Source organism: Coralloluteibacterium stylophorae (genome assembly GCF_018122625.2).
GTDB lineage: Bacteria > Pseudomonadota > Gammaproteobacteria > Xanthomonadales > Xanthomonadaceae > Coralloluteibacterium > Coralloluteibacterium stylophorae.
Genome location: NZ_JAGQFT020000011.1, coordinates 1 through 115,343, shown reverse-complemented (window position 1 = coordinate 115,343; position 115,343 = coordinate 1). Strand labels below are relative to the sequence as shown.

The 115,343-nt window shown below is 73.0% G+C and carries 82 protein-coding genes, 1 tRNA gene, 2 pseudogenes and 1 riboswitch (1 of these 86 running past the window's edge); of the genes and pseudogenes, 43 read left to right on the top strand and 42 right to left on the bottom strand.

The window, feature by feature from the left end:
- The 6 genes from KB893_RS15380 to KB893_RS15355 form a co-directional block, all read left to right on the top strand.
- Positions 1-606, top strand: partial view of an aminotransferase class IV gene (locus tag KB893_RS15380; protein ID WP_213173852.1) — the 3' portion only. 279 nt of this gene lie to the left of the window's left edge; only the last 606 of its 885 coding nucleotides appear in the window; its start codon lies beyond the left edge, outside the window; the stop codon is at positions 604-606.
- Positions 607-873: 267 nt separating this feature from the next.
- Positions 874-2,454 (top strand): 2-isopropylmalate synthase, encoded by a 1,581-nt coding sequence (locus tag KB893_RS15375; RefSeq protein ID WP_211926769.1) that lies wholly within the window; start codon positions 874-876, stop codon positions 2,452-2,454.
- Positions 2,455-2,554: 100 nt separating this feature from the next.
- The gene (gene leuC, locus KB893_RS15370) at positions 2,555-3,967 is read left to right on the top strand and encodes a 3-isopropylmalate dehydratase large subunit (RefSeq protein ID WP_211926770.1); all 1,413 of its coding nucleotides are present in this window, start codon (positions 2,555-2,557) and stop codon (positions 3,965-3,967) included.
- Complete coding sequence (leuD, locus tag KB893_RS15365) at positions 3,967-4,560, top strand: 3-isopropylmalate dehydratase small subunit (RefSeq protein WP_213173851.1); 594 nt, start codon at positions 3,967-3,969, stop codon at positions 4,558-4,560. Before leuC ends, leuD begins: the two co-directional genes overlap by 1 nt.
- The gene (leuB, locus tag KB893_RS15360) at positions 4,557-5,654 is read left to right on the top strand and encodes a 3-isopropylmalate dehydrogenase (protein WP_211926772.1); all 1,098 of its coding nucleotides are present in this window, start codon (positions 4,557-4,559) and stop codon (positions 5,652-5,654) included. The genes leuD and leuB overlap by 4 nt, the downstream gene beginning before the upstream one ends.
- A gap of 129 nt (positions 5,655-5,783) precedes the next feature.
- The gene (locus tag KB893_RS15355; RefSeq protein ID WP_211926773.1) at positions 5,784-6,890 is read left to right on the top strand and encodes an HDOD domain-containing protein; all 1,107 of its coding nucleotides are present in this window, start codon (positions 5,784-5,786) and stop codon (positions 6,888-6,890) included.
- Between the two features lie 16 nt (positions 6,891-6,906).
- On the opposite strand, the gene KB893_RS15350 is transcribed toward KB893_RS15355, so the two are convergent.
- The 3 genes from KB893_RS15350 to KB893_RS15340 form a co-directional block, all read right to left on the bottom strand.
- The gene (locus tag KB893_RS15350) at positions 6,907-7,803 is read right to left on the bottom strand and encodes a sulfotransferase family protein (RefSeq protein WP_211926774.1); all 897 of its coding nucleotides are present in this window, start codon (positions 7,801-7,803) and stop codon (positions 6,907-6,909) included.
- Complete coding sequence (locus KB893_RS15345; RefSeq protein WP_211926775.1) at positions 7,800-8,879, bottom strand: aspartyl/asparaginyl beta-hydroxylase domain-containing protein; 1,080 nt, start codon at positions 8,877-8,879, stop codon at positions 7,800-7,802. Before KB893_RS15345 ends, KB893_RS15350 begins: the two co-directional genes overlap by 4 nt.
- Positions 8,880-8,940: 61 nt before the next feature.
- Entirely contained in the window at positions 8,941-10,518 is a 1,578-nt protein-coding gene (locus KB893_RS15340; protein ID WP_211926776.1) for a family 43 glycosylhydrolase, read from the bottom strand.
- A 355-nt stretch (positions 10,519-10,873) separates the two neighbouring features.
- Between KB893_RS15340 and KB893_RS15335 the strand changes: the two genes are divergently transcribed.
- From KB893_RS15335 to KB893_RS15320, 4 genes are read left to right on the top strand one after another with little or no spacing between them, the layout of a single operon-like run.
- Positions 10,874-12,310, top strand: a complete 1,437-nt coding sequence (locus tag KB893_RS15335; RefSeq protein WP_211926777.1) for a sugar porter family MFS transporter — start codon at positions 10,874-10,876, stop codon at positions 12,308-12,310.
- Positions 12,307-13,899: a carboxylesterase/lipase family protein gene (locus KB893_RS15330; protein WP_211926778.1), complete on the top strand. Its 1,593-nt coding sequence runs from the start codon at positions 12,307-12,309 to the stop codon at positions 13,897-13,899. Before KB893_RS15335 ends, KB893_RS15330 begins: the two co-directional genes overlap by 4 nt.
- A gap of 44 nt (positions 13,900-13,943) precedes the next feature.
- Entirely contained in the window at positions 13,944-14,777 is an 834-nt protein-coding gene (locus KB893_RS15325; RefSeq protein WP_213173850.1) for a rhamnogalacturonan acetylesterase, read from the top strand.
- A gap of 31 nt (positions 14,778-14,808) precedes the next feature.
- Entirely contained in the window at positions 14,809-17,160 is a 2,352-nt protein-coding gene (locus KB893_RS15320) for a glycoside hydrolase family 95 protein (RefSeq protein WP_213173849.1), read from the top strand.
- 11 nt (positions 17,161-17,171) lie between these two features.
- Here KB893_RS15320 and KB893_RS15315 read toward each other — a convergent pair whose 3' ends face one another.
- The 5 genes from KB893_RS15315 to thiC all read right to left on the bottom strand — a co-directional run bounded on the left by KB893_RS15315 (position 17,172) and on the right by thiC (position 25,959).
- The gene (locus KB893_RS15315; RefSeq protein ID WP_211927918.1) at positions 17,172-18,884 is read right to left on the bottom strand and encodes a glycoside hydrolase family 43 protein; all 1,713 of its coding nucleotides are present in this window, start codon (positions 18,882-18,884) and stop codon (positions 17,172-17,174) included.
- 50 nt (positions 18,885-18,934) lie between these two features.
- Positions 18,935-20,134 carry a sialidase family protein gene (locus KB893_RS15310; RefSeq protein WP_338026983.1) on the bottom strand — a complete coding sequence of 400 codons (1,200 nt, stop codon included), beginning with the start codon at positions 20,132-20,134 and terminating at the stop codon, positions 18,935-18,937.
- A 65-nt stretch (positions 20,135-20,199) separates the two neighbouring features.
- Entirely contained in the window at positions 20,200-20,889 is a 690-nt protein-coding gene (locus KB893_RS15305; RefSeq protein WP_338026982.1) for a ThuA domain-containing protein, read from the bottom strand.
- A gap of 112 nt (positions 20,890-21,001) precedes the next feature.
- The gene (locus KB893_RS15300; protein ID WP_213173848.1) at positions 21,002-23,860 is read right to left on the bottom strand and encodes a TonB-dependent receptor; all 2,859 of its coding nucleotides are present in this window, start codon (positions 23,858-23,860) and stop codon (positions 21,002-21,004) included.
- A 218-nt stretch (positions 23,861-24,078) separates the two neighbouring features.
- The gene (thiC, locus tag KB893_RS15295) at positions 24,079-25,959 is read right to left on the bottom strand and encodes a phosphomethylpyrimidine synthase ThiC (protein WP_211927628.1); all 1,881 of its coding nucleotides are present in this window, start codon (positions 25,957-25,959) and stop codon (positions 24,079-24,081) included.
- A gap of 61 nt (positions 25,960-26,020) precedes the next feature.
- Positions 26,021-26,125, bottom strand: a riboswitch (TPP riboswitch).
- A gap of 635 nt (positions 26,126-26,760) precedes the next feature.
- On the opposite strand from thiC, the gene KB893_RS15290 reads away from it, so the two are divergent.
- Complete coding sequence (locus KB893_RS15290) at positions 26,761-27,414, top strand: protein-L-isoaspartate O-methyltransferase family protein (protein ID WP_213173847.1); 654 nt, start codon at positions 26,761-26,763, stop codon at positions 27,412-27,414.
- Positions 27,415-27,457: 43 nt separating this feature from the next.
- Positions 27,458-28,912 (top strand): TolC family outer membrane protein, encoded by a 1,455-nt coding sequence (locus KB893_RS15285; protein ID WP_211926246.1) that lies wholly within the window; start codon positions 27,458-27,460, stop codon positions 28,910-28,912.
- 18 nt (positions 28,913-28,930) lie between these two features.
- On the opposite strand, the gene waaA is transcribed toward KB893_RS15285, so the two are convergent.
- Positions 28,931-30,226, bottom strand: a complete 1,296-nt coding sequence (waaA, locus tag KB893_RS15280) for a lipid IV(A) 3-deoxy-D-manno-octulosonic acid transferase (protein ID WP_211926247.1) — start codon at positions 30,224-30,226, stop codon at positions 28,931-28,933.
- A 68-nt stretch (positions 30,227-30,294) separates the two neighbouring features.
- Between waaA and lpxL the strand changes: the two genes are divergently transcribed.
- Positions 30,295-31,218: an LpxL/LpxP family Kdo(2)-lipid IV(A) lauroyl/palmitoleoyl acyltransferase gene (gene lpxL, locus KB893_RS15275; protein ID WP_211926248.1), complete on the top strand. Its 924-nt coding sequence runs from the start codon at positions 30,295-30,297 to the stop codon at positions 31,216-31,218.
- On the opposite strand, the gene KB893_RS15270 is transcribed toward lpxL, so the two are convergent.
- The 6 genes and pseudogenes from KB893_RS15270 to KB893_RS15245 form a co-directional block, all read right to left on the bottom strand.
- A complete protein-coding gene (locus tag KB893_RS15270; RefSeq protein WP_211926249.1) occupies positions 31,219-32,520 on the bottom strand; it encodes an O-antigen ligase family protein in 1,302 nt (433 codons plus the stop codon). It lies immediately after the preceding gene.
- Entirely contained in the window at positions 32,498-33,607 is a 1,110-nt protein-coding gene (locus KB893_RS15265) for a glycosyltransferase (RefSeq protein ID WP_211926250.1), read from the bottom strand. Before KB893_RS15265 ends, KB893_RS15270 begins: the two co-directional genes overlap by 23 nt.
- Positions 33,608-33,617: 10 nt before the next feature.
- Positions 33,618-33,842: a zinc-finger domain-containing protein gene (locus KB893_RS15260; RefSeq protein ID WP_211926251.1), complete on the bottom strand. Its 225-nt coding sequence runs from the start codon at positions 33,840-33,842 to the stop codon at positions 33,618-33,620.
- Between the two features lie 66 nt (positions 33,843-33,908).
- Positions 33,909-34,592, bottom strand: coding sequence for a pirin family protein (locus KB893_RS15255; RefSeq protein ID WP_211926252.1), 684 nt, complete (start codon positions 34,590-34,592; stop codon positions 33,909-33,911).
- A gap of 74 nt (positions 34,593-34,666) precedes the next feature.
- Positions 34,667-35,272 (bottom strand): annotated as a pseudogene (locus KB893_RS15250) (YceI family protein); the annotation flags it as partial.
- A 22-nt stretch (positions 35,273-35,294) separates the two neighbouring features.
- Complete coding sequence (locus KB893_RS15245; RefSeq protein WP_211926254.1) at positions 35,295-35,897, bottom strand: malonic semialdehyde reductase; 603 nt, start codon at positions 35,895-35,897, stop codon at positions 35,295-35,297.
- Positions 35,898-36,048: 151 nt separating this feature from the next.
- Between KB893_RS15245 and KB893_RS15240 the strand changes: the two genes are divergently transcribed.
- The 5 genes from KB893_RS15240 (at position 36,049) to KB893_RS15220 (ending at position 46,334) form a co-directional block, all read left to right on the top strand.
- A complete protein-coding gene (locus KB893_RS15240) occupies positions 36,049-37,011 on the top strand; it encodes a mitochondrial fission ELM1 family protein (protein ID WP_211926255.1) in 963 nt (320 codons plus the stop codon).
- Positions 37,012-37,135: 124 nt separating this feature from the next.
- Entirely contained in the window at positions 37,136-38,425 is a 1,290-nt protein-coding gene (locus KB893_RS15235) for an efflux RND transporter periplasmic adaptor subunit (protein ID WP_213173846.1), read from the top strand.
- A gap of 43 nt (positions 38,426-38,468) precedes the next feature.
- Complete coding sequence (locus KB893_RS15230) at positions 38,469-41,606, top strand: efflux RND transporter permease subunit (protein ID WP_211926257.1); 3,138 nt, start codon at positions 38,469-38,471, stop codon at positions 41,604-41,606.
- The gene (locus KB893_RS15225; protein WP_211926258.1) at positions 41,603-44,884 is read left to right on the top strand and encodes an efflux RND transporter permease subunit; all 3,282 of its coding nucleotides are present in this window, start codon (positions 41,603-41,605) and stop codon (positions 44,882-44,884) included. The genes KB893_RS15230 and KB893_RS15225 overlap by 4 nt, the downstream gene beginning before the upstream one ends.
- The gene (locus tag KB893_RS15220) at positions 44,877-46,334 is read left to right on the top strand and encodes an efflux transporter outer membrane subunit (RefSeq protein ID WP_211926259.1); all 1,458 of its coding nucleotides are present in this window, start codon (positions 44,877-44,879) and stop codon (positions 46,332-46,334) included. The genes KB893_RS15225 and KB893_RS15220 overlap by 8 nt, the downstream gene beginning before the upstream one ends.
- A 234-nt stretch (positions 46,335-46,568) precedes the next feature.
- Here KB893_RS15220 and glnE read toward each other — a convergent pair whose 3' ends face one another.
- The 6 genes from glnE to groES all read right to left on the bottom strand — a co-directional run bounded on the left by glnE (position 46,569) and on the right by groES (position 58,080).
- Positions 46,569-49,394 (bottom strand): bifunctional [glutamate--ammonia ligase]-adenylyl-L-tyrosine phosphorylase/[glutamate--ammonia-ligase] adenylyltransferase, encoded by a 2,826-nt coding sequence (gene glnE / locus KB893_RS15215; protein ID WP_213173845.1) that lies wholly within the window; start codon positions 49,392-49,394, stop codon positions 46,569-46,571.
- A gap of 132 nt (positions 49,395-49,526) precedes the next feature.
- A complete protein-coding gene (locus tag KB893_RS15210) occupies positions 49,527-51,716 on the bottom strand; it encodes a S8 family serine peptidase (protein ID WP_213173844.1) in 2,190 nt (729 codons plus the stop codon).
- A gap of 369 nt (positions 51,717-52,085) precedes the next feature.
- A complete protein-coding gene (locus KB893_RS15205) occupies positions 52,086-53,693 on the bottom strand; it encodes a phytoene desaturase family protein (RefSeq protein ID WP_211927194.1) in 1,608 nt (535 codons plus the stop codon).
- 49 nt (positions 53,694-53,742) lie between these two features.
- Complete coding sequence (locus KB893_RS15200) at positions 53,743-55,902, bottom strand: hypothetical protein (RefSeq protein WP_211927195.1); 2,160 nt, start codon at positions 55,900-55,902, stop codon at positions 53,743-53,745.
- Between the two features lie 138 nt (positions 55,903-56,040).
- Positions 56,041-57,681 carry a chaperonin GroEL gene (gene groL, locus KB893_RS15195; protein ID WP_211927196.1) on the bottom strand — a complete coding sequence of 547 codons (1,641 nt, stop codon included), beginning with the start codon at positions 57,679-57,681 and terminating at the stop codon, positions 56,041-56,043.
- Positions 57,682-57,792: 111 nt separating this feature from the next.
- On the bottom strand, positions 57,793-58,080 hold the full coding sequence (gene groES, locus KB893_RS15190; protein WP_211927197.1) for a co-chaperone GroES: 288 nt from the start codon (positions 58,078-58,080) through the stop codon (positions 57,793-57,795).
- A gap of 278 nt (positions 58,081-58,358) precedes the next feature.
- Here groES and cutA point away from each other — a divergent pair, with 278 nt between their 5' ends.
- The 14 genes from cutA (at position 58,359) to KB893_RS15120 (ending at position 74,642) form a co-directional block, all read left to right on the top strand.
- Positions 58,359-58,694 carry a divalent-cation tolerance protein CutA gene (gene cutA, locus KB893_RS15185; RefSeq protein WP_211927198.1) on the top strand — a complete coding sequence of 112 codons (336 nt, stop codon included), beginning with the start codon at positions 58,359-58,361 and terminating at the stop codon, positions 58,692-58,694.
- Positions 58,691-60,868, top strand: coding sequence for a protein-disulfide reductase DsbD family protein (locus tag KB893_RS15180; protein WP_213173843.1), 2,178 nt, complete (start codon positions 58,691-58,693; stop codon positions 60,866-60,868). The genes cutA and KB893_RS15180 overlap by 4 nt, the downstream gene beginning before the upstream one ends.
- Positions 60,865-61,428, top strand: coding sequence for a TlpA family protein disulfide reductase (locus KB893_RS15175; protein WP_338026981.1), 564 nt, complete (start codon positions 60,865-60,867; stop codon positions 61,426-61,428). Before KB893_RS15180 ends, KB893_RS15175 begins: the two co-directional genes overlap by 4 nt.
- 118 nt (positions 61,429-61,546) lie before the next feature.
- Positions 61,547-61,993 carry a type II 3-dehydroquinate dehydratase gene (gene aroQ / locus KB893_RS15170; protein ID WP_211927295.1) on the top strand — a complete coding sequence of 149 codons (447 nt, stop codon included), beginning with the start codon at positions 61,547-61,549 and terminating at the stop codon, positions 61,991-61,993.
- A 118-nt stretch (positions 61,994-62,111) separates the two neighbouring features.
- The gene (gene accB / locus KB893_RS15165; RefSeq protein ID WP_213173842.1) at positions 62,112-62,585 is read left to right on the top strand and encodes an acetyl-CoA carboxylase biotin carboxyl carrier protein; all 474 of its coding nucleotides are present in this window, start codon (positions 62,112-62,114) and stop codon (positions 62,583-62,585) included.
- Between the two features lie 149 nt (positions 62,586-62,734).
- Positions 62,735-64,102, top strand: a complete 1,368-nt coding sequence (gene accC, locus KB893_RS15160) for an acetyl-CoA carboxylase biotin carboxylase subunit (protein ID WP_211927293.1) — start codon at positions 62,735-62,737, stop codon at positions 64,100-64,102.
- A gap of 147 nt (positions 64,103-64,249) precedes the next feature.
- Positions 64,250-65,161 (top strand): 50S ribosomal protein L11 methyltransferase, encoded by a 912-nt coding sequence (prmA, locus tag KB893_RS15155; protein ID WP_211927292.1) that lies wholly within the window; start codon positions 64,250-64,252, stop codon positions 65,159-65,161.
- Positions 65,162-65,369: 208 nt separating this feature from the next.
- Positions 65,370-67,406: a S9 family peptidase gene (locus KB893_RS15150; protein ID WP_213173841.1), complete on the top strand. Its 2,037-nt coding sequence runs from the start codon at positions 65,370-65,372 to the stop codon at positions 67,404-67,406.
- Between the two features lie 48 nt (positions 67,407-67,454).
- A complete protein-coding gene (locus KB893_RS15145) occupies positions 67,455-68,009 on the top strand; it encodes a DUF3426 domain-containing protein (RefSeq protein ID WP_211927290.1) in 555 nt (184 codons plus the stop codon).
- A 167-nt stretch (positions 68,010-68,176) separates the two neighbouring features.
- Entirely contained in the window at positions 68,177-68,437 is a 261-nt protein-coding gene (fis, locus tag KB893_RS15140) for a DNA-binding transcriptional regulator Fis (protein WP_211927296.1), read from the top strand.
- Positions 68,438-68,505: 68 nt separating this feature from the next.
- Positions 68,506-70,095, top strand: coding sequence for a bifunctional phosphoribosylaminoimidazolecarboxamide formyltransferase/IMP cyclohydrolase (gene purH, locus KB893_RS15135; protein WP_211927289.1), 1,590 nt, complete (start codon positions 68,506-68,508; stop codon positions 70,093-70,095).
- 73 nt (positions 70,096-70,168) lie between these two features.
- A complete protein-coding gene (locus KB893_RS15130) occupies positions 70,169-71,248 on the top strand; it encodes a calcium/sodium antiporter (RefSeq protein ID WP_213173840.1) in 1,080 nt (359 codons plus the stop codon).
- 59 nt (positions 71,249-71,307) lie between these two features.
- A complete protein-coding gene (purD, locus tag KB893_RS15125) occupies positions 71,308-72,585 on the top strand; it encodes a phosphoribosylamine--glycine ligase (RefSeq protein WP_211927995.1) in 1,278 nt (425 codons plus the stop codon).
- A 173-nt stretch (positions 72,586-72,758) separates the two neighbouring features.
- Positions 72,759-74,642 carry an MFS transporter gene (locus tag KB893_RS15120; protein ID WP_211927994.1) on the top strand — a complete coding sequence of 628 codons (1,884 nt, stop codon included), beginning with the start codon at positions 72,759-72,761 and terminating at the stop codon, positions 74,640-74,642.
- Positions 74,643-74,649: 7 nt separating this feature from the next.
- Here the strand turns inward: KB893_RS15120 and KB893_RS15115 are convergent, their stop codons facing one another.
- From KB893_RS15115 to KB893_RS15095, 5 genes are all read right to left on the bottom strand, one after another.
- On the bottom strand, positions 74,650-75,558 hold the full coding sequence (locus KB893_RS15115; protein ID WP_213173839.1) for a hypothetical protein: 909 nt from the start codon (positions 75,556-75,558) through the stop codon (positions 74,650-74,652).
- Positions 75,559-75,590: 32 nt separating this feature from the next.
- On the bottom strand, positions 75,591-76,502 hold the full coding sequence (gene nudC / locus KB893_RS15110) for an NAD(+) diphosphatase (RefSeq protein WP_213173838.1): 912 nt from the start codon (positions 76,500-76,502) through the stop codon (positions 75,591-75,593).
- Positions 76,499-76,858 (bottom strand): iron-sulfur cluster insertion protein ErpA, encoded by a 360-nt coding sequence (gene erpA, locus KB893_RS15105; RefSeq protein ID WP_213173837.1) that lies wholly within the window; start codon positions 76,856-76,858, stop codon positions 76,499-76,501. Before erpA ends, nudC begins: the two co-directional genes overlap by 4 nt.
- Before the next feature lie 84 nt (positions 76,859-76,942).
- Positions 76,943-77,389 (bottom strand): bactofilin family protein, encoded by a 447-nt coding sequence (locus KB893_RS15100; protein WP_211925527.1) that lies wholly within the window; start codon positions 77,387-77,389, stop codon positions 76,943-76,945.
- Positions 77,364-78,134, bottom strand: coding sequence for a DUF6776 family protein (locus KB893_RS15095; protein WP_246505693.1), 771 nt, complete (start codon positions 78,132-78,134; stop codon positions 77,364-77,366). The genes KB893_RS15100 and KB893_RS15095 overlap by 26 nt, the downstream gene beginning before the upstream one ends.
- A gap of 215 nt (positions 78,135-78,349) precedes the next feature.
- Between KB893_RS15095 and KB893_RS15090 the strand changes: the two genes are divergently transcribed.
- Positions 78,350-80,482, top strand: coding sequence for an EAL domain-containing protein (locus tag KB893_RS15090; protein WP_211925526.1), 2,133 nt, complete (start codon positions 78,350-78,352; stop codon positions 80,480-80,482).
- 72 nt (positions 80,483-80,554) lie between these two features.
- Positions 80,555-83,122 (top strand): ATP-binding protein, encoded by a 2,568-nt coding sequence (locus KB893_RS15085; protein WP_338026976.1) that lies wholly within the window; start codon positions 80,555-80,557, stop codon positions 83,120-83,122.
- Between the two features lie 18 nt (positions 83,123-83,140).
- On the opposite strand, the gene bfr is transcribed toward KB893_RS15085, so the two are convergent.
- The 3 genes from bfr to KB893_RS15070 all read right to left on the bottom strand — a co-directional run bounded on the left by bfr (position 83,141) and on the right by KB893_RS15070 (position 84,624).
- Positions 83,141-83,632: a bacterioferritin gene (bfr, locus tag KB893_RS15080; protein WP_211925525.1), complete on the bottom strand. Its 492-nt coding sequence runs from the start codon at positions 83,630-83,632 to the stop codon at positions 83,141-83,143.
- Between the two features lie 157 nt (positions 83,633-83,789).
- Positions 83,790-84,005, bottom strand: a complete 216-nt coding sequence (locus KB893_RS15075; protein ID WP_211925524.1) for a (2Fe-2S)-binding protein — start codon at positions 84,003-84,005, stop codon at positions 83,790-83,792.
- Between the two features lie 55 nt (positions 84,006-84,060).
- Positions 84,061-84,624, bottom strand: coding sequence for an RNA pyrophosphohydrolase (locus tag KB893_RS15070; RefSeq protein WP_211925523.1), 564 nt, complete (start codon positions 84,622-84,624; stop codon positions 84,061-84,063).
- A gap of 137 nt (positions 84,625-84,761) precedes the next feature.
- Here KB893_RS15070 and KB893_RS15065 point away from each other — a divergent pair.
- Positions 84,762-84,838, top strand: a tRNA-Met gene (locus tag KB893_RS15065).
- A gap of 61 nt (positions 84,839-84,899) precedes the next feature.
- On the opposite strand, the gene recD is transcribed toward KB893_RS15065, so the two are convergent.
- From recD to recC, 3 genes are read right to left on the bottom strand one after another with little or no spacing between them, the layout of a single operon-like run.
- Positions 84,900-86,699 (bottom strand): exodeoxyribonuclease V subunit alpha, encoded by a 1,800-nt coding sequence (gene recD, locus KB893_RS15060; protein WP_211925522.1) that lies wholly within the window; start codon positions 86,697-86,699, stop codon positions 84,900-84,902.
- Complete coding sequence (locus tag KB893_RS15055) at positions 86,696-90,259, bottom strand: UvrD-helicase domain-containing protein (protein ID WP_211925521.1); 3,564 nt, start codon at positions 90,257-90,259, stop codon at positions 86,696-86,698. Before KB893_RS15055 ends, recD begins: the two co-directional genes overlap by 4 nt.
- The gene (gene recC / locus KB893_RS15050; RefSeq protein WP_211925520.1) at positions 90,244-93,648 is read right to left on the bottom strand and encodes an exodeoxyribonuclease V subunit gamma; all 3,405 of its coding nucleotides are present in this window, start codon (positions 93,646-93,648) and stop codon (positions 90,244-90,246) included. The genes KB893_RS15055 and recC overlap by 16 nt, the downstream gene beginning before the upstream one ends.
- 136 nt (positions 93,649-93,784) lie before the next feature.
- On the opposite strand from recC, the gene queD reads away from it, so the two are divergent.
- Both queD and KB893_RS15040 read left to right on the top strand, forming a co-directional pair.
- Positions 93,785-94,147 carry a 6-carboxytetrahydropterin synthase QueD gene (gene queD / locus KB893_RS15045; RefSeq protein ID WP_211925519.1) on the top strand — a complete coding sequence of 121 codons (363 nt, stop codon included), beginning with the start codon at positions 93,785-93,787 and terminating at the stop codon, positions 94,145-94,147.
- 121 nt (positions 94,148-94,268) lie between these two features.
- Positions 94,269-94,625, top strand: a complete 357-nt coding sequence (locus KB893_RS15040) for a phasin family protein (protein WP_211925518.1) — start codon at positions 94,269-94,271, stop codon at positions 94,623-94,625.
- Positions 94,626-94,739: 114 nt separating this feature from the next.
- Here the strand turns inward: KB893_RS15040 and bioD are convergent, their stop codons facing one another.
- Positions 94,740-95,453 (bottom strand): dethiobiotin synthase, encoded by a 714-nt coding sequence (bioD, locus tag KB893_RS15035; protein ID WP_211925517.1) that lies wholly within the window; start codon positions 95,451-95,453, stop codon positions 94,740-94,742.
- A 121-nt stretch (positions 95,454-95,574) separates the two neighbouring features.
- On the opposite strand from bioD, the gene KB893_RS15030 reads away from it, so the two are divergent.
- Together KB893_RS15030 and KB893_RS15025 are read left to right on the top strand one after the other, a co-directional pair.
- Positions 95,575-96,057: a GAF domain-containing protein gene (locus tag KB893_RS15030; protein ID WP_211925532.1), complete on the top strand. Its 483-nt coding sequence runs from the start codon at positions 95,575-95,577 to the stop codon at positions 96,055-96,057.
- Positions 96,054-96,410, top strand: a complete 357-nt coding sequence (locus tag KB893_RS15025; protein WP_338026975.1) for a TfoX/Sxy family protein — start codon at positions 96,054-96,056, stop codon at positions 96,408-96,410. Before KB893_RS15030 ends, KB893_RS15025 begins: the two co-directional genes overlap by 4 nt.
- Positions 96,411-96,441: 31 nt before the next feature.
- Here the strand turns inward: KB893_RS15025 and trpE are convergent, their stop codons facing one another.
- On the bottom strand, positions 96,442-97,917 hold the full coding sequence (gene trpE, locus KB893_RS15020) for an anthranilate synthase component I (protein WP_211925516.1): 1,476 nt from the start codon (positions 97,915-97,917) through the stop codon (positions 96,442-96,444).
- Positions 97,918-98,079: 162 nt separating this feature from the next.
- Here trpE and KB893_RS15015 point away from each other — a divergent pair, with 162 nt between their 5' ends.
- A complete protein-coding gene (locus KB893_RS15015; protein ID WP_211925515.1) occupies positions 98,080-98,631 on the top strand; it encodes a cytochrome b in 552 nt (183 codons plus the stop codon).
- Positions 98,632-98,763: 132 nt separating this feature from the next.
- On the opposite strand, the gene KB893_RS15010 is transcribed toward KB893_RS15015, so the two are convergent.
- Positions 98,764-101,187, bottom strand: a complete 2,424-nt coding sequence (locus KB893_RS15010) for a TonB-dependent receptor (protein WP_377731323.1) — start codon at positions 101,185-101,187, stop codon at positions 98,764-98,766.
- A 132-nt stretch (positions 101,188-101,319) separates the two neighbouring features.
- Here KB893_RS15010 and KB893_RS15005 point away from each other — a divergent pair, with 132 nt between their 5' ends.
- Positions 101,320-102,696, top strand: a complete 1,377-nt coding sequence (locus KB893_RS15005) for a sensor histidine kinase (RefSeq protein WP_211925513.1) — start codon at positions 101,320-101,322, stop codon at positions 102,694-102,696.
- Positions 102,697-102,717: 21 nt separating this feature from the next.
- Here KB893_RS15005 and KB893_RS15000 read toward each other — a convergent pair whose 3' ends face one another.
- From KB893_RS15000 to KB893_RS14970, 7 genes and pseudogenes are all read right to left on the bottom strand, one after another.
- Positions 102,718-103,392, bottom strand: coding sequence for a response regulator (locus KB893_RS15000; protein ID WP_211925512.1), 675 nt, complete (start codon positions 103,390-103,392; stop codon positions 102,718-102,720).
- Positions 103,393-103,418: 26 nt separating this feature from the next.
- Complete coding sequence (locus tag KB893_RS14995; protein WP_246505695.1) at positions 103,419-104,426, bottom strand: cytochrome D1 domain-containing protein; 1,008 nt, start codon at positions 104,424-104,426, stop codon at positions 103,419-103,421.
- Positions 104,427-104,485: 59 nt separating this feature from the next.
- A pseudogene (locus KB893_RS14990) lies at positions 104,486-104,800 on the bottom strand (c-type cytochrome); the annotation flags it as partial.
- Positions 104,801-104,990: 190 nt separating this feature from the next.
- A complete protein-coding gene (locus tag KB893_RS14985) occupies positions 104,991-106,685 on the bottom strand; it encodes a quinoprotein dehydrogenase-associated putative ABC transporter substrate-binding protein (RefSeq protein ID WP_246505692.1) in 1,695 nt (564 codons plus the stop codon).
- Between the two features lie 5 nt (positions 106,686-106,690).
- A complete protein-coding gene (locus tag KB893_RS14980) occupies positions 106,691-108,595 on the bottom strand; it encodes a methanol/ethanol family PQQ-dependent dehydrogenase (RefSeq protein WP_211925509.1) in 1,905 nt (634 codons plus the stop codon).
- A gap of 80 nt (positions 108,596-108,675) precedes the next feature.
- Complete coding sequence (gfa, locus tag KB893_RS14975; protein WP_211925508.1) at positions 108,676-109,248, bottom strand: S-(hydroxymethyl)glutathione synthase; 573 nt, start codon at positions 109,246-109,248, stop codon at positions 108,676-108,678.
- A gap of 58 nt (positions 109,249-109,306) precedes the next feature.
- Positions 109,307-110,419 (bottom strand): S-(hydroxymethyl)glutathione dehydrogenase/class III alcohol dehydrogenase, encoded by a 1,113-nt coding sequence (locus KB893_RS14970; RefSeq protein WP_211925507.1) that lies wholly within the window; start codon positions 110,417-110,419, stop codon positions 109,307-109,309.
- 399 nt (positions 110,420-110,818) lie between these two features.
- Here KB893_RS14970 and KB893_RS14965 point away from each other — a divergent pair, with 399 nt between their 5' ends.
- Entirely contained in the window at positions 110,819-112,507 is a 1,689-nt protein-coding gene (locus KB893_RS14965) for an AMP-binding protein (protein WP_211925506.1), read from the top strand.
- 114 nt (positions 112,508-112,621) lie between these two features.
- Positions 112,622-115,210, top strand: a complete 2,589-nt coding sequence (locus KB893_RS14960; protein ID WP_213173836.1) for a membrane-bound PQQ-dependent dehydrogenase, glucose/quinate/shikimate family — start codon at positions 112,622-112,624, stop codon at positions 115,208-115,210.
- Positions 115,211-115,343: the final 133 nt, after the last annotated feature.

Genomic DNA, 115,343 nt, shown 5'->3' with positions numbered 1-115,343 from the left:
CTGCTGTGGTACGGCACCGGCTCGCTCGGGCTCGACGTGGGCCCGCTGTCGCGCCACCTGATGGTGGCCTCGGTACCGTGGGCGCCGCACCTGGGCGAGAAGCCGGTGCGCCTGACCGTGTCGCCGATGCGCCGCAACCGCGCCGCCGCGCTGCCGCCGCTGAAGCTCGCCGGCAGCTACGTGAACTCGATCCTGGCCAAGCGCGAGGCCGCCGGCCGCGGCTTCGACGACGCCCTATTCGTCGACGACGACGGCCTCGTCGTCGAATGCACCGGCGTCAACGTATTCATGGTCAAGGACGGCGCGGTGGTCGCGGTGGCGCATCCCGACGCGCTGCCGGGCATCACCCGCGACACCCTCGTCGAACTCACCGGCGCCACCGCGCGCGCGGTCCCGCTCGACGAGCTGAAGGAGGCCGACGAGGTCTTCCTCGCCGGCACCTCCGCCGAGGTGCTGCCGGTCGCCGCGCTGGACGAGCGTCGTTTCGGCGACGCGCCGGTGGCCACGGAGATCCGCGCGCGCTACCTGTCGATCGTGCGCAGCGGCTCGCCCGCGCACGAGCACTGGCTGACCCGCGTCCCGGGAGCGCAGGCGCATGCCGCCTGAGGCCGTGCCCGGCGACGTAGCCGGATCGCACGCGCGAACCCGCGCCTGCGGGTCCCGCGCCGCATGCGCATGTGCGCCTGCATGCGGCGGCAGTCCCGCGCGCGGCTCCCGATGGGGCACGCGCCGGCGGGATACGATCGCCCATCCCGCGCGCGGGGCATCGCCCGCGACCCCGCCATTCCCGCGCGCGCGACGCGCGCCCGTTCCCGCACCGCATCTCGCGCGCACCGCCGCCCGGCGCACCGCATCGACCGAGGACCGCCCCGCATGAGCACCCCCGACCACGTACGCATCTTCGACACCACCCTGCGCGACGGCGAGCAGTCGCCCGGCTGCAGCATGAATCCGGCGCAGAAGCGCGTGTTCGCCCGCGCGCTCGCCGAACTCGGCGTCGACGTCATCGAGACCGGCTTCCCCGCCAGTTCGGTCGCGGACATGGAGGCCAGCCGCGCCATCGCCGCCGACCTGCGCGAGACCACGCTGTGCGGCCTGGCGCGCTGCAGCGACGGCGACATCGATGCGGTCGCGCGCGCGCTCGACGGCGCGGCCCGGCCGCGCATCCACGTGTTCATCTCGACCAGCCCGCTGCACCGCGAGCACAAGCTCAAGCTCTCGCGCGACGAGGTGCTGGCGCGCGCGGTCGCCGGCGTCGAGCGCGCGCGGGCGCTGGTCGACGACGTCGAATTCTCCGCCGAGGATGCGCTGCGCACGGAGGAGGACTTCCTGGTGGAGATCTTCTCCGCCGCGATCGCCGCCGGCGCCACCACCATCAACGTGCCCGACACGGTCGGCTACACCACGCCCGGCGAGATCCGCGGGCTGTTCGAGCGCCTGCGCGCGCGGGTGCGCGACGCCGACCGCGCGATCTTCAGCGCGCACTGCCACAACGACCTCGGCCTGGCGGTGGCGAACTCGCTGGCCGCGGTCGAAGGCGGCGCGCGCCAGGTCGAGGTCGCGGTCAACGGCATCGGCGAGCGCGCCGGCAACTGCGCGCTGGAGGAGTTCGCGATGGCCGTGCGCACGCGCGGCGCCTACTACGGCGTCGACACCGGCATCCGCACGCCGCGGCTGCTCGAGACCTCGCGCCTGCTGACCCGCCTGACCGGCATGGCGGTCCAGCGCAACAAGGCCGTCGTCGGCGCCAACGCCTTCGCCCACGAGGCCGGCATCCACCAGCACGGCATGCTCAGGCATCGCGGCACCTACGAGATCATGACCCCGGAGAGCGTGGGCTGGCCGGCGACGCAGATGGTGCTCGGCCGCCACAGCGGCCGCGCCGCGGTGGGCGAGCGCCTGCGCGCGCTCGGCTACGTGCTCGACGACGGCACGCTGGCGCAGGTCTTCGAGCGCTTCAAGGCGCTGTGCGAGACCCAGCGCGTGGTCGAGGACGCCGACCTGCAGCGCCTGGTCGAGGGCGAGTCCGCCAGCGGCGAGGGCTGGCGCATCGCCGCCCTCAGCGTCGCCGACGGGCGTCGCAGCGCGCATGCCCAGGTCGTGCTGTCGGACCCCGACGGTGCCGTCGTCACCGAAACGGCCGAAGGCGACGGGCCTGTCGCCGCCCTGTTCGCGGCGATGGCGCGCGCCACCGGCGTGGCGCTGGAGCTCGAGAGCTACCAGGTACACAGCACCGGCACCGGCGCCGACGCCCGCGGCGAAGCCACGCTGAGCGTCCGCCACGGCGACGATGCCCACACCGGCACCGGCAACAGCCACGACATCATCGAGGCCAGCGCGCTGGCGTGGCTGGAGGTGGCCAACCGGGTGAGGCGAGCGACGGGAACAGGGAACGGGGAACGGGAAACCGGCGCCAGCACCCGCTCCACCACCCCGGCCCCCCTCCCCGCCTGATCGCCCCGTCGCCCTCCTTCCCAGTTCCCCGTTCCCTTCCCGATTCCCGATTCCCGATTCCTGATTCCTGATTCCCCATTCCCGCTTCAGCCGGACCACCATGCCCACCACCCTCTTCGACAAACTCTGGAACGCCCACGTCGTCGTCCCCGAGACGCCGGACGCGCCGGCCGTGCTGTTCATCGACCTGCACCTGATCCACGAGGTCACCTCGCCGCAGGCCTTCGGCGAGCTCGCCGCGCGCGGGCTCGCGCCGCGGCGGCCCGACCGCACCAAGGCCACGCTCGACCACTCCACGCCGACCCTGCCGGCCGGGCCCGACGGGCGCCTGCCGTACGCGAGCGCGGCGTCGGAGGCGCAGGTCGCGCGCCTGCGCGAGAACTGCGCCACTCACGGCATCGAGCTCTTCGACATCGGCTCGGCCGAGCGCGGCATCGTCCACGTCGTCGCGCCCGAGCTCGGCCTGACCCAGCCGGGCATGACCATCGTCTGCGGCGACAGCCACACCTCGACCCACGGCGCCTTCGGCGCGCTGGCCTTCGGCATCGGCACCAGCGAGGTCGGCCACGTGCTGGCCACGCAATGCCTGCTGCAGCGGCGGCCGAAGACGATGTCGATCACCGTCGACGGCGAGCTCGCGCCCGGGGTGGGCGCCAAGGACCTGATCCTCCACGTGATCGGCCGGATCGGCGTCAACGGCGGCACCGGGCACGTCATCGAATACCGCGGCAGCGTGATCCGCGCGCTCGACATGGACGCGCGCATGACCGTGTGCAACATGTCGATCGAGGCCGGCGCGCGCGCCGGCATGATCGCCCCGGACGAGACCACCTTCGCCTGGCTCGCGCGCGCGCCGCGCGCACCGAAGGGCGAGGCCTTCGAGGCGGCGAAGGCCGAGTGGGCGAAGCTCGTCAGCGATCCCGGCGCGCGCTTCGACCGCGAGGTGGTGATCGACGCCGCCGCGATCCGCCCGACCCTGACCTGGGGCACGCATCCGGGCACGGCGCTGGCCGTGGACGCGCCGGTCCCGTCCGCCGCCGACGCATCGGCGCGCAAGGGCATGGGCTACATGCAGGTGCGCGAGGGCGAGACGCTGGCCGGCATGCCGGTCGACGTGGTCTTCGTCGGCTCCTGCACCAACGGCCGCCTCAGCGACATGCGCGAGGTCGCCGCGGTGCTCGACGGCAGGCGCGTGCACCCGCGCGTGCGCATGCTGGTGGTGCCGGGCTCGGAGGCGGTCAAGCGCGACGCCGAGGCCGAGGGCATCGACGCGGTCGTGCGCGCCGCCGGCGCCGAGTGGCGCGAGCCGGGCTGCTCGATGTGCATCGCCATGAACGGCGACCTGGTCGGTCCCGGCCAGCTCGCGGTGAGCACCAGCAACCGCAACTTCGAGGGCCGCCAGGGCCAGGGCGCGCGCACCATGCTCGCCTCGCCGCTGACCGCGGCGGCCTGCGCCGTCGCCGGCCAGGTCGTCGACCCCCGCACCCTCGCCCGCCAGCCGGAGGCCGCCTGATGCCCCCCTTCGTCCGCCTGCGCTCGGCCAGCGTGGTGCTGCCGCAGCAGAACATCGACACCGACCAGATCATCCCCGCGCGCTTCCTGTCGACGACCGAGCGCCAGGGCCTGGGCCGCTTCGCCTTCAACGACTGGCGCTGGGCCGCCGACGGCGCGCCCAACCCGGACTTCGCCTTCAACCGGCCGGAGAACGCGGGCCGCGCGGTGCTCGTCGCCGGGCGCAACTTCGGCTGCGGCTCCTCGCGCGAGCATGCGCCCTGGGCGCTGGTCGACCTCGGCCTGCGCGCGGTGATATCCAGCGAGATCGCGGACATCTTCCGCAACAACGCGACCAAGAACGGCCTGCTGCCGATCGTCCTCGACGAGGCCGTGGTGCAGGACCTGATGACGCGGCCCGACGACGAACTCGACATCGACATCGATGCCTGCCTCGTGCGCACCCCCGCGGGCGAGGCGCACGCCTTCCCGCTGGACGCCTTCGCCCGCACCTGTCTGATGCAGGGCGTCGACGAGATGGGCTGGCTGCTGGCCCGCGCCGACGCCATCGCCGCCTACGAATCCACGCACCACAAGGAACGCACCGCCGCATGAGCACCGCATCGCACCGCATCGTCGTCCTGCCCGGCGACGGGATCGGTCCCGAAGTCACCGCCGCCGCCGTGGCCGTGCTGGAAGCCGTCTCCGCGCACTTCGGTCTCGCCCTCGCCTTCGAGGAACACGCCATCGGCGGCGCCGCCATCGACGCCGGCGGCGAAGCTCTGCCCGCCGCCACCCTCGCCGCCTGCCAGGCCGCCGACGCGGTGCTGCTGGGCGCGGTCGGCGGACCGAAGTGGTCGGACCCCAAGGCCAGGGTGCGGCCCGAGCAGGGCCTGCTGGCGCTGCGCCGCGGATTGGGGCTGTACGCCAACCTGCGCCCGGTGAAGCCGCACCCGGCGGCGCTCGGCGCGTCGCCGATCAAGCCGCACCTGCTAGCCGGGGTCGACCTGGTGGTGGTGCGCGAGCTCACCGGCGGCATCTACTTCGGCGACAAGACCCGCTCCGCCGACGCCGCCAGCGACCTGTGCAGCTATTCGGTCGCGGAGATAGAACGCGTGGTGCGCAGCGCCGCACGGCTGGCGCGCGCGCGCCGCGGCCGGCTGGTGTCGGTCGACAAGGCCAACGTGCTGGAGACCTCGCGGCTGTGGCGCGAGACGACGAGCCGGTTGATGGCCGAGGAGTTCCCCGATGTCGCGCTCGAGCACCAGCTCGTCGACTCGATGGCGATGCACCTGATCGCGCGGCCGCGCGACTACGACGTGATCGTGACCGAGAACATGTTCGGCGACATCCTCACCGACGAGGCCTCGATGCTGGCCGGCTCGCTGGGCCTGCTGCCCTCGGCCTCGCTCGGCGACGGCCGCAACGGCGTCTACGAGCCGATCCACGGCTCGGCGCCGGACATCGCCGGGCGCGGCATCGCCAATCCCTACGCGGCGATCCTGTCGGCGGCGATGCTGCTGCGCCATTCGCTCGGCCTCGCCGAGGCCGCGGACCTCGTCGAGGGCGCAGTCGCGCAGGCGCTGGATCGGGGCGTACTCACCGCCGAGCTGGCCGGCGACGGCCGCGCCGCCGGCACCCTCGAAGCCACGGCCGCGGTGGTGGCCGCCATCGTCGCCGCCGGCTCGCCTGCTGCCGCGGGACGCTGAGCGGGGACTGCGGATCCGCGCACAGCGCGAGCGTGACTGCCCGCACATCCCGACGCGCGCGCGGGTTCGACCACACGGCCTTCACGTAACATGCTCGGTTCGGTGAGCAGCAGCGTGAGGCCCGTGGCGATGGATGTTCTTCTGGTCGGGGCGGCGCAGCGGCTCGAGGAGGAGCTCGGCGCGCTGCTCGACGGGCTCGCTCCCGACTGGCGCGTGGCCAGCGCCGGCGACCCGAACGCCGCGATCCAGGCCCTGGCCGAAACGCCGTTCGGCATGGTGGTCGTCGGGCGCACGCCCGGCTTCAACACCGCCGACCTGCTCGGCCAGGCCCGCACCCTGCGCCCCGATGCGGCGCGGCTGGTCCTGCTCGATCCGTTCGAGGCGCCCACCGCACGGGTGATCGCGGCCGCGCACCGCTTCCTGCCAGACACCACGCCCGCCGAAGGACTGCTCGATGCCATCTACGGCAGCCTGGAACTGCGCGAGGTGCTCGATGACCCGGACCTGCGCTCGGTCGTCGGCCGCATCGAACGCCTGCCCTCGCCGCCGCGGCTGTACCTGGCGCTGAGCCGCGCACTGGAGGACGAACGCCTGGGCCTGCCCGAAGCCGCACAGATGATCGCCAGCGACCCGGCGATCTCGGCGAAGGTGCTGCAGCTGTGCAATTCCGCCTATTTCTCGACCGGCCGGCCGACCACTGACCTGCGCAGCGCGGTGGCGCGCCTGGGTCTGCGCCAGCTCCGCGACATCGTGCTGGCGAGCGAGGTGTTCTCGTCGAGCTGGCCGCGGCACATCGACATCGACGGCGTGCAGCGCCGCGCGCTGCTGTCCTCGCGCCTGGCCACGCGCCTGCTCCCGGCGAGCTGCGCCGAACTCGGCGCCACCGCCGCGCTGCTGGCCGACATCGGCCTGCTGCTGCCGGGCGTGCGCGACTCCGACGATGCCGACGCCGATCCCGAGCTGCCTTCGCACGTCGACGCCGGCGCCTACCTGCTCGGCCTGTGGGGCCTGCCGATGCCGATCGTCGAGGCGGTCGCCTTCCACCGCGCACCCGCGCGCAGCGGCGAGCGCAGCTTCTGGGTCACCGGCGCGGTCCACGTCGCCGCGGCTTTGACCAGCGAGGCCGGGGTCGACGAGGCCTGGCTCGCCAGGCTCGGCGTCGCCGACCAGCTGCCACAGTGGCGCGAGATGGCCGCCGACCTGCGCGACGGCATCCGCCCGCAGCGGATCGGCTGAGCGCGATTCCGCACCGTCAGGCGTTAAGACGCCCCGCCTCCAACACGCGCCCGGCGCGCTCCATCGTCGCTTCGAGAGACGGAAGCAACGGCTCGATCAGGTGCGCGTGCTTGCGCCACTTGTCCGGCGCGGGGCGGCTGAGCGTGTACCGGGACAGCGGCAGCGAGGAACCCAGTTCCCGATCCCATTCCAGGTCGAGTGCACGGCACAGTCGCTGGATCTGCGTCTGCGGCTCGCGCAGGAGCTGTGCGTAATCCAGCGCACACCATGCGTCGCGCGGCAGCATCTCGAGCGAATCCAGGAGGCGGTTCATGGTGATCGACCATTGTGCCGCGACCACTTCGTGCAGCGGCTTGTCCGCCAGCGCCCGCCATCCCGGCACCAGCACCAGAGACCATGCCGGATGCGGCCATCCTGGTAGACCGATATAGGTCCTGAAGCGCCCCGACTGCCACGCATCGATCATGCTGCCGATGGTCTCCCGCGCGTCGCGGTGCAGGAACACGAACCGTCCTTCCGGGAACACCTCCTTCAGGAAGGGGACGCGCAAGGCGTTCTTCGGCGTCTTCTCGAGCATCCGCACACGTGCACCCTGCGCAGCCGCTCGACCCTCGCGATCGCGCAGCGCAGCGTGGAAGTGCGACCGCAGTGCCCGGACACCTTGCGGTCGCGCGTCCGTCGCCTCGAGCACATTCGAGGCAAAGGCCTTGTCGCGCGGCCCCAACCCCGGGACCTGCTCGATCATGCGGTGGCTTTCGCCACCGATCGTGTACACGCCCGGCGCCTGCGCCAGCAGCTCGAACACGAGAGTCGATCCCGAGCGGGGCGGTGAGAGCACGAACACCGGTCGATCGAACACCGGATCCGCACCCGTGCCCTCGCTTCCGCATTCAGCCGCCGCTGCATCGGTCATCGCGAAGGCCCGCCCCAAGTGAACGAGAAAGCTGGAGCCGACTGCGCTACCGGCTGCGCCGACGTCGGCCGTGGAGCCTGCACCGGCTGCCTGGCGAAACTGTTGCCCTGCCCGCGCGGCGCCGCGTCGTCGACCACCGCAGCTCGGCCGACCATCATCATGATCGCCGGGAACAGTGGCAGCTCGTTGCACAGGCTGGCATCCGCGGCGAGCGGACGGGAGTTCTGGACGAAACGCTCCAGCAGGCGTCGGTACTCGGGTTTTGCACGCTCATCGGGGCCTTCCGCAGCCCACAGCCCCCGCCACGAGCGACACAATACGTCCACCTGCTGCCGCAGAGCCGCCTGCCGTGGGAACGGGACCGCCTCGTCGAGCAGGAATTCCAGATGCCTGCGCAGTTCCCACGGCGACATCACCGCAGGCACGTTGTGCGACTCGAAACGGACCCGCGGCTGGGTGGCCGCTTCGAAGGCCACCTCGCGCGGAGCCCATCCCGCTGGCGCGGCGCCGGCGCCCACTGGACGCCCGGCTTCAACGAGATTCCAGAAGCCGTCACCGCCGACCGTGTCGCAGACCAGATGGATGCGCGAGCGACTGTCGTCGTTGAGCACGCGATGCTGGCGCCACGTGTCGAAGATCCAGCATTCGCCCTCGGCCATGTTGAGTGCCTCGCGGTCGCACTCGAAGCGGACCGTCGGCTGGGTCACGATCGGCACGTGCACGCGCACGCGCTCGGCCCAGTAGTAGCCCTGATCCGCATGGCGCTTGACCTCGGCACCACCGGACAGGCGCATCAGCCGCGTTCGTCCCACCGTGGCACCGAAACTGGCCAGCACCTGCTGCAGGTAAAGGCAGGACTCGAGCTCGGGAGTCGGCCGCATCGGGCCGTTGAAGCTCTCGTTGCCGGCATCGCCCTCGACCGCCACCAGCGGCAGCATCGAATTTCCGGGAAACTTCTGCGGATGCGGGCGCCAGACCGCTTCGCCGAGCGCATCGACCTCCGCGGCGAGACGCGCAGCGTCGAAGCGCAGTGGCAGTTGCACGAAGGGAGCTTTCAGTTGCATCGCCGGATCCATGCGCCTGACGGGCGCGCTGCAGGGACCCGCCCATGGTAAACCCGCCGCCCCCGCGCTGTGCTCAGTCGAGCGCGCGGTAGCGGAAGTCGAGGAAGCGGACGTCGCCGTCGCCGGCGGCGTAGAGGCCGGGACGCAGGGAGAGGAACTTCCCCACCGTGTTGTGGTGGTAGCCGGAGACCTCCATCTGCACGGGGTACTTCTCCCAGGTGTCGCCGTCGCGGCTGGTGTGCATGGTCACGATGTGGCGGTCGTTGCGCACGCGGATCCACAGCTCGCCACCGGGGCCGGCGTCCAGGCCGTCGGCAGGACGCTCCACGCCGTAGCGGTGCATCACGAAGTCCTCGCCGTTCCAGCCCACGCCGGCGTACATGCGGTCGCTGTAGAACAGCAGCGCGCCGCCGACCGCGCCCGGTTCGACCTGCATGCGCACCTCGAATTCGTAGGCCGTGTCGCCGGGGATGACCGTCAGCGGCGAGCTGTCGCGCGGCGCGGTGCCCTCGCCCGCGAGCACCAGCGCGCCGTCGGCGAAATCCACCCGCTCCATCTCGTCGGCGGCGGGATCGTAGAACGCCCACTGCGGCCCGAGTTCGCCGTCGAAGTCGTCCGACAGCGCCATGCCGTGCTGGCCCGACGATTCGCCGGCGGGCTTGCGGATCGGCTCGCTCAGATCGCCGCCGCGGGCGACGAACCAGCCGTCGTCGGTCCACTCGATGGGATCGAGCAGGGCCTGCCGGCCGAGCGTCCAGAAGTCCTTCTCGTAGCCGTGGTAGATCATCCACCAGTCGCCGGCCTGGTCCTCGACCAGGGTGGCGTGGCCGCGCGACCACCAGTGCTCGTCGCGCGACTCGGTGCGCACCACCGGATTGTCCGGATGGTTCTCCCAGGGGCCGTGGATCGAGCGCGAGCGCGCGACGATCACCATGTGCCCGGTCGGCGGGCCGGCGGTGCCGCCGACCGCGGTGATCATGTAGTACCAGCCGTTGTGGCGGGTGATCTTGGGCCCTTCCTGCGCGTAGCCCTCGACCACCCACTCCTCCGGATAGCGCCAGCCGTCGTAGACGTGCTTCACCTCGCCGACGGTGCTGAGCCCGTCGTCGGCGAGCTGCACGTAGTCGCCGCCGGACAGGAACAGGTAGCGCTTGCCGTCCTCGCCGACGGCATGACCGGGATCGATGTGGCCGGGCAGGCCGATGTCGACCGGCTCGCTCCACGGGCCGCGGATGTCGTCGGCCCAGACCACGTAGTTGCTGCGCCGCTCGCCGGTGCGCGCGGGGAAGTAGATGTAGTAGCGCCCCTCGTGGCGGACCAGGTCGGGCGCCCAGATCGCGCCGACGTTGGTGTCGATGGCGTGCCCGATCGGCTGCCAGTTGACCAGGTCGCGGGAATGCCACAGCGGCAGCCCCGGATACGCGTCGAACGAGGAGAAGGTGAGGTAGTAGTCGTCGCCGTCGCGCAGCACCGACGGGTCCGGGTGGTCGCCGGCGAACACCGGGTTGAGGAAGCTGCCGTTGCCGAGATCGGCCTGGCGCTGGTTCTCGATCCCGCGCTTCCACTGCGGCTGCGCACCGTCGGCAGCCCAGGCCGCGCCGGCAGCCAGTGCTGCGGCGAAAGCGATCGTCCGGGTCGGATCCAGCTTCATGCGTCCTCCTGCGAAGGGTTCGTGGACCGGTGCGCGGTCGATTGACACCGGTAGCACGACCGAACCTAGCAAACCGCGGCAACGCCGGGCATCTCGCGCTGCAACAAGCCATTGGCGCGATACGGCTTTATGGTTGCCAGCAGTTTCGCGGGGCGCGATGACACCGATGGTCAATCCTTCCGGCACGACGCGACACCGCCTTGCCGGTCGCGCGCGCGCTTCCGCTACGCTGGGCGACGGTCCTGCCGCGGCATGCGCAGGACCATCCGCCCGGTGGCCCGTCGCGGGTCCCCGGTCCACGCCCGAACCACGATAACGACCGCCGGCTCCGGACCGGCGTGCAAGGGGAGACTCAATGAGCAGCAGCGTTCCGCTCGCGGCCGACACGCCGCCCAAGGATGCGGAGAACACCCGCTTCATCATCCTGATCAGCCTGGTCGCCACCATCGGCGGCTTCCTGTTCGGCTTCGACAGCGGCGTCATCAACGGCACCGTCGACGGCCTGCAGACCGCGTTCGACTCCGACTCCGTCGGCACCGGCTTCAACGTCGCCTCGATGCTGCTGGGCTGCGCGGCCGGCGCGTTCTTCGCCGGGCGCATGGCCGACCTGTACGGACGCCGCGCGGTGCTGATCGTGTCCGCGGTGCTGTTCGTGGTCTCCGCCTGGGGCTCGGGCATCGCCACCTCGTCGGTCGAGTTCGTGGTCTACCGCATCCTCGGCGGTATCGCCGTCGGCGCGGCGAGCGTGATGTCGCCGGCCTACATCAGCGAGGTCTCCGCCGCGAGCTACCGCGGCCGCCTGGCCACGGTGCAGCAGATCGCGATCATCTCCGGCCTGTTCATGGCCTTCCTCAGCAACTACCTGCTGGCGCGGGTCGCCGGCACCTCGATGGAGCCGCTGTGGCTGGGCTTCGAGGCCTGGCGCTGGATGTTCTGGATCGAGATGCTGCCGGCCGGGATCTTCCTGATCGCGCTGCTGTTCATCCCCGAGAGCCCGCGCTGGCTGGCGGTGAAGGGCCGGCGCGAGCGCGCGCTCGCGGTCCTCGACCGGCTCTACGGCCGTTCCCGCGGCGCGATCAAGTACGCCGAGATCGAGGCCTCGTTGTCCGGCGTGCACGAACGCCCGCGGCTGGCCGACCTCGTCGACGCGCAGAGCCGGCGCGTGCGCCCGATCGTGTGGGTCGCCATCGGCCTGGCGGTGTTCCAGCAGCTGGTCGGCATCAACGTGGTCTTCTACTACGGCGCGGTGCTGTGGCAGGCGGTCGGCTTCTCCGAGAGCGACGCGCTGCTGATCAACGTCATCTCCGGCGCGGTGAGCATCGGCGCCTGCCTGGTGTCGCTGTTCCTGGTCGACCGCATCGGGCGGCGCCCGCTGCTGTGGATCGGCTCGGCCGGCATGGCGCTGACCCTGGGCCTGGTCACCGTCGCCTTCGCCACCGGCACGCTGGACGCGAACGGGCGCCTGGTGCTGGCCGACGCGATGGGCGTGCTCGCGCTGGTCGCGGCCAACCTCTACGTCGTGTTCTTCAACTTCTCCTGGGGCCCGGTGATGTGGGTGATGCTCGGCGAGATGTTCCCCAACCGCATCCGCGGCTCGGGGCTCGCGGTCGCGGGCCTGTTCCAGTGGGCGGCGAACTTCGCGGTGACCATGACCTTCCCGATCCTGCTCGCCGGCGTCGGCCTGGCCGCGACCTACAGCATGTACGCCTTCTTCGCCCTGCTGTCGGTGGGCTTCGTCCTGCGCTGGGTGCGCGAGACGCGCGGTCGCGAACTGGAGCAGATGGAAGGATGACGATGGCCCACGACCCGTCCCGCCGGCGCCTGCTGCAGGGCGCGGGCGCCCTCGGCCTGGCGGCCGCCTTCGGCCCGCTGCAGGCGGCGGACTCCGGCGGGACGCCGGTCGTGGCGACCCGCAGCGGCCGCATCCGCGGCACCACCGCGCACGGCGTGCACGCCTTCAAGGGCGTGCCCTACGGCGCGGACACCTCCGCGCGCCGGTTCCTGCCGGCGCTGCGCGAGCGGCCGTGGGACGGCGTCCGCGAGGCGCTCGACTACGGCCCCTCGGCACCGCAGTACCGCGCCGACGGCCCCATCAGCGAGGACTGCCTCTACCTCAACGTGTGGACGCCCGGCCTCGACGACGGCGGCAGGCGTCCAGTCCTGTTCTACATCCACGGCGGCGGCTTCGACACCGGCTCCGGCAGCGACCCGCTCTACGACGGCACCGCGCTGTGCACGCGCGGCGAGGTGGTCGTGGTCACCGTCAACCATCGCCTCAATGCCTTCGGGCACCTGTTCCTCGGCCGCTGGGACGAGGCCTACGCCAGCTCCGGCAACGTCGGCCTGCTCGACCTGGTGCAGGCGCTGGAATGGGTGCGCGAACACGCCGCGCGTTTCGGCGGCGATCCGGGCAACGTCACCGTGTTCGGGCAGTCCGGCGGCGGCGCCAAGATCGCCACGATGATGGCGATGCCGGCCGCGAAGGGACTGTTCCACCGCGCCTGGACGATGAGCGGCCAGCAGGTCACCGCGGCGGGCCCGCGCGCGGCGAGCCAGCGCGCGGCGCTGTACCTGGATGCGCTCGGCCTCGCCCCCGACCGCCTGCAGCCGCTGCGCAGCCTGCCGGTCGAGGCGCTGCTCGAGGCGACCCGCGTCGCCGATCCGTCGCGCATCGAGGACAACCGGCTCTACTTCGGTCCGGTGATGGACGGCGGCAGCCTGCCGCGGCATCCGTTCTGGCCGGATGCCCCCGCACAGTCGGCGCAGATCCCGATGGTGATCGGCAACACCCACGACGAGACGCGCGCCTTCCTCGGCGGCGACGAGGCGAACTGGGCGCTCAGCTGGGACGAGCTGCCGGCCCGTCTCGAGCGCGAGCAGTACGTCGACATCGCGCCGGCGGTGGTGATCGCGGAATACCGCCGCCTGTACCCGGACTACACGCCCAGCGAGGTGTTCTTCGCCGCCACCACCGCCGGGCGCTCCTGGCGCGGCGCGGTGGAGGAACTCGAGGCGCGTGCGCGCCAGGGCGCACCGACCTGGGGCTATCAGCTCGACTGGGCATCACCCGAAGATCCGCGCCGCGGCGCCTTCCACACGCTCGACATCCCGCTGGCGTTCGCCACCATCGACCAGCCCGGCTCGCCCACCGGCGAGGGCCCGGCCGCACGGCGCATGGCCGAACGCATGAGCGACGCCCTGCTCGCCTTCGCCCGCACCGGCGATCCCAACCACACCGGCATTCCGCGCTGGGAGCAGTACTCGCTCGCGGACCGCGAGACCATGGTCTTCGACGATCCCCCGCACCTCGAGGACGACCCGCGCGGGGCCGAGCGTCGCCTCTACCAGCGCGCGCCCTTCGTGCAGCGCGGCACGATGTGAGCGCGCGCCTCCCGGTCCATTCGTTGCGCTTCCGGAGGAGATGCATGATCCGAGCCGCACTGCTGTGCGCCCTGCTGCCCCTCGTCGCGGTCGCGCAAGAATCGCGCCCGCCGGCGACGCCGATCCACGCCGACAAGATCGTGCTGGTCGGCGACTCCACCACCGCGGTGCAGGGCGGCTGGGGCCCGGCGTTCTGCGCGCACCACGTCACCTCGTTCGTCGCCTGCGTCGATCTCGCCCGCGGCGGGCGCAGCAGCTACAGCTACCGCGCCGAGGGCTCATGGGACCTCGCGCTCGCCGAGATGCGCGTCGCGGGCTACGACGAGGTCTGGGTGCTGGTGCAGTTCGGCCACAACGACCAGCCCGGCAAGCCCGGACGCTCGACCGACCTGGAGCGCGAGTTCCCGCAGAACCTGCGCCGCTACGTCGCGGAGATCCGCGCCGCCGGCGCGCGTCCGGTGCTGCTGACGCCGTTGACCCGCCGCCAGTTCGAGGACGGTCGCCTGCTCGACGACCTCGCCCCCTGGGCCGAGGCCGTGCGCACGGTGGCACGGGAGACCGCGACGCCGCTGCTCGACCTGCATGCGCGCAGCCGCGAGATCGTGCAGGCGCTCGGCCCGGTGCAGGCGATGCGCCTGGCGCAGGTCGCCCCGCCCTCGAGCGTGGTCGCCGCGGCGCAGGGCGGCACCACGGTCGATCACGACGCCCCGCCGCCGGCCCGGGGGGCCGCCGCGGACGGTCTCCCGCCGCTGGCCCAGGCCAAGCCGTCGTTCGACTACACCCACCTCGGCGACCGCGGCGCCGAGGTCTTCGCCGCGCTCGTCGCCGACGAGCTCTCGCGCATCGAGCCGGAGCTGCGCGGCAGACTGATCCCCTGAGGCCCATCCTCGTTCCACACGGAGTCAGCGGATGCTGGACCTGACCCGCCGCCAGCTGCTGCAGGCGATGGCCGCGAGCGCCGCGCTGGCCGCACCATCGGCGCGCGCCGATGGCGCGGCGCCCTTTCCCGACGACGACCTCGTCCTGCGCTACGACGTGCCCGCACGCGCGTGGGTCGGGGCGCTGCCGCTGGGCAACGGCCGTCTCGGCGCCATGGTCTGGGGCGGCGTCGCGCGCGAGCGCCTGCAGATCAACGAGGACACGCTGTTCGCCGGCGGCCCGCACGACCCGGTGAACCCGCGCGCCCGCGAGGCGCTGCCGGAGGTGCGGCGCCTGATCTTCGCCGGCCGCTACGCCGAGGCCGAGGCGCTGGCGAACGAGGCGCTGATGGCGGTGCCGGTGCGGCAGATGCCCTACCAGGCGCCGGGCGACGTGTGGATCGACTTCGACGGCCTCGACGCCATCGACGATTATGCGCGGACCCTCGACCTCGACCGCGCCGTCGCCACCTCGCGCTTCAGCGCCGACGGCGTCACGCACACGCGGGAGGCCTTCGTCTCGCCGGTCGACCAATGCCTGGTGCTGCGCGTGCGCGCGGACCGTCCCGGCGCACTATCGGGCCTGGTCTCGACGACCTCCGAACTCGACCACACCCTCTCCGCCACCGGCACCGAACTCCTGCTCGCCGGCCGCAACGGCAGCCGGCACGGCATCGACGGCGCCCTGCGCTTCGTGCTGCGCACCCGCCTGCTGCAGCGCGGCGGCACGGTCTCGGCGCGCGACGGCAGGCTGCGCTTCGATGGTGCCGACGAGCTCGTGCTGCTGGTCGCCTGCGCGACCAGCTACCTGCGCTACGACGACGTCTCCGGCGATCCCGACGCGATGACCCGCAGCCAGCTCGATGCCGCGGCCGCGCGCGGCGCCGATGTGCTGCGCGCCGACCACGAGGCGGAGCACCGACGCCTGTTCCGCCGCGTGCGCATCGACCTCGGCCGCACCCGGGCCGCGGCACGCACCACCGACCAGCGCGTGGAGCGCTTCGGCGGCGAGGACGACCCGGCGCTGGCCGCGTTGTACTTCCAGTACGGGCGCTACCTGCTGATCTCGAGTTCGCGCCCCGGCTCGCAGCCGGCCAACCTGCAGGGCATCTGGAACGACCTGCAGGACCCGCCGTGGTCGAGCAAGTGGACGCTGAACATCAATACAGAGATGAACTACTGGCCGGCCGAGGTCGCGGCGCTGCCGGAGTGCGTCGAACCGCTGGAACGCATGGTGTTCGAGCTGGCCGAGACCGGCGCGCGCACCGCGCGCGAGATGTACGGCGCGCCGGGCTGGGTCGTGCACCACAACACCGACCTGTGGCGGCAGACCGCACCGATCGACGGCGCCCGTTTCGGCATCTGGCCGATGGGCGGCGCCTGGCTGCTGCGCCACCTCTGGGACCGCTGGGACTATGGGCGCGATCCGGCCTACCTGGCGCGGGTGTATCCGCTGTTCCGCGGCGCCGCCGAATTCTTCGCCGCGGTGCTCATCGAGGATCCGGGCACCGGCGAGCTGGTCACCAATCCTTCGCTGTCGCCGGAGAACAGGCATCCCTTCGGATCCTCGCTCTGCGCGGGGCCGGCGATGGATTCGCAGATCCTGCGCGCCCTGTTCGCGCAGTGCATCGAGGCCGCGCAGCTGCTGCAGGTCGATACCGACTTCGCCGCGCGGCTGGCCGCGATCGCCGCGCGCCTGCCGCCCGACCGCATCGGCCAGGCCGGCCAGCTGCAGGAATGGCGCGAGGACTGGGACCTGCAGGCACCGGAGCCGGACCACCGCCACGTCTCCCACCTCTACGCGCTGCATCCCGGCCACGCGATCAACGTCCGCGATACGCCGGAGCTCGCCGCGGCGGCGAAGCGCTCGCTGCAGCTGCGCGGCGACGAGGCCACCGGCTGGGGCATCGGCTGGCGCATCAACCTGTGGGCGCGGCTGGGCGACGGCGCGCACGCCTATCGCGTGCTGGAGATGCTGCTCAGCCACGCGCGCACCTATCCCAACCTGTTCGATGCGCATCCGCCGTTCCAGATCGACGGCAATTTCGGCGGCGCGGCGGGCATCGCCGAGATGCTGCTGCAGGACTGGGGCGGCGAGGTCTTCCTGCTGCCGGCGCTGCCGCCGCGCTGGCGCCACGGCCGCATCGAAGGGCTGCGCCTGCGCGGGGCGGCTGGCATCGACATCGCCTGGAGCGACGGCCTGCTCGAGTCCGCCACCGTCGCCAGCGACCGCGGCGGCAGCTACCGGGTGTCGTGGCGCGGACGGCGGATCGACCTCGACCTCGCCGCCGGCGAGCGCGCCCGCGTCGTGCCGCGCGCGGACGGGGGGCTCGTCCGGGCCTGACCGCGATCGCTTCAGCGCACCTCGAAGTCGTCGAAGTCGGCGAAACCGACGCGCGTGGCGGTGTAGGCCGGTGTCCCCGACGGGCTCTGCGCGAACAGGCCGAGCTGGGCACCCACCCAGCGCCCCGGCAGCACGGTCACCGGATCGCCCAGGCGCACGAACTCGCGGCCGTCGAGGCTGTAGCTGAAGCGGGCGCGCGCGTGCGTGGCGCGGGTCATCGCCGGCCAGTAGCGGGTCGGGTCGGCCGGCGGGTCGACCGCGACGGTGACGGGTTCCACCTCGACCCGCAGCCACACCGGAGCCGCTGCGACCATCGGTCCGGCGTGTACCGCTTCCGGGCGATCTTCCGATGCGCCGCGACGCGCCACCTGCACCAGGCGCGGGCCGTCATCACCGTTGTCGATCCCGATCCAGCCGTAGTCGGCGCCGAACAGGGCGAGCCCAGCGCGCTCGCCACGCGCCACCGGTGCGAAGACCAGCCTGACCGTGGCCGCGAAGCTCGTGCCCGGCAGCTTCTGCGCCAGCAGCTGCCCGCTTTCCCACAGGTTGCGCGGCGAGGACGCCGACTTCAGCCGCAGCACGCCATCCACCGAGCGGTCGACCCAGTCGGCGGCCGGATTGGCCTGCCATTGCCAGCCGAGATGGAACCCGCGGTCGAACGCGTCGTCGACCGTGGGCACCTCGCGCGACGCATCGGCGGTGCGCGGCTTGGCATGCCGCAGCACCGGCTGGCCGCGGTCGGTCCCCGGCTGGCGCTCGCCGATGAGCGGCCAGCCGTCCGCACCCCAGCGCAGCGGCTGCAGGTGCACGCGGCGGCCGTAGGCATCGGCGTCGGAGAAATGGACGAACCAGTCACCACCCTGCGGCGTGTCCACCCAGGCGCCCTGGTGCGGCCCGTTCACCGGCGTCGCGCCCTGGTCCAGGACGTTGCGCGCGGCGTAGGGGCCGCGGATGTCGCGGGCGCGGAACACGCCCTGCCATCCGCCCTTGACCCCACCCGCCGGCGCGAACAGCAGATATTCGCCACCACGCTTGTACAGCTTCGGCCCCTCGATCACGACCCAGCGCTTGCGCCCGTCGGAGGTGTCCACCGGCGGGAGGGCGTCGCCGTCGACGATCACCTGTTCCTCGCCGACGGTGCGCGTGCCGTCGGCGTTCAGGCGCTTGAGCACGATCTCGTTGATCCGGCCCGAGCGCGACTTCGCGTAGGCGTGCACCAGCCAGCCCTGGCCGTCGTCGTCCCAGAACGGGGCCGGGTCGATCGCACCGACGGCGTCGTCGACCCGCACCGGCGCGCTCCACGGCCCCGCTGGATCCCTCGCGCTGACCGTATAGATGCCGAAGTCGGGATCGCCCCAGTAGATGCGGAACAGGCCGTCGCGGTGGCGGATCGACGGCGCCCACACGCCGCCACCGCGGCGCGGCACGGCGTGGTGCGCCTCCTGCGGCAGGCGCGGGAGGGCGTGGCCCACCAGCGTCCAGTTCACCAGGTCGCGGGAATGCAGCACCGGCAGGCCCGGCACGTTGGTGAAGCTCGAGGCGGTCAGGTAGTAGTCGTCGCCGACGCGCACGACATCCGGATCGGAATAGTCGCCCGCCAGCACCGGGTTGGCGTAGGTGCCATCGCCGCGGTCGGGCGACCATACGCCGGCGGGCAGCGGCGGCTGCGCGGAGGCGGATGCCGACAGGAGCAGGGCGAGGACGAAGGTCGGGATGCGAGGCATTGCGTTGCTCCTGCAGGCAGGCCGCGGAGGCCGCTGGCGCCCGGCGGCGGTCATGGCACGGACTGCTCGCCGATGCCGGCTTCCCCGGGATCGTTGGTGCCGCCGCCCGCGGAACGCGTCGCGTCCAGGCTCGCCAGCGGCACCCGCGTCACCTCGACGTCCTCCTTGTTGGTGGCGTAGGCGACGTAGAGGTGGTCCTGCCACACCACGCTCTTGGGGTAGTGGTAGCCCGGGCGCTTGTAGCGGCCCTCGAAGCGCAGCGGCTGCAGGTCGGCGTGCCCGCGCAGCAGGAAGGCGCGGTCGAAGCGACGCCCGTCGCCGGCGAGGGTGAGCGCCAGCGGGATGCGCTCGCGGCCGGCGTTCGGCGCGTTGACGAGGAAGGCGGTGCCGTCGGCGAGATTGCCGGCGCTCTGCTTGGCCCGCGCGTCCGGCATCGTCGTCACCACCGGCCTGCTCCAGGTCGCGCCGCGGTCGCAGCTCCGCGAGGCGAGCTGGCGGAAGCTCGAGGCCTGGTCGCGGAACACCATCACGATGCACCTGCCCTGCAGGAACAGGCTCGGCTCGAGCGCGCGCCCGCTGCGGCCGTCGTGCGGCAGGTCGGGCATCGCGCCGCGGGTCCAGCCGGACACACCCAGGGGATCGTCGGTGAAGTAAGGCACCGCGGTGAGGCCCGGCGGCACATGGAAGGCGGTGACGATGCGGCCGTCGGCGAGCGCATGCGGGTCCTGCTCGATCACGCCGGCGAAGGGCCGACCCGCCGCATCCAGGACCCGCCGCGGCGGCGACCACTGCTCGCCGTCGCGGCTGAGCCGGTACTCGGTGAAGCCGCCGGCCGCTCCGCGGAATCCCTGCGGCCACACGTTGGCGTAGGCGACCAGCACCTCGCCGTCCGTCCACCAGCCACCGCTGGAGCGCATCGCCGGTCCCGCGCCCGAAGGCGCCAGCACTGCAGGTGACGACCAGCGCAGGCCGTCGTCGCTGCGGCTGTAGGCCACCCAGGTGTCGGCGGCGTCCTCGTCGCGCGTCGAGCTCTGCCACTGGACGTAGAGCCGTCCCTTGAACGCGACCGGCACCGCGCCGTTGCTGAAGCGGTCGTCGTTGGCGTCCGGTCGGAATACGGTGAAGGTCGCAGTACCGGGCGCCGGGGCGAGGCCGAGGTCGGGCAGCGCGGGCGCGAACACGTCCGGCATCACCCGGTACGGCGCCTGCGCCGTACACGCCACGAGCAGTGCGGCCGCAGCCGCGGACACGACCGCGCCTGCTGCCTTCCGTGTCCCCCCGGGGGACGCTACGAACGCAGCCGACCGCAGGCGGCTCAGCATGCGTCGGCAGCACCGGTTGCGTAGCGCAGGCCGCGGGCCAGGTGACGGCGGAACACCGGATCGCTCCACACCCGCACGTCGTGCCCGAGGCCGGTGTACCAGCTGCGACCGCCATCGAAGCCGCGGCACCAGGCGATCGGATGATCGTCGCCCATGGTGCCGCCGACGAAGTCGGAGCCCGTCAGCGTCGCCAGCACCTCGACCTGCGGGCGCGGGTCGTCGCGGAAGTTGTAGAACTCGTCGGTGACCTGCCATCCCCCGCGGTCGGCGTCGATGGCGTGCCGCTCGGCGACGCGCACGCGCGAGGTCTGCAGGCCCGGCGGATGGCCGGCGAAGCGGGCGCCGACGAGCTCGCCGTACCAGGGCCAGTCGTATTCGGTGTCGGCGGCGGCGTGCACGCCCATGAAGCCACCGCCGTCGCGGACGAAGGCCTCCATGGCCGCCTGCTGGCCCTCGTCGAGCACGTCGCCGGTGGTGCTGGCGAACAGCACCGCGCGGAAGCCGGCGAGGTTGCGCGAAGTGAAGGATGCGGGATCCTCGCTGTGCACGACCTCCAGGCCCTGGTCCTGCGCCAGTTCGCGCAGGGTAGCCACGGCTACGGGGATCGAATCGTGGCGCCAGCCGGTGGTGCGGGTGAACACGAGCACCCGCGCCGGTGCGGCCGCGGCGTTCGCCGGCCGCACGGGGTCGGCGCCCGCAGGCGACGCGCCCGTCAGCACGGCGAACAGCAGCGCCAGCCGCGCGGCGCCGCGGCGCCGGACGCGCGCGGCGTCCGGCGTGCGGCAGTGGGTGCGGTCAGAACCGGTAGCGGAAGCCGACCTTGTACACGCGCCCGGTGTGGTCCCACTCGTAGCGGCGCTGCGTGGTGATGTCGGTCCAGCGGTCCTGGTAGTCATCGGTGAGGTTCAGCGCCTCGAAGGTCAGGTCGAAGTTCTCGTTGAGCTTGTAGCCCATCGACATGTCGACGTTGAGCGTACCGCCGTAGCCTTCGAAGCGGTTGCCGGTGCCGCTGGTGCCGGTCAGGTAGTCGTCGCGGTAGGCGGCGGACACGCGGGCGTCGAACACCTCGTTCTCGTAGAACACGGTGAGGTTGGCCGAGTCGTTGGAGAGACCGAACAGCCGCTCGGTGACGGTCTCGTCGCCGAAGGTGTAATCGACCTCGGAGTCGACCCAGGTGTAGTTGCCGATGACGCCCATGTTGCGCAGCACCGGCGTGTCCTTCGCGAACAGCGCGAACGGCAGCTGGAAGGCCAGCTCCGCACCGCGCACCGTGCCGCCCGGCCCGTTGTCGATCGTGGAGATGGTCCACGGCCGTCCCTCCGGATCCTGCTCGGCCGGCGAGGTCGGCAGCAGCAGCGACAGCGGCAGGCCGGTCGACGCGTAGGTGCCGGTGCGCTCGGTCGAGATCGGGCGCGAATCCAGGTCCTTGTAGAACAGGGCCAGCGAGAGCAGCGCCTCGGGCGCGAAGTACCACTCGAGCGAGGTGTCGTAGGCGCGCGCGCGGGTCGGGTCGAGGAACGGGTTCTGATAGGAGACGCGGTAGTTGAAGCTGTCGACGCTGCCGCCGGGGGTCAGGCTGCCGAGCCCGGGGCGGGTCATGACCTTGGCCGCCGACACGCGCCACAGCAGGTCCGGCGTCAGGTTGTAGGCCATGTTGAGCGCCGGCAGCGTGTCCTTGTACTTCGGCCTGTTGACCGTCACGAAGACGCCGGAGTTGTAGCCGTCGGAGGTCTGCTCGGTCTCGACGTAGCGCACGCCCAGGTTAAAGCGGAAGTCGCGGTCGGCGATCTGGGTATAGCCGTTGAACTGGATGAAGGCGCCGGTGTCCTTCTCCTCGACGCTGCGGATGTTGCCCACGTCCTCGCGCAGCGGCTGGTTGGCGAGGTCGATGTAGTCGCGCCAGGCGTCGAGGTCGGGGATCAGCCATTCCGTCGTCGAGCCGTCGGCCACGTCATCGGGGAACTCGTAGACCTCCGACAGCGCGTCGGTGGCGGGGATGCCGTAGTAGTCGTCGACGCCGTCGCCGTCCGGATCGCACTCGTAGACGCCGGCCGCGCAGACGCCGGTGTCGCGCGTGCCGCCCCAGGTCTCGAAGCGGAACTTGCGGTAGCTCACGCCCGCCTGCAGCCAGTAGTCGGGGCTGAAGGCCCACTCGACGTCGGCGGCGAAGTTGTCGAACTTGTGCTTGGTGTTGCTCGGCCGGTCGCGGAACTCCGCCATCTGGAAGTTCGCCGGATCGGTGACGTCGGCGCCGTTGAAGGCGATCAGCGGCTCCTCGTCGTTGCCGTAGTCGTAGACGAAGCCGTCGTAGTCGCGGTCGTCGTAGACGAAGGTGATCTCGTGCGGGAAGTCGAGCTCGGACGATGCGCTGCCCGCGAGGAAGTGGCCGGTGACGCTGTCGGAGAAGGTGTGCTCGAAGTCGAGCGTGGTCTGGTTGAACTCGGTGGTCCAGGCCTTCTCGAAGTTCTCGTTGCGTACCCAGGCGTTGTCGACCTCCATCATGGTGAGGTTGTTGGTGGCCGGGTCGTAGGCATAGTCGATCACGTCCATGCCGCCCTCGTTGCCGCGGAACAGCACCTCGCCCCAGCGTTCGGCGCGGGTGGCGTCGAGCTTGGAGTGGAGCACGTCGAGCTTGATCCGGGTGTCGTCGCCGGGACGGAACTCGAGGCTGCCGGTCAGGCCCAGGCGCTCGCGGTCGACCTCGATCTCGCCGTAGCGCGGGATGCGCGGGTGGAACCCCTCGGCGACTTCGGCGCAGCCGGCATCGGTCGGGTTGTCTGCGCAGGTGACGCCACGGACGGAGCGGAAGTCCGCCTGCTGCCAGCGCACCGTGTTCTGCCCGAGTTCCTTGGTGGTGTCGTCGGAGTAGGCCGCGGAGAACGACACCGCCCACATGTCGGAGGGATCGTTCCAGGCATACAGCGCGGCGATGCGCGGGAAGGTGTCCTCGACCAGATCGTTGTACTGGGCCTGGCCGGACAGCAGCAGGGTGGAGCCCTTCTTGTAGGCGAACGGACCGCCGGTGTTGAGGTCGACAATGGCGCCCAGCGAGCCCTCGTCGAGGGAGGCCTCCGCGGTCTTGTGCACCACCACCGAGTTGAAGAGCTCCGAGGCGAACACGTTGTAGTCGAAGTCGCGGCCACGGTTGGGGCCACCCTCGCCGCCGGTGGCGGCGATCGCCTCCATGCCGTTGATGCGCACGCGGGTGTATTCGCCGGAGAGGCCGCGCACGGCGATGTTGCGGCCCTCGCCCGACTCGCGGGTGATGGTGATGCCGGGGATGCGCTGCAGCGACTCGGCGATGTTCTGGTCGGGGAACTCGGCGATGTCCTCGGCCACGATGGCGTCCACCGCGCCCACCGCGTCGCGCTTGATGTCGAGGGCCTTGACCAGGCTGGCGCGATAGCCGACCACCTGCACCGCGTCGAGCTCGGTCGGATCGAGCGTGGTCTGCGCCGGCTGCACCGGCGCCGCGATCGGCGAAGGGGACTGCCCGGCCTGCTCGACCGGCGTCTGCTGCGCGCTCGACTGCGCGGCACCGGCCGTCGCGGCCGCCTGCGCATGGGCCGCGGGTGCGGCGAACTGCAGGGCGACTCCGATCGCCGCCGCCAGCACGGTAACCGGTGTCATCCGGCGCGTGATCTGAGTGCTCATGATCCCCTCCTCTGCCGCCTCGGGGCGGACGTGTGGTCGGTCTGAATATGGCCCGGGCCATGGATGACACCGGTGCCATTGCGACGCTAACAGCGGACCCGGGGCGGGTGCACCTTGCGACGCAGCATGTACCCAGGCTGAGCGTGGGAGGGGTCGGCAGCGGTTGCCGGCGGAGGCGGGACGGGGCCCGGCGGCCCCTTCCCGCCTCGGCTGCAGGCTCAGTCGCGCCGGTAGAGCTGCTTGCCCGCGGCGGCGAATTCCGCCGCCTTCCCGGCCATGCCGTGCTCCAGCGCGGCGTCGGCCGCCACGCCCTGGCTTTCGGCGTAGTCGCGCACGTCCTGGGTGATCTTCATCGAGCAGAAGTGCGGGCCGCACATCGAGCAGAAGTGCGCCGACTTGTGCGCCTCCTTCGGCATCGTCTCGTCGTGGTAGTCGCGGGCGCGCTCGGGGTCGAGACCGAGGTTGAACTGGTCCTCCCAGCGGAACTCGAAGCGCGCCTTCGACAGCGCGTTGTCGCGCGCCTGCGCGGCCGGGTGGCCCTTGGCGAGGTCGGCGGCGTGCGCGGCGATGCGGTAGGCCATCAACCCCTCGCGCACGTCGGCGCGGTTGGGCAGGCCGAGGTGCTCCTTCGGCGTGACGTAGCAGAGCATGGCGGTGCCGAACCAGCCGATCATCGCGGCGCCGATCGCCGAGGTGATGTGGTCGTAGCCGGGCGCGATGTCGGTGGTCAGCGGGCCCAGCGTGTAGAACGGCGCCTCGTCGCAGCAGGCCAGCTGCTTGTCCATGTTGGCCTTGATCAGCTGCATCGGCACGTGGCCGGGGCCCTCGATCATGGTCTGCACGTCGTGCTTCCAGGCGATCCTGGTCAACTCGCCCAGCGTCTCCAGTTCGCCGAACTGGGCGGCATCGTTGGCGTCGGCGATCGAGCCGGGACGCAGGCCGTCGCCGAGCGAGAAGCTCACGTCGTAGGCCTTCATGATCTCGCAGATCTCCTCGAAGTGCGTGTAGAGGAAGTTCTCGCGATGGTGCGACAGGCACCACTTGGCCATGATCGAGCCGCCGCGGCTGACGATGCCGGTGACGCGCTTGGCGGTGAGCGGCACGTAGCGCAGCAGCACGCCGGCGTGGATGGTGAAGTAGTCGACCCCCTGCTCCGCCTGCTCGATCAGCGTGTCGCGGAAGATCTCCCACGACAGCTCTTCGGCCTGGCCGTTGACCTTCTCCAGCGCCTGGTAGATCGGCACCGTGCCGATCGGCGCCGGCGAATTGCGCACGATCCACTCGCGGGTCTCGTGGATGTGCTTGCCGGTCGACAGGTCCATCACCGTGTCCGCGCCCCAGCGCAGCGACCACACCAGCTTCTCGACCTCCTCGGCGATGCCCGAGGACACCGCGGAATTGCCGATGTTGGCGTTGACCTTGGTCAGGAAGTTGCGGCCGATGATCATCGGCTCGAGTTCGGGGTGGTTGATGTTGGCAGGGATGATGGCGCGGCCGCGCGCGACCTCGTCGCGCACGAACTCGGGCGTGATCACGCCCGGGATCGCCGCGCCGAAGGACTCGCCGGGATGCTGGCGCAGCAGGTGCGCCTCGCGGATCGCCTCGATGCGCTGGTTCTCGCGGATCGCGATGAACTCCATCTCCGGCGTGACGATCCCGCGGCGGGCGTAATGCATCTGGGTCACGTTGGCACCGGCCACCGCCCGCCGCGGCGCATGGCGCGCGGGGAAGCGCACCGCATCGAGCTTCTGGTTGGTCTCGCGCGAGCGCCCGAATTCCGAACTCAGGCCGGCGAGCTCCTCGCTGTCGCCGCGCTCGGCGATCCAGGCCGCGCGCAGCGGCGGCAGGCCGGCAGCCAGATCGATGCTCGCGGCAGGGTCGGTGTAGGGACCGGAGGTGTCGTAGACGGTGAACGGGGCGTTCGGCTCCGGCGCCTGGCCGATGCGCGGCGTCGCGGTCAGGGCGATCTCGCGCATGGGGACGCGGAGGTCGTCGCGTGAGCCGGCGACGTGCACCTTGCGCGAACCGGGGATGGGACGGGTGACGGACTCCGACAGGGTGCGGGTCTCGTCGAGCAGCGGCTGGAGCTGGGCGTTCATGGCATTCGTCCGGGCAGTGGCGGGACGAAGCGGCGGCGCACGGCCTCCGGCCGCGAGGCGACCGGTTCCGCACGAAGCTCCCTACACCGGTGCGAGCCGGATCAGGTTCGAAGGGACTCTCTCAGCACGCACCGGCGGTCCGGCGCGGGCACCCCCGCTTCGCCGGCGATTGAAGCACGCCCGTGCGCGGGGCGACCAGCGTTCGACATTGCGCCGGCGCCATGAAGATGTGAGGAGAAGCCCCGAAAGAAGCCCGCGGCGTCGAGCGCCGCGGGTCAAACAAATCGCGAACCGGGCCGTCCGGCGGGGGAGGGGATGTCCGACGAACGACCCGGCCGCGATTCAAGCGACGCCCGGGCCACCCACCCTGACGTCGCGGAGAGAGAGACCGGCCACGCCCCCGTTGGTTCCCGGGAACCCTGCTCGCAGTTAAACATCGACCTGCGGCCCACCCTCCCCGCCCCATATCCCGCATCGCGTCGGCCGGCCCGACGGCGACTTTTCCGAAGTCCTGCCCGAGCCCGCTCCGCCACCGCGCCGATCCGTACCGCATCGCGGCCGTGACTCTCGACGCCGACGCCACCCGCGCTCCGGTCACCCGCCTGCATGCTCTTGGGCCCGGTGACTTCCGGCACTCAGTCGCATCCGCCCCGGCAGCCGATCCTTTGCGCCGTGGAGAGGGCGCGGACGGGGTGCGCTGCTAGACTTGCGCGCCCCTGCGCGCGGACGCCCGGCCCGGCCGTTTCCGGTCGGCCATCGCCGCTGCCGCCGCCCTCCGCACACCGATCAGGACACCGCACCATGACCCTCGACTTCGAACGCGCCCGGCTCGCCATGATCGAGCAGCAGATCCGCCCCTGGGAGGTCCTCGACCAGCGGGTGCTGGATGCCATGCTCGCCACGCGCCGCGAGGATTTCGTCGCCGAGGCGCAGCGTGCGCTGGCCTTCACCGACGTCGCCCTGCCGCTGGGCGGCGGCGAGTACATGATGAAGCCGGTGGTCGAAGGCCGGGCGCTGCAGGCGCTGGACATCGCCCCGGAGCACGAGGTGCTGGAGGTCGGCACCGGGTCCGGCTACCTCACCGCCTGCCTGTCGCGCCTGGCGCGGGCGGTGACCAGCATCGACATCGAGCCCGCCTTCGTCGACGCCGCGCGCGCACGGCTGGCGGCGGCCGGCTGCAGCAACGTCGAGCTGCAGGTCGCCGACGCCCTGTCCTTCGCGCCGGGGCGGCAGTACGACGCGGTCTGCGTGACCGGCGCCGTGGCCGAGATCCCCGCCTGGCTGGACGCCCTGGTCCGCCCCGGCGGCCGCGTCTTCGTCGTGCACGGCCGTTCGCCGGCGATGGAGGCTCTGCGGCTCACCCGCCAGGGCGGCGGCTGGCAGCGCGAGAGCCTGTTCGAGACCGACCTCCCCTATCTCCGCGGTGCCGCGCCGGCACCGCGGTTCGACTTCTAAGAACCGCGCGCGGGCCCACCCGCGCCCCACCCAAGGATCCTCCATGACCCGCCTGCGCACGCTCTCCCTCGCCATCGTCCTCGGACTCGGCGCGGCCTCCTCCGCGAACGCGACCGATCTGCTCGAGGCCTACCAGGCGGCGCGGATGAGCGATCCGCAGCTCTCGCAGGCGGACGCGGAGCGCCTGGCGACCGGCGAGAACGTGCCGCTGGCGCGCTCGGCGCTGCTGCCGCAGGTCGGCGGCAGCGCGACCCTGACCGAAAGCGACTCCGACAGCTATTCGGCGGGCACCGTGGAGGGCGAGATCCTCGGCACCGACAGTTCCAGCGTGATCCGCCAGCGCGACTACGCGGTCAGCCTGGAGCAGTCGATCTTCGACTGGGCCGACTGGACCAGTCTGCGCGCCGCCCGCGAGCGCGCGACCCAGGCCGACTTCGAGTACGAGGCGGAGGCCGACGCACTGTTCGTGCGCACCGCCGAGGCCTACTTCAACGTGCTCACCGCGATCGAGACGCTGGCCTCGGCGCGCGCGCAGGAACAGGCGGTCAAGCGCCAGCTCGACCAGGCCGAACAGCGCCTGGAGGTCGGTCTGGCGCCGATCACCGACGTGCACGAGGCCCAGGCCGGCTACGACAGCGCCCGCGCCAGCGCGATCCTGGCGCAGACCCAGCTCAACGACGCCTACGAGGCGCTGACCGAGATCACCGGCCAGCAGACCGAGGACCTGCGCGGCCTCGATCCCGACTACGAACCCGCCGCGCCGGTGCCGGAGGACGTCGACGCCTGGGTCGACCAGGCGCTGACCGGCAATCCCAGCATCCAGGCGGCCGAGCTCGCCGCGAGCGCCGCCGAGCACGACATCGACACCGCGCGCGCCGGCCACCTGCCCACCCTCACCGCCAGCGTCAGCTACGGCAAGGGCGCCAGCTGGGGCACCCAGACCCTCGCCACCGGCGACCGCATGATCGACACCGCCAACGACGGCACCACCGTCGGCGTGCGCCTGAACGTGCCGATCTTCAGCGGCGGCGCGGTGCGCGCGCGCGTGCGCCAGGCCGGCTACCAGCGCGACGCCGTGCTCGACCTTCTCGAGCAGACCCGTCGCTCGATCAACCGTTCCACCCGCAGCATCTACGACGCGGTGGTCGCCGGGATCAGCGAGGTCGAGGCGCGCCGTGCGGCGGTGGTCTCGGCGCGCAGCGCCTACGACGCATCCGAGGCGGGCCTCGAGGTCGGCACCCGCACCATCGTCGAGGTGCTGATCACCCAGCAGAACCTGTTCGCCGCGCAGCGCGAGTACGCCGCGGCCCGGCACAACTTCCTGGTCAACACGCTGCGCCTGAAGCAGGCCACCGGCACCATCGCCTACGAGGACATCGCGGCGATCAACCGCCTGCTGACCACCGACGCCGAGGCCGCGCTGGATCCGGAAGCGATCAAGGAGTCGGCCACTCCGGACATGGGCGTGCCTCCGGCGACCATCCCGCGCAACGACTGACGCCGTCCTCGGCGGCGCCTAGGCGGCCGGCAGCAGCGTCTCCAGGAGTTCGAGCGTGCGCGCCAGCGCGCCGCGCTCCTCGGCGACCAGGGCGCGCCCCGCCGCGCCCATGCGTGCGCAGGCGACGCGGTCGTCCAGCAGCTCGCTCACGGCCACCGCGAGCGCCTCGGCGTCCGCGACCTGCCGGACCGCGTCCACGCGCAGCAGCGCGCGGGTGATCTCGGCGAAGTTGAAGGTCTCCGGGCCGACCACGGAAGGCACGCCGAGCGCCGCCGGCTCCAGCAGGTTGTGGCCGCCGATCGGCTGCAGGCTGCCGCCGACGAAGGCCAGGTCGGCGGCGGCATAGAAGGCCATCAGCTCGCCGAGGGTGTCGACCACGAAGCAGGCGGTGTCCGGCCCCGGCAGACGATCGCGGGTGCGGGTGGCGACGTCGAACCCCGCCTCGCGCGCCGCCGCGGCGACACCCGCGAACCGGTCGGGATGGCGCGGCGCCCACAGCAGCAGCGCATGCGGATGGCGTGCAAGCACCGCCCGGTGCGCAGCGAGCACCGCCGCGACCTCTTCCTCGTGGGTGCTGGCGGCGATCCACACCGGCCGCGCCGCTCCCCAGCCCCGGCGCCAGGCGTGCGCCTGCGGCAGCAGCGCCGGGTCCATGTCCTGGTCGTACTTGAGATTGCCGGTGACCCGGACCCGCTCCGGCGCCGCACCCAGCACCTGGTAGCGGTGGGCGTCGTGCTGCGACTGCGCCGCGACCAGCGCCACCGCGTCCAGCGCCATGCGCACCAGCGGACGCAGCGGCGCGTAGCCGCGCAGCGAGCGCGCCGACAGCCGCGCGTTGGCGATCATCAGCGGGATGCCGCGGTCCTGGCACTGGCAGAAGAGGTTGGGCCAGATCTCGGTCTCCATGACCACGCCCGCCGCGGGGCGGACGTGGTCGAGGAAACGCGCCACCGCGCCCGGCATGTCGTAGGGCAGGTACAGGTGCTCGACCCCCTCGCCCCACAGCGCACGCCCCCGCGCCGAGCCCGTGGGCGTCACCGTGGTCACCACCAGGCGCCGTCCGGGATGCGCCCTGCGGAAGGCGTTGACCAGCGGCTGCGCGGCGTTGACCTCGCCCACCGAGACCGCGTGCACCCACAGCGCGCCTCCCGGCGCACGCGCGGCCAGCCAGCCGAAGCGTTCGCCCCAGCGCTGCAGGTATTCGCGCTGGCGCATGCCGCGCCACACCAGGTGGTAGAGCGTCAGCGGCGCCAGGAGGTACATGGCCAGGGAGTACAGGCCGCGCAGCGCGCGCCGAGCCGGGGAACTTCGCATCGGCGCAAGGATAGCCGAGCCCTTGCGGCTCGGTCCGGACGCCGCGGGCGAGCACCTACAATGCGCGGATGGTCCGACACGTCGCCTCCCCGCCCAACGATCCCGGCCTGCCGCCCCGCGCCCCGCGCGACTGGCCGGGGTGGATCGGCGTCGGCGTGGGCGTGCTCGCTGCGCGCCTGCCATGGGCGCTGCAGCGCCGCCTGGGCGTCGGCATCGGCCGGCTGCTGAAGTACGCGATGCCGCCGCGCCGCCGCGCCGCCCGCCGCAACCTGGCGCTGTGCCTGCCGGAGCTGGACGATGCGGCGCGCGAAACCCTCCTCGACCGCAGCTTCGACGCGCTCGGCGTCGGCGTGTTCGAGTTCGCGCGGGCCTGGTGGGGCTCGGTCGCGCCGATGCGTGGCGCCGTGGAGATCCAGGGCCTGGAGCACCTCGAGGCGCTGCGCGCGCAGGGGCGCGGCATCCTGCTGGTATCCGGCCACTTCACCACGCTGGAGCTGTGCGGGCGCCTGCTCTGCGACCACCTCCAGCTCGCCGGCATGTACCGCCTGCACGACAGCCCGGCGATGGAGTGGGCGGTCAAGCGCGGGCGCCTGCGCTACGCCAGCGCCATGTACACCCAGGACGCGCTGCGCCCGGTGGTGAAGCTGCTGAAGTCGGGCGGCGCGCTGTGGTACGCGCCCGACCAGGACATGCGCGGCAAGGACACCGTGTTCGCGCCGTTCTTCGGGATGCCGGCCGCGACCATCACCGCCACCCACCAGCTCGCCCGGCTGACCGGCTGCGCGGTGGTGCCGTTCTTCCACCGCCGCGAGGGCGACCGCTACGTGCTGCGGGTCGGCGCGCCGCTGCAGGAGTTCCCGACCGCGGACGCCACCGCCGACACCGCCCGCGTGAACGCGGCGATCGAGGCGATGGTGCGCGAGGCGCCGGCCCAGTACCTGTGGATCCACCGGCGCTTCAAGCGCCAGCCGGACGGCCGTTCGCCGTACTGATCACGCGCCGGGGCGCACCGCTGCGCGGGGCGCGTCGCGCGCCAGCAGGGTGCCGGCGAACAGCGCGGCCAGCAGCAGGGTGACGCCGCCCCAGAAGGTCGAGTAGGTCGCCAGGTGGGTGTTGAGCGGGAACACGGTCACCGCCAGTGCCAGGCCGGGGACCGCCGCGCGCAGGCGCGCCGCAGTGCTGGCGACGAACCACGCCCGCAGCGCGAGCGCCACGCCGAACAGCCACAGCACCATGCCGGCCAGGCCGGTCTCGCTGAGGATCTCGAGCACGATCTGGTGCGCATGGAAGGCGCCGTAGGGGCGGCCGTCGCAGCGCGAACCGCCGCCTTCGCGCAGGAACTGGTCGCCCGGCTCGGCGTAGTCCGGATAGGCGCAGCGGAAGCCGCGCACGCCGACGCCGGTCAGCGGGTGGTCCAGCGCCATACGGCCGGCCACGGTCCAGATCGCCAGACGCCCCGACAGCGCATGGTCCACGCCCTCCTCCTCGCCGCTGAGCGCCGCCTCGGTCCGTTCCATGCGCGCCATCAGCCGGTCGGAGACGCTCACCGCCAGCCCGCCGACCACGCCGGCGCCGAGCACCAGCACCAGCAGCGCGCGCTTCAGGCCCAGCAGCACCCAGCCACTGACCGCCAGCACCAGCGCGTAGGTGAGCCAGGATGCGCGCGAGCCGGCCAGCAGCACCACCACGAACATGGCGCCCGCCGCCAGCACCCAGCCCGCCGTGCCGAGGCGGCGTGCCGCCGCGGCCAAGGGGAACGGCGCGAGGCTGGCGATGACGATGCCGAGCTTGAAGTTGCCGTCCGCGCCGAAGATACCGTTGATGCGGTCGACCTCGCCCGGCAGATGGCCGCCGAGGCTCCAGCCGGTGACCGCCTGCACCAGGGCGTCGAGCGTCCAGATGCCGACCACCGCGGCGATGCCGTTGAAGGCAATCCGCCGCCCGCGGGCGTCGGCCACCGCCATCGCCGCCAGCCACAGCGCCGGCAGGTAGACCAGGTGGCCGACCACGTTCTCGGCGGTCTCGCGCGGGTCCACGGCGCCGAGCAGCGAGAACGCTTCCGGCAGCCAGTAGGCGAGGAATAGGACCGAGGTCAGCGCCCAGGCCTCGTGGCTGAGGTAGCGGCTGCCGCCGCGGAAACGCTGCCGTATCAGCAGTCCGCACGCGACCAGCGCCCCGAGCACCAGGATCCCGGCGGCCACGCCGCGCCCCGGCCACGTCGCGACGAAGGCGATGACCCACCACGGCGCCCAGCGGAAGGAGGCGGGCGTGTCAGGCGTCGGCGAGTCGGACATAGAGGGCAAGGGTGGCGGCCTGCATGGCGGCGAGCGAGTACGGGATGGTAACCGGCGGCGCCGGCGCGTCCTCGAGCAGCGCACGTGCGCGCGCGGCGAGCGCATCCATGTCGCCCAGCGCCGCCGCGCCTGTGGGATAGAGCGCGGCGAGCAGCTCGCCGACGCCGCCGTGCGCCCAGCCCAGCACCGGCCGCCCGACCGCGAGCGCCTCGACCACCGTGCGGCCGAAGGCCTCCGGCTTGCGCGAGAGCTGCAGCACCAGATCGCTGGCGGCATAGGCATCGACGATGTCGTCGCGCGGCGGCCCGATCGCGAGCTGGCCGTCGACGCCGGCGCCGCGCGCCAGCGCGCGCAGTTCCTCGAGATAGCCTTCGCGCCCGGTGCCGCCGGCACCCATCAGCCACAGGCGCGCGTCGATGCCGCCCGCACGCAGCGCGGCCAGCACCGCGATGGCGTCGCCGTGGCCCTTGAGCCGGGTGCCGCGCCCCGGCATCAGCAGCAGGCGCCCGCCGGCGAGCTCGGGATGGGTGGCCTCGAGCGCCGCGCGCCAGCCGGCCGGCGGCGCATGGTCGCGGGGGAAGGCGGCCGGGTCGATGCCGCGCGGGATCACCTCGATCCGCGCCGGGTCGGTGTCCGGATAGTGGGCGCGCACATGCGCGCGCACCGTCTCCGACACACAGATCACGCGCTCGCCGCGGGCCATGATCCGCGAGTAGCGCGAGGGGGAATTGAGGCCGTGGACGGTGGTGACGAAGCGCGCGCGCAGGCGCGCGTCGCGCAGCGCCAGGTGGCCGATCCACGCCGGCAGGCGCGAGCGCGCGTGCACGATGTCGGCATTGAGCCGGGTGAGCACCCGCCGCAGGGCCGGCACCTGGCGCAGCACCCACGGCGACTTGCGCCCGATGTCGAGCTCGACGTGCTCGCTGCCGGCGGCCAGCAGCGCAGCGACCAGGCGCCCGCCGGCCGAGACCACCACCGAACGGTGACCGGCGGCGACCAGTGCCGCGGCGATCTCCAGCGTGGAACGCTCGACGCCGCCGGACTCCAGTGCCGGCAGCAGCTGCACCACGGTCAGGCGACGCGGCATGCGCGGGGGGTCAGTCCTTCAGGACGTAGAGCGCGCCGCAGTAGGGGCATTTCGCCTCGCCGCCCTGCGTCTCGATCGGCAGGTAGACGCGCGGGTGCGAGTTCCACAGCCCCATGCCCGGCATCGGGCACGACAGCGGCAGGTCGGAGCGGGTGACCTCGTAGCGGCGCTCCGCGTTGGCGAGAGTCGCGGCGGGCGCGGTGGCGGACGGCTCGGAGGAAGAGGTATGGGTCATGGCGGTGTGCGTGAACGGGCCCGGCGGAGGGCCGCTAGTGTAGCGGAGCGGACCGCGACGGCAGGATCAGGGCAGCGCCACGAGCAGCAGTTCGAGCGGCGCCAGCGCGCGCAGCTCGAGCATCCCGACCTCGGCGACCAGGGCGCCGTCGCCGGCGACGAGTTCCTCGGGCCCGGGCCCGAGCGCGACCACGCCCGCGACCACGTGCAGCCAGGCCCGCGTCGAGCCCAGCTCATGGCGAAGCGCGGCATCCGCCGGCACCCGCAGCAGCCAGACCTCGGCGTCGCCGTGCAGCGTCAGCGGCGCGTCGGCGCGCGCGGCCAGGCGATGCGCGCCCGGCTGCGTCGGCACCGTGGCGCGCACGCGCGCCGGTGGCAGGTTGACGCGGTCGGGCTGGAGCCAGACCTGGAGCAGGCGTGCGGGCAGGTCCGCGGCCGCGTTCGCCTCGTGGACCGCGCTGCCGTGTCCGGCCTGCAGGCGCTCGATCGATCCCGCGGCCAGCGGCGCTGGATCCGCGTCGCCGGTCGTGATCGCGCCCTCCAGCACCCAGGTCAGCACATCCATGTTCGCGCGCCGCTGCGGTCCGGCATCGGCGCCGGGCGCCAGCGCCAGCACGTTCAGCGCGCGCAGCGCTCCCACCCCCGTCCAGGCCGGATCGAAGGCGTCGCCGCCGGAAAAGGTATGGCGGGCCTCGAGGCCGGGCCGGCGGGTGACGCCGCGCGCTCCGGCGCGGCGGATCAGGAGCGACATGGCGGGATCCATTGGCTGCAAAAGAGCGCGGCGCCCGAAGGCGCCGCGCCGGACCGCATTATCGGCGGCGGCCGTCACTTCTTGTCGGCGGTCGCCTCGACGGTGATCTCGACCTCGACCTCGTCACTCACCGCCGGCGCGTAGTTGCCGACGCCGAAGTCCGAGCGCTTGAGCGTGGTGGTGGCGGCGAAGCCCGCCGCCGGCACCTTGCGCATGGGATGCTCGCCGACCTCGTTGATGGTCACATCCAGCGTCACCGGCCGGGTCTGGCCATGCACGGTGAGATCGCCGGTCACCTCCAGCCTGCCCTCGCCCGCCGGGGCCACCGAGGTGCTCTTGAAGGTCGCCTCCGGATAGCTGCCGGCATCCAGCCACTTGCCGCTTTCCAGGTGCTCGTTGAATTCGTCGCTCTGGGTCTGCAGGCCGGACAGCGGCAGGGTGACCTCGACGCTGGACGCGGTCGGATCCTGCGGATCGTAGGTCAGCGTGCCCTCGACGTCGCCGAAGCGGATGGTCGGGTTGGAGAAGCCGAAGTGGCTCCAGCTGACCAGGACGTCGGTATGGCTGGGATCGATGGTGTAGGTGGTCGGCGCGGCGGCGGCCGGGAAGGCGACGGCGGCGGTGGCGATGGCTGCGGCAAGACGACGGGCGTGCATGGGTGGTGCTCCTCTTGACGGTGGACCGGGCCGAGGCCCGGAGGGATCAGACGATGCGCGCGGCCTCGTCGAACGGCAGACGCGGGGAACGCGGGAACAGCTGGCCGTCGTCGCCGACGCCGAGGTTGACCAGGAAGTTGGACTTGACCGAGGTGCCGGCGAAGAACAACTCGTCGACCATGGCGTTGTCGAAGCCCGACAGCGGCCCGACGTCGAGGCCGAGCGCACGCGCGGCCAGGATCAGGTAGGCGCCCTGCAGGGTGCCGTTGCGGAAGGCCGACTCGCGGATCAGCGCGTCGTTGCCCTCGAACCAGGACTTCGCATCGGTGTGCGGGAACAGGTAGGGCAGCTTCTCGTGGAACGCCAGGTCGTAGCCGATGATCACGGTGACCGGCGCGGCCATGGACTTGGGCCGGTTCATTTCCGACAGCGCCGGCTCCAGCTTCTTCTTGGCCTCCGGCGAGGTCACGAAGACGAAGCGCGCCGGGCTCTGGTTGGCGCTGGTCGGGCCCCACTTCACCAGGTCGTAGAGCGCATGCAGCGTCTCCGGCGCGATGCTGCCGCCGAGCACGTTGTGGGTGCGCGCGCTGCTGAAGAGGCTGTCGAGCGCGGCGCTCTCGAGCGCCGTGCGGGGGCGGGCATCTGCCATCGGGGTCACTCCGGGATTTCGGTCCAGCGGCGCAGTGTAAGGGCGTTGCGCGAACCGCATCAGATGGACGCTCCGGAACTGATTGTTCGCATCAACGGACCCAATCCTTCGACCCGGGCCACGGGTGTTGCATCGACTAGACTCCGCGCCCATGCCGCGCCCGCCTTCCATCTGGACCCTCACCGACGGCGCCGCCGGCAACCGCCGCCAGGCCGAAGCGCTTGCGAACGCGCTCGTCCCGGCGGAGCCGCTGGCGGTCGCGCTCGCCGCCGCGCAGCCCTGGCGCGCGCTGGCACCGCGGCGCCTGCCGGGCGCGGGCCGGGCATTCGGCCGCGAGTTCCGCGAGCGGCTCCGGCAGCCGCCGGAGCTGGCCATCGGCTGCGGCCGCCAGGCCGCGCTGGCGACCCGCCTGTTGCGCCGGGCCGGCGCCCGCGCGGTCCAGATCCTGGATCCGCGCATCGCCCCGCGGCACTGGGACCTGGTGATCGCGCCGGAGCACGACGGCCTGGCCGGCGACAACGTGATCGCCGTGCGCGGCAGCCTGCACCCGGTCGACGCCGCCTGGCTGGCCGCCGCCCGTGCCGCGCATCCGGAGCTCGGCGCGCTGCCCGGGCCACGGATCGGCCTGCTGCTCGGCGGCCCGGTCGCGGCGGTGCCGTGGACGCCTGCCGACCTCGACGCCCTGCTGCGGCGGGTGGCTGGCGAGGTCGCCGCGGCCGGCGGCAGCCTGCTGGTCAGCGGCTCGCGGCGCACCCCCGCATGGGCGGCGCAGGCGGTGCGGGCGTGCGCGAAGGGCTTGCCGGGCCTGCGCTGGTTCGGCGCGGGCGACGGTGCCAACCCCTATCCCGGCCTGCTGGGCTGGGCCGATCGCCTGCTGGTCTCCGCCGACTCGATCAACCTGCTGTCCGAGGCGGCGGCGACCACGGCGACGCTGGAGGTGATGCTGGCGAGCGGCCGCCAGGACAGCCGCCACGCGCGGTTCCTGGGCAGCCTGTTCGACAGCGGCCGCGCCTCCGCCGCAGGTGGACCAGCCGGCCCCGCCGTGCCCTGGCGCGAACTGCCGCGCGTGGTCGAGGCCGTCCGGCAGCGCCTCGGGCTGCCCGCGCCGTGCTGAACGCGACATTGCGGCGCCTGCGGCAGCCTTTCTTCCGCAGCGACGGAACCGGCGCCGGACCGCGTTGCAATCCCGCGCGGCGGCCGCCCGGCCCCGTTCCCGTTCCACCCGTACTGGATCCTCCATGACCGACCTCCCTGGCGCCGAGCCCCGTCCCCGTCCCGGCGCACCCGCGCCACGCTCGCGCAGGCGCCAGCTCGTGCTCGGCATGGTCCTGGTCCTGGCCCTGGCGCTGGTCGGCTGGCTGGTGGTGCGGTTCACCGGCGGCGAGGCCGGCGGGCGCTTCCAGCGGCCGTCGTCCACCGTCACCGTGGTGGCCGCGGCCACCGCCGACGTGCCGGTCGAACTCGAGGCGCTGGGCACGGTGACGCCGACCGCCACCGCCACGGTGCGGCCGCAGGTCTCGGGCGTGGTCACCCGCGTCGCCTACGAGGAAGGCCAGACCGTCCGCCAGGGCGACCTGCTGGTGCAGATCGACCCGCGCCCGTTCGAGATCGCGCTGGCGCAGGCGCGTGGCTCGCTGCAGCAGAGCGAGTCGCAGCTCGCCGACGCGCGCGTCTCGCTGGAACGCTTCCAGCAGCTCCTCGGTCAGGACTCGATCGCGCGCCAGGAGGTCGACACCCAGGCCGCCACCGTGCGCCAGCTCGAGGGTGCGGTCGCTAGCGCGCGCGCCGCGGTACGCGATGCCGAACTCGACCTCGACTTCGCCAGCGTCGAGGCGCCGATCGACGGCGTGGTCGGCCTGCGCACGGTCGACGTCGGCAACTACGTGGCCGCCGGCGACGCCACCGGCGTGGCGGTGATCACCCGCACCACGCCCATCGACGTGGCCTTCGCCATCCCGCAGGACCGCGTCGCCGACGTGCGCGCCCGTGCCGGCCTCACCGCCCTCGACGAGGAAGGCAACGATGCCGACCGCGCGCTGCCGGTGATCGCGCTCGACCGCACCCGCTCCCAGGCGCTGGCCAGCGGCCGCTTCCTGGCGATGGACAACCAGATCAGCACCGACACCGGCACGGTCGGCGCCAAGGCGCGCTTCGACAATGCCGACGGCGCGCTGTTCCCGAACCAGTTCGTCAACGTGCGCCTGCGCCTGCAGACCCTCGAGGACGCGGTCACCGTGCCGCTGACCGCGCTGCGCCAGAACGACGACGGCGCCTTCGTCTACGTGGTCAACGCCGACAGCACGGTGACCCTGACGCCGGTCGTCGCCGGCGTCTCCGACGACAGCCGCGTGGTGGTCGCCGAGGGGCTCGCCGCCGGCACCGAGGTGGTGACCGAGGGCGGCGACCGGCTGGTCGACGGCGCCATGGTGATGCGCGCCGGCCAGGTGCCGCCGATGGCTGCGCCCGCCGGCGACGAATCTCCGCAGCGCCGCCGCGGCCGTCCGCCGGGAGGCGGCCCGCGCGGCTGATGCCGCGCCGCGCCCGCCCCTGCCCCGCGCCGCCCGAGACGCCATGAATCCCTCCGCACCCTTCATCCACCGCCCGGTGGCGACCTCGCTGCTGATGGCGGCGATCCTCATCGTCGGCGCGCTCGGCTTCCGCTTCCTGCCGCTGTCGGCGCTGCCCGAGGTCGACTACCCGACCATCCAGGTCACCACCAGCTATCCCGGCGCCAGCGCCGAGGTGATGAGCGCGACGGTGACCGCGCCGCTCGAGGGCGAGCTCGGCGAGATGTCGGGCCTGCTGCGCATGAGTTCGGTGAGCGGCGCCGGCGCCTCGGTGATCACCCTGCAGTTCGGGCTCGACGAAGAGCTCGACAACGCCGAGCAGGAGGTCCAGGCGGCGATCAACGGCGCCACCAGCCTGCTGCCGACCGACCTGCCGGCGCCGCCGGTCTACGCCAAGGTCAATCCGGCCGACGCGCCGGTGCTGACGCTCGCGGTCACCTCCGACGTGCTGCCGCTGACCGAGGTCCGCAACCTCGTCGATACCCGCCTGGCGCAGAAGATCTCGCAGGTCTCGGGCGTCGGCCAGGTCAGCCTCGCCGGCGGGCAGAAGCCGGCGATGCGCGTGCAGGCCGACACCCGCGCGCTGGCCTCGTTCGGGCTGACCCTGGACGACGTGCTCTCGACCATCGACGCCGCCAACGCCAACGGCGCCAAGGGCACGCTCAACGGCGCCGAGAAGACCTTCGCGATCAACGCCAACGACCAGCTGCTGACGGTGGAGGACTACCGCCGGCTGATCGTGACCTTCGCCGGCGGCGCCGCCGTGCGGCTGGAGGACGTGGCGACCGTGGTCGAGGGCGCGGAGAACGTGCAGCTCGGCGCCTGGGCCGACCGCACCCCGGCGATCCTCCTCGACGTGCGCCGCCAGCCCGGCGCCAACGTGATCGACACCGTCGACCGCATCCGCGCGCAGCTGCCCGATCTCGAGGCCTCGCTGCCGGGCGCGCTCGAGCTGCGCGTGCTCGCCGACCGCACCGGCGGCATCCGCGCCGCGGTGCACGACGTCGAGATGGAGCTGGTGCTGGCGGTGGTCCTGGTCGTGCTGGTGATCTACGTGTTCCTGCACGACGCGCGGGCCACGCTCATCGCCAGCATCGCGGTGCCGGTGTCGATCGTCGGCAGCTTCGCGGTGATGTACCTGGCCGGCTTCAGCCTCAACAACCTGAGCCTGATGGCGCTGACCATCGCGACCGGCTTCGTCGTCGACGACGCGATCGTGATGATCGAGAACATCGAACGCCACCGCGAGATGGGCCAGCCGCCGTTCGCCGCCGCGGTCAAGGGCGCGAAGGAGATCGGCTTCACCATCATCTCGCTGACCATCTCCCTGGTCGCGGTGCTGATCCCGCTGCTGTTCATGGGCGACGTCGTCGGCCGGCTGTTCCGCGAGTTCGCGGTGACCCTGGCGATCACCATCCTGATCTCGGCGGTGGTCTCGCTCACCATCGTGCCGATGCTCGCCGCGCGCTGGCTGCGCCACGGCGACGCACACGACGCGGAACCGCGGCGGCCGTCCCTGGCGCAGCGCTTCGGCGCGCGCACGCAGGCCTTCTTCGACAGGGTCGTCGCCCGCTACGACCGCGGCCTGGGCTGGGTGCTCGCGCACCAGACCCTGACCCTGGCGGCGACGCTCGGCACCATCGTGCTGACCCTGGCGATGTACGCCTGGATCCCCAAGGGGCTGTTCCCGACCCAGGACACCGGCCAGCTCCGCGGCGTGGTCCAGGCCGAGCAGGGCGTTTCCTACGCGCGCATGGCGCGGCTGCAGGGGGCGCTGGTCGATGCGCTGCTGGCCGATCCCGACGTCGCATCCATCGCCTCCAGCGTCGGCGTCGACGCCGCCGGCAGCGCGCTTCTGTCCGCCGGCGGGCTGACCATCAACCTGGCCGCCGACCGCGGCGACCTGGACGACGTCCAGGCACGCCTGCGCGAACGCGCGGAGGACGTGGCCGGGGTCGAACTGTTCCTGCAGCCGGTGCAGGACCTCGCCATCGATGCCGAGACCGGCCCGACCCAGTACCGCGTCTCGGTCGAGGGCGCGGACTCGCAGGAGGTCGATGCCTGGACCCGGGCGCTGGCCGCGCGGCTGGGCGAGGTCGGCTCCCTGCGCAACGTCACCACCCGCGCCGGCAACGAAGGCCCTGCGGTCTACGTAGACATCGACCGCGACACCGCCGCACGGCTCGGCATCACCGCGCTGGCGATCGACGAGGCGCTCTACAGCGCCTTCGGCCAGCGCATCGTCTCGACCATCTTCACCCAGACCAACCAGTACCGGGTGATCCTCGAGGCCAGCCCCGACCTCACCGGGAGCCGCCAGGCGCTCGACACCCTGCAGCTGCGCACCGGCTCCGGCGCCTCGACGCCGCTGTCGGCGGTGGCCACGGTCCGCGAGCACCGCGCGCCGCTGCAGGTCACGCGCGTGGCGCAGTTCCCGGCGGCGACGCTGGGCTTCGACGTCGCGCCCGGCGTGGCGCTCGGCGATGCGGTCGCCGACATCCGCGCCGCGGCCGCGGACATCGACTTCCCCGCCGGTCTCGGCCTGACCTTCCTCGGCGCGGCCAGCGCCTTCGAGAGCTCGCTCGGCAGCACCGCGTGGCTGATCGTCGGCGCCCTGGTCTGCGTCTACATCGTGCTGGGCGTGCTCTACGAGAGCTTCGTGCACCCGCTGACGATCCTCTCCACCCTGCCCTCGGCCGGCATCGGCGCGCTGGCCGCGCTGATGCTCGGCGGCAACGAACTCGGCGTGATCGGGATCATCGGCATCATCCTCCTGATCGGCATCGTCAAGAAGAACGCGATCATGATGATCGACTTCGCCCTCGACGCCGAACGGGTGCAGGGCATGGCGCCGCGCGACGCCATCCACCAGGCGGCGCTGCTGCGCTTCCGGCCGATCCTGATGACGACCTTCGCGGCGCTGTTCGCGGCGGTCCCGCTGATGCTGGGCACCGGCGAGGGCGCAGAGCTCAGGCGCCCGCTCGGCATCTCGATCTTCGGCGGCCTGATCGTGAGCCAGCTGCTGACCCTGTTCACCACGCCGGTGGTCTACCTGTGGTTCGACCGCCTCGGCGCGCGCTGGCGCCGGCGCCTGCCGCGCCCCGGTGAGGCCGACACGCTGCGCGGGGACGCGCAGGCGTGAACATCTCCGCGCCCTTCGTGCGCCGCCCGGTCGGCACGGTGCTGCTGACGGTCGGCCTGGCGCTGGCCGGCGCCGCGGCCTTCTTCGGCCTGCCGGTGGCGCCGCTGCCGCAGGTCGACTTCCCGACGATCTCGGTGCAGGCCCAGCTCCCCGGCGCCAGCCCGGAGACCATGGCCAGCAGCGTCGCCACGCCGCTGGAGCGCCGGCTCGGGGTGATCCCCGGGGTCGAGGAGATGACCTCGTCGAGCTCCACCGGTTCGACCCGCATCACCCTGCAGTTCGCGCTCGACCGCGACATCGACGGCGCCGCGCGCGAGGTGCAGGCGGCGATCAACGCCGCGCAGGCGGACCTGCCGGCGACGCTGACCAGCCCGCCCGGCTACAGCAAGATGAACCCGGCCGACGCGCCGATCATGATCCTGGCGCTGACCTCGCAGACCAGCACGCCCGGGCAGATCTACGACGCCGCGGCGACGGTCCTGCAGCAGGCGCTGTCGTCGGTGGACGGCGTCGGCGAGGTCGAGCTCGGCGGCGCCTCGCTGCCGGCGATCCGGGTCGAGATCCAGCCGCTGGCGCTGGCCCGCAACGGCGTCAGCCTGGAGGACGTGCGCGCCGCGCTGCAGGCGGCCAACGCCAACCGGCCCAAGGGCGCGATCGACGGCGACGCGCTGCGCTGGCAGATCCTGACCAGCCAGGTCGGACGCGACGTCGAGGGCTACCGGCGCCTGGTCGTGGCCTGGCGCAACGGCGCGCCGGTGCGGCTGGGCGACGTGGCCACGGTGCGCGACGGGGTCGAGAACGAGCAGGTCGTCGGCCTCTACAACGGCCAGCCGGCGGTGATCGTGCGCATCACCCGCGAGCCCGGCGCCAACATCGTCGAGACGGTGGACGCGATCCGCGCGCTGGTGCCGGGGCTGGCCGAGCGCCTGCCGGCCGGCGTCGAGCTGGTCATCGCCTCCGACAGCACCGACTCCATCCGCGCCTCGCTGCACGAGATCGAATTCACCCTGCTGGTGTCGATCCTGCTGGTGGTGCTGGTGGTGAGCCTGTTCCTGCGCAGCGCGCGGGCGACCTTCATCCCGGCGGTGGCGACGGTGGTGTCGATCCTCGGCACCTTCGGCGCCATGTACCTGTTCGGCTTCAGCCTCAACAACCTGTCGCTGATGGCGCTGGTGGTGGCGACCGGCTTCGTCGTCGACGACGGCATCGTGGTGCTGGAGAACATCGCCCGGCACATGGAGGCGGGCAAGGGGCGGCTGGAGGCGACCCTGCTGGGCGCGCGCGAGGTCGGCTTCACGGTGCTGTCGATCAGCCTGTCGCTGGTCGCCGTGTTCATCCCGCTGCTGCTGATGGGCGGGCTGGTCGGGCGGCTGTTCTTCGAATTCTCGGCGACGCTGGCGATCGCGGTGCTGATCTCGCTGGTGGTCTCGCTGACCACCACGCCGATGATGAGCGCCTGGCTGCTGCGCCAGGAACCGCGGCGCAGGCCCGGACGCATCGCGCGCTGGCTGGAGCGCGGCCAGGCCGGGCTGCTGCGCGGCTACGCGCGCAGCCTGGACTGGGCGCTGGCCCACGGCGGGCTGATGCTGTTCTCGCTGCTGGCGGTGGTGGTGCTCAACGTCTTCCTGCTCGCGGCGATGCCCAAGGGCTTCTTCCCCGAGCAGGACAGCGGCCGGATGATGGGCGGCCTGCGCATGGACGAGAGCGTGTCGTTCGAGAGCGCCCAGGCCAAGCTCAAGCGCTACGTCGACATCATCCGCGCGGATCCGGCGGTCGACAACGTCGTCGCCTTCACCGGCGGCCGCGCCGGCGGCGGGTTCCTGTTCACCACGCTGAAACCGCGCGGCGAGCGCGACGCCGACGCCTGGACGGTGATCGCCCGCCTGCGCCCGCAGATCGCGCAGGTCGAAGGCGCGAGCCTGTTCCTGTTCCCGGCCCAGGACCTGCGCGTCGGCGGCCGGCAGGGCAGCGGCAGCTACCAGTACACCCTGCAGAGCGACGACGCCGACGACCTGCGCACCTGGGCCACGCGCCTGGCCGAGGCGCTGAAGGGCCAGCCGGTGCTGGTCGACGTCGACACCGACCAGCAGCAGAACGGCTCGGAGACCTTTGTCGAGATCGACCGCGACACCGCCGCGCGCCTCGGCGTGAGCGCGCGCACCGTCGACAACATCCTCTACAACGGCTTCGGCCAGCGGCAGGTGTCCACGATCTACGAGGACATCAACCAGTACCGGGTGGTGATGGAGGTCGTGCCGGAGCTGGCGCAGAGCCCGTCCGACCTCGCCCACGTCTACGTGCCGGTCGCCACCGGCGCCACCCAGGCGGCGGCTGCCGGCAGCACGCCCGATCCCGCCGTCAGCAGCGCGGCGGCGGCGTCTTCGTCCGACTCCGCCTCGCCGCTGGTGGCCGGCAGCGGCGCCACCACCGGCAGCCAGAGCATCCTGCGCGACGCCGCGACCGGCAGCGCGCTCGCCGACAGCGGCCGCACCATGGTGCCGCTGTCGAGCTTCGCGACCTTCTCCGAGCGCGCCACGCCGACCTCGGTCAACCACCAGGGCGTGGAGCTGGCGACCACCATCTCCTTCAGCCTCGCCGAGGGCGCCTCGCTCAGCGACGCCCAGGCGGCGATCGCCCAGGCCGAGGCCGACATCGGCATGCCGATCAACGTGCGCGGCAGCTTCGCCGGCACCGCGGCGAGCTACCAGTCGTCGCTGTCGCAGCAGCCGCTGCTGATCGCCGCGGCGATCGTGGCGATCTACATCGTGCTCGGCATCCTCTACGAGAGCACCCTGCACCCGCTCACCGTGCTCTCCACCCTGCCCTCGGCCGGCATCGGCGCGACCCTGGCGCTGATGCTGTTCGGCATGGAGTTCTCGCTGATCGCGCTGATCGGCCTGTTCCTGCTGATCGGCATCGTCAAGAAGAACGCGATCCTGATCATCGACTTCGCCATCGACGCCGAGCGCAATCGCGGGCTGGGCCCGCGCGATGCGATCCACGAGGCCTGCCTGATGCGCTTCCGGCCGATCCTGATGACCACGCTGGCCGCCGCGCTCGGTGCGCTGCCGCTGGTGCTGGGCACCGGCGACGGCGCCGAACTGCGGCGCCCCCTGGGCGTCGCGATCATCGGCGGCCTTGCCGCCAGCCAGCTCCTGACCCTGCTCACCACGCCGGTCGTCTACCTGACCCTGGAGCGCCTCGGCGGCGCGCGCCGGCGCCCGATCCCCGGCAGCCTGCACGCGCCGCCGGGCAGCGAGGATCCCGTGCATGCCTGACCGTCCGACCCTGTCCGTCCCGATGTCCTCGCGCCCGCTCCGCCTGGCGCTGGCCTGCGTGCTCGCCTGCGCCGGCGGCTGCGCCGTCGGCCCCGACTATGTGCGCCCGGATGCCCCGGTGCCGGTGGCCTGGGGAGAAGCCGTCCCGGCCGGCCTGCCGCAGGTCGGCGACGGCCCCTGGTGGGAAGCCTGGAACGACCCGGTGCTCGACGCCCTGATCGAGCGCGTCGACCTCTCCAACCAGTCCATCGCCGCCGCCGAGGCCAGCTATCGCCAGGCCCGGGCGCTGGTGCGCGGGCAGCGCGCGGCGTGGTTTCCGACCGTCAGCGCGGATCTCGGCGCCAGCCGCAGCGGCGGCGACGCGAGCACGGTCGGCGATTCCGGCGTGATCCGCGGCAGCAACAGCCGCCAGGTCGACCTCAGCGTCGGCGCGAGCTGGGAGGTCGACGTCTGGGGCCGGGTGCGCCGCAGCGTCGAGGCGGCGCGTGCGGATGCCGCCGCCAGCGCCGCCGATCTCGCCGCCGCCCGCCTGTCCGCCCGCGGCGAACTCGCCACCGCCTATTTCCAGCTGCGCGAGGCCGACGCCGAGATCGAGCTGCTCGAGGCCACGATCGAGGGCTACGAACGCGCGCTGGAGATCACCCGCAACCGCTACGAGGCCGGAATCGTGGTCCGCAGCGACGTACTGCAGGCCGAGAGCACGCTGCGTTCGGCGCAGGCCGAGCGCGAGAGCCTGCTGCAGCAGCGCGCCCAGCTCGCGCATGCGATCGCGGTGCTGGTCGGCGAGGCGCCGGCGCGCTTCGAGGTGACGTCGGCGCCCTGGGATCCGGCGGTACCGGCGCTGCCCCTGGGCCTGCCCTCCGACCTGCTGCGGCGCCGCCCCGACGTCGCCGCGGCACAGTGGCGGATGCGCTCGGCCAACGCGTCCATCGGAGTCGCGCAGGCGGACTGGTTCCCGAGCCTCACCCTCACCGGGCGCGGCACCTCCACCGCCGACACCGTCGGCGAGCTGGTCGACGCCGCGGTCAACACCTGGAGCCTGGCGCTGGGCCTGGCCCAGACCGTGTTCGACGGCGGCGCCCGCAGCGCACAGGTGGAGAGCGCGCGCGCGAGCTACGAGGGAACCGTCGCCGACTACCGGCAGACGCTGCTGGGCGCGTTCCAGGAGGTCGAGGACAACCTCGCCGCGGCGCGTGCACTGGAGCGGCGCGCGGAGCTGCTCGCCGCGCAGTCCGAGGCCGCCGACGAGGCGGAGCGGATCATGCTCAACCGCTACCGCGCCGGCCAGGTCGCCTACACCGACGTGGTCACCGCGCAGGCCGACGCGCTGTCCGCCCGCCGCACCCTCGCCCAGGCCATGCGCGACCGCCAGACCACCGCCGTCGCCCTGGTGCAGGCGGTGGGCGGGGACTGGAGCGGCCGCGTCGATCCCGCCCCGGAGGCCGGCTGAGCGATGGGGCCTGGAGCACCGGCCGGTCGCGCGCATCGCCCGCTGTAGGAGCGGCTTCAGCCGCGACCGGTGCCTCCGCAGGCCCGTGCGCCCTGTGGGAGGGGCTTCAGCCGCGACCGGGGCTGCCGGTCATAACGTGCCGGTCGCGGCTGAAGCCGTCTACAGGACACGCTCGTCCCGGCCCTGCGCCCCGCGCCATGCAGCCTTCCCCGCCACGCCGCAGGCCGGCACGGCCTAGAGCGGCGCGTCCGGATCGACCGCGACCGCCCGCGGCGCGCGCTCGGCGGTGACGCTGAAATCCAGCCCGGCGGCGCGGCAGGCGGTGCGCACGGCGCTGCGCCAGCCCTCGACGGTGTCGTCCAGCGCCACCACGCGTGGACGCGCGTCGAGGGTGCAGGCGAGGCTGCGTGCGAGCAGTCCGGCGTGCGCCTCGAACAGGGCGCGGACCTGCCCGGCCTCGAGCACGCCCGCGGCGCCGGCCGCCTGCAGCAGGCCGTGCGAGTCGCGCGCGGACAGCAGCCCGGGATCGGCGTGCGCCGCGTCCAGCACCAGCGCCTGCAGCAGGAATTCGAGGTCGGCCAGCCCGCCTTCGCCCTGCTTGAGGTCGAAGCGCGTGCCGCGCGAACGGTCGAGCTCGGCACGCATGCGCACCCGCATCCGCACCACGTCCTCGCGCAGCGCCACGGCATCGCGCGCCTGCGCCAGGGTCGCCGCGCGCACCTGCTCGAAGGCCGCACCGACGGCCGCGTCGCCGGCCACCGGCCGCGCCCGCACCAGCGCCTGGCGTTCCCAGGTCCAGGCGCGTTCGCGCTGATAGGCGGCGAAACTCGCCACCGAGGACACCAGCATCCCCTGCGCGCCGTCCGGGCGCAGGCGCACGTCGACCTCGTACAGCCGCCCCGCGGCGGTCGGCGTGCCGAGCATGCGCACGATCTTCTGCGCCAGGCGCCCGTACCAGCGCGCGGCGTCCACGCAGCGCGCGCCGTCGGAGACCGCGTCCGCCGGCGCGTCGTAGAGGAAGACCAGGTCGAGGTCCGAGCCGAAGCCCAGTTCGCGCCCGCCGAAGCTGCCGTAGCCGAGCACGGCGAGGCCGCTGCCGGCGATGCCGCCGTGCGCGGCCGACACCTCGCGCTCGGCCAGCGGCACGATCACGCCCAGCGCCCACTGCGCGAGTTCGGCGAGCTGCAGCGAGGCGGCGAGCGCGTCCTGGCGGCCGGTCAGCAGGGCGAGCGCGATGCGGAAGGCCACGCCCTGGCGCTGCTCGTTCACGGCCTGCAGCACCTGTTCGGTGTCGTCCATGTCCAGGTGCGCGCAGCGACGCTCCCACTGCGCGTGGATCTCCTCCGGCGTCGGCAGCGGGCCGGCCGCGCGCAGGTCGAGCAGTTCGTCCATCAGCAGGGGATGCTCGGCCAGGCGCTCGGACAGGAGTGCGCTGCGTGTGGCGACGTCGACCAGCCGCGCCAGCGCGGCAGGCTGTTCCTGCAGCAGGGCGAGATAGCTGCTGCGACGCGCGACCGCCGACACCAGGGCGAGCAGGCGCGGCAGCGCGGCGTCGGGCGCATCGCCCTCGGCCGCCGCCTGCAGCAGCGCCGGCATCACTACGTCCATCCGCATGCGTCCGCGCTTGCTCAGCCCGCGCAGCGCGGGCTGGCGGACGAAGTTGCGCAGCGCGCGGTCGGCGACCGGCGCGTCGACGAAGCCGGCGTCGACCAGCACCTGCGCATCGCCGGCGTCCGGCAGCGCCTCCCAGTAGCCGCGCAGGGCGACGCCCGGCTGCGGACGCCTGCGCGCGGCGAGCAGCCGTCCGAACTCGCGCGCGACCAGCGCCCGGTGGGCGTCCAGCCCGCGCCACAGCGCCGCCCAGTCGGCGTGGCCCAGCCCGCGCGCCAGGCGCAGGCGCGCCTGCGCATCGAGCGGCAGCTCGTGGGTCTGCATGTCGCCCACCATCTGCAGCCGGTTCTCCAGGCGCCGCAGGAAGCGGTAGGCCTCGCCCAGGCGCGCGGCCACGGCCGCCTCCAGGTGACCCGCCTCCGCCAGCGCCGCGAGCGCGGGCAGCAGCCGGCGCTCGCGCAGGGCCGGCTCCTGGCCGCCGCGAACCAGCTGCAGGGCCTGGGCGAGGAACTCGATCTCGCGGATGCCGCCGGAGCCGCGCTTGACGTCGTCGTGCAGCTCGCGGCGCGCGACCTCGCCGGCGATCATCGCCTTCATCTCGCGCAGGCCTTCCAGCGCACCGAAGTCGAGATAGCGGCGGTAGACGAAGGGCCGCAGCCGCGCGAGCAGGTCCTCGCCCGCGTCGACGTCGCCCGCCACCGGGCGCGCCTTGATCCAGGCGTAGCGCTCCCAGTCGCGGCCCTCGCGCTGGAAGTAGTGCTCCATCGCCGCGAACGACAGCGCCAGCCGCCCGGCGTTGCCGTAGGGACGCAGGCGCAGGTCGACGCGGTGCACGAAGCCGTCGGCGGTGATCTCGTCGAGCAGCGCCACCAGGCCGCGCGCCACCCGCGTGGCATAGGCCTCGTCGGTGAGCGGCGTCGGCCCGTCCGTCTCACCGGGCTCGGGATACGCCAGCACCAGGTCGACGTCGGAGGAGAAGTTGAGCTCGCCGCCGCCGAGCTTCCCGAGTCCGAACACCACCAGCCGCTGCGGCGCGCCCTCGCGCGTGCGCAGGGTGCCGTGGCGCACGGCCAGCCGGCGCTCGGTCGCCTCCAGCGCCGCGGCCAGGGCCTGTTCGGCCAGCCGCGTGCAGCCGGCCAAGGTGGCCTCGACGTCGTCGAGCCCCTGCACGTCGCGCCAGATCAGGCGCGTCGACTCGGCCGCCCGCCAGCGCCGCAGCCGGCGCTGCCAGTCGGCCTCGTTCTCCAGCGCGAGCGCGGGCGGCGGCGCGGCCGGGTCGTCGAGGCGCCCGGCCAGCGCGGGCTGGCGCACCAGGGTGTCGATGGCGAAGTCGCTGGCCAGCGCCAGCGCGGCGAAGGCCTCGCGGCGCGCGGCGGGGATGTCGATGCCCGCCTCGGCCAGCGCCTGCAGACGCCGGACGACGAGTGCGTCGATGGGATCGTCGGTCATCGCGGCAGTCTCGCATGCGACTTCCGCGCGCGCCGCGGCCGGAGGACGCGCCGCTCCATGTCGCACGGCGTCCGGTCGCAGACACGAAGACGCCCCGCGGCGCGGGGCGTCTCCGGGCGATGCGGCGAACGGCTACTCCTGATAGCTCGCCCGCATCCGCACGCGGTCGAAGGCGCTCTCGCCGATGACGCGCACGTACCAGGTGCCGGCCTCCGGCGCCCGCACCGAGACCGTCTCGTTGTTGCCGGGACGGGTCGAGGAGGCGTCGTGGTCGGCGGCGGTCGGCGGCTCGCCGAGGCTGGCATAGAGCGATACGTCGCCGGTCCCGCCGAGGGTCAGGATGCGCAGGTTGCGCGCGCCCTCCGGCACCTCGATCGCGTACAGCAGCTCGTCGCCCGCCGCACCGGCGAGGTCGGTGAGCATCTCGCCGTTCTCGACCGGCGTGGCGTCCTCGTCCGGCGGCGGTTCCTCGCCGTCGCCGCTGCCGTCGTGGGTCGCGACGAGCGTCACGCCCTCGAACGCCTCGTAGGCCTCCACGTTGACGTACCAGGTGCCCGGCTCCGGCGACTCGAAGGTGCAGACCTCGTCGTTGCCGGTCTCCCAGGGCCTGCAGTCGTAGGTCGAGGAGGTCGGCGGCTCGCCCTGGCGCACGTAGACGTCGGCATCGCCGCTGCCGCCGCTGATCTCGACGGTCAGCGTGGTCGCGTCGGCCGGAACCTCGATGCGGAAGCGCAGCTTCTCGCCGTTGCCGGCGGCGAGACCCTCGACCGGCACGCCGTTCTCGAGCAGGGTCGGCTCCGGCGGCGGCGGTACGTCGGGCGGCGGCGGCGGATCCTCGCCGAGCGCCACCGCGATCGCGGCCTCGGCGTTGATGATGCCGGCGCCCATGCCGACGTCCGCCGGCACCGGCAGCGGGCGCGCGGTGTCCTCGAGCACGCCCCTGACCTCCTCCGGCGTGAGCTTGTCGCCGCCGGCGGCGACCACGGCCGCCTGCACCAGGGCGATGGTCGCCGCCACGTGCGGGGTGGCCATCGAGGTGCCGCTGTAGGCGGCATAGATGTCGCCTCCGTCGACCGGGGTCTCCTCGCCGCTGTTGATCGTCGACCAGACGCCGTCGCCGGGCGCGGTGACCGAGATCCCGGCGCCGTAGCTGGAGGTGCCGGCCTTCTCGCCGTAGCGGTTGTTGGACGCCACCGCGATTACGCCGTCGCAGTTGGCCGGGCGGTTGTTGGCGACGTCGTTGTTGCCGTTGCCGGCGGCCACCACCACCGCCGTGTTCTGTGCGATCGCCGCGTCGATGGCGGCCTGGTAGACGCCGTCGCAGGCGCCGCTGCCGCCCAGGCTGAGATTGATGACGTCGGCCTTGTGCGCGGTGTTGGCCGGGATCTCGGCGCCGCCCGGGCCGCTGTCGACCGGGCCCGCGCCGGACGCCCAGTAGATGGCGTCGGCGATGTCGGAGATGTAGCCACCCTCGTGACCGAGCACGCGCATCGGCAGCACGTCGGCGTCCCAGGCGACGCCGGCGCCGCCGAGGCCGTTGTCGGTGAGCGCGGCGATGGTTCCGGCGACGTGGCTGCCGTGCCAGCTGCTGGGCACCGGGATGATGCCGAGGTAGAGGTACCAGTCGCCGGTGTCCCAGGCGCCGGGCGCGCGGAAGTCGTCGGCCCGGTCGGAGACCTCGCTGTCGGTGATGAAGTCCCAGCCCGCCCCGGCCAGCGAGGTGTCGAGGTCCTCGTGCTCGACGATGCCGGTGTCGAGCACGGCGACGGTGATGCCCTCGCCGGTGCTGCGGTCCCAGGCCGGCGGCAGGTTGATGCCACCGGTGGGCTCGTAGTAGTGCCACTGCTGGCTGGCGTAGTCGGGGTCGCTCGGCTCGTAGAGCGCCTTGTGCCTGACGTCGGGCTCGACGAACTCGACGCCCGGCAGCCGCGCGATCTCGCGCAGTACCGCGCGCATCTGCACGGCGTCGAGATCGCTCGACAGCCGCATCACGTCGGCGCCGACGCCCATCCGCCGCAGGTGCTGCACGCTGACGCCGCCGCCCGAGGCCGCGGCCACGCCCAGCCCGCGCGCCACCGCACCCTGCACGTCGCGCCAGGCACGGGTGGCGTTGGCGCGCTCCGGCGTACCGTCGCGGTACTTGACGATGATCCGGTCGTAGCCGCCGCCGTCGGCCAGCCCCGCGGTCAATGCGCGTCCGGCCTTGCCGCCGATGTCGCCGCCGGCATGCGGCGTACCCGCCTGCGCCAGCGGCATGCCGAGGCCGACCGCGACCATCGCCGCCAGCAGCTGGCGGCGCACCCTGCCCTGTTCCCGATTCACGTGCACGTCTCCTTTTCGAGGACGCGGCCGCGCGGCCGCGTCGAGGCCGGGCGGCGAGCGCCCGGCGAACAAGGAAACGAAGCCCCCCTGCCGACGTGCGCACCAGCGTGCGCATGCCTCCTCCGCTCCACATGGTTGCGAGTGCGTCGCCCGCAGCGGGCGACGGGTCGACGCTAGCGGCTGCGCCGGCGCCGGGGCAATGTGAACCCGTGCCAAATGCGGGTCACGCGGGGACGCATGAAATCCGGGCAAAACAAAGCCCGTACCGGCTCGGCCGGTACGGGCTTGGCTCCCTCCCCCACGTCAGGTGCGCGACCATCCTTGCGCGCCGTCACGGCGAATGCACGCTGCGGTGCAATACGGGCTGAATCAGCGCCGGCCGAGGTCGCGGCGGATCACCCCCGCGGCGTTGCGCCCGGGCAGGCCGGTGACGCCACCGCCCGGATGCGTGCCCGACCCGCACAGGTACAGTCCCGCCAGCGCCCCGCGGTGGTCGGCCTGGCCGAGCACCGGACGGGCCGAGAACAGCTGGTCGAGGCCGAGCGCGCCGTGGAAGATGTCGCCGCCGACCAGGCCGTACTCGCGCTCCAGGTCCAGCGGCGACAGCGCCCGGTAGCCGAGCACGCTGCGCGCGAAGTTCGGCGCGACGCGGTCGACGGTGTCGATCATCAGCCTGGCGACGGTGTCGCGGTGCGCATCCCAGCCCTCGGCGAGCGTCGGGTTCACGTGCTGGCAGAACAGGCTGGCGACGTGGGCGCCGCGCGGTGCGAGGCCGTCGTCGAGCGCCGAGGCGATGACCAGCTCGACGATCGGCGCGCGCGCCCAGCCTGGGTTGTGCTCGCGCGACCTGGCGTCGAAGTAGGCGCGCTCGAAGTACTCCAGCGAGTCGCCGATCAGGATGCCGGCCTGGTGGTGGGGCTGCAGCGCGGTGCCGGGGGCGGCGGTGAAATCCGGCAGCTCGGCGAGCGCGACGTTCATGCGGAAGGTGCCCGAGCCGCAGCGGTAGCGGTCGAACCGCGCGCGCAGGTCGGGGTCCAGGTGCGCGGGCGCGACCAGGCGCTGGTAGAGCAGCTTCGGATTGAGCGCCGCGGCCACGGCGCGCGCGCGCAGGACGCGCCCGTCGGCGGTGCGCACGCCGCAGGCGCGCCCGTCCTCGACCAGCACCTCGGCCACGTCAACCCCGGTCTCGCAGGTGACGCCGCGCGCCTGCGCCTCCGCCGCGATCGCGTCGCTGACCGCGCCCATCCCGCCGATCGCGTGACCCCACGCGCCGGGTTTGCCGTCGACCTCGCCGAACACGTGGTGCAGCAGCACGTATGCGGAGCCCGGCGTGTAGGGGCTGGCGAAGTGGCCGACCACCGCATCCCAGCCGAGCGCGGCCTTCAGCGGCGCGGCCTCGAACCAGGCGTCCAGCACCTCGCCGGCCGACTTGGTCAGCAGGTCGAGGAGGTCGCGGCGGCCGCGCATGTCCAGCCCCTTCAGCCGCCGCGCCACCGACGCCGAGGCCAGCCAGTCGGCGAGCACGAAGCGGTCGGAGACGTTGGGCGGCACCTGGCGCGTCAGCACGCGCAGCACCTCGACCACCCGCTCCAGCATGGCGAAGTAGTCCGGCAGCCGCCCGGCGTCGCGGCGCGAGAACGCGGCGACCTGCGCCTGCGCGTCGCCGCCGCCGAGCCGGAACGCGCGCCCGTCGGGCAGCGGCAGGAAGTTCGCGAATGGCCGCTCGACGATGCGCAGCCCGTGCTCGCGCAGGCGCAGCTCGGCGATGACCTCCGGCGCCAGCAGGCCGACGGTGTAGCTGCAGCTCGAGTTGCGGAAACCCGGATGGAATTCCTCGGTCACCGCGGCGCCGCCGAGCACCGCGCGCCGCTCCAGCACGCGCACGCGCAGCCCTGCGCCGGCGAGATAGGCGGCGCAGACCAGGCCGTTGTGGCCGCCACCGATGACCAGGACGTCGCAGTCCCCGTTCGCGTGCATGCATGCTCCCTGCGGGTGTCGAGCAGCGCATGCTAGCCGCCGGCCCGGCTCAGCCGTCGGGCAGCAGCTCCGGCCGGCCCTGGTACCACTCGCGCGCGTTCAGCAGGTGGAAGTCGCGCTCGCCGGCATCGAGCTCCAGCCCGAGGCCGAGCACGCCCCAGCGCAGGTAGAGATCGCCCCGCGATACGCCGCCGTCGATGCGCACGCGTGCGTCGAGGTCGAAGCGCTCGTTGCTGGCGTGCACGTCGTCCAGGACCAGGCTGTCGTCGTGCAGGCGCAGTTGCCCGGTCGCCTCGGTGCGGCCGGCATCGAGGATCGACGCGACCCAGCCGGGGAAGTCGCTGCGCTCGGCGAACAGCGCCAGCAGCAGGCCGACGTTGCGCATCGCCAGGTGCGCGTCGCCCTCGACCGTGAGCGGGCGGTTCCAGTCGACCCGCGCCTCGGGCAGGTCGATCCGACCCCACCACGGCTGCGCGTCGGGGTCGGCGCCGGCCAGCACCACGTTGTCCAGGCGCACGCTGCTGCCGTCGAGCGAGAAGCGCCGGGTCTCGCCGTCGAGCCCCTGCAGGTGGCTGTCGACCGCGATGTCGGCCTGGAATGCCGTGCCGGCGAGGTCCAGGCCCGCGGCGGATCCGCTGATCGCGAGCCGGCCCTGGCCGACGTCGCCGCGCATGTCGAGCTCGAATTCGCCGTCGAGATGGCCGCTGCCGCGGGTGAAGCGCAGGGTGTCGGCCGGCAGGTAGCGGTTGTAGGCGGTGAGGTCGGGGATTTCCGCGCCCTCGAAGTCGACGCGCGCCGCGAGCGTGTCGGCGAAGCGGCCGAGGTCGGCGGCGCCGCGCAGCGCGATGTGCAGGTCGCGGCCCTCGAGGTAGGGCTTGTCCGGCGCGTCGCCGGCGGCGATGCGGAAGCGTTCGAGCACCGCGTCCACGTGCGCGTCGCGGTCGATGTCGCCCTCGACCACCTCGCCCTCGAGCCGCGCGCGGCCGCTGATGCGGTTGTCGAGCAGCCCGGCGGTGGCCTCGACCTCGGGGATCTCGACCCGGCTGCCCGCGGCGAGCAGGCCGCCCTGGATGCGCAGCGCTGCGATCAGCCGCGCGGCGCCGTCGAGCCGCAGCCAGTCGCCGCGCGCGAGCAGGTCCGACAGCCAGGCCAGGGAGGCGAAGTGCCAGTCCATGTCGACCCGGCCGGAGACGCGGTCGATCCAGCGCGTCTCCTCCATCGCGAACAGGCGCCGCCCGGCCAGACGCAGCTCGGCATCCAGGCGGCCGCCGTCGTTGCCGGGGGCGCCGAGATGCGCGCCGACGTCGATGCCCTCGTCGGCGACCTCGGCGGCGATGGCCAGCGTGTCGTCGCGCACCCGGCCGTCGACGCGGGTCTGCACCGGGCCGTGCCAGGAGAGCGTGCCGCCGGGCACCAGCAGGCCCTGCTCGAGGCGCAGGTCGGCCTCGACCTCGCCCTGCGCATCCGCGGCGTCCATCCGCAGCCCGTCGCGGGCGGCGCGCAGCGACAGGGTGGGCGTGCGCGCCCGGAGCTGCAGCGCGGCGTCGAGCAGGGCCAGCCGGTCGGCGCCCTGCGCCGCTTCGCGCCGTACCGGCGCCACCGCGTAGCGGCCCGCGATGCGGGCGTCGTCGAGCAGGGTCATGTCGTCCCAGGCCACGCGCACCCGCTGCATGTCCACGCGCGAGGGCAGGATCTCCAGCGTGCCGCCGCGCAGCACCTTCTCCATGCCGAAGGTCGCCGCGCCGTCGCCGGTCACCTGCAGCTCGCGGTAGCGGAAGCCGGCCAGGCTGTCGGTGGCGATCTCGTCGAAGCGCAGCGTCCACGGCCGGCTGCCGTCCGGCGGCGTCGACGGCATGCGCGGATCGACCCGGTCGACCTCCACCGCGACGGTCGCGGCGCTGACCCAGGGGAAGCGGAGCTCCTTCCACAGCAGCGGCAACAGCGCGATCTGGCCGTGCGCCCACTGCGCATGCACCGCCCACACGTTGTGCTGGGCATGGCCGCCGACGGTGATGTCGCGCGCGGTGATGTGCCCGGGCCACAGCGTGGCCGCCCACGCCCACTCGGCGTGGAAGCGGTTCTCGCGCAGGTTCACCGTGCGCTGTCCGAGCGGGGTGTTGAGGAAGAGGTTGCCGGCGACGAGGTAGAGCAGCCAGATCGTGCCGAGCACGACGAGGATGCGACGCAGCCGGGGGCGTAGCGGGGTCAAGGGACGACGGGCTCGATGTGGGAGACGCACCACTGTGCGCCGTCGGAGATCAAGACCGCATGCGCGGCGCAGGCAAAAAAAGACCCCGCCTCGCGGCGGGGTCTGGGGTACTGCATGGCTGCGGCAGCCGGGCGGATCTCAGAAGTCCATGCCGCCCATGCCGCCCATGCCACCGGCGCCCGGCATCGCCGGCTCGTCCTTCTTCGGCAGCTCGCCGACCATCGCCTCGGTCGTGATCATCAGACCGGCGATCGACGCGGCGTTCTGCAGCGCGGTGCGGGTGACCTTGGTCGGATCCAGGATGCCGAACTCGACCATGTCGCCGTACTCGCCGTTGGCGGCGTTGTAGCCGTAGTTGCCGGTGCCGCCCTTGACGTTGTTGACGATGACCGAGGGCTCTTCGCCGGCGTTGGTCACGATCTCGCGCAGCGGGGCCTCCATCGCGCGCAGGGCGATCTGGATGCCGTGGTTCTGGTCCTCGTTGATGCCCTTGAGGTTCTCGACCGCCGCCTTGGCGCGGATCAGCGCCACGCCGCCGCCCGGGACCACGCCTTCCTCGACCGCCGCACGGGTCGCGTGCAGGGCGTCCTCGACGCGCGCCTTCTTCTCCTTCATCTCGACTTCGGTGGCCGCGCCGACCTTGATGACGGCCACGCCGCCGGCCAGCTTGGCCACGCGCTCCTGCAGCTTCTCGCGGTCGTAGTCGGAGGAGGTCTCCTCGATCTGCGCCTTGATCTGCTTGATGCGCGACTCGATGCCCGAGGTCTCGCCGGCGCCGTCGATGATGGTGGTGTTCTCCTTGGAGACCTGCACCTTCTTCGCGCGGCCGAGGTCGTTGATCGTCGCCTTCTCGAGCGACAGGCCGACTTCCTCGGAGATCACGGTGCCGCCGGTGAGGATCGCCATGTCCTCCAGCATCGCCTTGCGGCGGTCGCCGAAGCCCGGCGCCTTGACCGCGCAGACCTTGACGATGCCGCGGATGGTGTTGACCACCAGGGTCGCCAGCGCCTCGCCCTCGACTTCCTCGGCGACGATCAGCAGCGGCTTGCCGGCCTTGGCCACGCCCTCGAGGACGGGCAGCAGGTCGCGCACGTTGGAGATCTTCTTGTCGTGCAGGAGGATGAACGGCTCGTCCAGGTCGGCCGACTGGCTCTGCTGGTTGTTGACGAAGTAGGGCGACAGGTAGCCGCGGTCGAACTGCATGCCCTCGACCACGTCGAGCTCGTTCTCCAGGCCCGAGCCTTCCTCGACGGTGATCACGCCTTCCTTGCCGACCTTCTTCATCGCGTCGGCGATGATGGTGCCGATCGACTCGTCGGAGTTGGCCGAGATCGTGCCGACCTGGGCGATCGCCTTGTCGTCGGCGGTCGGCTTGGACAGGTTCTTGAGCTCGCCGACGGCGGCCTGCACGGCCTTGTCGATGCCGCGCTTGAGGTCCATCGGGTTCATGCCGGCGGCGACCGCCTTCATGCCCTCGCGGATGAACGCCTGCGCCAGCACGGTGGCGGTGGTGGTGCCGTCACCGGCGTTGTCGGAGGTCTTGGAAGCGACTTCCTTGACCATCTGCGCGCCCATGTTCTCGAACTTGTCGGCGAGCTCGATCTCCTTGGCGACGGACACGCCGTCCTTGGTGATCGTCGGGGCGCCGAAGCTCTTCTCGAGCACGACGTTGCGGCCCTTCGGGCCGAGCGTGGCCTTGACGGCGTTGGCGAGGACGTTGACGCCACGGACCATGCGGGCACGTGCGTCTTCGCCGAAGCGGATTTCCTTGGCTGCCATTGTGTTGTTACCTCAGCAAGTAAAGCGGGATTGGGGAATCGGTGACCGGAACGACGGGGGCCGTCAGGCGCGGGCACGGGCCCGCTCGCCGCGACCTGTCCAGCGGCTCGCTCAGCCGATCACGGCGAAGATGTCGTCTTCCTTCACCACCAGGTACTCGGTGCCGTCGAGCTTGACCTCGGTGCCGGAATACTTGCCGAACAGGACCTTGTCGCCGGCCTTGACCTTCGGCGCGCGGGTCTGGCCGTTGTCGAGGACCTTGCCCTCGCCCACGGCGACCACTTCGCCCTTGATCGGCTTCTCGGTGGCGGAGTCCGGAATCACGATGCCGCCCGCGGACATCTTCTCTTCTTCCATGCGCTTGATGACGACGCGGTCGTACAGCGGCTTCAGGTTCATTGGTGTTGACCTCGGCAGGTTCTAACAGGTTGATCCAGATGACAAAGGGCCGGCTGCGTTAGCACTCGACCCTTATGAGTGCCAATGATACGCGCGCGGATTTCCGAACCGGAAGCCCTCGCGACTGGCCCGGTACCTGTGGGGCGCCCGGCGGCTTTCAAGGGCGCCGGTCGAAAAAAGTTCCCGGCGACGGATGGGCGGCAGGCGTCGCCGTCCCCGGCGCGTGCGCCGCGGGCGCGTGCGCGGTAGCCTCGCGCGTTCGCTCGAATCCGCCTGCCATGACCGCATTCCTCGTCTTCTGCGCCTGCCCGGACGCCGACATCGCAGAACGCATCGCGCGCGACACCGTCGATGCCCGCCTCGCCGCCTGCGCGAGCCTGGTGCCGGGCCTGCGTTCGGTGTACCGCTGGCAGGGCGCGGTGGAGGCGGCCGACGAGGTGCAGCTCCAGATCAAGACGTGGGGCGACCGCCTCGACGCCCTGACCGCGCGCATCCGCGAGCTGCACCCCTATGAACTCCCGGAGGTGCTCGCGGTCGAAGCCGGCCGCGGACTGGCGGGCTACCTCGACTGGATCCGCGACGAGACCCGGTCCCCGCGCGAGCCCGCCGCATGATGCGTGTGCTGTTCGCGGCCGCGCTGGCGCTGTGCGCGCTGCCCGCCGCCGCCTTCGACGAAGCCGACCTGCTGCCGATCGACGAGGCGTTTCAAGTCGAGGCCAGGGCGCCGACCCGCGACCGCGTCGAGATCGCCTGGACCATCGCCGATGGCTACTACCTCTACCGGCACCGCATGGGCGTGCAGGCGGAGGACGGATTCGCCGCGACGGCGGAGCTGGAGCTGCCGGCCGGGCACCGGCACACCGACGAATTCTTCGGCGAGGTCGAGACCTATCGCGACCGCGTCGAAGGCGTGCAGCGCGGCGCGGCGACGGCGGGCGCCGCGACCGCCACGCTGCGCATCCGCTACCAGGGCTGCGCCGATGCCGGCGTCTGCTATCCGCCGCATACCCGCACCGTCCGGGTGGCGCTGCCGCAAGCCTCGGCGCAGGGCACGCCGGTCGATGGCCGCGCCGCGATCGGCGCACTGTTCGGCTCCGGCGCGGCGGGCACGCTCGCCCGCGACGCGGGCGACCAGCCGCTGCCGCCGGAGCGGGCGTTCGACTTCGAGGCGATCGCCGGCTCGCCGACGACGCTCCTGCTGCGCTTCACGCCCGCACCGGGCTACTACCTCTATCGCGACCGCTCCGAGTTCCGCCTGGTCGACGCGGCCGACGGCAGCAGCGTCGACGCGCCGCGCTGGCCGGCCGGCAGCGAGCACGAGGACGAGCACTTCGGCACCCAGGTCGTGTATTTCGAGCAGGTCGAGGTGCCGCTGCCGGTGCGGCGCGGGTCCGGCGACGCCGGCGCGGTGACCCTGGAGGCGACCTTCCAGGGCTGCCAGACCGACGGCATCTGCTACCCGCCGATGACCCGCCGGGTCGAGGTCGACCTGCCGGCGGCGGACGCCGCGGCGGTGGCCGCCAGCCGCGAGGCGCCGATGGCGACGCGGGCCGCGGACGCGCCGCGCGAGACGCCGCCGGCGCGCCCGCTGAACCCAGGGCTGGCACTGCTGCTCGCGCTGGCCGGCGGGCTGATCCTCAACCTCATGCCCTGCGTGCTGCCGGTGCTGAGCCTGAAGGCGATCTCGCTGGCGCGCAGCGGCGGCGCGCCGGCCGAGGCGCGGACGCACGCGCTGTGGTACAGCGCCGGCGTGCTCGTCGCCTTCACCGCGCTGGGTGCCGCGGCGCTGGCCCTGCGCGAAGCCGGGCTCGCGCTGGGCTGGGGGTTCCAGCTGCAGCAGCCGGTGGTGGTCGCGGCGCTGACCTATGTGATGTTCGCGCTGGGCCTGGCGATGTCCGGCGTGGTCGTGTTCGGCTCGCGCCTGGCCGGCGTCGGCGATGCCCTGACCCGCCGCGGCGGCCGCGCCGGCGACTTCTTCACCGGCGTCCTCGCGGTGGTGGTGGCCAGCCCGTGCACGGCGCCGTTCATGGGCGCGGCCCTGGCCTTCGCCTTCGCCGCGCCGGTGGCGCTGGCGATGGGCGTGTTCCTGGCGCTGGGGCTCGGCCTCGCCCTGCCGTTCCTGCTGATCGGCTTCGTGCCGGCGCTGGCGGCGCGCCTGCCGCGCCCGGGCGCGTGGATGGACACGCTGAAGCAGCTGATGGCCTTCCCGCTGTACGCCACCGCGGCGTGGCTGGCCTGGGTGCTGACCTCGCAGCGCGGCGCCGACGCGCTGGCCTGGCTCCTCACCGGCCTGTTGCTGCTGGCCTTCGGCCTGTGGCTGGCCGAGCGCCAGCGCCACCGCGCCACGCCATGGCTGCGCGGCTTCGCCTTCGTGGTCGCGCTGGCCGCGGTGTGGCCGCTGTGGCGGGTGCATGCGCTGCCGCCGGCAGCGGCGACGGCCGCGACCGACGGCGCGGTGGCCTATGCGCCGGAGCGGCTGGCGACGCTGCGCCGCGACGGCCGCACCGTGTTCGTCGACATGACCGCCGACTGGTGCGTGACCTGCAAGGCCAACGAGAAGCGGGTGCTGGACACCGACGCCTTCCGTGCGGCGCTGGCGGAGAACGGCGCGGTCTACATGCGCGGCGACTGGACCAACGTCGATCCGGCGATCACCGCGTTCCTCGAGGCGCATGGCGCGGTCGGCGTTCCGCTCTACGTCGTGTTCCACGGCGAGGCCGAGGGCGTGGTGCTGCCGACGGTGCTCACCGAGGCCGCAGTGCTGGGCGCCCTGGAACCGCCGCCGTGAACCGCGAGACGCTCCTGCGCGCGGCGCCGATCCTGCTGGCGGCGCTGGTCGTCGCGGCCCTCGGCCTGTGGTTCGTGCGCAGCGCCGGGCTGCCGCCGGTGCAGCCGCTGCCGGAGGGCGTCGAGGTCGCCGGTCGCGGCGACCTGGCGCCCGACATCCGCCTGCCCGACCTCGCCGGCGTGCAGCACGGCCTCGACGCCTGGCGCGGGCGGCCGCTGCTGGTGAACTTCTGGGCGAGCTGGTGCGCCCCCTGCGTGCACGAGATGCCGGCGCTCGACGCCTTCGCCGCGGCCCAGGCGCAGCGCGCCGGCGGCGTGCAGGTGGTCGGCATCGCGCTGGACGAGCCGGAGGCGATCCGCGCCTTCCTGGCGAAGACGCCGGTGGCCTATCCGGTGCTGCTGGAGATCGCCGGCCCCGGCGACGCCTCGGTGCGGCTGGGCAACACCCGCGGCGTGCTGCCCTACTCGGTACTGCTCGACGCCGACGGGCGGATCGTGCGCAGCAAGCTCGGCGCCTTCAGCCTCGACGAACTCGAGGACTGGGCCGCCGCACTGGACTGACTCCGGAATTCAAACGCTCGATTAACTTCGCCGAATTTCGCTGAACTGGCAGGAACTGGTGGACAGCAGGCCCGCCGCGCCTCCAGACTGTGCGCCCCCGCAGCCACCAGGCGCCCGCTTGGCCCGCATCCTTCTCCTGCACGGACCCAACCTCAACCTGCTCGGCGAGCGCGAGCCGGCGGTCTACGGGCGCACCACGCTGGAGCAGATCGACCGGGCGGCGCGGGCGCAGGTCGAGGCCGCCGGGCACACGCTCGACAGCCTGCAGTCGAACGCCGAGCACGTGCTGGTGGACCGCGTGCAGGCCGCACGCGGCGACGGCACCGCCTTCGTGGTGATCAACCCGGCCGCCTTCACCCACACCTCGGTGGCGCTGCGCGACGCGCTCGCGGCGACCCGGCTGCCCTTCATCGAGGTGCACCTGTCGAATCCGCATGCGCGCGAGCCCTTTCGCCACCACAGCTACTTCAGCGACCTCGCCGTGGCGGTGATCTGCGGCCTCGGCGCCGACGGCTACCGCCACGCGCTGGACGCGGCGCTGCGCCATCCGGCGGTGGCCGGGTGAGCGTCGCCGCCCGCGGGCGCCCGGCGCCGCACCGGCGCGGCACGCCGCGCCCCGTACACGACCCCCGCCGCGGCAGCGGCTCCGGCACTTCCACGGCTTAAGAGAACGAGAGGCCCCCATGGACCTGCGCAAGATCAAGAAGCTCATCGACCTGCTCGAGGAGTCCAACCTCGCCGAGATCGAGATCAAGGAGGGCGAGGAATCCGTCCGCCTCTCGCGCGTGCCGAAGGGCGGCGTCGTCGCCAGCATGCCGGTCGCCCCGGCGCCGGCGCCGGCCAGCGCCCCGGCGGCTCCGGCCGCCGCGCCCAGCGCCGCGGCGGCGCCCGCCGCGGCAAAGTCCGACGACGGGCTGCCCGAGGGCGAGGTCGTGCGCTCGCCGATGGTCGGCACCTTCTACGCCTCCCCCAATCCCGACGCCCCGCCCTTCGTGAAGGTCGGCCAGCAGGTCAAGGTCGGCGACACCCTCGGCATCATCGAGGCGATGAAGATGTTCAACCCGATCGAGTCCGAGCTCGCCGGCACCGTCGTCGCCGTCCTCGCCGATGCCGGCCAGCCGGTGGAGTTCGACCAGCCGCTGTTTGTCATTGGGTGATGCCAGCGAAGCGGGAAGAGGGACTCGGGAAGAGGGACCTGCAGCGATGCTGCGACCTGCCGGGCTGTGCGCCGTAGCGCCGGCGGCACGCCACCCCTCGCCCGTCCCGCTTCCCGCTTCCCCATTCCCGCCTTCCAGGTCCTAACGCCATGCTCGAAAAAGTCGTCATCGCCAATCGCGGCGAAATCGCGCTGCGCATCCTGCGCGCCTGCCATGCGATGGGCATCAGCACGGTCGCGGTGCATTCCACCGTCGACCGCAACCTCAAGCACGTGGCCATGGCCGACGAGTCGGTGTGCATCGGGCCGGCACCGTCCAACCGCAGCTATCTCGACATGCCGGCGATCATCGCCGCGGCCGAGGTCACCGACGCGCAGGCCATCCATCCCGGCTACGGCTTCCTCTCCGAGAACGCCGACTTCGCCGAGCGCGTGGAGCAGTCGGGCTTCGTCTTCATCGGGCCCAGGGCCGAGACCATCCGCCTGATGGGCGACAAGGTCGAGGCGATCAAGGCGATGAAGGCCGCGGGCGTGCCCTGCGTGCCCGGCTCCGGCGGCCCGCTGGGCGAGGACGACGCGAGCAACGCCCGGATCGCGCGCGAGATCGGCTACCCGGTGATCATCAAGGCCGCCGGCGGCGGCGGCGGCCGCGGCATGCGCGTGGTGCATGCCGAGGGCTCGCTGCACTCGGCGATCGCCACGACCAAGTCCGAGGCCAAGGCCGCGTTCGGCAACGACATGGTCTACATGGAGAAGTTCCTGGAGAACCCGCGGCACGTGGAGATCCAGGTGCTGGCCGACGGCCAGGGCAACGCCATCCACCTCGGCGAGCGCGACTGCTCGATGCAGCGCCGCCACCAGAAGGTGGTCGAGGAAGCGCCGGCGCCGGGCATCACCCCGGAGCAGCGCGCGGAGATCGGCGCGGTCTGCGTCGAGGCCTGCATCCGCATCGGCTACCGCGGCGCGGGCACGTTCGAGTTCCTCTACGAGAACGGCCGCTTCTACTTCATCGAGATGAACACCCGCATCCAGGTCGAGCACCCGGTGACGGAGATGGTCACCGGCATCGACCTGGTCCGCGAGCAGCTGCGCATCGCCGCCGGCGAGACGCTCTCGATCGCGCAGGAGGACATCGTCCTCGACGGCCACGCCATCGAGTGCCGCATCAATGCCGAGGACCCGGAGACCTTCCTGCCCTCGCCCGGCCTGATCAGGCACTTCCACGCCCCGGGCGGCCCCGGCGTGCGCGTCGACAGCCACGTCTACGAGGGCTATCGCGTGCCGCCGAACTACGACTCCATGATCGGCAAGCTCATCGTTCACGGCCCCGATCGCGAGACCGCGATCTGCCGCATGCGGGTGGCCCTGTCGGAGCTGGTGGTCGACGGCATCAAGACCAACATCCCGCTGCAGCAGCGGATCATGGCCGACCAGGGCTTCCAGGCCGGCGGCATGAACATCCACTACCTCGAGAAGCGCCTGAAGGAGCACCGGGAGACGGCGATCGGGCTGGGGTGAGGGTCTGGGTGGAGGCGGCCCGGGCACCGGGACCCGAGGCGGTCGAGCCGGCTGCGGCCTTCCCTTGCGCCCGCGCGACATGGCTCCCGGTGCCGCGCCACCTCACCATTCCCGCTCCCGACTCCCGCTTCCCGAGTGTCCCGCCCCATGCCCTTCCTCGAACTCACCCTCCCCTGCACCGACGCCACCCAGCCGCGGCTCGAGGCCGCGCTGGAGGATCTCGGCGCGCTCTCGGTGACGCTGGCCGACGCGCACGCCGATGCGCCGGACGAGCAGGCGATCTTCGAACCGGGCGTGGGCGAGCAGCCGCTGTGGCGCGAGATGGCGCTGACCGCGCTCTTCGACGCCGACACCGATGGGGACGTGCTGCTGGCGGCGCTGGCATCCGCCGATCCGGCGCTCGATCTCACCCGGGCCGCGTTGCGCACGGTCGAGGACCAGGACTGGGAGCGCGCGTGGCTGGACCAGTTCCAGCCGCTCGCCTTCGGCCGCCGCACCCACATCGTCCCGTGGAACCACGAGCTGCCGGAGGCGGCGCGCGCGGCCGGTGCCGCCGTGGTGCGCTTGGACCCGGGGCTAGCCTTCGGCTCGGGTACGCACCCGACCACGGCACTGTGCCTGGAGTGGCTGGACGGCCTCGCGCTCGAGGGCGTCGAGGTGCTCGACTTCGGCTGCGGCTCCGGCATCCTCGCCGTCGCCGCGCTCAGGCTCGGCGCGGCCGCGGCCGACGGCATCGACAACGACCCGCAGGCGATCACCGCCACCCTCGACAACGCCGAGCGCAACGGCGTCGCCGACCGCCTCCGCGCCTTCCTGCCGGAGGACGCGCCGGCGCGCACCTACCCGGTGGTGGTCGCCAACATCCTCGCCTCGGCGCTGGACGCGCTCGCGCCGCAGCTCGCCGAACGCTGCGCCGACGGCGGGGCGCTCGCGCTGTCGGGCATCCTCGCCGGCCAGGAGGACGAACTCCTCGCCCGCTACGGCCCATGGTTCGACGCCCTGCGTGTGACCCGCCGCGAGGACTGGATCCGCATCGACGGCCGCCGCCGCCCGCGCTGACCCGCCGCAGCCGCCGGCAGCGATCGCGCCCCGGCAGGAGCGGCTTCACCCCGTCGCGTCCGACCGCCTTCTGTGGGAGGGGCTTCAGCCCCGACGGGCGTCGCATGAGGCCCGGTCGCGGCTGAAGCCGCTCCTGCAGGGCCACGGCGGACCTGAGGCCGGCGCCACCGCTAGACTGGCCCGATGCCGACTTCGAACCGGGCCCCGCATGCGTCGTGCCGCACTCCTCGTCCTGCTCGCCTGCATGGGGTGCGCCGTGCGCACGCCTGAGATCCGCAGCGACGCACCGGCCACGGCCGCGCCGCAGGTCGCGCCCTACGGCAGCTGGCGCTCGCCGCTGTCGGCCGAACAGGTGGTCGCCGGCACGGTCACGCTGGGCGCGCCGATGCTGGCCGGCGACGACGTGCTCTGGCTGGAATCGCGCCCCGGCGACGCGCGCACGGTGCTGGTGCGCGCGCGCGGCGACGGCGCCGAGGACATCACCCCGGCGCCATTCTCGGTGCGCTCGCGCGTGCACGAATACGGCGGCGGCGCCTGGACCGTCGTCGACGACGCGGTGCTGTTCGTCAACTTCGCCGACCAGGGCATCTACCGGCAGCCGCTCCAGCCCGGAGCGCAACCGGAGCCGGTCGCGCGCCACGACGGCCTGCGCTACGCCGACGGCGCCTGGGACGCCCGCCACGCCCGCCTCATCGCGGTGCGCGAGGACCATCGCCGCGAGGGCGTGGCGCCGGCCAATGCGCTGGTGGCGGTGGCGATGGACGGCGGCGAACGCGTGCTCGCCGAAGGCCACGACTTCTTCGCCTCGCCCGCGCTCAGCGCCGACGGACGCGAGCTCGCCTGGCTGTCCTGGGACCAGCCGCAGATGCCCTGGGACGGCACCACGCTGTGGCGCGCGCGGCTCGGCGCCGACGGCGGCCTCGAGGCCGTCCGCCGCGTGGCCGGCGGCCCGGAGGAATCGGTCTTCCAGCCGCAGTGGGCGCCCGACGGCAGCCTCGTCTACGTCTCCGACCGCAGCGGCTGGTGGAACCTCTACCGCGATGCCGGCGCCGGCGAGGACGCCGCCCTGCTGCCGATGCAGGCGGAGTTCGGCCGCGCGCAGTGGGCCTTCGGCATGTCGACCTACGCCATCCTCGACGACGGCCGCATCGTGGCGACCGCGCAGCGCGAGGACGGCAGCGCGCTCGGCGTGCTCGATCCGCGCACCGGCGCTTGGCGCGAGTTCGCGCTGCCCTGGCGCGAGATCGAGGGGCTGCGCGCCGCCCGCGGGCAGGCGGTCTTCATCGGCGGCGCGCCCGGCCAGGCGCCGGCGGTGGTGCGCCTGGACCTGGCCGACGGCGAAGGCACGGTACTGCGGCGCTCCTCGACGCTCGCCGTCGACCCGCGGGATATCGCGGTGGCCGAGCCGATCCGCTTCCCCACCGGCGACGGCGAGATCGCGCACGCCTTCCACTACGCGCCCACCAACGCCCGTTTCCGCGGACCCGACGGCGAGCGTCCGCCGCTGCTGGTGCTGACCCACGGCGGCCCGACCGGCTCGACCAGTCCGACCTTCAACCCGCGCGTGCAGTACTGGACCACGCGCGGCTTCGCCGTGGTCGACGTGAACTACCGCGGCAGCCAGGGCTTCGGCCGTGCCTACCGGCGCAGCCTCGACGGCCGCTGGGGCGTGGCCGATGTCGACGACGTGGTGGCCGCCGCCCGCTTCCTGGTGGCGCGCGGCGACGTCGACGGCGAGCGCCTGCTGATCCGCGGCGGCAGCGCCGGCGGCTATACGACGCTGGCCGCGCTCGCCTTCCGGCCGGGCGTGTTCGCCGCCGGCGCCAGCCACTACGGCATCGGCGACCTGGAGACGCTGGCGCGCGACACGCACAAGTTCGAGGCGCGCTACCTCGACGGCCTGGTCGCACCCTACGACCGCGCCGATCCCGCGGCGATGGCGCTGTACGCCGAACGCTCGCCGGTGCGCCACGTCGAGCGCATCACCAGCCCGCTGATCCTGTTCCAGGGCCTGGAGGACCGGGTCGTGCCGCCGAACCAGGCCGAGACCATGTACGCGGCGGTCAGGGGACGCGGGCTGCCGGTGGCCTACGTGCCGTTCGCGGGCGAGGGCCACGGCTTCCGCCAGGCGAAGAACATCCGCCGCGCGCTCGAGGCCGAGCTCTACTTCTACGGCCGCGTGCTCGGCTTCGCCCCGGCGGACGCAATCGAACCGGTCGCGATCGAGAACCTGCCTCCGCGCTGAGCGTGCGTCGCGCTTAGACTCGCACGCCCTGCCGCCCGCCTGCCGCCCGTGACGCCGACCGCACCGGACCCGCACCACGACGACGCCGCGCCGCCCGCCGCGCTGCCGCGCTTCGCGCGCACGCCGGTGCGCGGGGCGCCCGCGGGCTGGCGCTGGTGGCTGGCGGCGGCGCTGCTGCTCGTCGTGCTGGCCGTGCAGAGCGTCCTCGCCGACCGCGCCCGGCTCGCCACCGATGCGGCCTGGCGGCCCGCCCTGGAGCGCCTCTGCGGCGTGCTCGGCTGCACCCTGCCGCCATGGCATGCGCCGCAGGCCTTCGTCATGAGCGCGCGCGACATCCGCCCGCATCCCTCGGTGCCGGACGCGCTGCTGATCACCGCCAGCTTCCGCAACGGCGCACGCTTCGCGCAGCCCTGGCCCGAGGTGGAACTGGCGATGTCCGACCTCGACGGCCAGCCCATCGCCCAGCGCCGGTTCATGCCGCGCGAGTACCTCGGCGGTGCGCCCGCGCAGGCCCTGCTGGCGCCCGGGCAGTCGGCGAGCGTGACGCTGGAGGTGGTCGATCCGGGCCGGCGCGCGGTCGCCTTCGAGTTCGAGTTCCATTAGACGAACGGCGCCCCGTCGGCGGTGGCACGCGTTCGAAGCTTGGGTTTAGACTCCCCTGCCGCCTGGCCCGTGGCCATGGATCCTCCACCCGCGACGCCCGCCGTCGCCGCTGCACCGGACCTGCTCCTCCAGTGACCGCCCTGCCTCTCGAACGCGCCGTGCCCGGCGTGGATGTCGCCCCGTCTTCGGCGCCCGCACCCCAGGCCGCACTCCGCGACTGCGTGACCCAGGCGGTGCGGCGCTACCTGGCCGACATGCACGACCACGACGCCGAGGACCTGCACGAGGTCGTGCTGGGCGAGGTCGAGGCGCCGCTGTTCGCCGAGGTGATGCGCCACTGCGAGGGCAACCAGAGCCGCGCCGCCGCGGTGCTCGGCCTCAACCGCGCGACCCTGCGCAAGAAGCTCAAGCACTACGGCCTGAGCTGACGCGCAACGGCCGGGCGCCGCGGACGCGCCCGCTATAATCGGCGGCTGTCTCCAGCCAGGCCGCCTGCATGTCCTCCGCCGACCGTCGCGCCATCCGCCGCGCGCTGCTTTCCGTTTCCGACAAGACCGGCATCGTCGCCCTCGCCCGGGCGCTCGCGGCGCAGGGCGCGGTCCTGCTGTCGACCGGCGGCACCGCCAGGGCGCTGCGCGAGGCCGGCCTGGCGGTCACCGACGTCGGCGAGGTCACCGGCTTCCCCGAGATCATGGACGGGCGGGTCAAGACCCTGCACCCGAAGGTGCATGGCGGCCTGCTCGGCCGGCGCGGCACCGACGACGCGGTGATGGCCGAGCACGGCATCGAGGGGATCGACCTGCTGGTGCTCAACCTCTACCCGTTCGAGGCCACGGTGGCGCAGGAGGGCGTCAGCCTCGAGGACGCGATCGAGAACATCGACATCGGCGGCCCGGCGATGCTGCGCGCCGCGGCCAAGAACTGGAACGACGTCGCCGTGCTCACCGGCGCCGACCAGTACGAGGCCGCGCTTGCCGAACTCGCCGCCGACGGCGGCCTGTCGCGCGCCACCCGCTTCCGGCTCGCGGTCGCCGCCTTCAACCGCGTGTCGAACTACGACGCCGCGATCAGCGACTTCCTGTCCGCGGCGCAGCTCGACGAGACCCACACCGCGCTCACCGGCCAGGCCGTGTTTCCTGCGCAGGCCAACGGCCGCTTCGTCAAGCTGATGGACCTGCGCTACGGCGAGAACCCCCACCAGGCCGGCGCCTTCTACCGCGACCTGTATCCGGTGCCCGGCACGCTCGCGACCTTCACCCAGCTGCAGGGCAAGGAGCTCAGCTACAACAATCTGGCCGACGCCGACGCGGCCTGGGAGTGCGTGCGCCAGTTCGAGCGGCCGGCCTGCGTCATCGTCAAGCACGCCAACCCCTGCGGCGTGGCCGAGGCCGACGACGTCGCCGGCGCCTACGAGCACGCCTACGCCACCGATGCGACCTCGGCGTTCGGCGGCATCATCGCCTTCAACAAGACTCTGGACGCGGCGACCGCGAAGGCGATCCTCGACCGCCAGTTCGTCGAGGTGCTGATCGCCCCCGACTACGAGGCCGCGGCGCTCGACTACTGCACGAAGAAGGCCAACGTCCGCGTGCTGCGCATCCCGAACGGCGCCGGCCGCAACGCGATCGACGTCAAGCGCGTCGGCTCCGGGCTGCTGATGCAGACCGCCGACAACCGCGAGGTGGGGCGCGACGAGCTCCGGGTCGTCAGCCAGCGCGCACCGAGCGAGGCCGAGCTCGCCGATCTCCTGTTCGCCTGGCGCGTGGCCAAGTTCGTGAAGTCCAACGCCATCGTCTACGCCCGCGACGGCCGCACCGTCGGCGTCGGCGCCGGCCAGATGAGCCGCGTGATCAGCGCGAGGATCGCCGGACTCAAGGCCGAGGAGGCCGGGCTCGCGGTGCCGGGCTCGGCGATGGCCTCGGACGCCTTCTTCCCGTTCCGCGACGGCATCGACGCCGCGGCCCGCGCCGGCATCACCGCGGTGATCCAGCCCGGCGGCTCGATGCGCGATGCCGAAGTCATCGCCGCCGCCGACGAGGCCGGCATGGCGATGGTGTTCACCGGCGTGCGCCACTTCCGGCACTAGACGCCGCAGCGACGACCCGGCGCCCACGCGCCGGCCGCGATCCTCCGCCGTCCCCGCACCCATCGCACCCGCCATGACCGCACTGCTGCTGATCGCCGGCCTCGTCCTCCTGCTCGTGGGCGCCGAGGCGCTGGTGCGCGGCGCCTCCCGGCTCGCCGCGGCCACCGGCCTGTCGCAGCTGGTGATCGGCCTGACCGTGGTCGCCTTCGGCACCAGCGCGCCGGAGCTGGCGGTCGGGCTCGATGCGGCCTGGCGCGGTTCGGTCGACGTGGCCATCGGCAACGTGGTCGGCTCCAACATCACCAACGTGCTGCTGATCCTGGGCCTGTCGGCGCTGGTCGCGCCGCTGGTGGTCTCGCGGCAGCTGGTGCGGCTCGACGTGCCGGTGATGATCGCCTGCTCGCTGGCGGTGCTGGCGCTGGCCTGGAACGGCCGCATCGGCCGCGTCGAGGGCATCGTCCTGGCGCTGGCCGCGGTCGCGTACGTGATCCTGCAGATCCGCGCGAGCCGGCGTGCGGGCGAGGACGCGCCGGTCCCCGCGCCCGACGCCGGAGCGACGGCCGTGCGCGGGCCGCGCGGCTGGATCGGCAACGGCCTGCTGGTCCTCGGCGGTCTCGCTCTGCTGGTGCTCGGCGCACGCTGGATGGTCGGCGCCGCGGTGACGGTCGCCGAGGCGCTGGGCCTGAGCGAGCTGGTGATCGGGCTGACCGTGATCGCGGTCGGCACCTCGCTGCCGGAGATCGCGACCTCGCTGCTCGCGACGCTGCGCGGCCAGCGCGACCTCGCCGTCGGCAACGTGGTCGGCAGCAACATCCTCAACCTGCTCGCGGTGCTCGGCCTCACCGCGGCGTTCGCCCCGGACGGCCTGCCGGTCGGCCGCGCGACCGTCCATTTCGACCTGCCGGTGATGATCGCCACCGCCGTGGCCTGCCTGCCGATCTTCTTCACCGGGCACTGCATCCGGCGCTGGGAAGGCGCGCTGTTCCTCGGCTACTACGTCGTCTACGTGGCCTACCTGCTGCTGCAGGCGACGCAGCACGACGCGCTGCCGGCCTTCAGCGGCACGATGCTCTATTTCGTGCTGCCGCTGACCGCGGTGACGCTCGCGGTGACGCTCAGCCGCTCGTTGCGGCACCGCTTCCGCGCACGCTGAGGGACGGCGTCGGCCGGCTCTCCTAGAATGCGCGTTCGATTCGCAGACGAGGCAGGCGCGTGAAGCTACTGGTGATCGGTTCGGGCGGGCGCGAGCACGCGCTGGCGTGGAAGCTCGCGCAGTCCGCGCGCGTCGACGAGGTGCTGGTCGCGCCGGGCAATGCCGGCACCGCGACCGAGCGCGGGTGCCGCAACGTGGCGGTCGGGGCGGACGACATCGACGCCCTGCTCGCGCTGGTGCGCGACGAGGAGGTCGCGCTGACCGTGGTCGGGCCGGAGGTGCCGCTGGTGGCCGGCATCGTCGACCGCTTCCGCGCCGAGGGGCTGCGCATCTTCGGGCCGACCGCCGCCGCCGCGCAGCTCGAGGGCAGCAAGGCCTTCGCCAAGGACTTCCTCGCCCGCCACGGCATCCCGACCGCGTTCTACGAGGTGTTCACCGAGGTCGAGCCCGCGCTCGCCTACGTGCGCGCGAAGGGCGCGCCGATCGTGGTCAAGGCCGACGGCCTGGCCGCGGGCAAGGGCGTGATCGTGGCCACGACGCTCGCCGAGGCCGAGGATGCGGTGCGCGACATGCTCGCCGGCAACGCCTTCGGCGAAGCCGGCGCGCGCGTCGTGGTCGAGGAGTTCCTCGAGGGCGAGGAGGCGAGCTTCATCTGCATGGTCGACGGCGGCCACGCGCTGCCGATGGCGACCAGCCAGGACCACAAGCGCGTCGGCGACGGCGACACCGGTCCCAACACCGGCGGCATGGGCGCCTATTCGCCGGCGCCGGTGGTCACCCCCGAGGTGCATGCGCGCGTGCTGCGCGAGGTGGTCGCGCCGACGGTGCGCGGCATGGCCGCCGACGGCGCGCCGTTCACCGGCTTCCTCTACGCCGGCCTGATGATCGACGGCAGCGGCGCGCCGCGGGTGATCGAGTTCAACGTGCGCTTCGGCGACCCCGAGACGCAGCCGGTGATGCTGCGGCTGCGTTCGGACCTGCTCGACCTGGTCGAGGCGGCGCTGGACGGACGCCTGCACGAGGTCGAGGCCGACTGGGACCCGCGTCCCTCGCTCGGCGTGGTGCTGGCGGCGTCGCCCTATCCGGCCACGCCCCGGACCGGCGACCGCATCCGCGGCCTCGATGCGGCGACCGCGGCCGACGCCAAGGTCTTCCACGCCGGCACCGCGCTGCGCGACGGCGCGGTGGTGACCGCAGGCGGCCGCGTGCTCACCGCCTGCGCGCTCGGCAACGACATCGCGCAGGCGCAGCGCAACGCCTACGCGCTGGTCGAACGCATCGCCTGGGACGGCGAGTTCCACCGCACCGACATCGGCTGGCGCGCGATCGCACGCTGAACCGGCACGCGATGCTTCGCAGGAGCGGCTTCAGCCTCGACGGCTGCTGCGTGGGAGGGGCTCCGGCCCCGACGGGACGCCATGTCGCGGCCGAAGCCGCTCCCACAGGAAGCGATAGCACCGCGCCCTGCGCACGCTGCTAGGCTCGCGCGGTTCCCGACACCGGACCGTGCGTGGCCGATTCCCAGTTCGCGCTGCTGGCGCAGCGCCGCTTCCTGCCGTTCTTCCTGACCCAGCTGGCGGGCGCGTTCAACGACAACGTCTTCCGCAACGCGCTGCTGGTCCTGATCGCCTACCGCATCGCCGGCCTCGACGCCGGCGCGATCGGGCTGTGGACCAACCTCGCCGCGGGCCTGTTCGTGCTGCCCTTCCTGCTGTTCTCGGCCAGCGCCGGGCAATGGGCGGAACGGGTGGACAAGGCGCGCGCGATCCGGCACCTGAAGCTCGCCGAGATCGCGATCATGCTGCTGGCCGGCGCGGGCTTCCTGTTCGCCAGCCTGCCGCTGCTGATGCTCGCGCTGTTCGGCATGGGCACCCAGAGCGCGCTGTTCGGACCGCTGAAGTACGCGATCCTGCCGCAGGCGCTGCAGGCGCGCGAACTCGTCGGCGGCAACGCGCTGGTGGAGAGCGGCACCTTCCTCGCCATCCTCGCCGGCACCCTCGGCGGCGCCCTGCTCATGGGCCGGGCGCAGCATGGGCCGGCGTGGACCGCGGTGTGCGGCGTGGCGGTCGCCGTCGCCGGCTGGCTCGCCAGCCGCGCGATCCCGTCGCTGCCGGCGGTGGATCCCGACCTCGTCCCGGACCGCAACCCGCTGCGGCAGACGCTGCGCACCCTGCGGGTCCTGCGCGGGCAGCGCGCGGTGCTGAACTCGGTGCTCGGGATCAGCTGGTTCTGGTTCTTCGGCGCCATCGTCCTCGCCCAGCTGCCGGCCTACGCGCGCGACGTGCTCGGCGGCAACGAGCAGGTGGCGCCGCTGGTGCTGGCGCTGTTCTCCATCGGCATCGCCGCCGGCTCGCTGCTGTGCGAGCGGCTGTCCGGACGCCGCATCGAGATCGGCCTGGTGCCGCTGGGCGCGTTCGGGCTGACCGTGTTCGGCATCGACCTCTACCTCGTACGGCCCGCCGCCACCGGCGCGAGCGGCCTCGGCGCGCTGGCCTTCCTGCAGGCGCCGGGTGGGCTGCGCATCGCCCTGGACCTGGTGCTGATCGGCGTGTCCGGCGGCCTCTACACGGTGCCGCTCTACGCCCTGGTCCAGCAGCGCGCGCCGCGGCGGCGGCTGTCGCAGACGATCGCGGCCAACAACATCCTCAACGCGCTGTTCATGGTCGCCGCCGCGCTGCTGGCGCTGGCGCTATTCGCGCTCGGGCTGACGATCCCGCAGGTGCTGCTGGCGACCGCGGTGCTCAACGGCCTGGTGGCGGTCTACATCTTCAGCCTGGTGCCCGAGTTCCTGATGCGGTTCCTGAGCTGGGTGCTGATCAACCTGCTCTACCGGGTGCGCAGCCGCGGCCTCGACGCCCTGCCGGAGGAAGGCCCGGCGCTGGTGGTGGCCAACCACGTCAGCTTCATGGACCCGCTGGTGCTGATGGGCTCGATCAAGCGCCCGGTGCGCTTCGTCATGGACCACCGGATCTACCGGCTGCCGCTGCTGAAACCGGTGTTCAGGGCCGCCGGCTGCATCCCGATCGCCGGCGCCAGGGAGGATCCGGCGCTGATGGAGCGCGCCTTCGAGGCCATCGCGCAGGCGCTGGACGCGGGCGAGGTGGTCGGCATCTTCCCCGAGGGCGGACTGACCCGCGACGGCGCGATCCAGCCCTTCCGCCCGGGCGTCGAGCGCATCCTCGCGCGCAACCCGGTGCCGGTGCTGCCGGTCGCCCTGCGCGGACTGTGGGCGAGCATGTGGAGCCGGCGCGACTCTGCGCTGGGCCGGGCGCGCCTGCCGCGGCGCATCCGCGCGCGGGTCGAGGTCGAGGCCGGCCCGCCGATGGCGCCGGGCACGGCCTCGGCCGCGGAGCAGGAGCGCGTGGTGCGCGCGCTGCGCGGCGACGACGCCTGAGGGCGCGCTACAGCACCCAGCCGGAGATCACGATCAGCGCCACGAACGCCAGCCACAGCAGCAGGACGCGCCACATCAGGCTCATCGCATCGCGCAGTTCGGCGGTACCGGCGGCGAAGCCCGGCGCCGCGCCCGCGTCGCCGTCGATCTCGACCACCAGCGCGTCGTTGCGGTCACGCTCGGCGTCGGCCAGCTCCACCCGCACGCAGCCGCGCGCGGCGGCGTAGAGGAAGCCGCGGTCGAGTCCCGGCCCGTCGCTGTGCCAGTCGCGCCAGGCGCCGACCACGGCGTCGAAATTGCCGGCCAGGGCCAGCGCCAGGGTCATCAGCTGCGCCGCCGGCCAGTCCAGCACGCGCAGCACGAGCGCGGCCGCATCGACCACCGCCCCCGGCAGGCGGACGCGCATGTCCGCGTCCGCGGTCAGCGCGACCAGCCGGTAGCCGAGCGCGCCGGCCGGCCCCAGCAGCAGGAACCACAGCAGCACGCCGAACCAGCGCAGCAGTGCGGCGTGCACCACCGCATCCACGCCCGCCCCCGGCACCGAGGTCACCCGCGGATACAGGCGCAGCAGCGCGGCGTGGCGCGCCGGCGGATCGGTCGCCCGCACCGCCGCGGCGACATCCTCGTCGAGATCGCGCGGGCCCCAGGCCCAGGCGAGGACGACGAAGGCCAGGACGGTGTCCCAGAAGCCCCGCGCCAGCAGGCCGTCGAGCACCGCGACCGCGACCACCGCCGGCAGCACCAGCGCCGCGACGACCAGCATCGCCAGCGCGCGCTCGCCGCGCTCCGCCTGCACGCGGTCGCCGAGCCAACCTGCCCAGCCGCGATACCAGCGCGCGTCCCGCAGCGCGGCGCCGCCTGGCGCGAAGCGGGCGAAGGCGACAACGGCGACGATGACCAGCAGGGCGCTCGGCATGGGCGGCGACGGCAGCGGAAGGCGCCGCGATTCTAGGCCCTGGGATCGTCCGGGTGTTCCCCGAGCCAGTCGTCGATCAGCCGGCGCGAGATCGACAGCGGCGGCGAGAGCTGCAGCGTCCCGGCGGCGACGCCGGCGCGGATCTCGCGCGCCGACAGCCAGCGCACGTCCTCGAGCTCGATCCCGCACACCGGCGCGGCGGGGCCGGCCTCGGCGCGGAAGCCGACCATCAGCGAGGCCGGGAACGGCCACGGCTGCGAGGCGACGTAGTGGCAGGCGGTGACGGCGACGCAGGCCTCCTCCATCACCTCGCGGCGCAGCGCGTCCTCGAGCGACTCGCCCGGCTCGACGAAGCCGGCCAGCACCGAATAGCGGCCGGCGGGCCAGCTCGCCTGGCGCCCCAGCAGCAGGCGCTCGCCGTCGGTGACCGCGACGATGATCGCCGCGTCGGTGCGCGGATACCACGTGCTGCCGCATTCCGGGCAGTTGCCCTGGTGGCCGCCGCGGGTGAAGGCCAGCGCGTGGCCGCAGACGCCGCAGAAGCGCTTGCGCGCCTGCCAGTGCAGCAGCGCGCGCGCATGTGCGAACAGGCGCACGTGCAGGTCGGAGAAGGCGGCCGCGGCCGCGCGCAGGTCGATGCGGTCGAGGTCGCCGGGCGGCACGTGGCCCGCCGTCTCCAGCGCCGTCAGCGGCAGTGCGAAGTAGCCGCGCCCGTCGCCGTCGAGGCCGAGGAAGCTCGCCGCCTCCCGCAGCGCGTCGCCCAGCGCGGCGCCGGTCGCGAGCCAGGGCGCGTCGCCCTGCGCCAGCGTGCGGCCCTCGCGGTCGACCACCAGCACGCCGGCCGCCGGCCACAGCGCGGCCAGCGCCGCGGCGTCGTCGCGCAGCGCATCGGCACGGTCGGGCGCGGGCCCGACGAAGGCGAACGGCGCGCCGGCCGCGCTCACACGGTGAACGAGCTGCCGCAGCCGCAGGTCGTCGTCGCGTTCGGATTGCGGATGACGAACTGGGCGCCGGTCAGGCTCTCGGTGTAGTCGACCTCGGCGCCCATCAGGTACTGCAGGCTCAGCGGGTCGACCAGCAGGGTCACGCCGTCCGTGGCCACGGCGAGGTCGTCCTCGGCGCGCTCCTCGTCGAAGGTGAAGCCGTACTGGAAGCCCGAGCAGCCGCCGCCGCTGATGTAGACGCGCAGGTTGAGGGCGTCGTTGCCCTCCTCCGCGATGAGTTCGCGCACCTTGGCCGCGGCCTGGTGGGTGAACACGAGGGGCGCGTCGAGCTGCTGGTAGCCGGGTTCGGTGGTCATGCGCTGGAGATGGGGCGGGCGTGGCCGCGATTCAACGCCTTCGGCCGGCCGTGGACAAGCCGGCGGACGCTGCGTTGCACCGGTTCAGGCCGGCGAGGCGGCGCGTTCGTCGGCAGCCTCTTCGTCGGCGGACGAGGCCATCCCGGGCCCGGTCAGCGCCGCCCGCGCCTCGCTGTGGATCAGCCGCCCGGAGAGCATGGCGCCGGCGGCCATGCTGACCACCTTGTAGTGGACGTTGCCCTCGACCCGCGCCTGCGCCGCCAGTTCGACCCGGCCGGAGGCGTGCACGTCGCCGCGCAGCTGGCCGTTGACCACGACCACCGGCGCGCTGACCTCGCCCTCGACGAAGCCGTGCTCGGCGATGGTCAGCACCGCCTCGTCGCCCTCGGCGCTGATGCTGCCGTACACCCGGCCCTCGATGTACAGGCCACCGCGGAAGGCGATGTCGCCGCGCACGGTCACGCCGGCGCCGATGAGGGTATCCACCTGCGGTGCGCTGCCGCGGTTACTGCGCTTGTTGTCGCCGAACATCGTCCTGGTCGCCCTCGGTCTGGGTCGCCTCCTCCCAGGGGAAGGCGCGTTCCACGCTGCCTGCGCCGTCCGCCTGCAGGCGGACGACGACGCGGCGCGGGGTGAAGCCCTCGGGCAGCAGGAAACTGCCCTCGAGCTGCTGGAAGTAGCGGAATGCGAACGGCTGCGGCGCGGCCTGCGGATCCTGCAGGAGGTCGCTCCAGGCCAGCGTCGCGAGCTTGCCGTCGCGGGTGCCCTCGACCTGCAGGCGCAGGCCGCCCCGGGTCACCGCGCCGCGGTTGAGGTTCTGGGTGAGGGTGGCGGCGTAGCGCCAGCTGCCGTCGGCGTCCGGCACGACGGTCACGGCATGCACGCTCAGGCCCTCGCGGCGCCCGGTGCCGCCCACCAGACGTTCGTAGAAGGCGACGTCGGCGCGCAGCGCGGCGATCTCCTCGTCGCGCCGCGCCAGCGTCTCCTGCAGCTCGAGGTTGGCGCTGCGGCTGATCTCGTCGGAGCGCCTGAGCGTCGCCACGCGCTGGCGCAGCTCCTCGATCACCGCCTGCCGGGCCTCGGCCTCCTCGCCGGCGCGCTCACCCTCGACCCGCGCCTGCGAGAGCTCGGGCGCGGCGCGCCGGGTGGCCCAGCTCCACGCGCCCACGATCGACGCCAGCCACACCACGGCGGCCACGATCGCCAGCAGGCGCACGTGCGGGCGCACCTGCACCACCCGGAAGCGGCGGTGGGAGTCGGGCGCGGGTGCGCTCATGGACACAGGGACTGCAGCGGGGGAGCCCCCGGATTTAGCCGCCGCGTGCAGAACGCGTCAAGCCGCGGGTGCGCAGACCCGGACACAGCGCGCATTCCGCGCGCCCCACGCATGCGCGGAGGGTGCCGCCCGCGTATGCGACACTGCCCCGCCCCCCTGCCGTCCTCCGCGTGCCGCCTTCCGCCGCCGAGGGACCTCCCGCCAAGGATCCATCGATGTCAGAACTGGAGCAGACCCGACTCGCGGAGTTGCGCCAAGCCTATCTCCGCCACCTGCCGCAGCGCGTCCAGGCGCTCGCCGGGCGCATCCAGCGCTATGGGGAGCAGGGCTGGGACGCGCCGGGACTGGCGCTGCTGCACGAGGACGTCCAGCGCCTGGCCGGCGCCAGCGGACGCTACGGCCTGGTCCAGGCGAGCCAGCGCCTGCTCGCCCTCGAGAGCCTGCTGGGCACGCACCGCGAGCGGCAGACCCTGCCGGATGCCGAAGGCCAGCGCCAGCTCGCCGCCCTGATCCAGGAGCTCGGAAGCCAGACACCGTCCATGCTCGCCGCCCAGGAGAGCGCCGGCGCCACGGCAGCGCTCCCGTCCGAGGCCGCGCCCGCCGCGGCGACGGCCCCGCAGGCGACCGCCGTCGGCACGGATGCAGCGGACGGATCCGCCGACGCGGAGGCCGACGCCGCGCCGCCGCGGATCCTGGTGGTCGAGGACAACCGCAGCGAGGCGATCTACGCCGAGGGCATCCTGCAGAGCGCGGGCATGCGGACCCGGGTGGTGGACCAGGCGGACGAGGTGGTGCCGGCCCTGGAGGCCTTCCAGCCGGACCTGGTGCTGATGGACCTCTACCTGCCCGACGTCGACGGCATGACGCTGACCGCGCGCATCCGCGAGAACGAAGCCTTCCTGCACCTGCCGATCGTGTTCCTCTCGGGCGAGGAAGACCCCGACAAGCAGTTCGAGGCCATCGACGCCGGCGGCGACGACTTCCTCTCCAAGCCGGTGCGGGCGCGGCACCTGATCGCGGCGGTGAATACGCGGGTGCGCCGCGCCCGCGCACTGGCGCGCCGCACGACCGCGCCGGCGCCCGCCCGCGACCCGCGCACCGGCCTGCACGAGCGCCGCTGGCTGCTGGACCACCTCGACGCAGGGCTGGCCACCGGCTTCGGATCCGCCGACGCCCCCGGCGGCGGCGTGCTGTTCATCGAGATGATCGGTGCCGCGCAGCTGCGCGAGCGCGTCGGCCTGCATGCACTCGACCGGGTCGCCGACGGCGTGGCCGCGATGATCGCGCGCCGCCTCGGCGACATGCCGGTCGCACGCTGGGGCGACGGCAGCTTCCTCGCCTACGCGCGCGAGGGCGACGACGCCGCCCTGGAGACGCTGGCCCGTGGCGTGCGCGAGGCGCTCGCCAGCCACGATATCGACCTCCAGGGAACCCGGCTGCGGGCGCGGGTGACCGTGGGCGTGTGCAGCCTCTCGCACCGCTTCGCCGACCTCAACGCCCTGCTCGAGGCGGTCGAGCGCGCGGCCCGCAGCGCGCGTGCCGCGCCGGTCGGCGTGGTTGCCTTCGCGCCGCCGCAGCATCCTTCGCAGGCCCGCGAGAGCGGCCTGCTCGAGCGCATCCGCGAGGCGATCGACGGCAGCGGCTTCGAGCTGATCTACCAGCCGATCGTCGCCGTCGCCGGCGGCGACCACGCCCAGTACCAGGCGCTGCTGCGCCTGCGCGAGCTGGACGGCAAGGTGTACCCGGCGGCGGAGGTGCTGCCGCTGGCGGAGCGCTCCGGGCTGATGCCCGCGATCGACCGCTGGGTGGTCGACCACGCGCTGGACGCCGTCGGCGCGCTGGCCAGCGACGGCGGTCCGCCGCGGCTGTTCGTGTCGCAGTCGCCGCTGACGATCGCGGCGCCGGACCAGGCCCGGTGGCTCGGGGCGCGCCTGGAGCGGCCGGGGCTGGCCGATGCGCTGATCCTGGAACTGCGTCTGGACGAGGTGCTGCCCTACCTGGACGAGGTCGAGGCCTTCTGCCGCGACATCGCGGCGCGCGGCGTGCGCTTCTGCCTGAGCCAGTTCCAGGGCGCCGACGGCGAACGCCTGCTGGAGCGGTTGCCGCTCGCCTACGTCAAGCTGGCGCCGCGCTTCGCCAGCGCCGTGGTCGAGGCGGCGGTGCGCGACGAACTGCGGGCGCTGATCGAGAAGGCGCACGCGCGCGAGGTCAAGGTGATCGGGCACCGGATCGAGGACGCCCAGGCCGCGGCCGCGCTCTGGATGAGCGGAATCGATTATCTTCAGGGAAATCTCGTTCAGGCACCGGGGCGCGAGCTCGGGTTCGATTTCCAGCAGGCAGTGCTTTAAGGCGCATCGACCGCGGGGACGGCCGCGCGCAGGGGGTGGGCGATGGGGACAGGTCAGCATCCGCAGGGTGCCGTGGCGCCGCAGGAGCGCGCGGGGCGGGCGCCGCGGCGCATCGAGGACGAGACGCCGCTGGTGCGCTGGCTGGCGCTGGCCGGCGCCGGCGGCGCCGCCGTGCTCAGCGCGCTCGACCTGGCCGGCTTCAGCGGCCCGTGGTCCGCCATCGCCTTCATCTCGGCGTTGCTGGCGATCGCCGCCATCGCCGGCCTGTGGCGGGCACAGCGCCGCCGCGCCACCCAGCTCGGCGAAGCCGTGGCCGAGGCCGGCCAGAGCAGCGCGAAGGTGGACGCGCTGCAGCTCGAGCTCCTGCATCACCGCCGGCTCGAGCACGAGCTCACCGAGGCCAAGCTCGCCGCCGAGGCCGCGACCATGGCCAAGAGCGAGTTCCTGGCGACGATGAGCCACGAGATCCGCACGCCGCTCAACGGCATCGTGCCGATGCTCGACCTCCTGCTCGACGCGCGCATGCCGCCGGACCAGCAGGAAATCCTGCGCACCGCCTACACCTCGGCGCAGCAGCTGCTGCGGATCGTCGACGACATCCTCGACTACTCCAAGCTCGAGGCGAACAAGCTCGAGCTGGAGTCGACCGGCTTCAACCTGCGCGAACTGCTCGACTCGGTCCTGCGGCTGATGCACAAGACCGCGGAGGGCAAGGGCCTGAAGCTGGAGCTGCGCCTCGACCCGTCGGTGCGCCTGCCGGTACGCGGCGACCAGGTACGCCTGCGCCAGGTGCTCACCAACCTGCTGTCGAACGCGGTGAAGTTCACCGACCGCGGCGGCGTGACCGTCAGCGTCAGCCGCCTGGGCGAGACGGCGCAGGCGCACGAACTGCGTTTCGAGGTCAGGGACACCGGCATCGGCATCCGCCGCGAGCGCGTCGCCGAGCTGTTCCAGGCCTTCGCCCAGGCCGATGCGTCGACCACGCGCCTCTATGGCGGTACCGGCCTGGGGCTGGCGATCAGCAAGCGCATCATCGAGATGATGGGCGGCAGCATCGGCGTGGAATCGGAGCCCGGCCGCGGCTCCACGTTCTGGTTCCAGGTGCCCCTGCTCAAGGCGCCCGGAGACATCGAGGGCGTGGTGCGCACCGAGCTTGCGGGATCGCGCCTGCTGCTCATCACCAGCGATCCGCTCCTGCAGCGCCGCCTCAGCCTGGCGGTCCCGAACTGGGGCGTCACCGCGACCCATGTCGAGACCACGCAGGAAGCGCTCGACCGCCTGCGCAGCGCGGTCAGCCGCGGGCCCCGCTGGCGCTACCAGGTGGTGCTGGCCGACCTCGCCGGGATGCGCAACACCGCGCTGGCGCTGCATCGCAACCTGCAGCGCACGCCTGCGTTCGAGAACCTCGCCGTGGTGTGGCTGCGCGGCGACGAGGCGCCGCCGCAGGAGCTCCTGCAGAGTAGCGCGCTGATGCTGTCGCGCACCCTGAGCGACGGCGAGATCCGCACCCAGGTCGCGCGCTTCCTCAGCGGCGCCGCGGACCAGGACGCCGGCACGCCGGCACCGCCCCCGACGCCCGCGGAACGGCACGCGCCGGATCCGGCGCTGCCGTTCGAACAGGAGCTGCCGGCACGGCCACCACGCGAGTTTGACGCGGAGATGGCGAGCCTGCTGGAAGCGATCACGGCACAGAGCCGCAGCGACGGTGCCGAGCCAGGGACGCCGCTGGCGGTCACCACCGACGCGTTCGCCCCCGATCCGAGCGACTACGCGCAAACGGCCGAATCCGTGGATACCTCCCGCCTCGATGCGCCTCCCCGCGGCCCCCTCGGCCGGCCCAGCCGCCTCGCCGGAAGGGTTCTGCTGGTGGAGGACAACCCCGTCAACCTGATGGTGGCGCAGCGCCTGCTGACCCTGGTCGGGCTGAGCTGCGACGCGGCCGAGAACGGCGAGCAGGCCCTGCAGCGCATGGGCGCCGAGCGCTACGACCTGGTGCTCATGGACTGCCAGATGCCGGTCCTCGACGGGTACGAGGCGACCCGGCGCTGGCGCGAGATGGAGAGCGGCGGCCAGCGCCTGCCGATCGTGGCGATGACCGCCAACGCCATGGCCGGCGACCGCCAGCGCTGCCTGGACGCAGGCATGGACGATTATCTCGCCAAGCCGGTCACCCGCGCCCAGCTCGAGGAGACCCTGGGACGCTGGCTGGATACGCGGCCGGAGCCGGAGCAGGGCGTGGTGGCGACGACCACCGACGGCACCGCGCAGACGGCGCTGGCGGTGGCCTCGATCGCCGCGCCGGTGGTCGACCGCGACATCATGGTCGAGCTGCGCGAGGTCATGGGCGATCCGGGTTACCTGCAGCTGGTGCGGGTGTTCCTCGAGGACGCGCCCAGGCACATCGAGCGCCTGCGCACGGCCGCCGCCCGCGGAGATCAGGCGGCCCTGGTGGCGCCGGCGCACACGCTGAAGTCGGCCAGCGCCAACCTCGGCGCGATGGCCGTGTCGGCCATCTCCAAGCGCATCGAGCAGGGCGCGCGCGACCAGAGCCTGTCGCGGCCGGTCGCGCTGGTGTCGCTGCTGGAAACCGAGTTCGGCCGCGCCGAGGCCGAACTGCGCCAGGAACTCAAGCTGGCATGAGCGACCGTCGGTGCCGGCTCACTCGCCGGTGCCGCCCGCCTCCACGCTCACCTTGGTCTGCAGGTAGAGCTGGATGCCGATCCGCTCGATCAGCTGCAGCTGCGTCTCGAGCCAGTCGATGTGCTCCTCCTCGGCCTCGAGGATCTCCAGCAGCAGGTCGCGGCTGACGTAGTCGCGGATCGACTCGGCGTAGGCGATGCCATCGCGGAGGTCGGCGACCGCGGCCTGCTCGAGCTTGAGGTCGCAGGCGATCGCCTCTTCCGGCGATTCGCCGATGAGCAGCTTGCCCAGCGCCTGCAGGTTCGGCAGGCCGTCGAGGTAGAGGATGCGCTCGATCAGGCGGTCGGCGTGCTTCATCTCGTCGATCGACTCGTGGTACTCGTAGTCGGCGAGGTAGCCCAGGCCCCAGTGCTTGTACATCCGGTAATGCAGGAAGTACTGGTTGATCGCGGTGAGTTCGTTGTAGAGCACCTTGTTGAGGTGCGTGATGATCTGCGGATCGCCCTTCATGGCGCTGCTCCTGTCGCGGGTCCAGGCGCCACTCTAGCGATCCCGCCGATGTCGTGACGGAATGGCAATCGCACGCATTTTCCGCACGATCGCGGCTCTCCACGACGAAGAAGGCCGCCCGGCGGCGGCCTTCCGGAGCAGGCGGCGGTCGCGCCGGTCAGGCCGCGACCGGCAGCGCCAGCCCCTCGATCCGCACGCGCACCCCGATCGCCGCGCAGGCGTCGGCCAGCACGTCCTCGGCCAGCCCGGTGCAGCTTCCGCAGGTCCCGGAGCAGCCCGTGCGCAGCGTGAGGTCGCCCATGCTGCGGCAGCCGCCTTCGACGGCGCGGCGGATGTCCTTGTCGGTGATGGCGTTGCAGATGCAGACGTACACGTCGACTCGCGGGACGGGGAACGTCGTACGATTCAATCGTGAATACGAATGATTGTCAATATGCGGAGGCGCCGATGCGCCGCGGTGGCGCACCCTGCCCGTCGATGCCGCGCGCCGCCTGCATCTCGGCGATGCGTTCGCCGGCGACCTGCCGCGCCAGCGGCGCGAGGTGTCGCAGGGCGGCCGCGTAGACGCTGCGCTTGAAGGTCACCACGTGGGCCATCGGGTACCAGAACTCGACCCAGCGCCAGTCGTCGAACTCCGGCTTCTCGCTGGCGTCCAGCCGCAGGTCCTCCTCGCGGCCGACCATCTGCAGCAGGAACCACACCTGCTTCTGCCCGAGGCAGCGCGGCCGGCGGTCGCGGCTGGCGCCGCGGTGCGGGAGGCGGTAGCGCAGCCAGCCGGGCGTCGAACCGAGGACGCTGACGTGCTGCGGAAGCAGACCGGTCTCCTCCTCGAGTTCGCGGTACATGGCCTCGATCGGGGTCTCGTCCGAGCGCATCCCGCCCTGCGGGAACTGCCAGCCGTCGCGGCGGATCCGGCGCGCCCAGAACACGCGCCCGTCCGGGCGCATCAGCACGATGCCGACGTTGGGGCGATAGCCGTCCGGATCGATCATGGCGCGGGCCCGGTTCGGGAGTCGGTCCCGAATCTGCCACGCACGCCGCCCCCGGACAAGTCGAGCTCCGTTCGGCCCGGATGCTCCCGGCATTGACAGCAGGGACGCCGATATCCAGAATTGCCGGCTCGCTGCATGGCTATGTAGCTCAGCCGGTTAGAGCACAGCACTCATAATGCTGGGGTCGGTGGTTCGAGTCCACCCATAGCCACCAAGCGGATCCGACCAAGCCCGCGCTGAGCCGCGGGCTTTTTCGTGGCCGTTCCTCCGACGGCTCAGGCGATACCCAGCCGCACCGCGAGGCCGCCCGCCCGCCGCACCGGCGCCTCCAGGGCGGCCCGCAGCGCCCCGTCCGTCGCCCACAGTTCCAGCGAGCGCCTGGCGCGCGAGAGACCGGTGTAGAGCAGCTGCCGCGACAGCACCGGGCTGTCGGCGGCCGGAGGCAGCACCACCGCCACGTGTCCGTACTCGGACCCCTGGCTCTTGTGGATGGTGATCGCGAAGGCGCCCTCGTGGACCGGCAGCGCGCCCACCGGCAGCCCGCGCACGGCGGGCAGGCCATCGGCGCCGACCGTCTCGAACCACACCCGCAGTCCGCCCTCCGCATCCGCCAGGCACAGCCCGACATCACCATTGAACAGGCGTGCCGCGTAGTCGTTGCGGGTCACGATGACCGGCCGTCCGGCGAACCAGCCCGACGCCACGCCCAGCCGCTGGCGCAGCCGGGCCTCGACCGCGGCGTCGAGCGCCAGCGCCCCGGACGGGCCTTCGCGCAACGCGCACAGGAGCTGGCGCCCGCGCAGTGCGGCCAGCGCCTCGCGCACCAGCGCATCGCGAGCGGCGAGCGCGCCCGGCGGCGCATCCGCGGGCAGCGCCGGGAGCGTCGGCCGCGGCAGCCCGTCGAGGAGACGGTCGGCCCAGCGCAGCACGACCTCGCGCAGCGATGCGGCGTCCGCCGGCGCGTGCCGCACCGCCTCGATGCCGGCGGCGCGCCAGGCGGCATCGAAGCCCGCCACGTCGCCCGCGCGGACCGCCGCGTGCACCGGCACCAGCGCGCGTTCGGCGCGGAAGCTGTGCTCCAGCCGCACCAGGTCGCAGCCGCCGTCGGCGGTCAGCACCGAAACCAGATCCTGCAGCGCGGAACCGGCGGCGACCGAGGTGAGCTGGTCCGGGTCGCCGACCAGGACCAGGGTGGCTTCGGGCCGGACCGCCGCGAGCAGCGCGCGCAGCAGCGCGAGGTCCATCATCGAGGCCTCGTCGACCACTACGACCTCGCCCGGCAGCGGATCCCGGGCGTTGCGGCGGAAGCGGTCGCGGCGCGGATCGAAGGCGAGCAGGCGATGCAGGGTCAGGGCCTCACGATCCGGGATCGCGTCCAGATAGGCCGCCCACTCGGCGCCGAGCGCCGGCGCCAGCGCTTCGCGCCCGGTGCGCAGGGATTCGACCAGGCGCTGCGCGGCCTTGCCCGTCGGCGCCGCCGCCTGGATCGCCAGCGGCCGCCCCGCGCAGCGCTGCAGCATCAGCAGCATGCGCAGCACGGTGGTGGTCTTCCCCGTCCCGGGTCCGCCGGTGAGCACGAACAGCCGACGCCCGGGCGCGGCGGCGACCGCGGCGCGCTGCGGCGCCACCGCCGCGTCGTCGCGACCTCCGAACAGCGCATCGAGGTCCGCACGCGCAGCCGCGGCCGGCGCGGAGGCGTCCCGTCTCGCCCGTACCGCGGCCGCGACCGCCGCCTCGTCCGCGGCATTGCGGCGCAGGTAGAAGCGCCCGTCGGCGTCGAACACGAAGGCCGCTGCCGGCGCGCCGGGATCCGCCGCCACCAGCGGCTCTCGAGTGAGCGCCGCCAGCTCCTCGTCGTCCAGCCGGCGCATGCCGTGACGCCCGGCGGCCGCGCCGACGAGCGGCAGCGCGCTGTCGCCGGCGCCGTCGGCGAAGCTGGCCCAGGCGGCGACCTCGGCGAGCAGCGCCGAACCACCATGCGCGCGCACCCAGCGCGCCAGCGCGCGGTCGAGCGGGCGCAGCTCGGCCGGCAGCGCGAGTTCCACCGCGGCGCGGACGAAGGCGTAGCCGCTCATGCCGGCACCGCCTGCTGCGCGAACACCGCATCGACCGCGTCGACCAGGCCGTCGTCGAAGCGCTGCGTCCACACGCCCGCGCCGGGCGCGAGTCCCACCGCACGGACGAACAGGTAGATCGCCTCGCCGAGATGCGTCGCGCGCACGTAGCCGGGCAGGCGCTGGCGCAGGTAGCGATCCACGGCCACGGTGTAGAGCAGCGCCTGGAAGCGGTAGTGGTGGGCGTCCATCGCCGCCGGCAGCACCGCGGGCGCATAGTCGGCGAGGGCTTCGCCGAGGAAGTTGCTCTTGTAGTCCAGCACGTGGAAGCGCCCGTCGTGGCGCAGGATCAGGTCGATCTTGCCGTTCATCAGGCCGCGCAGCACCGGCACCGGCGCATGCGGCACGAGTCCGGGCTCGCCGTGCGCGGCGCAGGCCGCGCGCAGCGCGCTCACCGGCACCTCGCCCAGCACGAAGTTGAATTCCATCTCGGCGAGCAGGTCGCGTGCGGCGACCGCGCCCAGGCGCAGTCCGGGCAGCAGCTCGGCGGCGAGCACGCCGTCCAGGCGCGTGGCGAGCCGGCGCGCGAGCGCCTCGGGCGCGATCTCGGCGCGCACGCCGGCCTCGCGCAGCCCGGTGCGGACGAGGTCGAGCTGCTCGCGCAGCGGCCGTCCCACGAGGCGATGCTCGAACACCGCATGCAGCGCATTGCCGAACTCGGCGCCCTTCACCGTGGCCAGCGCCTGCAGCTCGGGATGCGGCGGCTCGGGCGCGGCGGGCGCCAGCGCCGCGGCGATGGCATCGACCGCGATGCCCTCGTCGGCGGCCGCCGCCTCCTCCTGCGCCGAACCGGCGCCGGCGCGCACCAGGGCCGAGAAGCTGAAGCGCGACTCCGGCCGGCTTCGCGGCGGCTCCGGACGCACCGTACGCACGCCGACGCCCGGATCCGCGCTACCGCGGTAGCGTGCGAAGCCGGGATCCCAGCCCGCGTCCACGGCGATGCCCGGCGCCGCCGCAGGCAGCTCCGCGAGCGAAGCCCCCGTACCGAGCGCCACCAGCGCACGCGCCAGCAGCGCATCCAGGGCCGAACGCCGCGGATCCCCGTGCGCCGCCCGGGCCGGATCGCGCACGAACACGTGGCAGGCGTGGCGGGCGCGGGTCAGCGCCACGTACAGCAGGCGGAAACGCTCGGCCTGGTCCTCGGCCAGCGTCAGGGCGACTGCCTCCGCATGGGCGGGCCCGCCGATGTCGAGCAGCCGCGTGCCGTCGGCGGCCGTCGCCAGCGCCAGGGTGCGACCGGCGGCGGCGCCGCGCTGGCGCCACATCAGCGGCAGGAAGACCACCGGAAACTCGAGGCCCTTGCTGGCGTGCAGGGTCATGAGCCGTACCCGGCGCGCGTCGGACTCGATACGAAGCTGCTGTTCCTCGGCCGCCTCGCCCTCCTCGCCCTCGCCGGCACGCTGGGCGGCGAACCAGGCCAGCAGTTCCTCCGGCCCGGCGCGGTCCTCGGCCGCCGCCTGCAGCAGCTCGCCCAGATGGCGCAGGTCGGTCAGCACCCGCTCTGCGTCCGCGCCCTGCAGCAGGCCGCCGGAGGCCTCCGCGATCACCGCCTGCACCACCGCCAGCACCCCGCCTGCGCGCCAGACCTCGCGCCACGCGTGGAAGCGCTCGACCTGCGGCTGCCAGCGCGCCGGCGCCTCGCGCATCGCGCGCAGCGTGGCGTAGTCGCAGCCCAGCAGGCGCGTGGCCAGCGCGGCGCGCATGACCGCCTCGTCGCCGGCGTGGTGCACCGCATGCAGCACGATGGCGAGCTCGCGCGCGCAGTCGGTGGCGAACACGCTGGCGTTGCTCGCCGCGACGCAGGGCACCCCGCACGCCTGCAGCAGGTCGCGCAGGCGCTGGATGTCGGCGTGCCGCGGCAGCAGGACCGCGACGTCGCCGGGCGCCAGCGGCTGCTCGCCGAGGCTGGTGCGGCCGTCGCCGAGCAACCGCGCGATGCGGTTGGCGCAGCCGACCAGCGCGCGCTCGACGCAGGCGTCCTCCGCCTCCTCCTCGCCGTCCTCGGCGCAGGCGGGCTCCATCTCGTGCAGGAGCAGCGGCCGCGCGACCTCGACGCCGTCGTGCGCGAGGCGCTCGCCACGGCCGGCCGCGGCGACCGCGGCGTAGCCGATGCCGGAGCGGCCGTCCTGGTCGAGCGCCGGCCCCGCGAGCGCGAACAGCGCGTTCAGCGCCCCGACGAAGGCGCTGCTCGAACGGAAGTTGGTGCGCAGGCCGAGGCGCGCATCGGCGCTCGCGCTGGCGCGCAGGTAGGCGTGGATGTCGCCGCCGCGGAAGCGGTAGATCGCCTGCTTGGGGTCGCCGATCATCACCAGCCGCCCCCGCGGCGCGGGCGCGACCGGGTAGATGCGGTCGAGGATGGCGAACTGCAGCGCATCGGTGTCCTGGAATTCGTCGACCAGGGCCACCGGCCAGGCCTCGCGCAGGCGCGCCGCCAGCGCCTCGCCGCCGGCGCCGTGGAGCGCCGCGTGCACGCGGGTGAGCAGCGCATCGAAGGTGAGCTGGCCGCGCGCGTGCAGCAGCGCCTCGCGGCGCGCGAGCAGCTCGCTGCGGTAGCGCGCCAGGGCGGTCGCCTGTGCCGAGGCTTCGCGCGCGTCAAGCACCGCCAGGGCCTCGAGCGCGAAGCGGATCTCCGGGCAGCCGCGCACCGCATCCAGGCATTCCGGACGGATCTGGCCGTCGACCTCGAGCGCGTCGCGACAGGTCTTCGGCAGCTCGGCACCGCAGTCGCCGGCGGCGATGAAGTCCGCGAGCGCCTCGAGCTGGCCGCGGAGCTTGCGCTTGCGGGGCAGATAATGGTCGCGCGCGGCGAAGGCGCGGAGCCGCTCCGCCTGCTCGCCGCGCATGATCGCCATGGCGGCGTCGGGATCGGGCACGCGCACCGCGGTGTTCGGTGCGAGCGCCGCCCGCAGCGCCTTCTCCAGCGGCCCGCGGCCCGCGGCGAACCACAGCCGGTCGCCTTCGTCCTGCTCGCCCGGCGCCTGCGCGAGGCGGCGCCAGAGGTCGTCGAACAGCTCGGCGTCGAGCGCGCGCCCGGCGACCAGCTCGCCGGGCCCGAACGGGCTGCGGCTGTCGAACGGGAACTCGGCCAGGATCCGCCGGCACAGGCTGTGCAGCGTGGTCACCGGGGCGAGGTCGAGATCGGCCTGGGCCAGGCGCAGGGCCAACAGGTCGCCCGCGACCGCCTCCGGCCCGTCCCAGCGCGCCTGCAGCCAGCGTGCATCCGCCCCGTCCTCGCCCGCCTCGCCGCGCTGCGCCGCCAGCGCCAGGCGCTCGGCCCAGCGCACGCGCGCGCCGAGGCGCTCGCGCAGCTCCTGGGCGGCGGCGTCGGTGAAGGTGGTGACCACGATCTGCCGCGGAGCGAGCCCGCGCTCCAGCAAAAGGCGCAGGTACAGCACCGAGATCGTCCAGGTCTTGCCGGTGCCGGCGCTGGCCTCGATCAGGCCGCGGCCGCCCTCGTCGAGCGGCAGGTCCTGCCAGCCTGCGGCGGCGTAGGCCTCGCGCCCCGTCATGCCCACGCCCATGCCGCGGCCTCTTCGTCGTCGAACCCGATCAGCGCCTTCAGCTCGCGGCCGGTGGCGGCGAGCGCGGCGAAATCGCCGGCGTCGGCCGCGAAGGCGCGTCGCCCGGCGAGGAGCGCGGAATAACCCGGCGCGTGGTCGCGCTCGCCGGTGCTGAAGCCGCTCCCGGCCCAGGCGCGTGCGGCCGCGTCCGGCGCCTCCGCCGTCGCCGCCCACGAGGTCTTCGGGAAGTACCAGACACCCTCGCGGCGCAGCGCCAGCAGGCGTGCGACGCGCCGGCGCAACGCCTCCAGCATCGGCGTGGAGGCGGTGTCGCCGAGCCGCGCGCGATAGTCCGCGTCCCAGGCCTCGAGCGTCTCCTGCCACTCGCGCGCGCCGCCCTGGGTCAGCAGCGCGATGCGCAGCGGCGCGAGATCCCCGGGCGCAGCCAGCCTTGCCAGCGCCCATTCCAGGAACGCCGGCACGCGCTCGCGGAACGTCAGTTCCTTTTCCGCACGCCGGCCCGGGAAGCTCTCCAGCACCCAGCGCGTGCCCTGCCCGTCCACGTGCAGGCGGCCGAGTTCGCCCTCGATGCGCACGCCCTCGACCTCCAGCGCGACCTCCTGCGGCAGGCGCTGCGGCAGGCCGTCGGCGAACCCGAGCGCGCGCGCGCAGCCGATCACCTTCGCGACCTGCGCGCATTCGCGCTTCCAGGCCTCGGCCCCCAGGCGTCCCGGCGGCAGGACGCCGCCGAGGCGCAGCCAGGCCGGCGGCGTGGGCGGCAGCTCGCCGCCATGCGCCATCGCCTCGGCGAAGAGCCGGCGGCCGATGCCGTCGAGCGCCTCGAAGCGCGGGGTCAGCGGCTCGCTGTCGCGCAGGCGGTCGTCGGCGAGCGCGTCCAGGCGCAGGTGCAGGTCCTTCTCCAGCAACTGCCGGGCAGGATCGCGGTACCAGGCCTGCACTTCGCGCAGCGCCGCGGTCGCGCCCTCCCGGTCGATGCCGGCGCCGGACGGCTGCGGGGAGTAGAACGGCGCGGCGGGCGCGTCGGGATCCGGCCGCATGCGGGAAAAATCGGCTCGGAACGAGAACAGCCGCGGATCGCTGCCGTCGAAGTAGCGCGGATCGAACGGCTGCAGCGGATGGCGCACGCACCACGGCCGGTCGGTCCCGGCGTCCGGCGCCAGCCCCGCATGCGCGTCCAGCGCCGTCATCAGCTCGGCCAGCGGCGCGGCAGGATTGCGCGGACGGCCGTCGCGCACGCCCTCGCCGATGTAGCTCAGGTGCAGGCGCTCGCGCGCCGACATCACCGTCTCCAGGAACAGGTAGCGGTCGTCGCTGCGCACGTCGCGGTCGCCGAGGCGGCGATGTCGCGCCATCAGGTCGATGCCGCCGTCGCTGCCGGTGCGCGGGAAAGCGCCGTCGTCGAGGCCCAGCACCGCCACCACGCGGAACGGGATCGCCCGCTGCGGGACCATGCCGCAGACGGTGATGCCGCCCATCAGGAAGCGCTGGCGCTCGGGAACGCCGTCCAGGCGCGCGAGCAGGAGTTCGCGCACGACGCCGAACTCCAGCTCCGGGTCCAGCCCACTGGCCGCCGGCTCGGCAGCCAGCGCGCGCACGAAAGCCAGCAACTGGGCGTAGGCGGCCTCGGCGGCGGCGTCGCCGGGCGCGACGCGGAACAGGCCCTCCATGCGCCGCTCCAGCCGCACGGCCCACTCCGAGGCGGGCCGCGCGGCGGCGGCGTCGGAGCAGGCCGCCGCCAGCTCGACCAGCAGGGCGTCGAGCGCACCGGCCAGGGCGGCCTGCGGCCCGGCGACGCCCGCCAGCGGCGCGAGCCCGCTGCCGTCGGCCAGCTCGATGGCTGGATCCTCGTCCTCGGTGCCGATCGCATAGCCGGCCAGCATCCGGTCCAGCCCCCAGGCGAAGGTGTGCGCCTCCAGCGCGGGCACCTCGAAGCGGGTCCGGAAGTCGGCATCCAGCGCCCAGGCCACCCGCGCCTCGCGCAGCCAGCCGGCGACGACCTCGGCCTCGTCGGCGCCGAGCCCGAAGCGCGCGGCCACCTCGGGCACCGCCAGCAGGTCGACCACCTCAGGCGCGGTGACGCGCGCGCCCGGCAGTGCCAGCAGCCGGCGGAAGGCCTCGAACAGCGGGTGCGCGCGCGCGAGCGGCACATCGGCCAGGTGGTAGGGCAGCGGCCCCGCATGCAGGCCGGGCTCGCCGAACACCGCCGGCAGGAGCGGCACGTAGGCGCCGATGTCCGGCGCCATCACCACGATGTCGGCCGGACGCAGCCCGGGCAGATCGGAGAGCGCCGCGAGCAGGGCATCGCGCAGCGCCTCCAGCTCGCGCAGCCGGGTGTGGCAGGCGTGCACGCGCAGCGACGCGTCGCGGCGCTCCGCATCGGCGTCGGCGCCCGGCGCCATCAGCTCCGGGACGAGCCGGCGGATGCTCTCCTGCACGCGCTCCAGGCGCGTCGCCGGCGGCGGCGGTGCCTCGTCCTGCCAGTGGCGCACGTCGACGGCCGCGCCATCGTCGAGCGCGAGCACGAAGTGCTGGCCCATCCGTCCCCAGCGCGCCAGCAGCGGATGGCCCTGATCGAGGAAGCGCGCCTCGGTACCGGGTTCGAAGGCCGCCTCCTGCGCCAGCGCGCGCAGGGCGCGGCGGTCGTCGCGCAGCCCGGCCCAGTGCTCGCGGCAGGGATCCGGCAGGTACAGCACGACGTCGCGCCGGCGCGCGAGCGCGCGCAGCACCGCCAGCTCGGCGGGCGCCAGATGGCTGACGCCGAACACGTGCAGCGGGGCCTCGTCCGCACCGTCGCCGCCGCGCTCGAGCGCCGTCACCAGCTCGCGCAGACGCTCCCCGCGATGGGCCACGCCGATGTCGGCACGCAGCGCGCGCCACAGCGGAGCGAGGAAGTTCGGCTCCGGTACCGCGTCGTGGCCCCGGCGCCAGGCCTCCAGCCAGTCGGGGCGATAGACGAGGTACTGCGACAGCAGGCCGGCGACGCGGTCGGCCAGCTGCATGCGCCGGCGCGGCGCGTCGGCGCCGTCGAGATAGCCGGCGAGCGCGGGGACGTCGAGCCGGCCGAGGAGGTCGTGCACGCGCCAGCGCAGGCGCTCGCGCCGGTAGGGCTCCAGCGCCACCGCCGCCTCGCCGAGGACGCGCCGCGCGAGGTCGTCGAGCCAGCGGCTGGGCAGCGCGATCTCCAGGTTCGCCACCACCCCGCGCGGCCCGCGCCGGCGCGCCAGCGCACCGGTCAGCCACGCCTTCATGCCCGGATGCGCGGCGATCACCGTCTGCGGCGCCAGCACCGCATCCGGCGGCGCCTGGTCGAGCAGGGCCAGCAGCGGATCGAGCAGGGCCTCGAGTCGGCTTGCCCGGTACACGATCAGTCCCCGCTGCGCTGCGCCCAAGCTCCGCTCCTCGCCACGCCGCCGGCTGCACCGCGGCCAAAGATCCCCATGATGCCGGCCTGCGTCTCGCCGCACGAGACGCGCCGTCTCCGGCCCCGCCCGCGGCCCGCCGCCCGGCGTCCTCTAGAATGGCGGGATGCAGATCTTCAAGGTATTCACCATCGAGGCCGCGCACCGCCTCCCCAACGTGCCGCCGGGCCACAAGTGCGCGCGCCTGCACGGCCACTCGTTCCGGGTGGAGCTGCACGTCGAGGGCGAGATCGACCCGCACACCGGCTGGGTGATGGACTTCGCCGACGTCAAGGCAGCGTTCCAGCCGGTCTACGAGCGCCTCGACCACCACTACCTCAACGACATCGAGGGCCTCGAGAACCCGACCAGCGAGCGCCTCGCCGCGTGGATCTGGGCGCAGACCCGGCCGGCGCTGCCCGGCCTGGCCCGGGTCGTCGTCCACGAGACCTGCACCGCCGGCAGCGTCTACACCGGCCCCGCCGGCTGATCCGGCGCGACGCCTGCGGAACGCTGCGGTGCGCCGCGGCGACACCGCCCTTGTTGCGACGCACAAAAGGCTGTGCCAGCATCGATGTCGATCCACCGACACGAACCGGAGGTCGCTACCGATGCAGAGCCGCGACGATGACCTGCGCCGCGCCGCCCGGACGCTGGCCGAGGTCGTGGTGGAGAGCAGCGCGGCGGCGTTCGGCGGCCTGGAACGGCTGGCATGCCGGCAGGTCCGGATGCTGGACGCGCGGCTCGGCGACACCCTCGCCTTCCTCGACAGCACGCCACCCGCCGGTGCGGCCGAGGACCTGCAGACGATGTGGACGCGAGGGCTGGCGCTGGCGCGCGACAACCTGGAATCCGGCCTCGACATCGGCCACGACGCCTTCGAGGAGGTCGTCAGAACGCAACAGGACATCGGCAGGCTGGTCAGGTCCGGCTTCGAACGGGCCGCCGCGACTGCCGAGGTCGTCTAGTTCATCTCGCCTGGGTCCACCACGTACCCGGGTCCGCGCCCTCCCATCCCTCCCGGGAGTCCGCGGTTGTGAAGCCGCCAGTTCCGCTGGCGGTTTTTTTTTGGCCCGCCGGGCCTATGCCTGCAGCGCCGCGAGCCCGTCGAGGTGCCGCGCGCGATCCGCTGGATCCGCGTCCGGCGCGTACGGCAGCACGCCGATGCACGGGACCGGCAGGACCCGCCGGAGGATGCGTTCGTTATCGTCCGCGTGCAGCATCCCCGGCTCGACATGGCTCCCGATCCAGCCGCGCAGCGCGAAGCCGTCGGCGGCGATCGCGCGCGCCGTCAGCCGGGCGTGGTTGATGCAGCCCAGACGGATGCCGACCACCATCACCACCGGTAGGTCCATCGCGCGCGCGACCTCGGCCTGGTCCAGCGTCTCCGTCAACGGCGCCAGCCAGCCGCCGACGCCCTCGACCACCACCACGTCCGCACGCCCGGCCAGGACCGCGTGCGCAGCGAGCATCGGCTCCAGGCGCAGGTCGACGCCCGCCTCGCGCGCGGCGAGCTCGGGCGCGGTCGGCACCGGCAGCGCATAGGGATTGACCAGTTCGTAGTCCACCGGCGCGGAGGCGGCGCGCTGCAGCGCCAGCGCGTCCTCGTTGGCCCAGGTGCCCTCGGCCCGCCGCTCGCAGCCGCTGGCGACCGGCTTCATCCCGAGCACGCGCAGGCCGTGCCGGCGCAGCGCGTGCATCAGGGTGGCGCTGGCCACGGTCTTGCCGACGCCGGTGTCGGTGCCGGTGACGTAGAGGCCGGGGACGAATCCGGGACGGGCGGGCGTATCGGGCATGGCGGCGCAGGATCGGGGGCGCGCCAGTCTAGCGCTCGCGCCGCGCACGCCCGGCACCGCCGCGGAGGCCGCCGAGGCGCGCTGCTAGACTCGGCGCCCCTCCATGCCAGCGGACGCCGCGATGTTCACCGCCACCGACCTGTCCGGCGACAAGACCGAGCAGTACGCCCAGCTCGCCGAGCAGGCCCAGGCCCTGCTCCACGGCGAGCGCGACCGCGTCGCCAACGCGGCCAACCTGTCGGCGCTGATCTACCACGCCCTGCCCGACCTCAACTGGGCCGGCTTCTACTTCTTTGACGGCACCGAACTCGTGGTCGGCCCCTTCCAGGGCAAGCCGGCCTGCGTGCGCATCCCGCTCGACAAGGGCGTGTGCGGCGCGGCGGCGTCGACGCGCGAGACCCAGCGCGTGGCCGACGTGCACGCGTTCCCCGGCCACATCGCCTGCGACGCCGCCTCGCGCTCGGAGGTGGTGGTGCCGCTGTACCGCGGCGACGAACTCGTCGGCGTGCTCGACCTCGACAGCCCCGTGCCCGGCCGCTTCGACGCCGACGACCAGGCCGGTCTCGAGCGCCTCGCGCAGGTTTTCGTCGAGTCGCTGGCGTGAGCGTCAAGCTGCGCAACGTCGGGCCGAAGTCGGCGGCCTGGCTGCGCCAGGTCGGCGTGCGCTCGCTCGACGACCTGCGCGAGACCGGCGTGGTCGGCGCCTGGCTGAAGTGCCGGCGCGCCGGCTTCCGCCCCGGCCTCAACCTGCTCTACGCGCTCGAGGGCGCCCTGCTCGACTGCCACTGGCAGGACGTGCCGGTCGCGCGCCGCGAACAGCTGGTCGCCGAGGCCGAGGCCGGCGCCGCCGAGCTTCCGCTGCCGCGGCGCCAGGCCGTCTTCGCCACCCCGCTCGGCGAGGCGCGGATCGTCGAAGGCGCGGAGGACGCGCCGGCGGCGGACGCGCGCGAGGACTGAGCGCGGCACCCCGCCGCGCCACGGTCAGACCCTAGAGCCCCGCCGCCGCCTGCGCCACCGCGCGGAACAGGGCGCGGCCCTTGTTCATGGTCTCGTCCCATTCCTTCTCCGGGTCGGAGTCGTAGACGATGCCGGCGCCGGCCTGCACGTGCAGACGGCCGTCGTGGATCACCGCGGTGCGGATGGCGATGGCGGTGTCGGCGTCGCCGTGCCAGCCGAGGTAGCCGATGGCGCCGGCGTAGATGTTGCGGCGGATCGGCTCGAGCTCGCGGATGATCTCCAGCGCGCGGATCTTCGGCGCGCCGCTGACCGTGCCGGCGGGGAACGCCGCGCGCAGCACCTCGGCATAGCCGAGGCCGTCGCGCAGGCGGCCCTGCACCTCGCTGACGATGTGCATGACGTGGCTGTAGCGCTCGATCACGAACTGCTCGCCGACCTCCACCGTGCCCGCCTGCGCCACCCGGCCGACGTCGTTGCGGCCGAGGTCGATCAGCATCAGGTGCTCGGCGCGCTCCTTGGGATCGGCCAGCAGCTCGGCCTCGAGCTCGGCGTCGCGCGCCGGCGTGTCGCCGCGCGGACGGGTGCCGGCGATCGGCCGCACCGTGACCCGGCCGTCCTGCAGGCGCACCAGGATCTCCGGCGAGGAACCCACCACCTGGGTGCCGCCGAAGTCGAGGAAGTACATGTAGGGCGAGGGATTGAGCGCGCGCAGTGCGCGGTAGACGTCGACCGGGCGCGCGCGGAACGGCACCGACAGGCGCTGGCTCAGCACCACCTGGAACACGTCGCCGGCGCGGATGTAGTCCTTGGCCTTCTCCACCGCCGCGATGAAGCCCGAGCGGGTGAAGCCGGAGACGAAGTCGCCCTCGTCGAGCACGCTGGGATCGAGCACGTCGGGATAGCCGGCGCCGCCCTGGCGCAGGCGGTGCACCAGCGCGTCGAGGCGGCGCTGCGCCATCGCCCAGGCCTGCGACTGCGCGGGATCGGCGTGCACGATCAGGTACAGCCGGCCCTTGAGGTTGTCGAACACGGCGACCTCCCCGCTCTCCAGCAGCACCGCGTCGGGCGTGCCCAGCGCATCGGGCGCGACCGGCTCGCGCAGGCGCGGCTCGATCCAGCCGATCGTCTCGAAGCCGAAGTAGCCGACCAGGCCGCCGCTGAAGGCCGGCAGGCCCGGCAGCTGCGCGACCGAGTACTGCGTGCGCAGGCGCTCGACCTCGGCATAGGGATCGGCGAGCTCGCGGGATTCCACCACCTCGCCGAACTCGCGCACGGTGAGGGTGTGGTCGCGGAACTCGTAGCGGCGCCGCGCCGGCAGGCCGATGATCGACCAGCGCCCCCAGCGCTCGCCGCCCTCGACCGACTCGAACAGGTAGGTGTCCGGCCCGTCGGCGAGCTTGAGATAGACCGACAGCGGCGTGTCGAGGTCGGACGGCACCTCGCGCACGACCGGGATGCGGTCGTGGCCGGCGGCGGCGAGGCGGGCGAATTCGGTGGCGTCGATCACGGCGGGACCGCGTGGGGCAAAACGCCGAGTATGACAGCGGGCGGCGCAGCATGACCGTGCGCGTCGCCCATGCGAGGCTGCGTGCCGGGCTGCGACGAAGGTGGCATCGAGCCGACGCCGCACCGGCCCGAGAATGTCGTCCCACCCGCACTGGTAGCACGCATGCCCCGGACCCCCGGCTACGCCACTTCCATCGTGATCCTGCACTGGCTGCTCGCGCTGGCGATCTTCGTGCTGATCGGGACCGGCTGGTACATGGTCGGTCTGGAGAAGGGCACGCCGCCGGTCAGCGTGCACTACAACTTCCACAAGTCGATCGGGCTGATCGCGATGGCGCTGATCGCGCTCCTGGTCGGCGCGCGCCTGCGGCGGCATCCGCCGGACCTGCCGGGCAGCCTGGCACGCTGGGAGCGGCGCGCCGCGCACCTGGCGCACATGCTGATGTACGTGTTCCTGGTGCTGGTTCCGCTGAGCGGCTACGTCGCCTCGAACTTCTCGAAGTGGGGCATCAACTTCTTCGGCACGCGCCTGCCGGCCTGGGGTCCCGACCTGCCCGCGGTCTACGACCTGTTCAACGCGGTCCACGTGGTCGCGTCCAACGTCTTCGTCGGCCTGATCGCGCTGCACGTGCTCGGCGCGATCAAGCACCTCCTCGCGCGCAACCGCGTGGTCGAGCGCATCCTGCCGCGCGCGCTGCGGCACGAAGAACCCTGAGACAAAGAACGGCCGGCGACGCCGCCTGGCGCCGCCGACCGCAAGCGCGACGCGCCGGATCCGCCACGGGCCGGCGCCACCGCGAAGGCCCGCGGCGCCGCGTCCTGCGGCGGACGCGGGCGAGGGAGAAGGTCAGAAGTCGAAGCGCAGGCCCACCTGCCATGTCCGCGGCGCCCCCGGCGCGACGAAACGCGAGGGCCCTTCCTCCGCCGGTTCGACGTGGGGCGCCACCAGTTCGCCGCCCGGGAACAGGTCCTCGGCGACCGCGGCGTAGGTCTCGTAGCGCTTGTCGAGCACGTTGTTGACCCGCGCGTACAGCGACAGGCGCTCGTCGATCGCCCACTCCGCGCGCAGGTTGAGAAGCCCATAGCCGGCGGTGGCGAGATCGTGGCGCAGGTCGTCCAGGTCCGCTTCGCCCTCGTCGTCATCGTCGTCGCCGCCCGGATTGGCGACCAGGCCGTCCTCGTTGCCGGTGGCGACGCGGTCGGAGACCACCTGCAGGTCGGCGCCCAGCAGGAGCGCCGGCGTCGCCTGCCAGTCCAGGCCAAGCTTGAAGGTGTGCTCGGGCAGGCCGGCGATGCGCATGCCCGGCTCGAGTTCGATGATGCGCTCGCCCGAGAGAAGCTCGCCCCCGGTTTCGTAGGTCGCCTCCAGATAGCTGTAGCCCGCCCACAGGGTGACCGCGTCGAAGCGCTGCAGGTATTGCAGGTCGACGCCTTGGTTGCGGGTGCGTTCGACGTTGTCGAAGTAGCCCTGCTGCGAGTTCGGCGCGCGCAGAAACAGGATGTCGTCGCGGTTGTCGGCGCGGTAGACCGACACCGACAGCGCCTGCTCCGGCGTCGGCGTCCAGCGCGCGCCGACCTCGTAGGTGCGCGAGACGATCTGCTCGAGGAACGGATCGGCCTGCAGCCCGGTCGGCAGCCGGCACGGCTCCTCCGGATCGGCGCAGCCGAGTTCGATGGCGGTCGGCGCGCGCGTGTTCTGCGAGGCGTTGGCGAACACGCTGAGGCCGTCGTCGAGGCGGTGGGTGATGCCCAGGGAAGGATTGAGCTTGGTGTAGGTGAAGGCCTCGCGCGGACGCTCTCCGTCCTCGGCGGTCGACAGCGTGTTCTCCACCTCGGCCCGGTTCCAGCGCAGCGAGACGTCGAGCCAGGTGTCGGCCGTCAGCGTCCACAGGTCGCTGACGAAGACGCCGACGGCTTCGCTCTCGCCGTCGACGCCGGAGAAGAACTCGCGCTCCTCGCCCGGCACCGCGATCACCTCGCGCTCGGCGGTGAAGTCGCCCGGCTGCTCGAACTGCGCATAGTCGACCCGGCTGCGGTCCCAGCTCGCGCCCCAGGTCAGCCGGTGCGCTCCCAGCGCCTGGTCGAGGTTCAGCGCGAGCCCGTGCGCGCGCTGTTCCATCCGCGTGGTGTTGAACACCGCCGGCAGCAGCGCCGCAGCCTCGGCCGCGGTGAAGTCGCAGTCGTCGCCGAGCGGCAGGCCGCCTGCGTCGAAGCCGTCCTCGCACTCCTCGACGTACTCCTCGTACTCCTCGCTGGCGTCGCCGTTGACGGTGTCGCGGGTCCCGCGCCGGGTGTAGGCGAGCAGGTTCAGCGCATTGCGCGCGTCGAGGCGGTGCTGCAGGCGCGCGGTCACCATCGTGTTGCGGTTGCGGGTCAGGTCGGGCGAGCTGTAGACCGCGCGGCGATCGTCCTCGTACAGGCCCTCCTCCAGGCCCTCCTCGGTGTAGCGCCAGCTCGGCAGCAGGCCGTTGCCGATCAGCCGGCTGCGGCCATGCAGGACCGAGACATCCCAGTCGGTGGCCTCGCCCTCGCGGCCGGCCTTGAGGAAGACGTTGCCCAGGCGCCCCTCCGACAGGTCGCGCCAGCCGTCCTCGTCGAACAGCGTGGTCGCGGCGAAGGCATGGGTCCCGTCGGCGCCGGCCCAGCCCCAGGCCGCGTCGATCCGTTTGCGCTCGTCGCTGCCGTACTGGATGTCGCCGGACACGCCGGGATCGGTGAGGCCGGACTTCGTGCGGAACACCAGCGCGCCGCCGAGCGTGTTGGCGCCGTACAGCGGGTTGGAGCCGGGCATCAGCGCGAGCGATGCGACCGCCGCCTCCGGGATCATGTCCCAGCTGACGATGTCGGCGAAGGGCTCGTTGAGCCTCACGCCGTCGAGGAACACCGACACGCCCTGCGGCGCGCCGGGAAGTGCGGAGGCGCGGAAGCCGCGGAAGGTGATGTCGGTCTGGAACGGACTGCCCTGCACCTCGTTGCCGTTGACGCCGGCGAGCCGGCGGGTCAGGAAGTCGGTGAGGTTCGCCGTCTGCGCCGCCGCGATGTCCCCGGCGGTCGCCGTCTGCACGGTGTAGGGCAGATGGTCGGCGTCGACCGTGCTGCCGGCCAGCGGCGTGGCGGTGACCTCCACACGGTCGAGCCAGGTGACCTGGTCGTCGTCGGCCCCCATCACCGACTGCGCGCCGGCGGGCGCGACGACGGCGAGCAGTGCCAGGCGCACCGCACGTGCCAGTACCTGGGGACGACGGGAAGCAGACGTGCCGCACATGCGCATGGCCGGGCATCCATCGGTGGCGATGCACACACGGTAGGCGCCGCCGCGGCACCGCTCCTATGGGAGAAATTCCCGACGTCGCGGCGCGACTGCGGCGCTACCATGCCGCGGTTTCCACCGGCCGGATTGCCCATGCGGATGTCGCGTCTGCTGTCGCTGCGCATCGCGGCGCTGTCGTCGGTGGTGCTGGTCGCGGCGGTGGCGCTCGCCACCTGGCAGGCGCACGGCGACGTCGAGGACGAGACCCGCGCCGCACGCCAGATCGGCCTGCTGCTCGATGCGCTGGGCGCGCTGCAGGATGCCCCGCCGGACGCGGTGTCGCAGCGCCTGCGCGCACTCGAGGACACACTGCGCGACGGCCACCTGCGCCACCTGCGGGTGCGGATCCGCGAGGCCGGCGGGCGCGAGCTGGCCGCGAATCCGCCGCCACCCGCGTCCCGGCTCGAGGACTGGCTGCTGCCGCGCTTCGCCGCCGCCCTGCCGGCGCCCGCCGCGGCCGCGACGCACTGGGACCTGCGTACGCGCGACGGCCGCCGCTTCGAGGTCGCCATGCAGGTCGACCCCAGCAGCGAGCAGCGCGAGGCGCTGGCCGGCCTGCTCGAGATGTTCGGAGTCCTGGTGCTGTTCGGCGCACTGGTGCTGCTGGCCGGCTACCTGACCCTGCGCCAGGTCCTGGCGCCGCTGCGCGGCATCCTCCACGCCATCGACGGCTACCGGCACCAGGACTATCGGCGCCGCGCCCCGCTGGGCCGCAGCGACGAGCTCAACGCGGTCGCCGGTGCGCTCAACCACCTCGCCGACGAACTGGCCGACGCGCAGGAGGCGCGACGCGTGCTCAGCGCGCGCCTGCTCACCCTGCAGGAGGACGAACGCGCGCACATCGCCCGCGAGCTGCACGACGAGTTCGGCCAGGTCCTGACCGCGATGCGCGCCGATGCGGCGTGGCTGGCGCGCCAGGTCCGCGACCGGCCGGACCTGTCCGCCGTCGCCGAGGAGCTGCGCAGCCACTGCGAGCGCGCCAGCCTCGACGTGCGCAACCTGCTGCAGCGTCTGCGGCCGCCGGCGCAGGGCGACGGCGACGCCGTCCCGCTGCGGCGCATGCTCGAGGCCCTGGTCGCCGGCTGGCAGGCGCGGCCCGGGCTCGACCTGCGCGTGCGCCTCGCCTTCGAACTCGACGAGGACCCACCGCAACCGCTGGCGCTGGCGCTGTACCGGATCAGCCAGGAGGCGCTGACCAACGCCGCGCGCCACGCCCGCGCCGGGGAAGTGCGCGTGCGCCTGTGTCGCGACGCGGCCGGCGCGCTGCACTGGGAGGCCAGCGACGACGGCGTCGGCCTCGCCACGCCGGCGACGGAATCGGGCGAGGGCAACGGCCTGGCCGGCATGCGCGAGCGGGTCTGGGCGCACGGCGGCGAGATCGTCTTCGAGCCGGCCCGGCCCGGCGCCACCCGCCCGGGGCTGCGGATCCGCGCCCGCTTCGCACGGCCGCGGGCGTCGGCCGCCGGCTGATCGCGCGGCCGCGCGGGCCGCTCAGGCGCGCAGCAGCGGCGCCTCCACCAGGCCGTGCGCAAGCGCGTAGCGGTACATCTCCAGCGCGCTGCCCAGGCCGGTCTTCTGCCGGATCGTGGTCTGGTAGTTGGCGACGGTCTTCTCGCTCAGCCGCAGCGTGCGCGCGATGCGTTCGACGGCGTCGCCCTCGGCCAGCAGCAGGAAGACCTCGAACTCGCGCGGCGACAGCTGCCGGTGCGGCGCCTGCCCCGTGGCGGGATCGCGGTCGAGTCCGGCGGCGACCACGCGGCGACCGCGGGCGACCTCGCGCACCGCGTCGGTGAGCGCCTCCGGCGCACTGCTCTTGGTCAGATAGCCGCAGGCGCCGAGGGCAAGGGCCTGGCCGGCGAGGGCCGCGCTCTCGTGCATGGTGAAGACCAGCACGCGCACCGCGTCGCCCCGCTGCATCAGCCGCTGCAGCACGTCGAGCCCGCTGCGCCCGGGCATCGACAGGTCGAGGACCAGCACGTCGACCGGGTTGTCGCGCAGCCAGGCGTAGACGCCGTCGCCGTCGCCGAACTCGGCCACCACCTGCATGTCGTCCTCCAGCTCCAGCAGCCGCCGGTAGCCCTTGCGCACGACCGCGTGGTCGTCGGCCAGGGCGATCCGCAGAGGCCGGAACGCAGGACTCCGGATGCCGCCGACGCCGCCGTCCATGCTTCCCCTCCCCTGCGGATGCGCGATCAGCGCGCGATCACCACGCCCCACGGCATCTCGCCGACGGGGATCTGCCGGATCTCCTCCATCCGTCCGGTGTCGATCACGCTGACGGAGTTGGAGCGCCCGTTGGCGACGTAGAGCTTGCCGCCGTCCGGCGTCAGCGCCGGGTTCCAGGGCCGCTGCCCGACCTGGATCCGCGCCACTTCCTCGCGTGCCTGGGTGTCGATGACGCTGACGCTGCCGCTGCCGTTGGAGGCGTACAGGCGCGAGCCGTCCTCCGACAGCACCAGTCCGGCGGTGCGCTCGCCGGCAGGGATGCTGGCGGTCCTGGTGCGCGCCTGGAGGTCGACGATGTCCACCGTGTTCGCCGACTCCTGCGCCACGTAGGCGATGCGGCCGTCGTCGCTGAAGGCGATGCCGCGCGGATGCCCGCTCACCGCGATGGCCGCCACCGACTCGGCCGCCTCGACGTCGATCAGGTCGAGATCGTCGGAGCCCTCGTTGCTGGTGAGCAGCCAGCGCCCGTCGGGCGAGAACACGCAGTGCTCGGGTGCGCGGCCGCGGGTCTGGATGCGGGTGCCGACCTCGAAGGTCTCCGGGTCGATCAGCATCACCTCGTTCTGCCCTTCCACGCAGACGGCGAAGCGCCTGCCGTCGGGCGACTCGGCGACGCCTTCCGCGTTCTCGCCGATGTCGACGCTGCGCAGGATCCGGTCGCTGGCGACGTCGAGCTCGTGCAGCCGATGCGCCTGCGCGTCGACCACGTAGAGCCTGTCGCCGCCGCTGCCGATCATGACCTGCTGCAGGCGCCCGCCGAGGCCGCCGTCGCCGTCCAGCGTCCGCGCGACCTGGTCGGTCGCGGTGTCGATGACCGAGACGGTGCCGCTGCGCTGGTTGGGCACATAGGCGGGCACCTCCGGCATCGGCCCATCCGCCTCCGCCGCGGCGTCGGGTTCGCCGGCCGGCGGCGCCGTCTCGCCGCAGGCGGCCAGGAACACCAGCACCAGCGGCAGCCAGCGCCCCGCGTGCAGCGCCGACGCGCAGCCGCCAAGGCAGCGCGCGGCGAGCGTCCTCGTTCCCGCGCCGGCGGTCACTTGGCGCCTCCGCTGGCGCCCTCGGTCTTCTTCAGCGAGTGCACGAAGGCGATCAGGTTGTCGATGTCCTCGTCCTTGAGCACGGTCCCGAACGGCGGCATCTGCCCGACCACCTTCTCCTGGCCGACGCGGGTCTTGCCGATCGCCTCCATGCCGGGCGTGCCGTTTTTGATCAGGGCGTGGAGGGTCTCGTCGTCCTCGCCATAGATCCAGATGTCGTTGGTCAGCGGCGGGCACATGCCACCGCCGCCGGTGCCGCCGTGGCAGGCGTTGCAGCTCGACGAGAAGTACAGCTTCTTGCCCGCCTCGATCGCCTCCGGCGAGGCGCTGGCGCCGTCGGCGGCCAGCGCCGTGCCGAGGGACGCCGCGGCCGGGAGCAGCAGCAGCGCCAGGCGCAGGAGGGTGCGGGAAGGACGGGACACGTTGGACATCGATTTCACCTGCGTTGTCGGGGGAACAGCGCGGACGCGGCGTCCGCGTACGTCTTGGACCATGCGCCGGTCAGCGGACCGGAGCAATCGCCTCGTCCAGGGTGCGGGCGAGATCCGGGCTGCCGGCGCGGCGCGCGATGTCCGCCGCGCTGTTGCCCTGCGCGTCGCGCAGTCCGGGATCGGCGCCGGCGGCGAGCAGACGCCGCACCAGCGGCTCCTGCGCCCCCGCCGCGGCCATCATCAGCGGCGTGACGCCCGCCGCGTTGGCGCGATCGACGGCGGCGCCGCGGGTCAGCAGCAGGTCCAGCGTGTCGGGCTGGTTGCGGGTCACCGCGAACATCAGCGGCGTGAAGCCGGACGGGTTGGCGGCGTCGGCATCGGCGCCGGCCTCCACCAGCCTCCGCACCATCTCGCCGTCGCCGTAGGTGATCGCGAGCGTCAGCGCCGTCCAGCCGTCGCCGCCGACCGCGCCGACGTCGGCGCCGTGGCCGAGGAGCAGGTCGACCGCCTCGGGCTGGTCCTGCCATGCCGCGAGCATCAGCGGCGTCCAGCCGTCGCGGTTGCGCGCCTCCACGTCGGCGCCGGCCTCGAGCAACTGCCGCACGAGCTGCGGCTGCTCGTTGCGGATCGCCAGGTGCAGCGCGTTGCCGCCCTGCGCCATGGCCGCGTCCGCATCGGCGCCGTGCTCGAGAAGCCAGGCGATGCGGCCGGGATCCATGCCGACGATCGCGTTCTCCAGCTCCGCATCGGGCGTGGCGCCGCGGGCCAGCCGCGCCTGCATCGCCGTCAGCGCCTGCGGCGAGGCCTGCGGGCGGAAGCCGGTGTCGGTCGCCTCCGGATAGGGCCCGTGCGACGGCAGCGCGCCCGACACCACGCACTCGGCGCACTGCACCAGCGGCACGTTGTATTCGTCGAGGATCGCGCGGATGGCGTCGCGCTCGGCCACCATCGCCTGCTCGAGGCGCTCCTTAAGCGCGCGATTGTCCCGGGCCACGGCGAGGGAGACCGAGTATTCCAGCACCTCGTCGTCGAGCACGTTCAGCGGATGCATCGGCAGCCCCGCGCGCCTGGCGTAGTAGCCGGCCACCGGCCCCCAGGACTCGGCGGCGTCGAGGCGCCCGGCGGCGACCTCCTCCACCAGCTTGCCCGGATGGTCCTCCGGCCGCGCTGCGGAGTCGTAGAACAGGTACTGCACCTCGCCGCGCACGCCGTGGTCGTACAGCGCCTGGCGCGCGGGCGAACTCTGGAAGACGCCGACGCGCAGCTTGCGCAGCCGCGGGTCGTCGAGCGAATCCAGCTCGAGGTCGATCCCCTTGCGCGTGACCAGGACGTAGGTCGAGCGGTACAGGGGACGCGTGGCCAGCCCCATCTCGAAGTCGCTGGTCATGTCCATCAGCACGTCGCAGTTGCCGGCGTTGATGGTGTTGCGGGCCAGGCCGAGCTGGTAGTAGGTCTTCCAGAAGTACTCGACGGGCAGGCCCATGGCCTCGCCGAGCACCTCGGCGATGCGGTTCTGGAAGCCCTCGCCCGCGCGGTTGGACAGCGGCATGTTGCCGGGATCGGCGCAGATGCGCAGCGCCTGCGGCGTGGCGGCCTGCTGTCCCGCGGGCGCGGCCTGCGCGCCGCCCGCGGCCAGCAGCGCCAGGAGCGCTGCGCCCAGGCGCGCGCGCCCCCTGCCGCGCGGAGCCCGGACCCGGCCGGGGCGCCCGAAGGCGCCTCCGGCCTGCCTGGGCGCGCCGGACGCGCCCGACGTTCCAACCGGCATGCCCATCAGTTGGCCGCGGCCTGTGCGTTCGGATCCACCGGATCGCTGTTCGGCGCCTCGACCGTGTTGCCGGCGCCGCCGATGCGGAAGGTGTGCACCATGCCGCCCAGCGGGATCTGGTCGAAGTCGTTGCTGAAGGCCAGCCCCGCCGCGCCCAGTGCACCGTAGGGATCGGCCGGATCCAGGCCCGCGGTGATCGGCAGGCCGATCCAGCCGCCGACGCCGGAGTAGACCGCCACGTACTCCTCGCCGTTGGCCTCGTAGGCGATCGGATTGCCGATGACGCCGGACGGCAGCTTCTTCGACCACAGTTCCTCGCCGGTCTCGGAATTGACCGCGCGGAACCAGCCGTCGAGGGTGCCGTAGAACACCAGGCCGCCGTCGGTAACCAGGGTGCCGCTCCAGGTCGGGAACTTCTCCTCGCGCTCCCACAGCGTCTTGCCGCTGACCACGTCGAAGGCCTTGACCACGCCCAGCGCGCCCGGCTTGTTCGGCTTCATCAGCACGTTGGCGAAGACGTAGGGCAGGCCCTGCATCGTCGCGCCGCGCTCCTGCGGGTCGAGCTCCATGTGCCAGTTGTTGGTCGGGCAGTAGAAGATGTTCGGCCGGTTGGGGTCGACCGAGCACGGCTGCTGGTCCTTGCCGCCCATCGCCGAGGGCATCGCCATCACGTTCTTGCCTCGCGCAAACGGCGAATGCGCCTCGACCTTCACCGGCCGCCCGGTCTCCATGTCGACGCGCTCGGCCCAGTTCACCTCGACGAACTTGTGCGCGCGCAGCAGGGTGCCGTCGCGGCGGTCGTGGACGTAGGCGAAGCCGTTGCGGTCGAACTGCACCAGCGCCGGCACCTGCTTGCCGTCGATGGTGAGGTCGACCAGGATCGGCTCGTTGATGCCGTCGTAGTCCCACTGGTCGAACGGCGTCTTCTGGTAGCCCCACACCGCCTCGCCGGTGTCGACCTTGCGCGCGAAGGTGGTCATCGACCACTTGTTGTCCGCCTGGCCGTCGTTGCAGGCCTCGTGGTTGTCGGCGGCGCAGCGGTAGCTCGGGCTCCACAGGCCCGGGTTGCCGGTGCCGTAGTACACCAGCTGCAGCTTGGGGTCGTAGCTGTACCAGCCCCAGGCTGCGCCGCCGCCGCGCTGCCACTCCTCGCCGGGATAGGTCTTGATGCCGAGGTCGCCGCGCTGGCCGAACTGCGGGTTGGCCTTGTTGTAGTCCTCGCCGAGGCAGATGTCGTCGTCGGTGCCGGTGGCGTGGCAGGTCCAGACCTCGTTGCCGTTGCCGAGGTCGTAGGCCACCACGCGGCCGCGCACGCCGAATTCGTTGCCGCTGATGCCGGCGATGACCTTCCCGTCGGCGATGATCGGCGCCATGGTGATGGTCTCTCCCTTCTCGGGATAGGCCAGCTTCTTCTTCCAGTCGACCTCGCCGGTCTTGGCGTCCAGCGCGATGACCTCGCCGCTGAGGCTGCCGAACACCACCGAGCCGTTGGCGTAGGACAGGCCGCGGTTGACCGTGTCGCAACAGGCGACCGCCACCGCGCGCTCGTCCTGGTCGGGCGTGTACTGCCACAGCACCTTGCCGCGGTCGGTCTGGGATACGTCGATCGCGTAGACGTGGTTGGGGTAGGCGCTGACCATGTACATCACTTCGTCGATCACCAGCGGCTGGCCCTCGTGGCCGCGGGTGGCGCCGGTCTTCATCTCCCACGCCATCTTCAGGTTCTTGACGTTGTCGCGGTTGATCCCCTCGAGCGGGCTGTGGCGGGTCAGCGCGAAATCGCGGCCGATCCCGGACCAGTTGCCGGGATCCTGGTTGTTGGTCATCAACTCCTGGTCGGTGCTGGCCGCGTGGGCCGGCACGACGGCCATTCCGGCGACGAGCGCCATGGTGAGCAGCGAACGGTTCATGTCTGTCCTCCCTCGCGGCCGCGGATGCGGCTCGATGTTTTCGTAGGCGGCGCTTGCGCGTCGCGATCTGGTAGCGGACCTCAGGCGGCCAGCTTTCCCTGGCTCTTGGCGACGTGCGTGGCGATGGCGTCCATCAGCGGTGGCGACAGGCAGTCGTAGGGCTCGAGCCCCAGCTCGCGGAAGCGCGCGCGCACCGCATCCTGGTTGGCCGGGTCGGCGCCGGACTCGATGATCGAGGACACGAAGGCGGCGAACTGCGGCTCCTGCCAGCCCTCCTCGTCCGACAGCTCGACGTGGACGAAGTCCAGCCCGTGGAAAGGGTGCGCCGTGTTCTCGATGCGCCCGAACATGTGCACGCCGCAGCCGGTGCAGGCGTGACGCTGGATCGCCGCGCTCTCGTCGACGACCCTGAGCTTCTCGGCATGCGCGACGACCTCGACCTTGTCGCGCGGGACCACCGCGATGACCGAGAACCAGGCGCCCTCGGGCTTCCAGCACTTGGTGCAGCCGCAGGCGTGGTTGTGCAGGACCTGCTGGTCGATCGTGACCTCGACCTTGTCGGTCGCGCAGTGGCAGTGCAGCGTGCCGCCGGCGAAGTCGGGGTTCCCCCTGCGGATGCCGTTGTCGATGGACGGATGGAGCGAGACGGTCATGGCGCAACCTCCGGATGATGGGTGGACGGCCGGCGCGTCCGCGCGCCGGCCGGTGTGGCTAGAACTGGATGACCGAGCGGATGACCTTGCCTTCGTGCATGAGGTCGAAGGCCTCGTTGATGCGCTCGAGCGGCAGCACCCTGGTGACCATGTCGTCGATGTTGATCTCGCCGGCGAGGTAGCGGTCGACGTAGCCCGGCAGCTGCGAGCGGCCCTTGACGCCGCCGAAGGCGGAGCCGCGCCAGACGCGGCCGGTGACCAGCTGGAACGGCCGCGTGGAGATCTCCTGCCCGGCACCGGCCACGCCGATGATCACCGACTCGCCCCAGCCCTTGTGGCAGCACTCCAGCGCCGAGCGCATCACGTTCACGTTGCCGATGCATTCGAACGAATAGTCGACGCCGCCGTCGGTCAGCTCGACGATCACCTGCTGGATCGGCGTGTCGGGATGGTCGCGCGGATTGATGAAGTCGGTGGCGCCGAGCATCTTCGCCATCTCGAACTTCTCCGGGTTCATGTCGATGCACACGATCCGGCCGGCCTGCGCCATCACCGCGCCCTGCACCACCGACAGCCCGATGCCGCCGAGGCCGAACACTGCGACCGAGCAGCCGGGCTCGACCTTGGCCGTGTTGAGCACCGCGCCGATGCCGGTGGTGATGCCGCAGCCGAGCAGGCAGACCTTGTCCAGCGGGGCCGCCGGATTGATCTTGGCCAGCGCGATCTCCGGCAGCACCGTGTACTCGGAGAAGGTGCTGCAGCCCATGTAGTGCAGGATCGGCTTGCCGTCCTTGGAGAAGCGCGAGGTGCCGTCCGGCATCACGCCGCGGCCCTGGGTCGCGCGGATCGCCTGGCACAGGTTGGTCTTGCCGGACAGGCAGAACTTGCAGGTGCCGCACTCCGGCGTGTAGAGCGGGATCACGTGGTCGCCCGGCTTCAGCCCCACCACGCCCCTGCCGACCTCGCGCACGATGCCGCCGCCCTCGTGTCCCAGGATCACCGGGAACTGGCCTTCCGGATCGTCGCCGGACAGCGTGAACGCGTCGGTGTGGCACACGCCAGTGGCGACGATCTGCACCAGCACCTCGCCGTCCTTCGGGCCCTCGACGTCCACCTCCTCGACCGACAGCGGTTTGCCCGCCCCCCATGCCACCGCTGCACGCGACTTCATGCCACGCCTCCCGTACCGCGCCCTGCACCCGCGTTCCGCTGCATCGTCATGCGTCCTCCGTTCCGGTTCGATTCCCACATCCGCGCGTCGAGCACGCGGACGCCGTCCGGAGTGGTGTTCAGCACAGGACGTGCCAGCCGCTGGATGCTGCACCGCACTCCGCGCAGCGGCGTGGGTCGGGGCGATCCGACGCTGCGGCGCGGCAGACGGCGCGCGCGGCCGCTGTATCGGCGATGGCGCAGTGGACTGTCACGGAAACGGGACACCTCGAAGCGTAGGGCGCCGGCATCGGGGAATGGGACGCGCGGCGCGGGTACCGGGGCCGGAGGCCGCGACCAGGGGGCGGAGGCCCCCGGCGCTCTCGGATATCCTCGCTCGCCCCGACCCCGGAACACGACGATGCGCGACAGCCATGTCCGCGGTCCGAGCGACCGCCCGCTGCTCGAGGAGACCATCGGCGCGATGCTCACGCGGATCGCCGCGCGGCATCCGCAGCGACCGGCGCTGGTGGTCCGCGAGCAGGGCGTGCGCATGGACTACGCCGGGCTCGACCGCGCCGTCGACCGCCTCGCCGCCGGCCTGCTCGGCCTCGGGCTCGAGCCCGGCGACCGCGTCGGCATCTGGTCGCCGAACCGCGCCGAATGGGTGCTGATGCAGTTCGCGACCGCGCGCGCCGGATTGATCCTGGTCAACATCAACCCGGCCTACCGCACCCACGAACTCGAGTACGCGCTGACCCGGGTGGGCTGTCGCGCCCTGGTGCTGGCGCGGCGCTTCAAAACCTCCGATTACCTCGCGCTGCTGCGCGAGGTCGCTCCCGAGCTCGACGCCTGCCAGCCCGGCCACCTCGCCGCGGCGCGGCTGCCCGAGCTGCGCGAGGTGATCGTGCTCGGCGGGGGCGGGGCCATCGCCGGCACCCGCGATTTCGACGCGATCGCGGGCTGCGACGACACCGCCTCGATCGGCATGCTGCGCGAGGTCGAGGCGGGCCTGCGCCCGGACGATGCGGTCAACATCCAGTTCACCTCCGGCACCACCGGCGCACCCAAGGGTGCGACGCTGACCCATCGCAACATCCTCAACAACGGCCGCTTCGTCGGCGAGGCGATGCGCCTGACCGAAACCGACCGGCTGTGCATCCCGGTGCCCTTCTACCACTGCTTCGGGATGGTGCTGGGCAACCTCGCCTGCGTGACCCACGGCGCCTGCATGGTGATCCCGGGAGAGGGCTTCGATGCGCTGGCGACGCTCGAGACCGTGGCCGAGGAGCGCTGCACGGGCCTGCACGGGGTGCCGACGATGTTCATCGCCGAACTCGAGCATCCACGCTTCGGCGAGTTCGACCTCGGCTCGCTGCGCACCGGGATCATGGCCGGTTCGCCGTGCCCGGTCGAGGTGATGAGGAAGGTGGTCGAGACCATGCACATGCGCGACGTCACCATCGCCTACGGCATGACCGAGACCAGTCCGGTCAGCTTCCAGACCACGCCCGACGACCCGCTCGACCGCCGCGTCGCCACGGTCGGGCGCGTGCATCCGCACGTCGAGGTGCGCGTGGTCGACGGCGCGGGCGCGGTGGTGCCGCGCGGCGTCGCCGGCGAGCTGCACACCCGCGGCTATTCGGTGATGCAGGGCTACTGGAACGATGCCGAGCGCACCGCCGAGGTGCTCGACGCCGACGGCTGGATGCACACCGGCGACCTCGCCGTCGTCGACGGCGACGGCTACTGCAGCATCGTCGGCCGGCTCAAGGACATGCTCATCCGCGGCGGCGAGAACGTGTACCCGCGCGAGATCGAGGAGTTCCTGTACGCGCATCCGGCGATCGCCGACGTGCAGGTGTTCGGCGTGCCGGACGCGAAGTACGGCGAGGAGGTCTGCGCCTGGGTGCGCCTGCGCGAGGGCGCCAGCCTCGATGCCGAGGCGCTGCGCGACTACTGCCGCGGGCGCATCGCCCACTACAAGATCCCGCGCTATGTGCGCTTCGTCGACGGCTTTCCGATGACCGTCACCGGCAAGGTGCAGAAATACCTGATGCGCGAGGCGATGGCGGCCGGGCTCGCCGGCGGCGACACGCGCGTGACGTGACGCAGCGGCGCATGCCGCGCCCTTCACCGGATCTCTTCGCAACGCCGGCTAGCTTCGGGGACCGCCCGCGCCGAGACCGGCGCATGCGCGTACCTGCCTTCGAGGAGAGAGAACATGGCGACAGCGCCCCGTACCGGCCGCGAGATCGGCTGGCTGCCCCGCATCGTCGGCGTCGTGGTGACGCTGGCAGCCCTCGGGTTGCTGTTCGGCGGCATCTGGCTCGCCGTGGTCGGCGGCTCCTGGTACTACCTGCTGGCGGGCATCGGCATGCTCGTCTCGGGCGTGCTACTCGTCGCGGGTCGGCGCGCCGGCGCCTGGTGGTACGCCGCGGTCTTCGTCGGCACGCTCGCGTGGACGATCTGGGAATCCGGGCTCGACTACTGGCGCTGGGTGCCGCGGCTCGACGTGGTGCTGGTGCTCGGCATCCTGGTCGCGCTGACCCTGCCGCGCCTGGACCGGCCCGCCGCGCGCGGGACCGCCTGGGGCATCGCCGGCGCCGGCGTGCTCGCGCTGGTGGTCGCCTTCGTCCTCGCCTTCGCGCCGCACGGCGTGACCGGACCGGTGGACGACTTCCCCGCCGCCACCGCGTCCACCGTCGCCCCCGCGATCTCCTCCGGCAGCGTGCCGGGCGCCAGCGGCGCGACCCAGCCCGACGCCGACTGGGCCGCCTACGGGCGCGGCCAGGACGCGCTGCGCTATACCCCACTGGCGCAGATCGATCGCGACAACGTGGGCGATCTGGAGCGCGCCTGGGTCTACCGCACCGGCGACCTGCCCGAGGAACGCTGGGGCGCGGAGACCACGCCGCTGAAGGTGGGCGACACCGTCTATCTGTGCTCGGCGCGCAACATCATGATCGCGCTGGATGCCGCCTCGGGCGAGGAACGCTGGCGCTACGACCCGCAGGTCTCCGACGACGCGATTCCCTACACCGCCGCCTGCCGCGGCGTCGTCTACTACGAGACGCCCGCCGCGCCGACGCCGGCGCCCGCCGCCACGCTCGAGACCGAGGCCGTCGCCGCCGACGCGCCGAGCGCGCGCAGCACGCCCGAGACGCCGCAGACCACGCCGGTGCCGGTGGACGTGGCACCGCCCGCCCTCGCCGACGCCGCGGCCGACGGCGCGCTGTGCCGCACCCGCATCCTCCAGGGCACGCAGGACAGCCGGCTCATCGCGGTCGACGCGGAGACGGGCACGCCGTGCCCGGGCTTCGGCGACAACGGCGAGGTCGACATCACCGAGGGCATGGGCGACGTGCAGCCCTACATGACCGCGATCAACTCGCCGCCGGTGATCGTGCAGGGCGTGATCGTCACCGGCCACCAGGTCACCGACGGCCAGTACCGCTGGGCGCCCTCGGGCGTGATCCAGGGCTTCGACGCGGTCACCGGCGAGCTGCGCTGGGCCTGGGACATGGGCGCGCCCGAGCGCAGCGGGCGTCCTCCCGAAGGCGAGACCTACACCCTCGGCACCCCCAACATGTGGACCATGGCCTCCGGCGACGAGGAGCTGGGCCTGGTCTACCTGCCGATGGGCAACTCCGCCGCCGATTACTGGAGCAGCTCGCGGCGGCCCTTCGAGACGCCGTACACGACCGCGCTGGTGGCCATCGACGTCAACACCGGCAAGCCGGCGTGGCACTTCCAGACCGTGCACATGGACGTATGGGACTACGACCTCGGCTCGCAGGCGACCCTGGTCGACTTTCCCACCGACACCGGCACCGTGCCGGCGGTGGTGCTGCCCAGCAAGCAGGGCGACATCTACATCCTCGACCGCCGCACCGGCGAGCCGCTGGTGGGCGTCGAGGAACGCCCGGCGCCGCAGGGCGGCGAGGAGCCGGAGATGCGCTCGCCGACGCAGCCGCATTCGCTCTACCACACGCTGCGCCGCGACGACGACCTCACCGAGCGCGACATGTGGGGCATGACGCCCTACGACCAGATGGCCTGCCGCATCCAGTTCCGCCAGGCCAGCTACCAGGGCTTCTACACGCCGCCGACCGCGAACCAGCGCTTCATCGAGTATCCCGGCTACAACGGCGGATCCGACTGGGGCGGCGTGGCGATCGATCCGCACCGCGGGGTGATCGTCGCCAACTACAACGACATGCCGAACTTCAACGAACTGGTCCCGCGCGAGATCGCCGACGCCCGCGGCTGGCTGCCGCGCGACCAGAAGTCGGTCCGCGGCGGCAGCATGGACCAGGGCGGCAGCGCCGAGGGCGCCGGCGATCCGCAGATCGGCACGCCGTTCGCGATCGACGTCAACGCCGGCTGGCGCCTGCCGTTCACCGGCCTGCTGTGCAAGGAGCCGCCCTACGGCGGGATCCGCGCGATCGAGCTGGCCACCGGCCGCACGCTGTGGGACCGCCCGTTCGGCACCGGCCGCGCCAACGGACCGTTCGGCATCCCCTCGATGCTGCCGGTGGACATCGGCACGCCCAACAACGGCGGCTCGGTGATCACCGCCAGCGGCCTGGTGTTCATCGCCGCGGCCACCGACAACCTGATCCGTGCGATCGACATCGAGACCGGCGAGACGGTGTGGTCGGACGTGCTGCCGGCCGGCGGCCAGGCCACGCCGATGGTGTACGAGGCCGACGGGCGCGAGTACCTAGTCATCGTCGCCAGCGGCCACCACTTCATGGAGACGCCGAACGGCGACTACGTCATCGCCTACGCACTGCCGGCGCGGGAGTAGTCCCGCAGGCGGAGCGGACGACGGCAAGGGCGGGCGCCGCGGCGTCCGCCCTTCTTCTTGATGGCGCAGGCAATGCACCGCATCGTGGGCGGCCCGCCCGCAGGTCGACCCGGTTCCCGATGACGCCGCCCAC

Excerpts from the sequence above, each read along its gene's own strand:
- KB893_RS15375 (WP_211926769.1), top strand. The coding sequence starts at position 874 with ATGAGCACCCCCGACCACGTACGCATCTTCGACACCACCCTGCGCGAC.
- leuC (WP_211926770.1), top strand. The coding sequence starts at position 2,555 with ATGCCCACCACCCTCTTCGACAAACTCTGGAACGCCCACGTCGTCGTC.
- leuD (WP_213173851.1), top strand. The coding sequence starts at position 3,967 with ATGCCCCCCTTCGTCCGCCTGCGCTCGGCCAGCGTGGTGCTGCCGCAG.
- leuB (WP_211926772.1), top strand. The coding sequence starts at position 4,557 with ATGAGCACCGCATCGCACCGCATCGTCGTCCTGCCCGGCGACGGGATC.
- KB893_RS15355 (WP_211926773.1), top strand. The coding sequence starts at position 5,784 with ATGGATGTTCTTCTGGTCGGGGCGGCGCAGCGGCTCGAGGAGGAGCTC.
- KB893_RS15350 (WP_211926774.1), bottom strand. The coding sequence starts at position 7,803 with ATGACCGATGCAGCGGCGGCTGAATGCGGAAGCGAGGGCACGGGTGCG.
- KB893_RS15345 (WP_211926775.1), bottom strand. The coding sequence starts at position 8,879 with ATGGATCCGGCGATGCAACTGAAAGCTCCCTTCGTGCAACTGCCACTG.
- KB893_RS15340 (WP_211926776.1), bottom strand. The coding sequence starts at position 10,518 with ATGAAGCTGGATCCGACCCGGACGATCGCTTTCGCCGCAGCACTGGCT.
- KB893_RS15335 (WP_211926777.1), top strand. The coding sequence starts at position 10,874 with ATGAGCAGCAGCGTTCCGCTCGCGGCCGACACGCCGCCCAAGGATGCG.
- KB893_RS15330 (WP_211926778.1), top strand. The coding sequence starts at position 12,307 with ATGACGATGGCCCACGACCCGTCCCGCCGGCGCCTGCTGCAGGGCGCG.
- KB893_RS15325 (WP_213173850.1), top strand. The coding sequence starts at position 13,944 with ATGATCCGAGCCGCACTGCTGTGCGCCCTGCTGCCCCTCGTCGCGGTC.
- KB893_RS15320 (WP_213173849.1), top strand. The coding sequence starts at position 14,809 with ATGCTGGACCTGACCCGCCGCCAGCTGCTGCAGGCGATGGCCGCGAGC.
- KB893_RS15315 (WP_211927918.1), bottom strand. The coding sequence starts at position 18,884 with ATGCCTCGCATCCCGACCTTCGTCCTCGCCCTGCTCCTGTCGGCATCC.
- KB893_RS15300 (WP_213173848.1), bottom strand. The coding sequence starts at position 23,860 with ATGAGCACTCAGATCACGCGCCGGATGACACCGGTTACCGTGCTGGCG.
- thiC (WP_211927628.1), bottom strand. The coding sequence starts at position 25,959 with ATGAACGCCCAGCTCCAGCCGCTGCTCGACGAGACCCGCACCCTGTCG.
- KB893_RS15290 (WP_213173847.1), top strand. The coding sequence starts at position 26,761 with ATGACCCTCGACTTCGAACGCGCCCGGCTCGCCATGATCGAGCAGCAG.
- KB893_RS15285 (WP_211926246.1), top strand. The coding sequence starts at position 27,458 with ATGACCCGCCTGCGCACGCTCTCCCTCGCCATCGTCCTCGGACTCGGC.
- waaA (WP_211926247.1), bottom strand. The coding sequence starts at position 30,226 with ATGCGAAGTTCCCCGGCTCGGCGCGCGCTGCGCGGCCTGTACTCCCTG.
- lpxL (WP_211926248.1), top strand. The coding sequence starts at position 30,295 with ATGGTCCGACACGTCGCCTCCCCGCCCAACGATCCCGGCCTGCCGCCC.
- KB893_RS15270 (WP_211926249.1), bottom strand. The coding sequence starts at position 32,520 with ATGTCCGACTCGCCGACGCCTGACACGCCCGCCTCCTTCCGCTGGGCG.
- KB893_RS15265 (WP_211926250.1), bottom strand. The coding sequence starts at position 33,607 with ATGCCGCGTCGCCTGACCGTGGTGCAGCTGCTGCCGGCACTGGAGTCC.
- KB893_RS15260 (WP_211926251.1), bottom strand. The coding sequence starts at position 33,842 with ATGACCCATACCTCTTCCTCCGAGCCGTCCGCCACCGCGCCCGCCGCG.
- KB893_RS15255 (WP_211926252.1), bottom strand. The coding sequence starts at position 34,592 with ATGTCGCTCCTGATCCGCCGCGCCGGAGCGCGCGGCGTCACCCGCCGG.
- KB893_RS15245 (WP_211926254.1), bottom strand. The coding sequence starts at position 35,897 with ATGGCAGATGCCCGCCCCCGCACGGCGCTCGAGAGCGCCGCGCTCGAC.
- KB893_RS15240 (WP_211926255.1), top strand. The coding sequence starts at position 36,049 with ATGCCGCGCCCGCCTTCCATCTGGACCCTCACCGACGGCGCCGCCGGC.
- KB893_RS15235 (WP_213173846.1), top strand. The coding sequence starts at position 37,136 with ATGACCGACCTCCCTGGCGCCGAGCCCCGTCCCCGTCCCGGCGCACCC.
- KB893_RS15230 (WP_211926257.1), top strand. The coding sequence starts at position 38,469 with ATGAATCCCTCCGCACCCTTCATCCACCGCCCGGTGGCGACCTCGCTG.
- KB893_RS15220 (WP_211926259.1), top strand. The coding sequence starts at position 44,877 with ATGCCTGACCGTCCGACCCTGTCCGTCCCGATGTCCTCGCGCCCGCTC.
- glnE (WP_213173845.1), bottom strand. The coding sequence starts at position 49,394 with ATGACCGACGATCCCATCGACGCACTCGTCGTCCGGCGTCTGCAGGCG.
- KB893_RS15205 (WP_211927194.1), bottom strand. The coding sequence starts at position 53,693 with ATGCACGCGAACGGGGACTGCGACGTCCTGGTCATCGGTGGCGGCCAC.
- groL (WP_211927196.1), bottom strand. The coding sequence starts at position 57,681 with ATGGCAGCCAAGGAAATCCGCTTCGGCGAAGACGCACGTGCCCGCATG.
- groES (WP_211927197.1), bottom strand. The coding sequence starts at position 58,080 with ATGAACCTGAAGCCGCTGTACGACCGCGTCGTCATCAAGCGCATGGAA.
- cutA (WP_211927198.1), top strand. The coding sequence starts at position 58,359 with ATGACCGCATTCCTCGTCTTCTGCGCCTGCCCGGACGCCGACATCGCA.
- KB893_RS15180 (WP_213173843.1), top strand. The coding sequence starts at position 58,691 with ATGATGCGTGTGCTGTTCGCGGCCGCGCTGGCGCTGTGCGCGCTGCCC.
- accB (WP_213173842.1), top strand. The coding sequence starts at position 62,112 with ATGGACCTGCGCAAGATCAAGAAGCTCATCGACCTGCTCGAGGAGTCC.
- accC (WP_211927293.1), top strand. The coding sequence starts at position 62,735 with ATGCTCGAAAAAGTCGTCATCGCCAATCGCGGCGAAATCGCGCTGCGC.
- prmA (WP_211927292.1), top strand. The coding sequence starts at position 64,250 with ATGCCCTTCCTCGAACTCACCCTCCCCTGCACCGACGCCACCCAGCCG.
- KB893_RS15150 (WP_213173841.1), top strand. The coding sequence starts at position 65,370 with ATGCGTCGTGCCGCACTCCTCGTCCTGCTCGCCTGCATGGGGTGCGCC.
- purH (WP_211927289.1), top strand. The coding sequence starts at position 68,506 with ATGTCCTCCGCCGACCGTCGCGCCATCCGCCGCGCGCTGCTTTCCGTT.
- KB893_RS15130 (WP_213173840.1), top strand. The coding sequence starts at position 70,169 with ATGACCGCACTGCTGCTGATCGCCGGCCTCGTCCTCCTGCTCGTGGGC.
- KB893_RS15115 (WP_213173839.1), bottom strand. The coding sequence starts at position 75,558 with ATGCCGAGCGCCCTGCTGGTCATCGTCGCCGTTGTCGCCTTCGCCCGC.
- erpA (WP_213173837.1), bottom strand. The coding sequence starts at position 76,858 with ATGACCACCGAACCCGGCTACCAGCAGCTCGACGCGCCCCTCGTGTTC.
- KB893_RS15100 (WP_211925527.1), bottom strand. The coding sequence starts at position 77,389 with ATGTTCGGCGACAACAAGCGCAGTAACCGCGGCAGCGCACCGCAGGTG.
- KB893_RS15095 (WP_246505693.1), bottom strand. The coding sequence starts at position 78,134 with ATGAGCGCACCCGCGCCCGACTCCCACCGCCGCTTCCGGGTGGTGCAG.
- KB893_RS15090 (WP_211925526.1), top strand. The coding sequence starts at position 78,350 with ATGTCAGAACTGGAGCAGACCCGACTCGCGGAGTTGCGCCAAGCCTAT.
- bfr (WP_211925525.1), bottom strand. The coding sequence starts at position 83,632 with ATGAAGGGCGATCCGCAGATCATCACGCACCTCAACAAGGTGCTCTAC.
- KB893_RS15070 (WP_211925523.1), bottom strand. The coding sequence starts at position 84,624 with ATGATCGATCCGGACGGCTATCGCCCCAACGTCGGCATCGTGCTGATG.
- recD (WP_211925522.1), bottom strand. The coding sequence starts at position 86,699 with ATGAGCGGCTACGCCTTCGTCCGCGCCGCGGTGGAACTCGCGCTGCCG.
- KB893_RS15055 (WP_211925521.1), bottom strand. The coding sequence starts at position 90,259 with ATGGGCGTGGGCATGACGGGGCGCGAGGCCTACGCCGCCGCAGGCTGG.
- queD (WP_211925519.1), top strand. The coding sequence starts at position 93,785 with ATGCAGATCTTCAAGGTATTCACCATCGAGGCCGCGCACCGCCTCCCC.
- KB893_RS15040 (WP_211925518.1), top strand. The coding sequence starts at position 94,269 with ATGCAGAGCCGCGACGATGACCTGCGCCGCGCCGCCCGGACGCTGGCC.
- bioD (WP_211925517.1), bottom strand. The coding sequence starts at position 95,453 with ATGCCCGATACGCCCGCCCGTCCCGGATTCGTCCCCGGCCTCTACGTC.
- KB893_RS15030 (WP_211925532.1), top strand. The coding sequence starts at position 95,575 with ATGTTCACCGCCACCGACCTGTCCGGCGACAAGACCGAGCAGTACGCC.
- KB893_RS15015 (WP_211925515.1), top strand. The coding sequence starts at position 98,080 with ATGCCCCGGACCCCCGGCTACGCCACTTCCATCGTGATCCTGCACTGG.
- KB893_RS15010 (WP_377731323.1), bottom strand. The coding sequence starts at position 101,187 with ATGCGCATGTGCGGCACGTCTGCTTCCCGTCGTCCCCAGGTACTGGCA.
- KB893_RS15005 (WP_211925513.1), top strand. The coding sequence starts at position 101,320 with ATGCGGATGTCGCGTCTGCTGTCGCTGCGCATCGCGGCGCTGTCGTCG.
- KB893_RS15000 (WP_211925512.1), bottom strand. The coding sequence starts at position 103,392 with ATGGACGGCGGCGTCGGCGGCATCCGGAGTCCTGCGTTCCGGCCTCTG.
- KB893_RS14985 (WP_246505692.1), bottom strand. The coding sequence starts at position 106,685 with ATGCCGGTTGGAACGTCGGGCGCGTCCGGCGCGCCCAGGCAGGCCGGA.
- KB893_RS14980 (WP_211925509.1), bottom strand. The coding sequence starts at position 108,595 with ATGAACCGTTCGCTGCTCACCATGGCGCTCGTCGCCGGAATGGCCGTC.
- gfa (WP_211925508.1), bottom strand. The coding sequence starts at position 109,248 with ATGACCGTCTCGCTCCATCCGTCCATCGACAACGGCATCCGCAGGGGG.
- KB893_RS14970 (WP_211925507.1), bottom strand. The coding sequence starts at position 110,419 with ATGAAGTCGCGTGCAGCGGTGGCATGGGGGGCGGGCAAACCGCTGTCG.
- KB893_RS14965 (WP_211925506.1), top strand. The coding sequence starts at position 110,819 with ATGCGCGACAGCCATGTCCGCGGTCCGAGCGACCGCCCGCTGCTCGAG.
- KB893_RS14960 (WP_213173836.1), top strand. The coding sequence starts at position 112,622 with ATGGCGACAGCGCCCCGTACCGGCCGCGAGATCGGCTGGCTGCCCCGC.